Genomic DNA, 109,900 nt, shown 5'->3' on the forward strand with positions numbered 1-109,900 from the left:
AGGAGCGACCGAAGAAGGTCTTGGGCGGCCTGACCCCGACCGAATATGCCGAACAGTTGGCGGCCAAAGCCGCTACGATGAAACCCGGACTCTAAAGAGCTCCGCTACTGGAGGTGGGGGGGCGTCGGGCCCAGACTGAGAGGGACTTCCTGGCAGCGCTCATGATCCAACTAGGCAAAGAAACACGGGTGCCGGCTCGCATGCTGTTCTACTCCTTTCCGCTGACAACCCAACAATTGGCCATATTCGCATTCGCTGCGGCCTCAGATACGATTCGAGCGAACTCGGGGCCAGTAGTGCTAGCTAATCGAAATCGCCTGAACTGTCCGTCACTGCAAAGATACCCTAGTGCCAAGTCATGGTTATCCAGAAGGATCTTGAGTCGAGTTGCGGCTTCATCACCCCTTTCTGATTGGTAAAGAAACAGCGTCAGATTGTAGAGGGGCCAAATATTGTCTCCATCTGACAACTCCACTGCGTCACGGAGATGCTCCTCTGCTGCTTGCGCCAGCTGACTAGCGAGAAGTACGTCTTCTGCTTTTGTCCCCTTTCTTACCACGAGCCAATAACGATACTCGGAATAACCAAGATAATTTAGCGCCGAGGAATCTTCGGGCCTAAGTTCTAGAAATGCCTTGAACTCCTGGATAGCATTAGGATAATTTCTAACGAGCAGTGACCTGATGCCGGACTCTATGTGCGTCATTGTCTGTTTATTTTTATCAATCTCTGATGACAATTGTGCTAGCGTTGCGCGGTCCTGCTCTATTATTGACTTGTTCTCAGCAATAACTCTCTCTTGCTGAATGATGGTGTTCTTAAGTTTAATTGAATTGCTTGTTAGGTACCATATACCTATCACAATTGATATGACGAAAACCAGAGTGGTGAGTAAGGTGCGCCTACTCTTCGTGGCCAGTTCGGCGAGGCGATCCTCAAAACTAGCGCTCATCATTTGGAATTCCTGCCTCTGAGTTTATTACGGCGAGTATCGTTTGTATGCAATCCCTCCACATGCTAAGGATTCGTGATATGCAAATTCCGATAACGCCAGTTGCAGCAAAAAGCGGCACTAAGGATGCCGCTGACATGGCTCCTGTAAAGTAGGCATGCATACTCACGCTAATAAGCACAACAAATGCTGTTGTTGAAAGGGCGAGATATATTTTCCTTTCAAGTGCATTTGCTTTATGAATCCGAAGCAATGCGGACGTCGTTACGTCAATCTTGTTCCGTTCCCGCATTTCTTGGTTCCTCGCCGTCTTGAATCTTTAATTCAGTTCCGCGCGATTCATGTAAGTGATGAGCGGAGTTCGAGTTACCGAGCTCTGTGCTTGGCTGCTTTTATCTTCTCTGGACTTGTGATGTTTGCTCTATGGGATAACGGGCTTTCGCCGTGCTTCGACTAAGCGTAGCTATCGCCAACTTCGGCTCGTCGACGCAATTCAGCGAGCATTGACCGCTCCGACATATTTGTCGCCCACTCAGGTCGAAGTTGGAAGTGTGGTTGGTCTACCAATGTTTTCCAGTTTCCTCCCCATTCGAGCCCAAGCTCCATGCCAAGCGCTCCAACCGCCTTGTATAGAGGTGACTCGTTTAGGTAACGATTGCCGCTGAATATGCCAATGTCGAATGCGATCCCAAAGTTATGATTAGAGTAGCCGCCACGAGCGTTCGTTAATTTTTGTTTCGCGTTCTCACGCCCCTGTGCATAGAGGCGATTTTGCTCTTCATATGTGCGGGTCCCACTGATGACATTGATGTTGATGCCGTCGTTCTGCGCATTGAAGTAGAGCGCTCTTGCATATGGCCGGACATGCGGTAGCAAGGTTTCAATGACCTCCTCGCTGCGTTCGTTCGCTCGGTCGCCAGACCCCATGAATGCGATACGCGGCTTCAATTGAGGCTTTACGATCGCTTGGTGTATAGCTCCCCAGGTTTCTGGGCCGGCGCGACCATCAGCGTGAACCCCAAGCTTCTTCTGAACAGCACGAATCATCTCGTCGATCTTCATGCGAGGAGCCCTTCTTGGCCTCAGCACACGCCAGATGGCGTGGTCTAATTTGCACAACGCAAGGGCGGACGAAGGCCGGACAGCTCCTGAGATGGGCACGGCATGGCCTTGCTTCGAGATGCAAGATTCGGAGTTGACTGTCACCGCCATGCTCCAAGCGCAACGGCTTCCCAAGAGCGGCCGAAAATCCTGGGCGGGCCATTTTGACGACCTCTCTGAAGTGCTTGAGGGCGTCGACGCGGAGGTTTCACTGCTGCCAGCCTCCTGCGGAGCGATCTAGATGGAACGTCGAGGTCTCAGCCCAGCCGCTGGTCCAGCTCATGGTGGATCAGCACCACGCACTGCGACGCGAACAGCATCGTCCTGCCCAGCGAGATCCGCTTTGCGCCCAGCCGGTCCAGGCTGTGGAAGGTCTTCTTCGGCATCGGGATGTGGTCGGTCAGCAGGAAGCAGGCATTGCCGTCGAAGACCTGGTCACGGATCGGCGTGCCCTTGCGGTCCATCACGAACAGCGGGTGGTCCTCGGCCAGGCGCTGCACCAGCCGCTCGAAACTCAGGGTCTGCACGCTGATGCCGGGCTCGACCTCGCGCGACTGCTCCTTGTCCATGCCGCGCGATGCGTCGAGGGCGCGGGCCACCTTGGCCAGCAGCGCCTGTTCGTTGAAGCCACCGATGTCGCTCAGCGCGTTCGAATCGAAGCGAATGGTGCGGGAGAAGTCCGGGGTGGACTCCAGCACCAGGTAGACCACCACGTCGGCGCGGTGCGACTGCGCGACGAAAATGGCGTTCATCAGGGTGTGCGCGAGGATCTCGGCATGGGCGTCGCCTCCGACCTCGGCCAGCAGTTTGCGGCTGTCGGTGGGCGCGGCCCGCGCCTTCAGGACGAAGGTTCGCATCAGGTTTTCGAGTTGGTATCGGTGGTGTGGTGGGGGTCGTGGTCGGGTACGGCACCCGGGCCGTGGCGACGGTAATCCTCGCGGATGGCCAGGCAATAGGGCCCGCCCATTTCGAAGCGTCGGCAGACCGCCGGGCGGTGTTCGTAGATCGAGCATCGCATGTGCACGCCGTCGAGCGCGACGCACCAGCCGTCCTCGTCGCGCGCCATCACGTGCAGGCCGGCCTCGGTATGCGTGGTGAGGTGGCTGGCGATGCGGTCGCCTTCCTGCAGCACCACGGTCAGCCGGCAGCACACCGCATCGCAGCGGCTGCATAGCGGGCGATCGTCCGCGACGCCCGGCGTCGGGCCGTGCGGGTCGGTCGGATTGGGCGGGGCTGGGCGGCAATGGCCTGGCATGGGGGCTCCCGTATAGCGACGCCCACGAGGGGCGGTCACGCGTGGAGGGAGCGATCCGGCGACGACAGTCGGAGGGGACGCGCGAATGCGGCGATGGTGCGTGGGCAGCTTACACCCGTGCCGCGGAAAACCGGGGTCAGAGTCGACTTTTCCCCGGCGGGTCGAGTGGGGCGGGGCACTTGCGGGGACGGCCGATCTTCCTGGGGCCGGCGGGTCGGCCCAGTTGCGCTTCGATGGCGCGGCGGAATCGATCGGGGCCGTAGGCATGCTGGCGTTGCAGGTGCAGGCGGATGGCGTCGGTCTCATCCGGGTCCACGGCCTGCATGACGGCGGCGCGCCAGGCGCGACGGCATGCATCGGGCCCATCGCCCAGCGCCCGCCAGGCGGGGTGGGGATGGATCAGCGGGTCGGGGTGGCCGTCGGCGGTGTGGCGATGGCTGGACCAGCGGTAGTCGGCGGGGTCGGCGACCATGCGGGCCCTGACGGGGTTGAGTTCGATGTAGCGCTGGCACTGCAGCAGGGAGCGGTCGCCCGCCACGAGGCAGGACTTGTAGCGGCCCTCCCACAGCGTGCCGGTGCGATGGTAGTGGTCGTTGACGTAGCGGACATACCGGCGCCCGAGGTCCTGCATGAGGCGCGGGACCTGTCCCGTTTCCCGGGGTGTCGCGAGCAGGTGGACGTGGTTGCCCATCAGCACGTAGGCATGCACGGCGCAGCCATGGCGCAGTGTCAGTTCGCGCAGGTCCTGCAGGTAGCGGACGCGGTCGATGTCGGTGAAAAAGCACGGCTGGCGGTCGTTCCCGCGCTGGACGATGTGCTGGGCAATGCCGGGCAGGTCGATGCGGGCGTGTCGGGGCATGGGCGCGTCCGTGCGGAGGGAGAGCGCTCAGGCTAGTGCGGGGCCGTTACCGCCGGAACCGGTCAATGGCCCGCCGTCGTGTCAGAAAACTCCACTCTGACCCCGGTTTTGGTTCTCGTGCGTGACCGGCCTCAAATGTCAGGCTCGCGCAACGCTGTGCACACACAATCCCCACCACGACAAGACTGTTCCATGCCCCTCGCAACCGGCAGGATTCGCCCTGCCGATCGAAGAGGAGACGTGGCATGAAGAACTGGCTGTTCCTGGCCATCGCGATCATAGGGGAGGTCGTCGCGACGTCGGCGCTGAAGTCCAGCGAAGGCTTCACGAAGGCGCTGCCTTCCGTTGTCGTCGTCGTGGGCTACGGGGTCGCGTTCTATTTCCTGTCGCTGGCGCTGAAGGCCATCCCGGTAGGAATCGCCTATGCCATATGGGCGGGGCTGGGCATCGTGCTGGTGACCGCGATCGCCTGGGCCTTCCACGGGCAGAAGCTCGACGCGTGGGCGTTCCTGGGCATGGGGCTGATCGTCAGCGGAGTGGCGGTGCTCAACCTGCTGTCGAAAGCCGGCACGCATTGACATGCATCGCCCAGTCCCGGCCGGGAAACCTTCCGCTTTCCGGTGAGATTGGCAACAAGATGCGATCGTCTCTGGGATCGGCTTCGTCCTGATCGGGCGTGGACGCTGCTCAGCACGTGACGGTCAGTGCTTCATGGGCCGGCTACCGGACCCATGCGATAGTGGCGCGGAAACCGGGGAACACCATTGATCGACTTCTCGACGGGCCTTCGGATGCCCACCGTCAAGGGCGGGCGCGTGCCGGCCCGCCGCTTTCGCAACCTGCTGCTGGCCTGCCTGTTGGGGCTGGGCGTGGTGTCCGTTGCCCACGCGACCGACGGCACGCCGCCGCTTGCACCGGACCCCGCCGCGCCGGCACCGCCGGCCACCTGCGGCGAGCGCCTGCCCGGTGACGACCGGCCGCGCATCGGTCTGGCGCTGGGCGGTGGCGGTGCGCGCGGCATCGCCCATATCAGCGTGCTTGAGAAGCTCGAGGCGCTGCAGGTGCCGGTCGACTGCATCGCCGGCACCAGTGCGGGTGCGCTGGTCGGTGCGCTGTATGCGGCCGGGCGGACGCCGGCGGAGATCGCCGACATCGTCCGCGAGACCGACTGGGAGGCCACCTTCGCCGACGGCCTGCCGCGGCAGGAGCGCACCCTGCGACGCAAGGCCGAGGACTACACGCGGCTGACCACGCTGGGGCTGGGCCTGGACGGCGAGGGCGTGTCGATCTCCGCGGGGCTAAGCGAGGGCATCAAGCTGATGGCGCTGTTCGAGGACGCCACCGGCAGCACCCGCGTGGCCGGCAGCTTCGACGACCTGCCGATCCCGTTCCGCGCGGTCGCCACCGACGTCAACACCGGCGAGGCGGTGGTGCTGGACGGTGGCAGCCTGCCGCTGGCGATGCGCGCGAGCATGTCGCTGCCGGCGATCATGCGGCCGGTCGAAGTCGATGGCCGGATGCTGCTCGACGGCGGCCTCGCCAACCAGGTGCCGGTGGACGTGGTGCGCGCGATGGGCGCGGACCGGGTGATCGCGGTCGATGTCGGCACGCCGCTGGGCACGCACGGGCGGAACATCAGCCTGCTCGAGGTGATCGACCAGATGACCGGCTTCCTGACCACCCGCAACGCGGCCGAACAGCTGGCCACGCTGGGGCCCGATGACGTGCTGATCGCCCCCGACCTGGGCGACGACGTGGCCAGTGCCGACTTCGACAAGGCCGGGCTTGCGCTGCAGATCGGCCGCGAGGCCGCGGACGCCGCGGGCGGGTCGCTGGCGCGGCTGTCGGTGGATGCGTCGACCTATGCCGCATTCCAGGCGCGCCACCGGGCCGCCCGGCCGGACCCGCGCCCGGTCGCCTTCGTCGAGATGGACAACCGCACCGGCTACGACGACGCGGTGCTGCGGGCCTTCCTGCCGGTGGAGGAGGGCGAGGTGCTGGATGCCGACGCCATGCACCACGGTCTGGAGCAGGCCTACGGGTTGGGCACGCTGTCGAGCATCTCGTACCAGCGCATCGATCGCGACGGCGAGCAGGGCGTGCGGGTGACCGCGGTGGAGAAGCCGCACGGCCCGACCTACCTGGAGGCCGGCCTGTCGGTCAGCGATGACCTGCGCGGCAACCAGGAGAACAACCTGCGCGCCGCGCTGCTGTTCTCGCCGCTGTCGTCGATCGGCAGCGAAGGCCGGGTGGTGCTGCAGATCGGCAGCGAGCCGGGGCTCACCGGCAGCTACTACCACCCGTTCGACGTGCGCGGTCGCCATGCGCTTGACGTGATCGGCGGCTTCCAGAGCCAGAACATCAACATCTTCGACGACACCGGCAACAAGACCGACCGCTACCGGGTGAGGCGCTACGGGCTGACCTCGTCGCTGGTCCGCAATTTCGGCAACACGGTAGCGGTGTCGGTGGGGCTGTCGCGCTATCGCGGCAGTGCGTCGCAGGAGATCGGCAGCCCGCAGGCGCCCGACCTGTCCTTCGACGAAGGGGCGGCGACGTTCATGGTCGAGGTTGATGACATCGACAGCCTGTTCTTCCCGCGCGACGGCGTGTTCATGCGGGCGGCGTACACGACCTCGCGCGATTGGCTGGGCTCGGACACCGACTTCGACCAGGCGGACGTGGATGTCTTCGCCGCGCAGAGTTTCGGTGCGCACTCGCTCCAGCTGGGCGCCCGTTACCACGCTACCGTTGATGGCGTGGCGCCGGTGCAGAGCCTGTACCGGCTGGGCGGACGCTGGCGGCTGGCCGGTTTCCAGCACAACCAGCTGACCGGCCAGGCCTACGCGCTCGGCTTCGCCGGCTACACCTACGAGCTGGGCGAGTGGTTCGGCCGCTCCGCGCAGGTCGGCGGCACCGTCGAGTACGGCAATGCCTGGCAGGACCGCCACGACATGGCGCTGGACGACGGCCTGTTCAACGGCAGCCTGTTCATCGGCTTCGACTCCTGGGTCGGCCCGCTGATCTTCGGCATGGGCTTCAAGGAAGGCGGCGGCAACCTGTTCTTCCTCGAGCTGGGGGAGTCGCTGTAGGGGGAGACTGTAGAGGGACCGTTCCGCGACGTCGGGATGCAATTGCGGGCGCCCGGGTTTGCCTCTACTCTCCGGCGCAGGGACCGGCGGCGGAGCCGGAGCATCGGGGGCAAAGGTATGCGCAAGCTGGGTTGGGTCGTCCTGTGTTGGATCGGGATGACGGGAATGGCGATGGCGACCGATTTTTCCTTCGGTGTTGCCACCCGACTGACCCTGGCGCGCGAAACAGCCAGCAGCGTGGCGATCGGCGATGCCAACGGTGACGGGCGGGCCGACCTTGCCGTCATCAACGATATTTTCCCCGAGAAGCACCGGCTGGAGCTCTACCTTCAGCGCGCCGACGGTTCTCTGGCGCGACCGGTTGGACTGGACCTTCCGGAGGCGGTGGCCTGGGGATACCCCGTGGCGTTCGTGGACCTGGACGACGACGGGGCCCGGGAAATACTCGTGGGGACGACCGACCTCACGATCGTGAAGTATGCGTCGGACACCCTGACGGTAATGGAGAGCCGATGGGTCCGTTATGGCTGCGCCTACCTGGCGGACGGTGACGTCGATGCCGATGGCCACGTGGATGTGTTGTGCCATAGCGGCATCGGCACTCCCAGCAGCGCGACCGTGCTTTATGGGAATGGCCGCGGGGGATTCCGTTCGACCCTGCAGTTGCTCACGGGGGTCGGTACGTTCGGGAGCCAGCCGGATCTGGGTAGCGTAAGGTTGGCCGACGTCAACAACGACGGCCACCTGGACCTGCTTGTCACGGCGTCCCGTGTCGGCAATTTCTTCGTGTATCCCGGGGATGGCGCGGGGGGCTTCGGTCACGGGACGGGGTATCCGCACCCGCCGTCCTCCCGGGGCATCTGGGCGGCAGGGCTGGAAGTGCTGGATCTGGATGGCGACGGCATCAACGAGGTCGTCACGGCCAGTCCGGACAACCAGCCCGATGCGATGTTGAACATCTATCGCCTCCAGGCGAATGGTTATCTCGCACTCTCGGAACGGCGGCCGACTTACGACAGTACGACCGCACTGCTGACGGCGGACGTGGATGGCGATGGCGATACGGAACTGCTTGCGGGTCACTTCTACTTTCATGCCGTGACGGTATTGGGCGCGGGAGGTCCCGGCCTCACACAGCCGGTGCGCTACGAGTTGCCGGGGTTCGGGAACCAGGTGGAGTACGCCCGACTCCTGGGAACATCCAAGGCGCTCGCCCTGGGGGACCTGGACGGCGACGACTGCATCGATCTGGCTGCAGCAACGTATTCCGGTGTCCTGCTGTTGCAGGGTTGTCGTCCCCACATACGCCGGATTCCATCGAGCGACTTCGATGGAGATGGCGTCTCTGACCTGCTCTGGAGGTCCTTCACCTCTGAGGTGATGATGTGGCAGTGGGCGGATGTAGAGGCATGGCGACAATGTGCATTGCCATGCCCTGTCCACAAGGTCGGGGCATGGCAGGTGCAGGTGTTCGGCGACTTCAATGGTGACGGCACGTCAGACGTGTTCTGGCGCGACGCTGATACCGGTCAGAACGCGGTCCTGCTCTCGGGGTTCTACGAACGTCCGCTCAGGACGGTGACCAACCAGGACTGGCAGGTGGTCGGGTCCGGGGATTTCAATGGCGACGACGAATCGGACCTGCTGTGGCGGAATGGCCGCACGGGCGCCAATGTGATCTGGATGTCGGGCGACTACAGGCGCCAACAGGCCACCCGTGGCGTCACGGACCTGCGCTGGCACGTGGCTGGGGTGGGGGATTTCGACGGTGATGGGCGTTCGGACATCCTTTGGCGCCATGCCAGCTCCGGCAAGAACGTCGTCTGGCCCTCCGGACGCTTCGAGACGCGCCGCGCTGTCACGGCTGTCACCGATACGCGCTGGCAGATCCAGGGCGTCGGCGACTTCAATGGTGATGGCCAGGACGACATCGTCTGGCGCCAGACCGAAACGGGCGGCAACGTCATCTGGCTTTCCGGCAACTACAGGACCCGGAAGAACGTGGTCACCGTGACCAACCGGAGCTGGTCGATCGAGGCCGTGGGCGACTACAACGGTGACGGCGTGAGCGATCTTTTCTGGCGGAACAGCAGGACCGGCGCCAATGTCATCTGGAGGTCCGCTGATTACAAGACGCAACAGTCCGTGGCGCCCATGGAAGCGGGCGGCGCCTTGCGGTTGCTGCCATGAGTACGGGTTTGCCTGCGATGAGGATCCCCATTTTGATGCGACTCCTGTTTGCCGCTGGTTTGTGGCTCTCGGCGCAGCTCCCTCTGCATGCGGGTGGGTTCGAATTCGAGCCCCGGATGGACCTGAGGTGGGCCGGTGGTGCGTTCGCCGTTTCCACGGCGGATTTCAACGGTGACGGGCGGGACGACATGGCCGTCATCCAGCATGGATATTTCGAGGTCCTGCTGCAGGATGCGTCCGGCACGCTCGGATCCCCGGTGCGCTATGGCGAGGATGGTGTGTTCTATCTCACGGTCTCGCATGCGGACATCGACGCGGATGGGGTCCAGGAGATCCTGCTCGGGCACGCCGGTGGCCTGACGGTGTACCGCTGGAACGGCACCGGTCTCAGCATTGAGAACCATCCCTCGGCCAATGCGTGCTGGTTCATGGCCTCTGCGGACCTTGATGCGGATGGACGCTCGGACGTTCTGTGTCATGGGCGCGATGGCGATGCATCGATCTACTACAGCGCGCCCACCGGTCATCTGGGCGCGCCGGTTTACATGCAGACATCCGCGCACTGGCCACGTTTCGAAGAGCTGCGTTACGTGACCCAGGCTCGATTGAAGGACGTCACGGGTGACGACAAGCCGGACCTGTTGCTGGCCGCCAATACTTCCAGCACGTTCTTCGTCTATCCCCATGATGGGGTGCGCGGGTTCTTGCCGGGGACGTCGTATTCCTATCCGCCGGGCTACCACGTTCGTTCCGGCAGCATCGAAGCGGTAGACCTGGATGGCGATGGCGCGAACGAAGTGATCGTGACCATGCCCTGCAATACGCCGTGCGCGGCGATCCTGGTCTACGAGCAGGATGCGACTGGCCACCTGGCCCTCTCAAGGACGTTGACAACCCACGATATCCCGCGCGCTTTGCTGGCGTACGATTTCGATGGAAATGGATACCAGGATCTGCTGGTGGGGCACTCCGGTTGGATGTCAGTGGGCCTCTACAAGGGAAGCGCGAACGGCCTCTCGCAAGGCGAGCACCGTTTCCAGGTGCCCGTCGAGGCCTTTCCGGAAGGTTACTCGCTGGGAGACCTGAACCATGACGGCTACATGGATCTCGCGGTGGCGAACTCCTTTGGCATCAGCCTTATGTATGGGCGTCCGGGACATCCGATCGCCAACGATCTGGATGGCGATTACGTATCCGACGTGCTCTGGCGCCGGGTGACGGGCGCGAACGTGGCCTGGCTTTCCGCGGACAGTACGACCACCCAGACGATCGGCTTCGCCGATCCGGCATGGCAGGCCCAGGCCACGGGTGACTTCGACGGTGACGGGGTCGGTGAAGTATTCCTGCGGAACACGACGACGGGGGCCAACCAGCTTCGTGAGGCAGGTTCCGCGCCTACAACCATCACGGCCGTCAGCAACCGGGACTGGCAGGTCGTAGGGGCAGGGGACTTCGATGGCGACGGGCAGTCCGATCTCCTGTGGCGCAACGCCCGCAATGGTGCCAACGTCATCTGGAAGTCAGCCCACTACAAGCGCCAGCAATCCGTGCGGGGTGTGACGGACCTGCGCTGGCAGGTGGCTGGCGTGGGCGACTTCGATCGTGACGGGCGCGCGGACATTCTCTGGCGCCATGCCACCTCCGGTCGGAACGCGATCTGGCGTTCTGCGCACTTCAGGACACTGCAGCCCATACGGGCCGTGACCAATATCCAGTGGCAGGTCCAGGGCATCGGAGACTTCAATGACGATGGCGCCGATGACATCGTCTGGCGAAACGTGGGCACGGGCATGAATACCATCTGGCTATCGGCCGACTATGGGAACCAGCAAGGGGTCGTCGCGGTGACCAATACCAATTGGACCATCGCTGCGGTCGGCGATTACGATGGTGACGGCGTCAGTGACCTGTTCTGGCGCGACGAGCAGACCGGAAGCAACACCGTCTGGTTCACCGCGGATCGCGATTTCCAGAGGCCGGAGGCCACCGTCAACTCGATGTGGAACGTTGTCCGGTAGCGTCGCTATCGAGTTGCTCAAGCACTTCAGAAGGCGGTCCTTGGATGAAAGTACGCGTGCACGGATTGACCGCACTGGTCCTGGTTGGCCTTGTCGCAGGCTGCGATGTCGGCGGTGACGCGGCACCGGAGGCCCCGCATGACCCGGGCGTGCCCTCCGGTGATGCAGTGTCCCTGGCGTGCACCTCCGCCGATGCCGAGACCGGAGAGCGGATTCCGATGGGCGACCTGATCCAGCTGGACATGGAGCTGCGTTACGAGGCGAGCCACGAGATGGAGAGCGTGTTCCCCGACGTCCGGCACACGTTCTCCGGACGCTCGCGTGTCGAAGGCACGTCGAGCCAGCTCGCATGCATGAGCGAGCAGTACGGCTACACGCAGTTCGAGCTGCGCCCCTATGCGGAGGACGAGGTCGGCCCATTCCCGGTCGTCAGTCGCGGCGAGGCGATGGTCCAGGCCACGAGGACCATCGAGGTCGAGGGCACGACCATGCGCGAGGACGTCGACTTCAAGGGGCCGCTTGAACGCCTCGAGGTGGCGTCGGTCACCGTCCGGGACGACACGAACGCGAATGGCGCATGCGTCGGCATCCGCTTCATCGCGCCACTGTCAGGGACCTCACGCAGCAGCGGTCGCCTGAACGGGAAGCACCTCGAGCAGGACTCAGGTCCCGACATCGTGGGGGACGCGTACTCGGCCCTCGCCATCAAGACCTATGGCACGGATGACCATGAGTTCGGCACCCGGGGGCTCTCCATCTGCATGGGGGATCCGCACGCAGAACCGGGCGTGAGCGGCGCGCCGCCGCAGGGGATGAAGGTCAGCGCGGACAGCCGGGTCTGGAGCCGGGATGGCGAATGGACCGGTCATCTGTCGGGCCCCAACGAGACACGCCGCGTGTATTTCCGCATGCGGGTGGTGCCGCGGACATTGGACTTCACGCATCCCCAGCAGGACAGCCCACGTTGATCTCCGGCGGAGCGGGGGCAGAGACGCATGCCCCGGCCCCGCGCCTATCGAAGCACCCGATCCAATCCGACGCCTCGCTCAGTGCGCCGGCTTCCAGTCCGCCGACGGGATCGTGTTCACCATCCACGGCACGCCGAACTTGTCGACCAGTGCGCCGTAACCGGGCGACCAGAAGGTTTCCTCGAACGGCATGACCGTCTTGCCGCCCTCGGACAGGCGCTCGAACCAGCGCTTGGCCTGGTCGATGTCGTCGGTGTGCAGGGTGACGTCGAAGCCGTTCTTGGGCTTGTCGATGTCGGGCGCCCATTCGGTGTCCATGTCGGCGCCCATCAGCGACTGGTCGCCGGCGTCGAGCCAGCAGTGCATCAGCCAGTCCTTCTTGTCTTCGCTGATGGGCATGCCCGGGGGCGCCTCGCCATACGGGAAGGCGGCGGTGATCTTGCCGCCGAGCACGTCGGCGTAGAACTCGAACGCGTCGCGGCATTGGCCCTGGAAGCTCAGGCTGGTGACGATTTTCATGGGACTCTCCTTGGGAAGGGGCCGGACCCGCGCGGAAGGCCGCCGGGGTCGGCCGGGGGGCTCAGCCGCGGCGTGCGGCTTCGATGGCGGCGACGTCGATCTTGCGCATGGTCATCATGGCGTCGAAGGCACGCTTGGCTGCGGCGCGGTCGGGGTCGGTCCAGGCTTCGACCAGGACGCGCGGGGTGATCTGCCACGACAGGCCCCACTTGTCCTTGCACCAGCCGCATTCGCTCTCCTGCCCGCCGTTGCCGACGATGGCGTCCCACAAGCGGTCGGTCTCGGCCTGGTCCTCGGTGGCGACCTGGAACGAGAAGGCTTCGCTGTGCTTGAACGCCGGTCCGCCGTTCAGGCCCATGCAGGGAATGCCCATGACGGTGAAGTCCACGACCAGCACATCGCCCTGCTGGCCACTGGGGTAGTCGCCGGGCGCGTGATGGATGGCATCCACCGAGCTGTCGGGAAAGGTCGCGGCATAGAAGGTGGCGGCATCGAGCGCATCGCCGTCGAACCACAGGCACACGGTGTTCTTGGGGATCATCCGGGGTCTCCTGGCAGTGTCGGCGGGCCAGGGTGCCCGCCTGTCCATGACGACGAGCGGGGTGGGGGTGGATCGACATCCGGCCCGTGGATGTGTCGTCGGATCGTCCGGAGGTTACTCCGTATGAGCCGGGCGGGCCCATCGTGCGCCTCTACCGCGTGCCTCGGACGCGGTTTCGCGTGGCCTTGCCCGGCGTTTCGATAGGGTCGGGGCATCCCGCGTATGGAGGCCCTCATGTCCGACCTTGCCCGAACGGCGATCTGCTACCGCATGGTGATGCCCGACCACGTCTGCCCGTATGGGTTGAAGACGGTGCACCTGCTCAAGCGCAAGGGCTACCGGGTGGACGATCGCTGGCTTCGAACGCGTGAGGAGACCGATGCGTTCAAAGCGGAGCATGGCGTGGCGACCACGCCGCAGACCTTCATCGACGGGCAGCGGATCGGGGGCTATGACGCGCTGCGACGGTGGTTCGGGCTGTCCGTGCGGGACCCCGACGCCACGAGCTACCGGCCGGTGGTCGCCGTGTTCGCGGTCGCGGCCCTGCTCGCGATGGCGGTCGGGTGGTCCGGCGATGGCGTGGCGCCGGTCGCATGGGCGGAGGACTTCGTCGCATTCAGCATGTGCCTGCTTGCGATGCTGAAGCTGCAGGACGTCGAAACCTTCTCGACGATGTTCCTCAACTACGACCTGCTGGCGCGGCGCTGGGTGCCTTACGGCTACCTCTACCCGTTCCTGGAGCTGCTGGCCGGCGTGCTGATGGTGGCCGACGCGTGGGTCGGCGTCGCGGTGCCGGTCGCGCTGTTCATCGGCGGCATCGGTGCGGTGTCGGTGGTCAAGGCGGTGTACGTCGATAGGCGCGAGTTGAAATGCGCCTGCGTGGGCGGCGGAAGCCGCGTGCCGCTGGGGTTCGTGTCGCTGACGGAGAACCTGATGATGGTGGCGATGGCGGCGTGGATGCTGCTGCGGCCCTCGATGTGACGCTCGATACGAGGCCCGACACGACGCCCGCGCAGGCGGCTATATCCGGCGCACCCGGAACTTCCGCCCCTTGATCTTGCCCGCTTGCAGGCGCGAGAGCGCCAGCGCGGCCTTGCCCTGTGCGATGGCGACGTAGCTGCGGGTGGCGAAGATGTCGATCTTGCCCAGCGCATCGCCCGGCAGGCCGGCGTCGCCGGTCAGCGCGCCGACGATGTCGCCGGGGCGGAGCTTGTCGGTGCGGCCGGCATCGATGCGCAGGGTCGCCATTCGGGCGCGTGGAGCCATGCCGGGCCGCAGGGCGGCCATGGGCGCCTTGTGCCAACGCAGCGGCGTGCCTTGCCGCTCCTCGAGGTCGCGGGCACGGGCGAGTTCGCGCGGTGTGACCAGGCTGAGTGCGACGCCGGCCCGGCCGGCGCGACCGGTGCGCCCGATCCGGTGCACGTACACGTCGGGGTCGGTCGGCAGTTCGTAGTTGACGACGGCGCCGATGCCGTCGACGTCCAGACCGCGCGCAGCGACGTCGCTGGCCACCAGCACCTGGCAGCTGCGGTTGGCGAAGCGCACCAGCACTTCCTCGCGGTCGCGCTGTTCCATGTCGCCATGCAGGGCGGCGGCGGAGAAGCCCAGGTGGGCGAGCGAGGCGACGACTTCTTCGGTGTCGCGCCGCATGTTGCAGAAGACCACCGCCGACTCGGGGTTGTGCTCGATCAGCAGGCCGGCGAGGGCGGCCGGCTTGCGCGCAGGTTCGACTTCGAAGAAGCGCTGCTCGATGTGGGCGTGCGGCGCGTCGGCGTCGACGGTGACTGTCAGTGGGTCGCGCATCAGCCCGTGCGCGACCGCGTCGAGGCCCTCGGGCCAGGTGGCGGAGAACAGCAGGGTCTGGCGTTGTCGCGGCGTGCGCCCGACGATCTTGCGGATGGGTTCCTCGAAGCCCATGTCGAGCATCCGGTCGGCCTCGTCGAGCACCAGCACGCGCAGGTCGCGCAGGTCCAGTGCGGGCGCCCCTTCGATACGCGCGCCGAGCAGTTCCAGCACGCGGCCCGGCGTCCCGACGACGACATGCGGCGCATGCGCCAGCGAGGCGAGCTGCGGCGCCAGCGGAACACCGCCGGTGAGGGTGAGCAGCTTGAGGTTGGGGATGCCGGTGGCCAGCCGGCGGACGTGCTTGCTGACCTGGTCGGCGAGCTCGCGGGTCGGGCACAGCACCAGGGCCTGCACACCGATGCGGGACGGGTCGAGGTGGTGGAGCAGCGCCAGCCCGAAGGTGGCGGTCTTGCCGCTGCCGGTGGGCGCCTGCCCGATCAGGTCGCGGCCTTCGAGCAGCGCCGGAAGGCCCTGTGCCTGGATCGGCGTCATGTGCACGTGGCCGAACGCGTCCAGCCCCTGGAGCAGGGCCGGGGCGAGCGGGAGGTCGGAGAACTCGGCGGGGCGGTCAGTCATGCGGCGGCATGATACGGGGTCGCTGCGAGCGGTGCTGGCGGACGACGGCGTGGCGTGGCGTTCGCGTCGCCTTGCCACGCGGCACGCTAGCGTCGACCCTCCGTCCCATGGAACCGGTCATGTCCGATCCGGCACGCACGACGCCCGGCCGCAGGAAGGTGAAATACCGGTGCGTCCGACTCAGGGAATCCAGGCGGGGGCAGGCATGAGCGGGCAGACACCGGCGCCTGCACAGCGCGATCCAAGGGCTGCGAACGGGGGTGCTGGCCATCTCGGGGTGGTGCTGGCTGCCGGGGGCAGCCGGCGGCTGGGGATGCCCAAGCAACTGCTGCGTCGCGAAGGAGTGACCCTGCTTCGCCGCACCGTCGAAAAGGTCCTCGCCACGGGCGCTGATGCGGTGTTCGTGGTGCTCGGCGCGGGGCTGGAGCGGATGCGGGGGGAGCTGGACGGCCTGCAGGTCACCGTGGTGGTGAACCAAGGGTGGTCGAGCGGGCTGGCCTCCTCCCTGAAAGCGGGGGCCTGCGCGGTCGCCGCGCAGCGGGCCGGGCAGGTGCTGCTGGTCGGCGTGGACCAGCCGATGCTGGACGCGGCCCATCTGGCCCGGCTGCTCGCCGCCGCGCGCGAACGGCCTGAACATGAGGTCGTGAGCGGCTATGCCGGCACCATCGGCATCCCGGCCGTGGTAACCCGCGCGACCTTGCAGCAGGCCGGGTCGCTCACAGGTGATCGCGGTCTCAAGACCGTTCTCGCCGCGCGCCCGCGAACAGTCGTCGACAATCCGGCGCTCGCCGAGGACATCGACACCCCGGAAGCGCTGGCGCGCCTTCGGGCCTCCGGTGTGCTCGATTAGCCGGCGGTCACTCAGGCGTCGGCATGACGATACGCCTGCAACTGCGCGCCGATGCTCATCGCGATCGCCTCGGGGCCCTGTCCGCCCAGCGGCAGGCCGACCGGAGCGCGCAGGCGTGGCTGCAGGCGCGTGCGGTCACGGGGCGGGAGCAGGCGTAACAGATCGTCACGGCGGCGTGCGGGGCCCAGTAGACCGATGAAAGGCAGCGGGGTGCGCGATAGCGTTTCCAGCGCATCGCGATCCATTTCGAAGTTGTGGTGCATCACCAGGGCGGCATCCAGGGGGGGCGCCGCATCCAGGGCGTCCTGCAGGCGCTCGAAGGCCGCACCGCGATGGCCGACGTCGGCCAGGTGCGCGGCGCGCCAGCGGTCGCGCGGCTCGACCACCACGCAGCGCCAGCCCAGCTGGTCGAGCAGCGGCAGCAGGAGCGGAGCCTCGGGGCCGGACCCCGCGATGAGCACGGCCGGCGGACGTCCGATGCGCAGCTCCCACACGGGCAGGTCGCGCAGCGGCCAGGGCGGCGGCGAGGCCGGGACCCGCCAGGCACGGTCGCGGTTGCCAACGGCGAGGCGGACCTGCCCCGATGCGTCGACGCGCAGCGCGAGGGCGTCGCGCCCCTCGTCCCACGCGACCAGCAGATCGGCCAGTCCCGGCAGCCGTTGCAGGGGCAGCAGGGCGATGCGCAACCGCCCCCGGCAGCTGCTTTCGATTCCCCGCCGCTCCCGACACGCGATGGACCAGGTGCTTGACCGGCTCCTGGCCGACCTCAAGCCCGAGCTGGATGCGATCATCGACCAGCTCGATGTCGTCGTGGCACGGCGTGCACGCGAGGAACGCGACGACGCGATGCTCGCCCAATGGGTGGATACGCGCCAGGCGCTGGCACGGCATCGCGACGCCTTCCAGCCGGCCTTCGCCGACGCGCTGCGCCAGTCCTGCACCCTCGCGCATGACCATGCATCGCCCGCATCGAGCCCGGGGCTCCCGGACGGTGCGCTGCAGCCGCTGATGCTGCTGGACGAGGCCATCGTCGACGAGGACAACACACTCGGATCGATTGCGGCCCGCCATGCGGCGCGCGCGAGCCTGCCGCTGATGCTGCTGGGGCACCGCTTCGCGGTGCTGCTGGAGCGCCCCCCCGCTCGACGCGGCGTCGCTGCCGATCGGACCACAGGCCTGCTGCCGTGCCCTGCGTGATGCGGCCCACGCCATCGCATTGCCGGTGCATGCCCGGCTGGCGCTGTACAAGAGTTACGACGACCGGGTGGGACCGCATTACGAAGCCATGATGCAGGTGGCCAATGCCACCCTGGATGCCGCCGGGATCCTCCCGGGGCTGGAGTTCGTGCCGGTCCGTACCCGAGCGGGCGCCAGCCATCCGGACCGCGGACGCGACGACGCCGGCGCGGGGCACGAAGCGGACGGCATGCTGTCCGCGATCGAGGCGCTGCGTATCGTCAACGCCAGCCTGGACGACCTGGTACCACCGGGCACCTTGCCGGACAGCGGCCTTCGGGAGCGCGGCGAAGCGGTGGCGGCGATGGTGCGGCTGGTGTCGCGCTTCGGTCCGCAGTCCACCGAATGGCAGCGTTGCAGGATGGTGGTGGCCGAAGTCGTGGATGCCATGCGTACCGGCCAGGCGATCGATCCGGCCATCCACGCTTGGATCGTTGGCTCGCTGGGGCTGGTCGGACATGGTGAAGCGGAAAGCGAGCGGCTGGCGGGCGCGTTGCTGCACCTGGCGGGCGTGGCCGTGGCGGACGCCGCCGCGACGGACGCGCACCGGTGGCAGACCCGGTTGGAGGCCTTGCCCAAGGGCGCCCTCATCGGTTTCAGCCGCGCGGGTGGCATCGTGCGTGCACGCCTGTGCGATCACCACCAGGGCACGCATCGCGTGCTGCTGGCGGTGGAGGACAGCGGCCAGGAGGCATGGATCGACACGGACACCGTCTCGCACCTGCTGGCCGACGGGCAGGCGTGGCTGCTGACGGGGACCGGAGGGGCTCGATGAGCCCGGCCGTGGACGATCCGGGCGGTCGTCGCGCGCCGCGGGGGCGCGTGGACGCACTGGTGCCGGTGGTGAATGCGATGACCCAGCGCGCCCTCGGTTTCACCCGCGACATCTCGCGCGGTGGCCTCAAGCTGAAGGTCGCGGAGCCGCTGGTCGACCAGGCCGTGTACCAGGTCCGGATGGAACTGCAGGCGGGCGACCGGCGCTTTCCTCTTGAGGGCGGCGTGCAGGTCGTGCGTCAGCAGCGCGAAGCGGACGGCAGTTGCTCGGTGGGTTTGCGCTTCATCCACCTCGATGCCGCCAGCCGCACCGAGCTCGACGCCTGGCTGGCGGCGACCGATGTGGACGCGACACTGCAAGGCTAGCCGGGTGTCGGGGACACAGGGTGGTCGTCCTGCGTGGAGAGCGACAGGCGGCCGCGCTAGAACCGATGCCCGAAGTTCAGGTAGAAGCCGCGGTTGTCGCCATTGCCCTTGGCGAACTCCGCGCTGATGACCATGTGCGCTTCCGGCTTGACCACGTAGAACACACCGCCGCCGACCATCGGGTAGATCTCGTCGCCGCAGGACTGTCCATCGCCGTACAGGCAACTCACGCCCGCGAACGCCTTGGCGCCCCAGCGCGGCTTGAACATGTAGCGGTCCTCCGCTTCGAGCGTCAGCGCGTTCCGTCCGAGGTACTGCCCGCGGGTGTAGCCGCGCAGCTCGACGGTGCTCTGCTTGGAGGTGGGTGCATCCGCGGTCATGCGCAGCTTGCCGTGCAGGACCACGACGTTGACGTCGCTGGTGCTGGCGAACCATTTGATCTCGCCGGTGAGCGCGTCGTAGTCGTCGTCACTGCCGAAACCGTCGCGGAACGCGAAATTGTGCAGCTGGAAGAGCATGCCCTCGGTCGGACTGGAGGTGTTGTCGCGCGTGTCGTAGGAGGTGATCAGCCCAATGCCGGCTGAAACCGACCCGGTCAGGCCGGCGAGGTCGAGGATCTGCGACGAAGACGGATCACTGCCTTCGACGTCGTAGTTCGAGTACAGGGCCTGTCCGCCGAGGTACCAGTTCGGCCGGATCCGGTGCTGGTAGCGCAGGAAGTAGCCGCGCAGGTCCTCGTCGGACCGCACTTCCTCGCCGGTGCCGAGGAAGTCGAGGTAGTCGTTGGTGACCTTGCCGCCCACCGCGCCGAACTGCATCTGGTGGGCGTTGGCGCCCCAGAACAGCTTTCCGCCGAACCCCACGGTGCTGGACTCGGTATTGGAGCGCTGGCCCTGGATGGCCAGCATCGAGGGCTCGGACTCGGGATCGAGCAGGCGGACATACCCCACCATCGCGCCGAGCGAGGTGCCGAGCTTCGGGTTGCTGCTGACCAGCGGCACGAAGAGCCATGGCGAGTGCTTCTTCGCTTCGCCGGACGGGTCGTCCACGGGGTCGGCGACGGCCTCCGTGCCTTGCGTAGACGCGGCCTCCACCGCGGGTTGCGCGTCCTGGGCGCGTGCCTGGCCATGGGGCAATGCGAGGAGGAGTGGCAGCAGGGCCAACGGGCGGGACAGGCCGGTCACGGGCATGGGTGTGATCACAGAGGGGAGCGGGTTGCGTTCAGGGTACGTCGAGCATGCGTGAAGCCGAAGTCAGTGGGCCCCCCTCAACGCTTTGCGATCCAGCGATCCAGCTCGCGGGCGAACGCCTGGCGGTCGCGGGCATGGAACGCGGCGGGGCCACCGGTCTGGATGCCGGCGCCGCGCAGTTCTTCCATGAAGTTCCGCATCGAGAGGCGCTCGGCGATGGTGTCCGGGGTATAGCGCTCGCCGCGCGGATTCACTGCATCCGCCCCTTTCTCGAGCACTCGGGCGGCGAGGGGAATGTCCTGGGTCACGACCAGGTCGCCGGGTCCTGCGCGTTCGACGATCGCGCCGTCGGCGACGTCGAAGCCGCCCGCGACCTGGATCGACCGGATATGCGGCGACGCGGGCACGCGGATCCACTGGTTGGCGACCAGCGTCACCCGGACCTTCGCCCGTTCGGCGGCCCGGAACAGGATCTCCTTGATGGGCGCCGGGCAGGCGTCCGCATCCACCCATACCTGCGGTGCGTTCTCGATCGGTGCGGTGGTGGTGGCCATGGGCGGGTCCTGCGATGGGCGTACAGTCTAGGACAGTGCGCCGGTGCAGGACGGACGCCGGGCAGGACGGGATTCGCAGCGCTGAGAAGGTGAAGCGGAAGCGTTCTCATCCCGTCATCGATCGGCGCGATCGTGCAGACTGGCCCTGTTCCTGCCACGAGCCCCCACCATGAAAGGCCATCCCGAGATCGTCGATTACCTGAAGTTCCTGCTGCGCGGGGAACTCGCGGCGCGCGACCAGTACTTCATTCACTCGCGTCGCTACGAGGACCTGGGCCTGCAGGCGCTCTACACGCGCATGAACCACGAAATGGAAGAGGAAACCCAGCACGCGGACGCGCTGCTGCGGCGGATCCTGTTCCTGGAAGGCGACCCGGACATGCGCCCGGAAAGCTTCGAGCCGGGTACCACGGTCGAGGAGATGCTGCAGCGGGACCTCGAAACCGAATATGCGGTGCGCAAGCACCTGGCCGACGGCGTCGCGCTGTGCGAGCGTCACGGCGATTACGTCAGCCGTGCGGTGCTGGTGACCCAGCTCGCCGATACCGAAGAAGACCATACCTGGTGGCTTGAGCAGCAACTGCGCCTGATCCGCATGCTGGGGCTGCCGCTTTACCTGCAGCAGCAGATATCCGGAGACCCGAGCGGCGAGTAAGCACGCATGTTGCCCCTGTCCGTCCTCGACCTTGCCCCCGTCACCGCGGGCAGTACGCCAGCGGCGACGTTCGCCCACACCCTTGAGCTCGCGCGCGAGGCCGAGCGGTTGGGTTTCCGCCGTTTCTGGCTGGCCGAGCACCACAACATGCCGGGCATCGCGAGTGCGGCGACGGCGGTGCTGATCGGCCACGTGGCCCAGGGCACGCGCACGTTGCGGGTGGGCGCGGGCGGCGTCATGTTGCCCAACCACGCGCCCTTGCAGGTGGCCGAGCAGTTCGGCACGCTCGGCGCGCTGTATCCGGGGCGGATCGACCTGGGCCTGGGCCGGGCGCCCGGGACCGACCAGGCGGCGACCCGTGCGTTGCGGCGCTATTACCAGGGCGCGGACGAATTTCCGGCCGACGTGGTGGAGCTTCTGGCCTACTTCGAGCCGGTGAAGGCCGGCCAGCCGGTGCAGGCGGTGCCGGGCGCGGGGATCGAGGTCGAAGCGTGGATCCTCGGGTCCAGCCTGTTCGGCGCGCGGTTGGCGGCCACGCTCGGGTTGCCGTACGCATTTGCGTCGCACTTCGCTCCGACGATGCTGGAGGAGGCCTTGGCGGTGTACCGGCGCGAGTTCCGGCCCTCGCCCCGCCTGCAGGCGCCCCACGTCATGCTGGCCATGAACGTGGTGGCTGCGGACACCGATGCCGAGGCGGCCCGGCTGTTCACCACGCAGCAGCAGGCGTTCGTCAATCTGCGGCGCGGACGGCCCGGCCTGGTGCCGCCGCCGCTCGCGTCCGGCGACGCCATCCATGACTTCTGCGACCCGGCGGAGAAGGCCGGCATCGACGCGGCGCTGGCCTGTTCGGCGGTGGGCGCGCCGGACACCGTCCGCGCCGCGATGCAGGCCTTCAGCGACCGCCACCGGCCCGACGAACTGATCCTCACGGCCAACGTGTTCGACCCCGCCGCACGCCTGCGCTCGTTCGCGCTTGCGATGGATGCTTGGCAGGGCGGGTAACGGGCGTCTGCGCGGGAGGCCACGGTCTCCCGTAAGATCGGCTGCATGAACGACCTGACGCAGCCGGATACCGGCATGGCCGGCATCCAGGACGCCCTCGAGGATGCCGACGTCTACCGCACGCTGCTTGAATCGACGCGGGCCATCCCGTGGAAGATCGACTGGGCGACGATGCGCTTCGCCTACATCGGACCGCAGATCGAGGCGCTGCTGGGCTGGCCGCAAGGCAGCTGGACCACGGTGGAGGACTGGGCGACCCGCATGCATCCGGAGGATCGCGCACGGGTGGTGGACTTCTGCGTGGCGCAGTCGCAGGCCGGCGTCGATCACGAGGCCGACTATCGTGCGATGACCCGCGACGGCCACTACGTCTGGATTCGCGACGTGGTGCACGTGGTCCGCAACGCGGAGGGTGAAGTCCAGAGCCTGGTCGGCTTCATGTTCGACATCAGCGAGCGCAAGAAGGCCGAAGAGGAACTGTTGAGGCTGCATCGGGAGCTCGAACAGCTGTCGATGACCGATGGCCTGACCGGCATCGCGAACCGGCGCATGTTCGACACGCGGCTGGGAACGGAGTGGAAGGAGGCGCGTCGCAGCGGCCAGCCGCTCTCCCTGGTGATCCTGGATATCGATTGCTTCAAGCAGTACAACGATGCCCATGGACATGTCGCGGGGGACGAGTGCCTCAAGCGGATCGCGGGCATGCTGGGTGCGCTGGCGAGACGGCCCCGCGACGTGGTGGCACGCTTTGGCGGTGAGGAGTTCATCCTGTTGCTGCCGGATACCGACGAGAACGCCGTGCGCGGGATCGCGCAGGCCTGCGTCGACGGCGTTGCCCAACTGCGGATCCCGCATGGCGATTCCGAGGTCCATGATGTCGTCACCGCAAGCCTGGGCGTAGGCACCGCGAGGCCGGACGGCGACACCACCGCGCGCGAGTTCCTCGCCGGCGTCGACCGCCTGCTCTATGCCGCCAAGAGTGGCGGCCGGAACAGGATCGAAACCGGCAACTGGCATCGGCCCTCGGCCGCGCGGTAGCCGGAGGCTTGGAGAACGCGGGCCCGCACGATGGACGCAGGTTTGACAGGACGGTGTCGACAGTGGGGCGATGAACGGATCCGACCGTCATCGTGAGCGCGGCATGCGGGCGCTCCTGCTAGGGGTGTTGCTGGCGTGTCTAGCGGCGTGGTCGCTCCTGTCGGGCCGCTTGCAGGTGCCCGACGCGTGGAACCCGTGGGCACCCCTGCGGATCGATGATGCACCGAACTGGCTGACCGGCTTCAAGCTGGGGCGCGCCTCCGGCGACGAAGCGGCCTGCAAGACCGCATTGGCCGGGGCGCACATGGATTGGACGCCGCTGGAGGACCGCGTGACGGGCGAAGGTTGCGGCTTCGAGTCGGCGGTACGGATCGAACGCAGCAGCGTCGAGGTCGGGGAGGCGTTCGCGCTGAGTTGTCGTGCCGCCCTCTCGCTCGCCATGTGGGAGCGCCATGTGTTGCAGCCCGTAGCTCGCACGCAGACCGGCCAGACGGTGGTGGGGATCGAGCACTACGGGTCGTACGCCTGCCGTAACCTTTACGGCGAGCCGGGTCGACGCCGCAGCCGGCACGCCACCGCGGACGCACTGGACGTGGCCGCGTTCGTCCTGGCCGACGGTCGCCGGGTGCCCGTGACCGCGTACGCGCCCGGCGTGCCCGAGGCTTCCCTGGGGCCGGATGCGCGCCTGCTCAGGGATCTGCACGCCGGCGCCTGCCGCTACTTCGACGGGGTGCTGGGCCCTGGCTACAACCGTGCGCACGCGGACCACTTCCACTTCGACCGGGGCTCGTTCGGCATCTGTCGCTGAGCACCGCTGGCCGGTGCGCGGCCTGGACCGGACGCGTGGGCGTCACTCCAGGGCGATGCGTCCGTTCATCATCGGTGCGTGCCCCGGGAAACTGCAGAAGAACACGTACGGGCCGCCTTCCTTGAGTTTCGCGGAGGGGAAGGTGACCGAGGTGATGGCACCGCCGCCGACGAGGTCGCTGTGGGCGAGGATGCGATCGTCCCCCGGCTTGAGGTAGCCGGCGTCCAGCCCCGCGCCCACGCCGTCGGCCGCAACCGCCGGCATGTCGCTCTCGCGGGTGATCACGACGTTGTGTCCCATCGTGGCGACCGGCATCTGTCCTGTATGCCGCAGGGTGATGGTGAAGCGTTCACAGGTCGCCGGTACCGCGATCGCGTCGCGATTGAACTGCATGAGGTCGTTGCCCTCGATTTCGACGGCGCACGCGGTGTCCGTGGACGGCTCGGTGCCTTCGTTCGCTGCCGGTTCCACGGCGGCTACCGGTGCGGCGGGCGTGGAGGCGGACTCCGGGACCGGACCGCCTGCGGGAGGCGTCGGTGCCGGGTCGCCGCACCCGGCAAGTACAAGCAGGAATCCGGAAGCGAGCAGGGTGGGCCTGGCAGTCATGCAGAAGTCCTCGGCGCGCATGGAGGCGCACGATCGCCTGCAGCATGGTGCGGGAGGGTGAAGCCGTCGTGAAGTCAGGCCTGTGCATCGCTCGACCGCGCGCCGTGCATGCATGCCACGCTAGACTCGCGCACGACAGCGACGCTGCATTGAAAGAGGAGCCCCGCGTGCCCGATGCCAAAGGATCCATCCGTTTCACCGCGCGCCTGCATCGGCCCGCGGAACCGAAACGCGCGACCTGGACGTTCGTGATGGTACCGGAAGCGTCGAGCCGGAAGCTGCCGACGCGTGCCAGCACGGCCGTCGACGGGGCATTGGACGGCCACCCGTTCACGGCCATCCTCGAGCCTGACGGCGCAGGCGCACACTGGTTGAAGGTGCCGGCGGCGCTGCGCGAGGCCGCGGGTGTTTCGGAGGGCGACACGGTGAGCCTGGACATCCGACCCGCAGCGAAGCAGCCCGAACCCCGGGTTCCTGCGGATCTGCGCCAGGCGCTGCAGGCGGCGCCCGACGCCTTGGCGACATGGAAGGACATCACGCCCGCGGCGCGACGGGATTGGATCCTGTGGATCACCACCGCCAAACAAGCGACGACGCGGAGCCGGCGCATCGGGAATGCCTGCGACATGCTGGCCGGCGGCAAGCGCCGCGTCTGCTGCTTCGATCGCACGGGTATCTACGGCGGCAACATCCGCGCACCGGTGCCCGCCGGATAAGGCCAGCGCCCGGGACAGGCGTTCCCGCGAGGCGCATTTCGTTGGGATTCAGTCCCGCCGCCGCCGCCGCCCGCGTTTTTCACTTGCCGGCCACCCGGTGCTGCCTAGCGTGGACACTCCCCACGACGAGAGGTACCCCCATGGCAGGCAGGAAGGTAGCGCTTCTGGCGACCGACGGCTTCGAGCAATCCGAGTTGACCGGCCCGCGCGACGGGTTGCGGGAGGCGGGTTTCGATGTGGAAGTGGTTGCGCCGGAAGGCGGGCGCATCCGCGGCTGGAAAGGCAAGGACTGGGGCGAGGAGGTCGACGTAGACCGTCGCCTGGACGAGGTGGACGCCACCCGCTACGACGCGCTGGTCCTGCCCGGCGGGGTGATCAACCCCGATGCCCTGCGCATCAATGACGCGGCCGTCGGCTTCATTCGTGGCTTCAACGAGGCCGGCAAGCCGCTCGCGGCGATCTGCCATGGCCCGTGGCTGCTGGTGGAGAGCGGGGCGGCCAAGGGACGCCGGGTAACCTCGTGGCCTTCGGTACGCACCGACCTGGAGAACGCGGGTGCGCGCTGGGAGGATGCGGAAGTGGTGGTGGACGGCCACCTGATTACCAGTCGCAAGCCCGACGACATCCCCGCGTTCACGCGGGCGGTCATCGACGCCCTCGGCTGATCCGTGGGACCTGCCGGGATCGTGCCCCTCGTGTGGCTGCTCATCGCATGCGTTCTTTCGGGACTGGCGTCGGGAGGGCGGACCTTCCTGGCGCCGGCGTTGCTGGCCTGGGCGGTGGCGTTCGCCTGGCTGCCGCTCGACGGTACGACGCTGCACTGGGTGGACAGCGGTGTCTTCCGCTGGCTGCTGACGGTGCTGGCGGTACTGGAGCTGCTCGGTGACAAGTCACCCCGGGCGCCCAGTCGCAAGCAGCCCGCGGCGGTGGTCGCGCGCCTGCTGTCGGGGGGCGGGTGCGGGGCGCTTCTGGCGCTCGCGACGGGGCATGCGCCATGGGTGGGCATCGTGGTCGGCGCGGGGGCCGCCGTTGCCGGTACCTGGGGCGGATTTGCGCTGAGGCGGCGCCTCGCCGAGCGCTTGGGGCATGACCTGCCGGCGGCGCTGATCGAGGACGCGCTGGTGCTCATGCTCGCCGCCGCATCGGTCATCCTCGCGATGGGGGGCGGCGTTCCCGGTTGAACGAGGGGACGGGGCACCCTCCCTCGTTTTGCCCTCAATGGGTGCCAGTCGACCTGCACGTGGACGTCCGCCAGGCCTGATAATGGCGGTCCCACGTCGTGGTTTCCCTCCGCATCCCCATGCACGATCCGACCCTGTCCGCGCCCGCCCCGGTGGGCGTGCCGCGTCATCTCGATCCCCGCTTCATGGTGCCGCTGGCCCTGCTGACGCTGTATGTCGTCTGGGGTTCGACCTACCTGGGCATCCATTTCGCGCTGGAAAGCTGGCCGCCCTTCCTGCTGGCGGGGCTGCGTTTCCTCGCGGCAGGCGTGGCGCTCTATGCCTTCCTGCGCTGGCGGGGATGGGCGCCGCCCACCCGGCTGCAATGGCGAAACGCGGCGATCACCGGCTTCCTGCTGCTGGCCGTCGGGAACGGTCTGGTGTGCTTCGCGGAGCAGCGCGTGAGTTCCGGCATCGCGGCCGTGGCGGTGTCGAGCATGCCGCTGTTCGCTGCGCTGTTCGCCGGACTGTATGGACAGTGGCCGACGCGCCGGGAAACGGCCGGGCTGCTGGTGGGCTTCATCGGCGTGGTCGTGCTCAACTTCGGCAGCGGGCTCGCCGGAGAGCCCGTCGGTGCGATCGCGCTGATCGTCGCGGCGATGAGCTGGGCGTTCGGGTCGGTGTGGAGCCGGCGCCAGGACATGCCCAGCGGTCCCATGAATACCGCCGCCCAGATGCTCTGCGCCAGCGGCGCGCTGCTGCTGCTCGGGGTCGGGCTGGGCGAGCGCCTGCCCGCCGATCCGACCCTCAAGTCGACGCTGGCTCTGATCTACCTCGCGGTGTTCGGCTCGATCGTGGCGTTCAGTGCCTATCTGTACGTGCTGAAGAACGCGCGCCCCGCCGTCGCCACCAGCTATGCGTACGTGAATCCACCGGTGGCCGTGCTGTTCGGCATCGTGCTGGCCGGCGAGACGGTCGGTCCCTTCGACCTGGCGGGCATGGCGGTAATCGTCGCAGGCGTGGTGCTGATCACCCTGAAACGCCCGCGACGCGCGCCGCTCAGCCCCCCGACCCGGGAAGCTCCATGATCGGGACGAATCCGCCATAGATCAGGCGCTTGCCGTCGAACGGCATGGGGTTTTTCTCCATGTCCATGCGCGGGTCGTCGCTCTCCATCATCTTCTTCATCCCTGCGTCCCGGGTGGCCTTGTCCGGCCATTCGATCCACGAGAACACCACCGTTTCGTCCTCGCGGGCCTGCACGGCCCCGAAGAAATCGGTCTGCTTGCCGTGGGGCACGTCGTCCCCCCAGCACTCCACGACACGGAGCGCGCCGTACTCGATGAAGACCGAGTCGCCGGTGCGCGCGTGCTCGATGAATTTCTGCTTGTTGGCGGTGGGAACGGCGGCGATGAAGCCATCGACGTACGACATGGCGACCTCCTGCAATGAACGGGGGAAGGGGGCGCCCACTGTGCGCCCCCTGGACGACGACGAACGTGAAGGCCCGACATCGACGGGCGCCCCCCGGCATGCAGGCACCCGGAGGCGGGTGGTAGAGTGCCGGCCTTCCCGATACCCACCGGAGCCCTTGGATGACCCCGCAACCGCGTTTCCACCCGATCGGTACGCCCGGCCAGCCCTGGGGCGACGCCGAGCGCTCGGAATGGCGGTCGCGGCAGGTGCGTCACCGTCGTTACGACGAGGAGGTGTTGCCGGCCATCGAGCGCCTGCGCGCGGACTTCGACGTCGAAGAGTACGGCCGGCTGGAGTACGACGGCGAGGCCTACCCGCTGCTCGCGGTGCGTTCGCGGGCATGGGACCCGGACCTCCCCACGATGCTGGTGACCGGCGGTGTCCACGGCTACGAGACCAGCGGCGTGCACGGTGCACTGCGTTTCCTCGAACGCCATGCCCATGCCTATGCCGGGCGGGCGAACCTGCTGGTCGCGCCTTGCGTCAGCCCCTGGGCGTACGAGCGCATCCATCGCTGGAATCCGGATGCGATCGATCCCAACCGTTCGTTCGTGGAGGACAGTCCGGCAGGCGAATCGGCGGCGCTGATGCGCCTTGTCGCACCGATCCGCGACAGTGCCCGGCTGCATATCGACCTGCACGAAACCACCGACAGCGATGAAACCGAATTCCGCCCGGCACTCGCCGCGCGGGACGGCAAGCCCTTCGAACCGGGGGAGATTCCCGATGGCTTCTACCTGGTGGGCGACAGCGAGAATCCGCAGGCGGCGTTCCAGCAGGCCGTGGTCGACGCGGTCGCCGGGGTGACCCATATCGCGCCGGCCGATGGGCGCGGGGAGATCATCGGCGCGCCGGTGGTGGGTCACGGGGTCATCAATTATCCGTTGAAGGCGCTGGGCCTTTGCGCGGGCATCACCGAGGCGGCGTACACGACGACTACCGAGGTCTATCCGGACAGTCCCCGCGCGACGCCCGAGCAATGCAACATCGCCCAGGCGACGGCGGTCTGCGCCGCGATGGACTACGCGCTGGCGCATGACCCCGGGGGCGCCGCCGCCTGAGCCCGTCGTGGCGGCCGCGCCCGGCCGTCATTCGCGCGGGGCGGCCGGATCCAGCAGGTCGCGGCCTTCCGGCCCCGTCGCGTCCGTCTCCCGGTCCAGCTGGCTGTCGAGGTCGCGGGTGGCACGGGTGTCGATCCGCTCGTCCGTCGCGGCCGTGTCGCTGCGGGTTGCGGGGTGTGCGGGCAGGGCCCGCGCGTGGGGAGCTTCCTGCAGCTGCACGCGGTAGATCGGTTCGGGCATGTCCATCCCGGCCCGTTCGAGCGCCAGCTTGGTCTGGCGGATGGCCTCGCTTTTCACCTGCGCGTATTCATGGCTGCGCTGGTCCACCCAGCCCAGGAAGCGGAGCTGCACGTTGGAATCTCCGAGCGAGGTGATGAACGCGCGCGGCGGCGGGTCCTCCAGCACGCCCTCCAGCGTGGACATCGTCTGCAGGCCGATCTGCTGTGCCCGGATCAGGTCCTCGTTGACCCCGATGCCGACATCGAACTGGTAGCGCCGCGTCGGGTTGCGCGTGTAATTGAGGGTGACGCCCCGGAACACCATGGCATTCGGCAAGCGCAGGTGGTTGCCGTCCAGCGTCATCAGGATGGTGGCGCGCGAGGTCAGCGACAGCACGATGCCCTCGTTGCCGTCGATGACCACGTGGTCGCGCGGAGCGAACGGCTGGCGCAGGCTGAGCAGCACGCCCGCCAGGTAGTTCTCCAGGATGTCCTTGAACGCGAAACCCAACGCCACGCCGAGCACGCCGGCGGTGCCGAGCATGGCGCCGACCATCGCGGTGGCGTCCATGATCTCCAGCGCGACCAGCACGCCGCCCGCGAGCACCAGCCAGCGGACGGTGGTCCGCGTCAGGTCGCGCAGGAAGGGATTGTCGCGCGCCAGCCGGTCGACCACGGGGCGCCGGGACAGCCAGCCGCCCACCCACCACGCCGCCGCGACGACCAGCAGCGACAGGGCCAGCAGGGGGAGGGCGGCCAGCAGCGACTGGGCCTCCGACTCCAGGCGACCGGCGACCGGCGCCAGGTCGAAGCGGGTGCCCGGAACGCTCATCGAGGACAACGCCACGTGTCCGACGCCTCAGCGCAGGTCGACGTCGCCGACCTTGTCCTCGTAATCCTTCCGCGGATCCGCGCCCAGCAGCATCTTCACCCCGGCCAGCAGGTTGTTCTCGTTCAGCCAGACCTCGGCGTGTTCGACGTCGAAGCGCAGCAGCACCAGGCGCGGGTCGTCCTTGCCTTCGAACCAGGCCGCGATGAACGGATTCCAGAGGCGATCCACCATGTCGCGGCGCGTGTCCACCACCAGGTTGCCGTGGATGCTTGCGAACAGGTCGTGCCCCTTGGACGCGAATGCGGCGATGGCGCGACGGCCCGATTTCAGGTGGTCAACGAGCACGTTGGGCTGTCCGACGAAGAACCAGACCGGCCCGCCGGTATCGCCGTCGATCTGCGCGGTCATCGGTCGCGAATGGCCATCCTCCACGCCGTCGACGCCGAGCATCAGCGTGCGGTCGGACTTCAGGGCCTTCCAGAGTTTCTGTTCGAGTTCTCGGTTGTCGGTCATGGCGCGCCTCCGGGGATCGGGCCTCTTTTTTAGGCCCGGCCGCGTGGGGATGGCGTCCACGCAAGCTGAACCGGACAGGCGGCGTTCACCCCGGCACGCCGCGGCAATTGCCGGCCGCACGGGCTTCTGCGAGCATGGAACGATTCAGGGGAGAGTGCGTGGATGGATTTCGGCGACCTGTTCGACCGTTCGCCCAACCCGTACATGGTGTTGGACCGGAACCTGCGGTATGTCGCCATGAACCAGGCCTACGAGGCCGCGGTGGGGCATGGCCGTGACGCGCTGCTCGGGGTGGGCCTGTTCGAGGCATTCCCGGGAGACGGCAGCGAGTTGGGCAATGCCAACGTGGCCCTGCTCCGGCAGTCCCTGCAGCGGGTACTGCGGACCGGGCGTCGCGACGTCCTCAGCCTGATCCGCTATGCAATCCCCCGCCCCGGCCCCGATGGCATCGTGATGGAGGACCGGTACTGGTCCGCGACCCACACGCCGTTGTTCGATGCGCGCGGCGAGGTGGCCTGGGTGCTCCAGCACACCACCGACGTCACCGGGATGCGGCGGCTCAAGCAGGCGCTGGCCGAAGCGACCGGGGCCTCGTCCGAACAGATCGAGCAGGGCATGTTCGAGCGCGCCCGCGAGGTACAGGAACACAACCGGACGCTGGAACTGCGCCTGACCGACCTCGAGACCCTGTTCGCCCAGGCACCCGGGTTCATGGCCTATCTGTCGGGTCCCGAACACCGCTTCGCGCAGGTCAACCGGGCCTACGAGGAACTGGTCGGCAGCGGACGCCCCCTGATCGGCCTGCCGCTGGAAGAAGCCCTGCCCGAGGCGGTGGCGCAGGGCTTCCTCGACCTGCTCAACAAGGTGTACGTGGAGGGCAAGGCGCATGTCGGCCGGGGCGTGCGTATCTACCTGCAGCGCGAGGCCGGGCAGGAACCCGAGGAGGTCGTCGTCGACTTCGTGTACCAGCCGGTGCGTGACGCGCGCGGTCGGGTGAAGGGCATCTTCGTGCAGGGCAACGACACCACCACGCAGGCAGCGGCCCAGGAAGAACTCGCGCGCTTCCACGCCAACCTGTCCGAGCTGGTGGACGAACGCACCGAAGCCCTACGGGTCGCGGAGGAGGAGCGCCGCCAGGCCCAGGCGGCACTGCACCAGGCGCAGAAGCTGGAAGCCATCGGCAAGCTCACCGGCGGCGTCGCCCATGACTTCAACAACCTGCTGCAGGTGGTGGGCGCGAACCTGGAACTGATCGAGTCGCACGGCCTGCCCGATGCCGCCCGGGAACGCATGGCCTCGGCGCGCGCGGCCGTGCAGCGCGGTGCGAGGCTGGTGTCGCAGCTGATGGCGTTCGCGCGACAGGACGCGCCCAGCAGGACGTCCTTCAATCCGGCGCAGGTGGTGCGACGGCTCGCCGACATGATCGAGCGGGTGCTGGGCGAAGGTCACGAGGTTGTGCTCGAACTGGCGCTGGACGACTGCGAGGTCCACATCGAAGCCAACCTCCAGCAGTTCGAGACCACGCTCCTCAACATGGTCATCAACGCGCGCGACGCGATGCCCGAGGGCGGACGGGTGCGGGTGGAATGCCAGCAGGTCAAGCCCAGCGGCGACGCCTCGCAGGGCAGTGGCGAACTGCGACTGGTGGTGTCCGATACCGGTGTCGGCATGACGCCGGAGGTCAAGGCACGCATCTTCGATCCGTTCTTCACGACCAAGCCCCCGGGCCGTGGCACCGGCCTGGGCCTGGCCGCGGTGTACGGGTTCGTGCAGCAGAGCGGCGGGCGGATCGGGGTCGAGAGCGAAGCCGGAAAAGGCACGGTCTTCACCTTGCACCTGCCGGTAAGCAGCACCGGTACGAGCCCCATGCCGGCCGTCACCCCGGCCGCTCCCTTGCCGCGGGGCCGGCAGGAGACCGTGCTGCTGGTGGAGGACGAAGACGGCGTGCGCAAGGCCGGGGCGGAGATCCTGGAGGCGTTGGGCTACCGCGTGGTGCAGGCCACCCACGCCGCGATGGCACTGACCCTGCTGGAATCGGGCCTGCGTCCGGCACTGCTGTTCACCGACGTGGTCATGCCCGGTCCGCTGCACAGCTTCGAACTGGTGGAAGCGGTGCGTGCGCGCTGGCCCGGGATCGCAGTGCTGATGACCTCGGGCTATGCGGAGGGGCTGATGTCGCGCAACCGCGGGCCGCGTCCCGACGTGCTCCTGCTGGACAAGCCTTATGGAAGCGCCGAGCTGGCGCGCCTGGTGCGTGCGGCGATCGATGGCCATGGGGCGCCGGCGTCCTTGCACGTGCTGCTCGTGGACGACGATCCGGACGACCGCCTGCTGACCGGCGAACTGCTCACGTCCTGCGGCCTGACGGTCAGCACCGCGCGCAACGCCGAGGAAGCGATGGCCTGCCTCGCGTCCACGCCCTGCGACGTGCTCATGACGGACGTGGAGCTGCCGGGATGCGACGGGATCGAACTGGCCGCGCGTGCCCGCGCGCAGAGGCCGGACTTGCCGGTGGTGTTCGTCTCGGGCCACCAGGAGGACGTGATCCAGGCGCGCGGTGGGCAAGGAACGGTGCTGTCCAAGCCGTTCTCGCGCTCGCGCCTGCTGGCGGCCCTGGCGCTGGTCCAGCAACACGATGCTTCGGCGGGCGATGCAGGTGAATCGCAGCGGTTTCGGGAGTAGGGTGGAGGCCCGCTCCCATCCCGACGAGGTGCCCATGGCGACGCCCCCGCGCAAGACGGTTCGAGACTTCGACCCGGAGGTCCTGCGGCTTTTCGATCAGTACGTGCATGGCGTCATCGATCGGCGCGGGTTCCTGTCGGGAGCGGCCCGCCATGCCGTCGGCGCGACCACGGCGGCGGGCCTGCTGGCGGCGCTGGCCCCCCGGTTCGCCCACGCGCAGCAGGTCAAGCCGGACGATGCCCGCCTGGACGCACGCCACGTCGAGTTCCTGTCGCCGGACGGCTACGGCACGGCGCGCGGGTACCAGGTCACCCCCAAGGATGCCGGGGGGCCGCTGCCGATGGTGCTGGTCGTGCACGAGAACCGTGGACTGAACCCGCATATCGAAGACGTCACCCGGCGCCTCGCGCTGGAGGGATACCTGGCCTTCGCGCCGAATGCGCTGTTCCCGCTGGGGGGCTATCCCGGGGACGAGGATGCCGCCCGCGAGAAGTTCCGCGAGCTCGACCAGGCGAAGTGCCGGGAGGATTTCCTCGCGGCCGCGCACATGCTGCTGGCCTCGGATGAAGGCAATGGCCGCCTCGGGGTGGTGGGATTCTGCTACGGCGGTGCAATGGCGAACTTCCTCGCCACCCAGGTGCCGGAGCTGAAGGCCGCTGCACCGTTCTACGGCAGTGCGCCCGATCTCGAGGACGTGGCCGACATCCGCGCCGAGATGCTGGTGGTGCTGGCGGCGGACGACGAGCGGGTCAACAGCACCTGGCCCGGCTACCAGCAGGCCCTGGAGGCCGCGGGTGTCCGTCATGCGCTGGTCCAGCCGCCGGGCACGGTCCATGGCTTCAACAACGACACCACGCCCCGTTACGACGAGGCCGCGGCAACCGAAGCGTGGTCGCGGACGCTGGCCCTGTTCGAGCGCACCTTGAAGTCCGGGAACGCCTGAGCGGTATCAGCGCAGGTGTGGCGGCAGGGTGTCGGGCACCGTCCACAGGTACACCACCGAATCCCCGACGATGCGGTGGGCATCGGGCGCCCAGTCGCCCATGTGGTAGTTGTGGGTGACGATGCGGGTGCCGGGCGCGAGCCTGAGCAGTTTCGGACGCAGTCGCAGGTTGAGGTCCGGCAGCAGGTACAGCGTCACCACGGTGGCCTCGCTGATGTCCATCTCGAACATGTCCGCGACCAGGAAGCGCACCCGCTCGTGGACGCCTGCGTTGAAGGCGGCCAGGTTCGCCTCGCGCACCCGCATCGGGTGGATCTCGATGCCGATGCCGCGGGTGCCCCAGCGGCGTGCCGCGGTGATCGGGATGCGGCCGTCGCCGGAGCCGAGGTCGTACAGCACGTCGTCTTCGCCCACGCGCGCCATCTCGAGCATCACGTCGACCACGGCCTGCGGGGTCGCCACGTACACCACGTCCGGCGTGCGTTCGGGACGCGGCGTGTCCGTCGGGGCGATCGAGGTCAGCGTCGCGGCAGGGGGTGGCGCCCCGGTGGCGGACGGGCTCGCGCCCGGGGCGGGCGTGGAGACCTCGGGACCGGGTGCAGCAGGCGGAGGTGGCGCCTGTCCGGTGCCGCATGCGCCGTTGACGAGAAGCCCGCACGCCAGCACCAGGTGGGACGCAGCCCACGCTGGCGAGCGCTGGCGGGCGGTCATGGGCGTTCCGGACGGGGGGTGTCGGCGCCCGCGGCGGCGTTGCCGGCGACCCGCACCATCATCAGCTCCGGATGTTCGTCGCTGCCGGGCGTGACCGGCACGCGCGTATCGGTCACGAACAGCAGGCGGCCATCCGGGCCTCGCAGGGCGGCATGCAGGCCGTACATGCCGTTGTCGCGCAAGGCGTCGACGGGATAGGTGAGCTCGAAGGCGAAGGGCGGCGCCGCGATGCCGGTCACCGTGGTGTCCGCGATCACCGCCTTCGGGGTATCGGCCAGCAGGTTGTCGATCAGTTGCACCGTCAGCACCGAGCCTGGCGGCGGCAACATGCGCTCGCGATAGGTGGCGCGCCCTTGCAGGCGAGCCGTTTCGGAGGGGGTGTCCGAGTGGTCGCCGCCGGGCATGCCGGTGGCGGGTGCTGCGGATGCGGCGGGGGAGAGCGGCGTGCTTTCCGGCGGTTCGGTGGCCTGGCAGGCCGCGAGCAGTACGCAGGCCGACACGGCGGAGGCGATCAGGCGTGGCATGGCGGTCTCCATCCAGGGCAGGGCAGGGGAGTGTCCCGCATTCCGGGTCATGCCCGGGTCAAGGCGCGGGCACGGCATCGGTGCGAAGTACGGGGTACACGTTGTGGCGGTCGTCCCAGGCACTGTGGCGACGGTAGAAGAAATCGAGCCGGGCCTCGGGGCTGCCGGCGAAGTCGGCGTCCTCGCGCAGGCGACCTTCGAACGTGGCGCGGAGCGTAGGGTCGCTGGCGAGCATGTCGCGGGCCACCGCTTCGGCCACGTACGGCTCCATGTACTCCTTGCGCTCGAAATTGTTGTTGAATTCGCCCCAGGCCAGCAGGGCGTCCGGGGCACCGGGCTCCAGGAGCGACATCACCAGGCGCGCCGACGGCTGGCGGATCGGCACGAACAGGGCCCCGGCGATCAGGTCGCGCGTGTCCTCGCTCCACTGCCCTTCGACGTCAAGCCGCTGGTGGCCCTCCATCGGTTGTGCCGCGAACGTCGCGGTTCCGGCAGTGAACACCTCCACCCGGTGGCCCTGCACGCCGCTTCGCAGTCGCTCGAAGCGGATTCCATGTACGGCCAGGCGCGGTGCGACCCGGTCCGCGAACGCCGCCGGCACGATGTAACCGGCGCCCGGGGCCGGGACCGTCAGCGCAGGTGCGATGTCGTCGTACAACGGGACGCGCCAGGTGTCCGGGGTGGACTCGTCGTAGCGGGTCATCAGGGCGCCGGAGACCTCGGACGGGGTCCGGGTGTAGGCATAGCCGAGGAACTCGATCTCCCGCGCCTGCCCACTGGCCTCGTAGGTCAGGTCGACGGGGGTTCCGGCGAGCTCGACGGCCCGCTGGTCCGCTCCACGCGTCTCGCGTGCCCATGCCGGACCGTGCTCCGCCACCATCGACAGGACCGCCAGTATGGTGCGCCGGGTGGCGTCCACGCGCTCGGGATAGGGGCGCCAGGAGTGGGTCTCGACGAGCATGCCGAACCGGTTGCGCAGCCAGGCGTACCCGTGCGAGAAGCGCGGGGGCAGCACGCCATCCCGGAACCCCGACGCTGGATTGTCGTACTCGATGAAGGACGGGTAGAACGGCAGCGGGGCGGAACCCCCTTCGGCCAGGCGCGCGATCACGCCGTCGCGCAACGCCAGCCCGATCGACCGCAGTGCCGGGTCACCGGCGTGCAGCGGTTCCACCTGGATGGAAATGTCGTGCTCGAACTGGGCACCGTCCGTGGCGTGGAGGTCGATGTAGGCGAGCGGGTCCCAGGCGTTGTACAGGGCCAGCATCGCCTGCATTTCCGGCGCTTCGGCCTTGGCGTAGTCACGGTTGAGGTTGAGGTTCCGCGCGGTGGTGCGCCAGCCCATCTCTTCCGGCCCGCGCTGGTTGGGCCGGTTCCAGGCCTTGAAGCGCTCGTGTCCGTCGACGTTGAAGACCGGGACGAACAGCAGCACCTGCCGGCGCAGCGGGTCCTGGCCGGTGGGCGACTCGAGCAACTGGCGCAGGGCCAGGAAGCCGGCATCCTTTCCATCGATTTCGCCGGCGTGGATCCCGCCCTGGACCAGGGTGACCGGCAGGTTCCGACGACGTGCTTCGTCGGGGTCGAGGGCGCCCGACGTCGACACCACGAGGACTTTCATCGGGCGCCCCTCGGGCGTGGTACCGAATGTTTCGCAGCGCACCGCATCCGGGTGGCGTTCGGCGAAGGCGTCGCACAGCGCGATCACCTCGTCATAGCGACCGGTCTTCTGGAATCCGCTGCGCTCGGCCACGGTGCTGAGGGCCGGGTCGGCGGCCACGGCGGCGGCTGCCGGAAGGGCGAGGAGGAGGGCGAGGGCCAGCGAGGACGCGGCGGAAATGCGGACGGACATGGCGTGACGGGAGCATGGACTGCCACCGATGGTAGCCGAAGGGTCGGGCAGCGGCGGCCGATGCGGTAGGCTGTCGGGCCTCGTGGCGCCGCCGGGCAGGCCGCCTCCACCCGCGTTGCAATGGAGACCCGATGCTCACCCTGATACTGATCGCCGTGACGGTGCTGGTCTCCTGGCAGGCCTTCGAGCGGCCCCGCCTGATCGAGCGGCTGATCCTCTGGCCCCCGGCGATTGCCCGCAAACACCAGTACGACCGGCTGGTCACGCACGGGTTCGTGCACGCCGACTGGCAGCACCTGCTGTTCAACATGATCACGCTGTTCTTCTTCGGCCGCGCGATCGAACCGGTCTTCGCGCAGCGCCTCGGCAGCGCCGGCTTCCTGTTCTTCTACCTGTCGGCGATCGTCGTGGCGATACTGCCCACCTGGTTGCGCCACCGGCACGATCCGCACTACCGCAGCCTGGGGGCGTCGGGTGCGGTGTCGGCGGTGTTGTTCGCCTTCATCCTGCTCGCGCCGTGGTCGCTGATCTTCCTGTTCTTCCTGCCGGTCCCGGCGATCCTGTACGGCGTGGCGTACGTAGGCTACTCGTTCTGGATGGACCGGAAAGGCGGTGACAACATCAACCACAGTGCGCATCTATCGGGCGCGATCTATGGCGTGCTGTTCATGTTCCTGATGGAGCCCCGTGTCGGCGGGGTCTTCCTGGAGCGGCTGCTCAACCCGTCATTCTGAAGCGACTATGGCGCTCAGGCAGCCATCATCGACGCCGGGTCCATGTCCTCCAGGGACTGGCCGTAGGCGCGTGCGAAGCGTCCGTAGACTTCGTTGTCGATCACGGCGAACTCTTCCGCGTTGAATTCGCCGTCCTGGGCAAGGACGAACAGGCGCTCGACAAGCGCGGCGTCGCTGGCGGACTGGATCAGGGCGATCTGGTTGGCGGTCATGGCGGTACCTCCGTCTGTGATCTCGCCAGTGATGACGCACGATCCGTGCCAAGTCCTGGACCGCGCTGAATCCGGCGTTCAGGCGGCCAAAATGTGACGGATTACGTCAAAGCTGGCCGTGCAACGGGTTGACCTGCCTTCCCATGGCAGCGCGCTCACTCCCCCTGAATACGGGGCGTGCTACTCCTGTAACGTGCGAACGGCGCAAATCCGGCAGGCCTGGCGGCCCGGGCACGCCCCCGCCCGGCGCGTCGTCGTCCACGCCCCCAAGTGCCCACCAGGAGATCTGCATGAGTCCTTCGGTTTCCGGGCCGGACATCCGGCATGACAGCGACATGCACCGTTTCGCCACCACGGTCGATGACGTCCGTGCCTACCTGGACTACCGGGTGGAGGGGCACACCCTGGTCATCACCCACACCTGGGTGCCCGAGGCGATTGGCGGGCGCGGGATCGCCGGCCAGCTTGTCGAGTCGGCGTTCCTGCACGCCCGCGAGGCGGGGCTGAAGGTGGAGCCGGCCTGTTCCTATGCCGCGGCATGGGTCGCACGCCATCCCGACTACCAGCCTCTCCTTGCCTGAGCCCCCGCGGCGCTCGACGAAAGGTGCGGCAAGGCACGCCGGGCATGTGATGATCGTGGCATCACGCGTCGCTCGCTAGGCTGCGCGCACCTTCCCGTGGAGCATCCGATGAAGTCCTGCAGTCGCCTCCTGATCCTGCCCGCGTGCCTGCTGGTGGGCCTCGTCGCTTGTGGACGGGATCCCGCGCCGTCCCCGGACGCAACCCCGGCCAACCCCGCTGGGCCGGCGGCCGGAACGGACATGGGCGAGGATGCGACGGCACAGGCGCCGTCGGGACCGGTCGAGCTGGAGGATGTCTCGGAAATCAGCAGCGCGCACGTCATCGGCATCAGCTACCCGGATTCCGCTTCGCGCTATCCCGGTCTTGCGCGCCTGCTGCAACAGTACAGCGACGACGCGCGTGCGGACCTCGCCCAGGCCGAGGCGGCCCGCGGCGAAGGGAGCGACGACACGCTGTACGACCTCTCCATCAGCTACGTCGAGCTTGTCGACACGCCCCGGCTGTACGCCGTCGCCGCCGACGGCAGCAGCTATACCGGGGGTGCCCACAGTGCCCCGCTGCTGGCGCGCTGGGTCTGGCTGCCGGCCGAACAGTCGTTGCTTGAAATCACCGACCTGGTCCCCGAAGGGCCGGCCTGGCGCGACATCGCGCAGCGGGTCCGCGAGCAGTTGCACACCGCGCTGTCGCAGCGACTGGATGCCGACGAACTCGATGCCGGCGAGCGCGCGGTGATGGCGCGCGAAGCGGGCCGCATGATCGACGACGGCACCGGGCCCGAGCCCGACCACTATCGCCAGTTCGAACCGGTGGTGGACGCAGCGGGACGGATCACCGCCATCCGCTTCGTGTTCCCGCCCTACCAGGTCGGCCCCTATTCCGATGGCGTCCAGACCGTCGAGCTGCCCGCCGAGGTGCTGCTTCCGCACATCACGGACGAATACCGGGAGCTGTTCGCGCGTTGAGCCCATGGCATTGACACACGTGGCGGGTGCCGCGCTAAGGTCGTCCCGGTGGCACCGCCAGGGGCGACGCGATGGGCACTGCCAACGATTGGGCACGGGAGAAGGTCCTCGAGCTGCTTGAGCAGGCCGGGGTCCGCGTGGTCGAAGGTGACGCGCCGGCATCGGCGGACGGACGTGGTGACCTGCATGTCCATCACCCGCGCTTCTACCGCCGTGTGCTGGCGCAGGGCTCGTTGGGGCTGGGCGACGCCTACATGGACGGCTGGTGGGACGCGCCCTCGCTCGATGGCCTGCTGACGCGCGTCCTCGGCATGCATGTCGACGAACGCGCTGGTCGTTGGCCCGCACGCCTGGAGGAATGGCGCGCGCGCTGGCTGAACCGGCAGACGCGCCGGCGCAGCCGCGCGGTCGGCGAACGCCATTACGACCTGGGCAACGACCTCTACCGCGCGATGCTGGGTGCCCGCCTGGTGTACAGCTGCGGTTACTGGCGTGATGCGAAGGACCTCGACGCGGCGCAGGACGCCAAGCTGGACCTGGTGTGCCGAAAGCTGGGCTTGCGTCCCGGCATGCGCGTGCTCGACATCGGCTGCGGCTGGGGCGAGGCGCTGGCGTTCGCCCATGCGCATTACGGCGTCGAGGGCGTCGGGGTGACGATCTCGGCGGAGCAGGCCGCGTTCGCGCGCCGGCTGTGCGAGGGACGACCGATCGAGATCCGATTGCAGGACTACCGCGACGTCGACGAGCGCTTCGACCGGATCCTGTCGATCGGGATGTTCGAGCACGTGGGCCATGCCAATTACGCGGCTTTCATGGACGTCGCGCGTCGCTGCCTCCCCGACGATGGCCTGTGCCTGCTGCATACCATCGGCCGCAACCTGACGACGCACAGCACCGACCCCTGGATCGCGCGGCATATCTTCCCGAACTCGATGCTGCCGTCGCCGGTACAGATCGCGCAGGCGGTCGAAGGCCGGTTCGTGATCGAGGACTGGCACAACTTCGGGGCCGACTACGACCTGACGCTGCGTGCCTGGCGCGACAACATCGAGGCCGCCTGGGACAGCCTCCCGTCGCGCTACGACGAGCGCTTCCGGCGGATGTGGCGCTTCTACCTGGCGGGCTCGATGGCGGTGTTCCGGACCCGCCGCGCGCAACTGTGGCAGGTGGTCCTGTCACCGCGCGGCGTGCCGGGCGGCTACGTCGCGCCGCGCTAGGGTTCCAGGCGGCGCACGCATGCCTCCAGCGCCTGCGCCGCATCGGCGTGGAGCTTCAATGAGGCGAGGGCATCCGCGCGGGTCACGCCGGCGTTGAGGATCGCGATGGGGCGACCCGTCCCGTGCGCCAACCGTGCGAACCGGTACCCCGAGTACACCATCAGCGAGGAGCCGACGACCAGGAGGGCATCGGCCCGCTCAAGCGCCGCCTGGGCACGTGCGACGCGTTCGCGGGGGACGTTCTCGCCGAAGAACACCACGTCGGGCTTGAGGGTGCCGCCACAGACGGGGCAGGGCGGGACGGTGAAGCGCGTGAAATCCAGCCCCTCGAGGTCGGCGTCGCCATCCGGTGCGGCGCCGGCGTGGAGGCCGCGCCAGTCCGGGTTCAGGCCTTCGAGGACCGCCTGGAGCTGGCTACGCGGAAACGGCAGGAAGCAGTCCAGGCAGCGGGTCATGTCGATCCGGCCATGGAGGTCGATGACCACCCGGCTCCCGGCCTGCTCGTGCAGGCCGTCGACGTTCTGGGTCACCAGGTGCCCGACATGACCGAGCGCCTCGAGCCGGGCCAACGCGAAATGGGCGCCGTTCGGCCGGGCACGCTCGACCACGGGCCAGCCCACCAGGCTGCGCGCCCAGTAACGGGCTCGTGCCAGCGGGTCGCTGGAGAACGCCTGCCAGGTGATCGGAGCGCTGCGTTTCCACTGGCCGCGGTCGTCGCGGTAGCCGGGGATTCCGGAAGCGGTGCTGCATCCCGCGCCCGTCAATGCCAGTACGCGGGGAAAGTGCTGCAGCCAGTCGGCGAGGGCGGCGCCGGCGTCCGCAGGGTCGGTGGCAGGAGCGGGCATCCGGCGATGCTAGCAGTCCGCTGGCCCCGACCGGCGTGGCGGCCGGAAAGCGCGACGCCGCCCGGTTTCCCGGGCGGCGTCGCATCACCTGCGGTAGTGGCGGATGCTTACTCGGCGTCGGCCGGGCCGGGCTCCGCGCCCGGGACCGCGCTGTCGTCGGCTTCCGGCGCCAGTCCGCGCTTGACCAGCAGGGGCTCGATCTGCGGGTCGTGTCCGGCGAAGTCGCGGAACAGCTTCATCGCGTCCTGGCTGCCGCCCTGCGACAGCAGCGTGCTGCGGAAGTGGTCGCCGTTGGCGCGGGTCAGGCCACCGTTCTGCTCGAACCACTGCACGCTGTTCGCGTCCAGTACCTCGGACCAGATGTAGGCGTAGTAGCCGGCGGAGTAGCCGCCCATGATGTGGCTGAAGTAGGGCGTCCGGTACCGCGGCGGCACCGGCGCGTAGTTGATCCCGTCCGCCGACAGCGCGTCGGACTCGAACTTCATCACGCCCGAGGCCGCCGGCACCTGGCTGGCGCCGATCTGGTGCCAGCGCTGGTCCAGCATCGCCGCACCGAGGTATTCGGTGGTGGCGAAGCCCTGGTTGAACTTCGAGGTCGCCAGCACCTTGTCGAGCAGCGCCTGCGGCATGGCGGCACCGGTCTGGTAGTGCTTGGCGTAGTTGGCCAGGATCTCCGGCCAGTCGGCCCACATCTCGTTGACCTGCGAGGGGTACTCGACGAAGTCGCGCGGAACGCTGGTGCCGCTGAAGTACGGGTACTGGACGTCCGAGAACATGCCATGCAGCGCGTGGCCGAACTCGTGGAACATCGTGGTGACCTCGTCCCAGGTCAGCAGGGTCGGCTCGCCGGCCGGCGGCTTGGGAATGTTCTGGTGGTTGGCCACCACCGGCTTGTCGCCGGACAGACCGGACTGGGACACGTAGGAGTTCATCCATGCGCCACCGCGCTTGGAGTCACGCGCGTACGGATCGAAGATGAAGATCGCCAGCTGGCTGCCGTCCTCGTTGAAGACGTCGTAGGTCCAGGTGTCCGGGTGGTACTTCGGCAGGTCGGTCCGCTGCTTGAAGGACAGTCCGTACAGCTTGCCGGCCGCGAAGAAGACGCCATTCTCAAGCACGTTCTTCATTTCGAGATAGGGCTTGAGCTGCGACTCGTCGAAGTCGTACTTCGCCGCGCGCACCTTCTCGGTGTAGTAGGCCCAGTCCCATGGCTCGAGCTTGAAGCTCGGCATGCCCTTGGCGGTCTGTTCCTCGTCGATCATGGCCTGCAGGTCGGCGGCCTCGCGACGGGCGTTGGCGACCGCCGCCGGCGCCAGCTGGCCGAGCATCGCGTTCACCGCTTCCGGCGTCTTGGCGGTCTGGTCCTCGAGGCCGTAGGCAGCGTGGTTCGGATATCCGAGCAGGTTGGCGCGCTCGGCGCGCAGCGTCATCATCCGCGAGACGATGGCGGTGGTGTCGAACTCGCCCCCGTTGCTGCCGCGGTTGACCGAGGCTTCGTGGATGCGGTGGCGCAGTCCGCGGTTGCTCAGCTGCGACAGCGGCGGCTGCCCGGTGGTGTTGAGCAGGGTGATCGCGTACTTGCCATCGTGCCCGCGCTCCTTGGCGATGCGCGCGGCGGTGGCGATCTGCGATTCGGTCAGGCCATCGAGCTCGGCGACATCGTCGACGATCACCGCCGAAGCGTTCACTTCCTTCAGGACGTTGTCGCTGAACTGCGTGCCGAGCTGGGCCATCTCGGCGTTCATCGCCTTCAGCTTCGCCTTGTCGGCATCATCGAGCTTGGCGCCGGCACGCACGAAACCGGTGTGGTAACGCTCGATCAGTCGCACGCCCTCGGCGTCCAGGCCCAGCGAATCACGCTGCTTGTACAGGGTGTCCACGCGCTCGAACAGTTTGCCGTTCAGGCTGATCGCGTCCTGGTGCGCCGCGAACTTCGGTGCGTACTCCGCGCGCAGCGCGTTGCGGGTGTCGTTGGTATCGGTGCCGACCAGGTTGAAGAACACGGTTGTCGCGCGGTCGAGGACGTCGCCGCTCTTCTCCATCGCGAGGATGGTGTTGTCGAAGCTCGGGGCCTCCGGGTTGTTGGCGATCGCCTCGATCTCCTGCAGGTGCCGGGCCATGCCCTGGTCGAATGCCGGCGCGAAATCGGCGTCCTTGATCCGGTCGAACTGCGGGTAGTGCAGCGGGAGTGGGCTTTCGGAGAAGAACGGATTGGCGGTCTGGCTCACGGCGGTACCGGTATCGGCAGTCTGGGCGGGGGTGGGAGCGGCGACGGCAGCAAGCGCCACGGCCACGGCCAGTACGAGCGGGTGTTTCATCGGAACGCACCTTGTCATGGGTATCCAGCCAGCCTAACCGATGCGGCGCTCGGCGCACGCATGACGAAAGGCATGGCCCGACCGCCCCTGTCCATGTTGCGATGCGGCACGGCACTTGAGGCGCGCCCGTGCTTGCGGCATCGTCGCCGTACGGGACGCCGGGGACGCAGCGCGGGCGTCGTCATCACTGGAGCGTGCAGCCATGAACGACTTGCATCCCCGAAGGGCCCGCGGCGCTGGCCGCCTGTTCCACCTCGGCATCCTGCTGGCCGGCCTGGCCCTGCCCGCGGCCGCAGCCGGGCCGTTGCGCTACGTGGCGCTGGTCGACGACGGACGGCAGGCGGGCGAGCAGGTCGTCACGCCGCAGGCCGACGGCTCGGTGGAGGTCGAGTTCATCTTCAAGGACAACGGCCGCGGGCCCGAGTTGAAGGAGCGCTACACGCTCGCGCCCGACGGCACCTTCCGCAGCTACCGCGTGGATGGCACGTCGACCTTCGGGGCCCCGGTCGAGGAGTCCTTCGAGCTCGTCGACGGCATCGCCCGCTGGACGTCGACCTCCGACGACGGGCGGCAGCCGGTGCCGGACGGCGCGCAGTACGCCCCCCTGGGCGGCTCGCCGGCGGTCCTGTCCGTGGCCATCCAGGCGCTGTCGAAGCGTCTCGACGGAAAGCTGCCGCTGATCCCGGGCGGAACCCTGACCATGCGGCCGGTGGAGGTCGCCAGCGTGGGCCGGGACGGGACGCGCCGTGACGTGCAGCTCGTTGCGCTGACCGGCCTCGGCCTGACGCCGACCTTCGCATGGACCACCACCGGCGAGGCCCCGCGCCTGTTCGCCTTCATCGCACCGGGCTGGGTCCAGATCATCGAACAGGGCTGGGAGTCGGATGCCGATGCGCTCGAGGCACGGCAGAAGGCTGCCGAAGGCAAGGTCCTCGCCGAGATGCGTTCACGCCTGGCCCATCCGGTGCCGGGGACGCTCCTGATCCGCAATGCCCGGGTGTTCGACAGCGAACACGCCCGGCTGGGAGGCGTCCACGACATCCTGGTCGAGCAGGGCCGGATCGTATCGATCAGCGACGCAGGGAGCGAGCAGGCGCCCGCCGACCAGGTCGTCGAAGCAGGCGGGCGCGTGCTGTTGCCCGGGCTGTTCGACAGCCATGGACACGTCGGCCGGTGGGATGGCGGGCTGAACCTTGCGAGCGGCGTCACCACCGTCCGCGACATGGGCAACGACAACGAGACCCTGCTGCAGTTGCGCAAGGATGCCGAAGCGGGCCGCATGATCATGCCGCGCATCGTCACTGCCGGCTTCCTGGAAGGCGAGAGCGACTTTTCCGCGCGCAACGGCTTCGTCGTCAGCGACCTGGCAGGTGCGAAGGAGGCCATCGACTGGTACGCCGCGCATGGCTACCCGCAGATCAAGATCTACAACTCCTTTCCGAAGGACGTGCTGCCGGAGACCGTGGCCTACGCGCACCAGAAAGGGCTGCGGGTGAGCGGACACGTGCCGGCCTTCATGCGCGCGCAGGATGTGGTCGACGCCGGCTTCGACGAGATCCAGCACATCAACCAGCTGCTGCTGAATTTCTTCGTCACGGACACCACCGATACCCGCACGCTCGAGCGCTTCTACCTGGTGGCCGAGAAGACCGCCGGCCTCGACCTGGACAGCGCGCCGGTGCGGGACTTCATCGACAGCTTGGTCGAGCACGACGTGGTGATCGACCCGACCCTGGCGACCTTCGAGTTCCTGCACCAGCGCGATGGCGAGATGTCCGGTGTGGTCGCGGATGTCGCCGACCACCTCCCGCCCGACATCCAGCGCCAGCGTCGTGCGGCGGAGATGGACATCCCGGACGATGCGACGGCGGCGCGGTACGACCGCAGCTTCGCCAAGCTGGTGGAGTTCGTCGGACGTGCGCATGCCGCCGGGGTGCCGGTCGTGGCCGGTACCGACGAGATCGTTGGGTTCACGCTGCAGCGGGAACTGGCGCTGTACGTGCAGGCCGGGCTGACGCCGGCGGAAGCCCTGCAGACCGCCACCTGGAACGCCGCCCGGTATGCCCGCGTGCTGGATGACCGCGGCTCGATCGAGGTCGGCAAGCGGGCGGACCTGATCCTGGTGGAGGGCGACCCGACGGTGGACATCGGCGCCATCCGGCAGGTGGCCCTCGTCCTGCAGGGTGACCAGGCCTATTACCCCAGCGAGATCCACGAGGCGCTGGGGATCAGGCCCTTCGCGGCACCCTTGCGGCTGCAGGCGGCCGACCGCTGATCTGGGGGCAAAGGGGCAGGGGCGACCCGGTCCAGCGGTGGCGCATACGCCACGGTACGCAAACTTTAACGATGCGGTAACATCTGGCCCGACACGCGAAAACCGTGGGTGCCCTGCAGCGCCCGGGCCGTCAGGGGACGGTCCTGACCTCGACGCCACGCGTGCCCGGAGAGGCCTGCCGGCGCGTTTCCCACCTCCCAGACTGTCCTCCCGCTCCCGTCGACCCCGCCGAGGCCCCCATGACGTCCCATTGCGCCCTTGTCCGCCATTCCCTTTCGATCGCCATCGCCTCGACGCTGTTCATCGGCGGGCATGCCGGTGCCCAGGTCCAGGATCCCGCCGGCGCCACCGCGGAGACCGGTGAAGCGAAGACCCTCGACACCCTGGTGGTGACCGCCCAGCGCAAGGTCGAGAACGCGCAGGACGTGCCGATGTCGATCACCGCGGTGACGGCCGAGCAACTGGACGTCCTGGGTTCCAGCGGCGGCGACGTGCGCGTCCTGTCCGGGCGCGTGCCCAGCCTCAACGTCGAGTCCTCGTTCGGCCGCGCCTTCCCGCGCTTCTACATCCGGGGCTACGGCAACACCGATTTCCGCCTGAACACCTCGCAGCCGGTCTCGCTGGTCTATGACGACGTGGTCCAGGAGAACCCGATCCTCAAGGGCTTCCCGATGTTCGACCTGCAGCAGGTCGAGGTGCTGCGCGGCCCGCAGGGCTCGCTCTTCGGGCGCAACAGCCCCGCCGGCGTGGTCAAGTTCGACTCGGTGCGTCCGGACCAGGATGCCAGCGGCTACGGCAAGCTCGGCTACGGCAGCGATGGCATGGTGAACTTCGAGGGTGCGGTGGGCGGAGGACTCGGCGAGCGCTGGTCGGGCCGCGCGTCGGCCCTGTTCCAGCGCCGCGACGACTGGGTCGAGAACACCTTCGACGGCCCGAATGATGGCTTCGAGGGCTACGACGAGTCCGCCGCGCGCCTGCAGGCATTGTATGAAGGTGACGGGTTCGAGGCGCTGTTGAACGCGCATGCGCGCCATCTCAACGGCACTGCGCGGCTGTTCCGCGCCAACATCTTCAAGCCCGGCAGCAACGACCTCGTCGACGGTTTCGACCCGGAAGAGGTTTCGGTCGACGGATACAACCACTCCGAACTCGACAGCTTCGGCGGCAGTGCGCGCCTGCGCTGGGAACTGGACGGGTACACCCTCCACTCCATCACCGGCTTTGAGTCCGTCGAGACCTACAGCCGCGGCGACATCGATGGTGGTTATGGCGCGGTGTTCCTGCCGGTGTCCGGGCCGGGGGTGATCCCGTTCGCGTCGGAGACGGCCGACGGCATCCCGGACCACTCGCAGTGGACCCAGGAGCTGCGCATCGAGTCGAATACCGGCACGGCGTTCGACTGGCAGGCCGGCCTGTTCTATTTCGCCGAGGACTACGACGTCGAGAGCTTCAGCTACGACTCGCTGGCCGGTGGTATCCAGGATGGCTATGAACGTGTCCGCCAGACCAACGACTCCTGGGCGGTCTTCGCGGCTGCGACCTGGTCCGTCACGCCCGCATTCGAGCTGCGCGGTGGCCTGCGTTACACGTGGGACGAGAAGGACCTGACCGTCGAGGAGTACTGGAACAACACCTTCGCGGGGTGCGTGCTGGCGGGCCTGTGCACGATCGCCGACCTGGCGGCCGCCGAGCCCGACGGCGACCTGTCGGCCTCGCCCGAAGACAACAAACTGAGCTGGGACCTGTCGGGCACCTGGGCGGTCAACGAGGACCTGAACGTGTACGCCCGCGTCGCCACCGGCTACCGCGGCAGCAGCATCCAGGCCGCAGGTGCCTTCAACGCCAAGTCAGTCGCCGGGCCGGAGACCTCGACGGCCATCGAGGCGGGCCTGAAGGCCGATTTCTGGGATAACCGCGCACGCATCAATGCAGGTGTCTTCTACTACGAGGTCAAGGACCAGCAGTTGACCGCGGTCGGCGGCAGCGCCAATGCCAACATCCTGCTCAATGCCGAGAAGAGCACCGGCCGCGGGTTCGAGCTGGACATGCAGGCCTGGCTGACCGACAACCTGCTGGTCACCCTGGGCAGCAGCTACAACGACACCGAGATCGAGGACCGCGACCTGGCGGTCTCGGTCTGCGCCGCCTGCACGGTGACCGACCCGCTCGACGCGGCGGGCAAGGCCCTGATCGACGGCAACCCGTTGCCGCAGGCGCCGGAGTGGAGCCACAACCTGACCCTGCGCTGGGGACTGCCCACCGACAACGGCGAGTTCTACGCGTTGACCGACTGGTCCTACCGCAGCGAGGTCAACTTCTTCCTCTACGAATCCGAGGAGTTCACCGGCAAGTCGCTGGTCGAGGGCGGACTGCGCCTCGGGTACAACTGGAACTACGGCCAGTACGACGTCGCCGTGTTCGGTCGCAACATCCTCGACGAGGTGCAGGCGGTCGGTGGCATCGACTTCAACAACCTCACCGGCTTCATCAACGAGCCGCGCCTGTACGGCGTCGAGTTCAAGGCGAGCTTCTGACATCGCGGAAGGCGTTTCCGAGAGGGGAGACCGGAGGGCCGTGGCGGGGTATGCTGCGGCCTTGCCGCCCCGGATGTTCTGCCCATGACGAGCGCCTATGATTTCAACGCCACCGCGCTGGACGGCGATGCGCTGCCCCTGGATGCATGGCGGGGCCAGCCCCTGTTGATCGTCAACGTGGCATCGAAATGCGGTTTCACGCCGCAGTACGAGGGGCTGGAGCAGCTCTGGCACGACTACGGTCCGCGTGGCCTCGTGGTGCTGGGCTTTCCCTGTGACCAGTTCGGACACCAGGAGCCGGGCGACGCGGCAGCGATCCGTGAATTCTGTTCGCTCAATTACGGCGTTTCATTCCCGCTTTCGGCGAAGGTCGAGGTCAATGGCGACGACGCGCACCCCTTGTGGCGCTGGCTGAAGTCCCGGAAGGGTGGGGTACTGGGCATCGATGCGATCAAATGGAACTTCACGAAGTTCCTGGTCGGGCGCGACGGGCAGGTCATCGAGCGCTATGCCCCGACGACCAAGCCCGGACAGCTGCGTGGCGACATCGAACGGGCACTCGGAACGGACTGACGGAGACCGAGGCATGGAACGCCCCTACACGATCGAGTACGAACACCACGCAGGCACGCTGTCGGCGCGCGTGTCAGGCGTGAACGGCCTGCTGTCGACGACCCTGGCGTACTGGCAGGACATCGCGAGCGAAGTCCGGCGGTTGACGCCCAAGGCGCTGCTGGTGATCGACCAGATGGAGGGCGCGGTGCCCCCGCCAGACGAACTCATGCTCCTCGTGGACGCGCTGGTGGGACAGGGCTTCGAGGGGGTCCGCGTGGCCTACGTGGAATCCGATCCCGAACAGATCCCCGAGGTCGAGATGGCGGAGATACTTGCCCGCGAGCGGGGGTACCAGATCCGCGTGTTCGGCGATGCAGCGACCGCACGCGTCTGGTTGCAGTACGGGACCGGCTGACGCGAGCCTACTTCTCGACGAACGCGCGCTCGAAGACGTAGCTGCCCGGCGTCCCGATGCGCGGCGCGGCGGTGAATCCGCGGCCATCGAGCAGGGCCCTGAAGTCCGCCAGCATGGCGGGGCTGCCGCATACCATGGCGCGGTCGTGTTCCGCGTCCAATGGCTCGATGCCGAGGTGCTCCATCATCTGGCCGCTGGCCATCAGGTCGGTCATGCGCCCGCGGTGGTCGTGGCCCTGGAACGTGAAAGGCTCCCGGGTGACCGCCGGGTAGTACAGCAAGCGGTCCCGCAGGATGTCGCCAAGCAGTTCGTGGCGGGGCAGTTCGTTGACGATGTAGTCGCGATACGCGAGGTCCTTCGCTTCGCGAACGCCGTGGCAGAGCACGACCTTTTCGAACCGCTCGTAGGTCTCCGGATCCTTGATGACCGAGAGCCAGGGCGCGAAGCCGGTGCCGGTCCCCAGCAGGTAGAGGTTGCGGCCGGGATGCAGGTCGCTGATGAGCAGCGTGCCGGTGGGCTTGCGCCCGATGAGCAGGCTGTCGCCGGCCCGGATGTGCTGCAGGCGCGAGGTCAACGGCCCGTTGGCCACCTTGATGCTGAAGAACTCGAGCTGTTCTTCCCAGTTTGCGCTGGCGATGGAATAGGCGCGCAGGAGCGGCTTGCCCTCGACCTCCAACCCGATCATCACGAACTGCCCGTTCTCGAAACGGAAGCCATCGTCACGGGTGGTGGTGAAGCTGAAATAGTCGTCCGTCCAGTGGCGGACGTCCAGCACGGTCTCGGTGCCGAAGGCTGCGGACATGGGCGTGTGGGGTGGGGGTGGGCGAAAACCGCGATTCTACGCGAATGCCTCCGCGCGTGCCCTGTCGGAAAGGCCAGAGGGCGCAGGCGTGGGGCCGTCAGCGGTAGCCGGCCGCCTGCAGTTCGAACAGTTCGGCATAACGACCGCCCGCCGCCATCAGGGCTTCATGGGTGCCACTGTCCTCGAGCCGGCCCTCGGCGAGCACCAGGATCCGGTCGGCCATGCGCACGCTGCTGAATCGATGGGAAATCAGCACCGCGGTTCGCTGGTCGGAGAGTTCCTTGAACCGCTTGAAGACCTCGAACTCGGCACGGGCATCGAGGGCGGCAGTGGGCTCGTCGAGGATCATCACCTGCGCGTCGCGCATGTAGGCGCGCGCGATGGCGATCTTCTGCCACTGGCCGCCGGACAGGTCGACGCCCGTCTTGAAACGTCGTCCGATCACCTGGTCATAGCCCTGCGGCAGGGCCTCGATGACCTCGTCGGCCATCGCTCGGCGCGCCGCTTCCCGGATGCGGGGCGCATCGTCCATCGCGTCCAGTTGCCCGACGCCGATGTTCTCGCCGGCGGTCAGGTGGTAGCGGACGAAGTCCTGGAAGATCACCCCGATGTTCGCCCGGAGCTGGTCCAGGTCGTACTCCCGCAGGTCGTGGCCGTCCAGCAGGATGCGACCCTCGTCGGGATCGTAGAGGCGCGCCAGCAGCTTGACGAAAGTGGTCTTGCCCGCCCCGTTCTCACCGACCAGGGCCAGCACTTCGCCCGCGCGCAGTTCGCAGTCGAGGCCGCGCAGCGCCCAGCGTTCCGCCCCGGGGTAACGGAAGCCGACGTTCTCGAACACGAAGCCCTCGCGGATCGGCACGGGCACCGGGCGCGGATCGGGCGGGGAGGTGATCTCCGGCTCGATCGCGAAGAAGGAGAACAGGTCGTCCAGGTACAGCGCCTGTCCCGCGACCTGCGAGAAGCCGACCAGCAGGCCCTCGAGCAGTTGCCGCAGGCGCAGGAAGCTCCCGGCGAGGAAGGTCAGGTCGCCGATGCTGAAGTCGCCGCGCACCGTGCGCCACGCGATGTACGCGTACGCCACGTAGTAGCCCAGCGAACCGAGGGCGGCGAGCAGCGTGCCCCACGCGGCGCGGCGCCTCGCCAGCGAGCGGTTGGCAAGGTAGAACCGCTCCGCCAGTGCCCTGTAGCGGGCGACCAGGAAGCGGTGGAGGTTGAAGATCTTCACCTCCTTGGCGGTTTCCACGCTGGCGCCCATCTGCCGCACGTACTCGAGCTGGCGGCGCTCGGGGGTCCATGCGAAATTGATCGAATAGCCCAGCGCGTTGAAGTGCGACTCACCCACGAACGCCGGCACCAGCGCGATCGCCAGCAGTACGATCAGCCACGGCGCGTAGACCAGCAGTCCCGCGGCGAAGGTCGCGACGGTGATGGCATCCTGGGCCTGGCCGAACAGCTGGCTCATCAGGTTCATCCGGCCCATGGTCTGGCGTCGCGCGCGGTCGAGCCGGTCCTGCAGGTCGGGATCCTCGAAGTCCTCCAGGTCCAGGGTGGCCGCATGCTCCATCAGCCGCACGCTGGTGGCATTGGTGAACAGTTCCGACAACAGGCCGTCCCCGTAGGACACCAGCCGGCCGATCAGGTCGGATGCGATCGCCAGGCCGAACTCCGCGGCGAGCAGCCAGCCCAGTGGCCGCAACTGCCCGCTGCGCCAGGCATCGTCGAAGGCTGCTGCAACGGCCCCGGTCTCCACCAGCGCCACGACCTCGTCGATGATCAGCTTGCCCACGTACAGCATCACGACCGGCAGCACGGCGCGGATCAGGCGCAGGCCCAGCGTCATCAGGGTCAGCCCCGGGCTCGCCTGCCAGATCTGCCTGAGGAAGGGGGGCAGGTTGCGCAATGCATCGAAGCGCTCGCGCAGGCTGGGGCGCGGCGACTGTGGCGGGGATGCCGTGGCGTGCATGGAGCCCTCCTGGACCGGCGTGCGCGCAGTGTAGCGTCGTGTCGCCGGATGCGAGCCCGCCGCCCGCGACGGCGCGGTTCAGTCGGGGCGGTCCACCGGCGCCTTCAGGGCGCGGGGCAGGTGCCAGCCGTACCTGAGCGCCGCCAGGCGCAGGCAGAAGCACAGCAGTACGCCGGCCATCGCGGTCATCGTGTCGGGAAGGGCGAGGGCGTGGCCGAGCGCGACCACGCTGGCACCGGACAGGGCCGCGACGGCATAGAGTTCCGCGCGCAGCACCAGTGGCACCTCGGCCAGCAACACGTCGCGCAGGATGCCGCCGCCGATGCCGGACAGCATGCCCAGGAAAGGCGCCATCATGGGGGAGATCCCGGCATCCAGGGCCTTGTCCGCCCCCGCGACCGCGAACACGGCCAGTCCCAGGGCATCGAACACCCGGACCGGATGCTGCATCCGTTCGATCAGGGGGCTCCAGCGGAAAGCGAGCAGTCCGGCGCTCAGCCAGATCGCGGGGTAGCGCCAGTCGCTGAGCGCCGCCGGGGGCACCGCGCCGATCAGCAGGTCGCGGAGGATGCCGCCCGCGCTGGCCGTGGCGAACGCCAGGACCAGCACGCCGAACAGGTCGAGGCGGCGGCGCGCGCCGAGCATGGCGCCACTAAGCGCGAACACGAACGTGCCGACGAGGTCGAGGACGAGCAGCAGCAGGTGCATGCAGCCATTGTGCCCCAGCCGCGTACGCCGTTACGCGTGATCGTCGAAACCATCCCGTTCGGGCGTACGCCTTCGTTGATCCCCGTGCTCAAGGGCCAGGGGCCAGGCGCCGCGCTAGAATATGCCCCCCACACGCCAGCCAGCCGACGCCGTGACCGCTCGCCAGCCCGTCTCCAGTACGCCCGTGTCGATCCGCCAGGACGACCTCATCCAGTCCGTCGCCGACGCCCTGCAGTACATCAGTTATTACCACCCGGTCGACTACATCCGGAACCTCGCCGCCGCGTACGAGCTGGAGGAGTCCCCGGCGGCCAAGGATGCGATGGCGCAGATCCTGATCAACTCGCGCATGTGCGCGGAGGGGCACCGTCCGATCTGCCAGGACACCGGCATCGTCACTGTCTTCCTCGAGATCGGCATGGCCGTCCGCTGGGATGACGCGACGATGGGCGTCGAGGACATGGTCAACGAGGGCGTCCGCCGCGCCTATGCCCACCCCGACAACAAGCTGCGTGCGAGCGTGCTGGCCGACCCGGCGGGCAGGCGCCAGAACACGAAGGACAACACGCCGGCCGTCGTCAACGTCAAGGTTGTCCCGGGCAATACCGTGGACGTGATCGTCGCGGCCAAGGGCGGCGGTTCGGAGGCCAAGTCCAAGTTCGCCATGCTCAACCCCTCCGACTCGATCGTCGACTGGGTGCTGAAGACCGTCCCGACCATGGGCGCCGGCTGGTGCCCGCCGGGCATGCTCGGCATCGGCATCGGCGGCACCGCGGAGAAGGCGATGCTGCTGGCGAAGGAATCGCTGATGGAGCCGATCGACATCACCGACCTGAAGGCCCGCGGTGCATCCAACCGGGCCGAAGAGCTGCGCCTGGAGTTGTTTGAAAAGGTCAACGCGCTGGGGATCGGCGCGCAGGGGCTGGGTGGCCTGACGACGGTGCTCGACATCAAGGTCAAGGACTATCCGACCCACGCGGCCAACCTGCCCGTCGCGATGATCCCCAACTGCGCGGCGACCCGCCACGCGCATTTCACCCTCGATGGCAGCGGTCCGGTCGCCTTGGACCCGCCGTCGCTTGAGGACTGGCCGTCGCTGACCTACAACCCGCAGAACGCGCGCCGTGTCGACCTCGACACGATCACCCGCGAAGAGGTCGTGAGCTTCAAGCCAGGCGAAGTGCTGCTGCTCAACGGCAAGCTGCTGACCGGCCGCGATGCCGCCCACAAGCGCATGGTCGACATGCTCAACCGGGGCGAGTCCCTCCCGGTCGACCTGGCGGGCCGCTTCATCTACTACGTCGGGCCGGTTGATCCGGTCGGCGACGAAGTGGTCGGCCCGGCCGGTCCGACGACGGCCACGCGCATGGACAAGTTCACCCGGCAGATGCTGGAGCAGACCGGCCTGCTGGGGATGGTCGGCAAGGCCGAGCGTGGCCCGGCGGCGATCGACGCGATCCGCGACAACCAGGCGGTCTACCTGATGGCGGTCGGTGGCTCGGCCTACCTGGTGTCCAAGGCGATCAAGGCCAGCAAGGTGCTCGCGTTCGAGGACCTCGGCATGGAGGCGATCTACGAGTTCGAGGTCAAGGACATGCCGGTCACCGTGGCCGTGGATGCGACCGGGGAATCGGTGCATCGCACCGGCCCACGCGAGTGGCAGGCCCGCATCGGCAAGATCCCGGTGGTGGTGGAGCCCGCATGAGCACGGTCCTGTATGGATCGCGCAGCACCGCCTCGCTGGTCGTGCATTGGCTGCTGATCGAGCTCGGCATCGACCATGAGCTGGTCATGCTCGATTTCGACAAGGGCGAGCAGAAGTCGGCGGCGTACCTTGCCGTGAATCCGCAGGGACGCGTTCCGACCCTCGTGATCGACGGCCAGGCGCTGACCGAGTCCGCTGCCATCGCGATGCACCTCGCCGACCTGCACCCGGAAGCGTGGCTGGCGCCGGAAGCCGGCACCCCCGCGCGCGCCGCTTACTACCGCTGGATGATGTTCTGCGCCTATACCCTGATGCCGGCGTTCCGTGCGTGGTTCTATCCCGCCGAACCGGCCGGTGAGGCGTGCATCGATCAAGTCCGGGAGCGGGCGAGGGCGACGATCGAAGCCGCATGGGACCAGCTCGACGCCCACCTGGCGACCCACGGTCCATGCCTGCTGGGCGAGCAGCCGTCCGCGGCCGACTTCGTGCTCACCATGCTGATGCGCTGGTCGCGCAACATGCCACGCCCGGCGGACAGCTGGCCCGCGCTGGGCCGATTGGCGCGGCGGATGAAGGACCGCCCGGCGTTCCGGGAGGTCTACGTTCGCGAGGGTCTCGACGACTGGGCCTGAGCGTCAGAGCTTGCCCACCAGCTCGCGCAGCATGCGACGCGTGCTGGCCTGCAGCAGGTAGGTCCGGGCCATCGACTCCAGTCCCGCCACGTTGGTGTCGCTGACGTCGTCGAGGTCGTCCAGGCCCGGCGTGAGTTCGGCCTGCATCCGGTAGTAGCCATCGCCCACCAGATGTCGCGCGATGTAATCGACCGAATCGGTATTGCCGTCGAAGAGGACGTCGATGATCGGGGAGGCCCATTCGAGCGCGCCCCACTCCCGCGCGTCCTTGAGCGGGATCGGCCGGTTGCGTTCGCCGGTACCGATGGACAGCACCACCAGGTCGTGCGCGCGGTCCAGGGCCCGGTCCTTCCGCATGGCTTCGGCGATCGCGCAGGCGGTCGGATTGTTGGCCACGATGCCCCCGTCTATCAGGGAGCACTTGTAGCCTTCCACGGTCATGCCGTGCGCGGGGAAGTACGTAGGCGCCGCGGTGGATGCGCGGCAGACTTCCCACATCGGCAGCGCGGCGTGGGCGGGCTTGAAACTCTTGAAGACCACCGGCGTGCGGTTGAGCGTGTCGTAGCTCGTGATCAGCAGGGGGATGCGCGCCTGGCCGAGCGTCGTGTCGCCAAAAACCTTCTTCAGCACTTTCTCGAGCCCCTTGCCATCGTACCGGGGCGCTGACGGGCCGTCGCTCAGGAGGCGTGACGCACGGGACCAGAGGCGACCCGTCATGCCCGGGAATATCGTGTGCCGTTGCGCGCGGTACAGCGCCGCGAGCTGGTCCGGGGAACGGCCTACCGCCAGGCCGCAGGCCACCAGCGCGCCGGTCGAACTGCCGGCCATGAGGTCGAAGTGCTTGAGCAGTCCCGGCTTCCCCGCCTGCTTCATGGCGTCTTCCACCCCCGACAGCCACAGGCTGCTGACCAGCCCGCGAATGCCACCGCCATCGAGCGACAGGATGCGACGGATCTTCATGGCATGCCTCCCTGGCAGCGCCCTGCAGCGCCGCCCTTGCAACCCCTGCGCACCCAGTCTAGCGCGTCGCCGTCAGTACCATTCCAGCATCGACACGCCCAGGCCGATGTAGGTCGCCCGGTGGTTGTAGTCGATCAGGCTCTCGCCATACCCGTCGAACACCTGCAGGTGCCCGCGCAGGTTGTTGTGGATGGGAAAGCCCCAGTCGAACTGCAGCGAGCCATGGGAGCGGTCGCCGCCGCGCAGCGAGTGCCGTCCGGTCAGCGAGAACTGGTGCCCCCCGTGCACGTAGACGAGGGTGGCGTCGCCGCGTCCGACGTAATCCTCGATATCGGGGTTGTTGTCGTCGCCCGCATCTTCGTCGATGCGCCACCACGGCCTCACCACCAGCGACCAGTCCTCGCGGTCGAAACCGACCTGTCCAACCACGCGGTTCCAGCTGCGGGACAGCGGATCCGCGCGCCCGTTCGACTGGTGGTTGAAGCCGATTCCGGCCAGGCGGCCGTTCCAGCCGAGAACCTCGTAGTTGTTGCGGAAGACCAGCATGACTTCCGGCTCGTAGTTGGTCTCCCGGAACGGGCGCGAGATGTCACCGTTGTAGACCTGCCAGCGCGAACTCTGGGTGTACCCCAGCCACACGTCGCCGTTCTCGCCGATGAGGTTCTCCCACGCCTTCATCTTGAAGCTCAGCTGGAACTTCGCCTCGAGGTCCTGCAGGCCGATCGGCTCCGTCACCGTGTTGGCGGAGTTCGGGGACTCCGGCGTGTCGTTCACGGAGGTCGTCCAGAACACCGGCAGCAGGTACGTGGGCTTGTACGCACGGAAGTTGAAGATGCCCAGCTTGGAGTTGCTGGCGAGCTCCCACCGGCTGTCGAGCAGGGACCCCTGGCCCGCATTCGCGATGGCCTGCTGCAGCGCGTCGTCGTGGGGGTACAGCTCGCTGCCTGCGGAGGGGGCGCTGGCCGCGGGCGTCGCATCCGGGACGACGGCCTCGCCGACCGCAAGGTTGTCCTGGATCGCGCGTGCCTCGCGCGCGGCGATATCGGCCTGCTCCGCATTGCGTGAGCCGCGGCCCAGCGCGCGGTCGTAGCAGGCAAGGCGTTCGGCGTCCGTCTCGATGGACACGCAGGCAGACGCCCCCGGTGCGGGGACGCCTGCGACCTGGGCGACGGCCGGAAGCGGCAGCGCGATCGCGAGCAGGGGACTGTAGAAGCAGGTACGGGAGAGAGGTGTCATTCCGGTCCGGACAGCATCAGAAGAAAAGTGCGAGAACGAAGAGGCCTAGCATCGCGAATGCCAGGCCGATCTTGAATACGGTGCCCACCAGTATGCCCAGCCAGGTGCCGATACCGACCCGCGCCGAGTGGCCCACGCGTCGTCCGTGGATCAGTTCGCCCAGCACGGCGCCCACGAACGGACCGACGAATATCCCGACCAGGCCGAAGAACAGGCCCACGATCGTGCCGACCATGGCGCCGATGATCGCGAGCCGGCTCGCGCCGACGCGCTTGGCGCCCAGCGCGGTGGCCAGCACGTCCACGAGCAGGGACAACACGGTCATCAGGCCCAATGCCAGCAGAGGCATCCAGCCTACGTGGGCAAAATCGCCTGCCCATGCCGCCAGCAACATGCCGATGAAAACCAGTGGCACGCCGGGCAATGCCGGCAGCACGGTGCCGGCGATACCGATCACAATCAGGAGTGCCGCGAGCGTGTAATAGAGCGTTTGGATGTCCAACGTCAGCCGTCCGGAAGTGTCTGTGGCGCGCTTGTCGGGAGCGAATGCGAGCCGATTGCATTTTCACATGGTGCGGGGTAATTTGCGGATGCTGCGTTTGCCAGGGTCACCGTGAATCGTGGCCTGATGCGGTTGATCATTGATCCGCTACATCGTTGCACCTCGCTTCCTCCTTGCAACCAGCACCTCGCAAACCGCGATGTCCACCCTACGTTCCAAGGAGCAAGTCAAAAATGTCCGATCGCGAAACCGGTACCGTCAAGTGGTTCAATGATGCCAAGGGCTTCGGCTTCATCAGCCGCGAGAATGGCGAAGACGTGTTCGTCCACTTCCGCGCCATCCAGACCCAGGGCTTCAAGAGCCTGCAGGAAGGCCAGAAGGTCAGCTTCACCGTGGTCCAGGGCCAGAAGGGCCTGCAGGCCGACGCGGTCGAGCCGTTGTAAGACCGACCCGTCCCCGGCCTTGGCCGGGAGCGGACGGAAGACCCGGCCTTGAGCCGGGTCTTCTTCGTTAAGGGGGCCGATTCGCTGCGGGGGCCAGCGGCCCAGCAATGCGCGAGCCGGCGCGCCATCACCGTGCCAGGAGGCGGCCGTTGCTGACGCGCACCGGCGAGCCGACCTGCAGTCCGCCCATGCTGTCGACCGTCACCCGGGCGCTGCGACCGTCGTCCATGCGGACCTGCACGTCGTAGCGGGTTTCGTTCGCGCTCTGTATGGCATTGCCCGCCGCCGCACCCGCGGCTGCACCCGCCACGGTGGCGGTGTTGCGGCGCCCCTTGCTTTCGTCGTCGGCCAGCTCACGCCCGGCGACGGCGCCGACAATGCCGCCGAGGATCGCGCCGGTGGCGGAGGGAGCGCCCTGCGTCCGGATGGGTTGGATGCCGGTGATCACGCCACAGTCGTAACAGCGGGCCGGCGTGCCGTACGAAGACGGGCTGCCATAGCTGCTCCCGCCACTGCCGTAGCCTGAGGTGGCGCAGCCGCTAAGCGCCAGTGCACTGGCAGCCGCCAGGCCGAGCACGGAAAGGGTGGACGTCGATTGTTTCATGCAGGCCTCCGTCGGATGGGGGCGGCACATGCCGCGCCCCCATGCTCCGAACGGGCCGATGAACGTGCGGTCAATCGTCGCGGACGCGGTTCAGCGGCGTGACGGCTCAGCGAAAATCCTGGTGGCAGGCCTTGCACGCGCCGCCGATGTCGGCGACGAGCTTCTCCACGCCGGCGCAGTTCAGCGGGGGCGTCGCCAGCGCGGTATCCAGGGTCGCCCGCATGCTGCTGGAGGCCTTGGAGAAGCGCGCGTCGTCGCGCAGGTCGGGGAAGGCCGGGTCCAGGTCGTTGGCCATCTCGCGCAGGGCGCGGACGTGGGGCAGGGTGTCGGTGGCGCCGCAGCGGTTGGCGTCGACATTGCCGCGGAGCTTGCCGAGGTGCCACTGCTGGACATTCATCACGGCATCGGGGAACGGGTCCGACCGGGATTCGATCGCACGTACGACCATCACCGTCGCGATCGCACCCAGCACGAGGCCCAGGATCACCATGAAGAGGTACTTCGACGCATTGCTGGCGGGCTTGGCGCTTGCAGGGGTGTCGGGCTGGGTGTCGTTCATGGCCTGGCCTCCATTGTGATGCGAGCCAAGATAGCACGCGGGCGTGGCGCATCCGTGCGCTGCCCATAAAATGGCCGGCATGGACCAGAACCCAGGCGATCCGCCCAACTGCCCCCTCTCCCGCGACCCCGTGCCCGAAGGCTGGCGGGAGCGTTTCGGGGGCATCGACCGTCTCTACGGCAACGGTGCCCTGCAGTGTTTCTCCACGGCCCGGGTGGCGGTCGTGGGGATAGGCGGCGTGGGCTCCTGGGCGGTGGAGGCTTTGGTGCGCAGCGGTGTCGGCCACCTCACTCTGATCGACGCGGACGATCTGTGCGTCTCCAATACCAACCGGCAGTTGCCGGCGCTGGCGGGGCAGTACGGACGTTCCAAGGTCGATGCGATGGCCGAGCGTTGCAAGGCCATCAACCCGGGCGTCGCGGTGGATGCCGTGCCAGGCTTCCTCACCGCGGGCAATGTCGCGGAGCTGCTGGAGAACCGTTTCGACGTCGTGCTCGATGCCTGCGACAGCTTCCGGAGCAAGGTCGAGCTGATCGCCTGGTGCAGGCGCCGCCGATTGCCGCTGGTGGTGGTGGGCTCGGCCGGCGGACGGACCGACCCGTCCCAGGTGCGCGTGCGGGACCTGTCGCGCACCGAACACGATGCGATGCTGGCGCTGATCCGGAAGAAGCTGCGTGCAGAGTTCAATTTCCCCCGCGCCCCCGCGCGCTATTTCAGCGTCCCGGCCGTCTACTCGCTGGAAAACGTCCAGTACCCGCAGCCCGATGGCACTGTCAGCGGCGTGCGTCCGAAGGCGGGTGGCGAAGCGGGTTTCAAGCTCGATTGCGGCGGGGGGCTTGGTGCCGCGACGCACGTGACCGGCGCATTCGCCTTCGCTGCGGTGGCACGCCTGCTTGAGCTTCTCCTGATACGACGCGTTCCCGGCGAGCCTGTCACGGCGTCGGCGGAAGCCTGAACAACCGCTCGGCGTTGCGGGTCGTCGCGGCGGCGATCTCGTCGCGCGGCACGTCGCGCAGCTCGGCGATGCAGTCCAGCACCCGGGGCAGCCGGGCCGGCTCGTTGCGTTGCCCCTTGATGCCCGCGTCCGGCTGGTCGGGGGCGTCGGTTTCCAGCAGCAGGCCGTCGATCGGAATCGCGGCCGCCAGCCGGCGCAGGCGGCGCGCGCGTTCGTGGGTGACGGGCCCGCCCAGGCCGATCAGGAACCCGAGGTCGAACAGACGCCGCGCCTGTTCCTCGCTTCCGGAGAAGCTGTGGACGACCCCCTGCAAGGGTCCCAGGCGTCGGATGGCCGCCAGCACCTCGTCGACGGCCTTCCGCGCATGGACGATGACGGGCAGGCCGGTGTCGCGCGCCAGCCGGAGCTGGGCGTCGAAATAGAAAGCCTGGGCATCGCGGTCAGGATCGTCGATGAAGAAGTCGAGTCCGCATTCGCCTATGGCCACCGGCGACTCGCGCTCCACCCAGGCCTCCAGTTCGGCCAGGTGCAAGCGCTGGTGCTCCGCCATGAACATCGGGTGCAATCCATAGGCGGGAAACAGCCCCGATGCCTCCCCGCAGACGGCGCGCAGGCCCGGCCAGCGCGCCGCGGTAATGGCCGGGACCACCTGGCGCCTCACCCCGGCCTCGCGCGCCCGCTGGATTACGGCCTCGCGGTCCGCGTCGAATGCGGCGGCATCCAGGTGGCAGTGGGAGTCGACCAGCATGGAGGTGGCCGTCGGGGCCATGCGTGCCGAGCGTCAGGGACGGGACGATTCGCCGTCGATGACGCGATCGTCGACCCGCTTGCGGTCTTTCCAGTTGGCGAGCAGCAGCGTGCCCAGGCCGAGCACGATCTCATCGATGAAAGGAATCGGGTCGAAGGGCCACAGGACACTGATCGCGAACGCGACGGCCGTCAGCTTGAACAGCGTGGGATGGCGCAGTTTGCGTGCCCAGACCATGAAAGGGCCCAGCAGGGGATTGGCCATGACGGGGGTGCTCCAGCCGTGCGATGACGCCACGCTACCACGCGAACGCGAAGCCCATCACGCTTGCTGAACAAAGACCGGAGCGCTACGCCCTCGTTCAGGTTCGCAGTGCTCGAATCGAGCCAGACAACAACGCGGGAATCATTCCCGTTCCCATGGAGGCCCTGATGAACAAGAGCATGTTGGCAGTTGCACTGGCGTCCCTGCTGGTTGGCGGCATCGCCGTCGCGGCGTACAACAGCTTCAGCGGCGACAGCCGCCCGGACGAGGTCTCTTTCGACGGGGCGGATGGCGCCTCGGCGCTGGACGGCAACGACGATCGCGTCGACACCGCCATCGGCGGCATCGCCTATGCGGATGTCGTGTCGGTCGCGCCCGTCACCGAGAAGCAGCCGCTGTACGCGGCGGTGATCGGCACCGATACGGTCCGCGAGACGAGCACCACCTCTTCGCCGCGCCAGGTCTGCGAGGACGTCGTCGTCCAGGAGCGCCTGCCCGAGCGCGACGGCAACGTCGGCGGTACGGTGGCGGGCGCGATCATCGGCGGCGTGATCGGCAACCAGGTGGGTGGTGGCAACGGTCGCAAGGTCGCCACCGCGGCCGGCGCCGCGGCCGGTGGCTATATCGGCAACCGCGTCGACCGCAACCATGTGGGTGGCCAGGTGGTGGAGCGGACCGATCGCCAGTGCCGCACCGTCACCGACACCTCGAATACCACCCGCGTCGTCGGTTACGACGTCACCTATCGTGCGCCCGACGGCTCGACCGGTACCAAGCGCCTCGACAGCAAGCCGGGCGAACGCATCCTGCTGGGCGACGAAGACGTGGTGGTCGCGTACGACGTGACCTACCGCTACGACGGACGCGAGGCCACGGTGCAGATGGACGAGGAGCCGGGCGACCGCCTGCCGGTCATCGACGGCAAGGTCGTGACCCAGGTCGCGGATGCCGGCCCCGGCGGCACGCGCGGCTGATCCGCCCGCCCGCTTGATGTGCTTGACGGGGTCGGCAATGCCGGCCCCGTTCCATTTTGCGGCGCCGGTTGCGCGGCCTCGGGCCCGGTTCTGCGCATGACGTGGCCGGCTGGGCAATACGCAGGACGGTTTCGTCGCTTTGGCCGGTTGCGGCTGCGACATCGGCCATCTGCCGGCTGCCTGGCGCGATGCCTGACCGATAGAATGGGTTCACGCCCACCGCCCGAGTGCTCCGATGGCCCTTAACCCGCATGACCTGTTCGACGTCCGTTCCCTCCTGAGCGAAGAGGAGCGCGCCGTGCAGGACACGGTGGCGCGGTTCACCAACGAGCGGGTCCTGCCGATCATCGGCGACGCGTTCGACCAGGGGCGGTTTCCACGCGAGCTGGTGGAGGACATCGCCGGCCTCGGTCTGCTCGGTTCATCGCTGCCCGAACAGTACGGCTGCGCCGGCCTCAACGCGGTGAGCTATGGCCTGATCTGCCAGGAGCTGGAGCGTGGCGATTCGGGCATCCGCAGCTTCGTCAGCGTCCAGTCCTCGCTGTGCATGTATCCGATCTTCGCCTATGGCTCCGAGGAGCAGCGCATGCGCTGGCTGCCGGACATGGCGGCCGGCAAGGTGATCGGCTGCTTCGGCCTGACCGAGCCGCACGGGGGGTCCGACCCGGCCAACATGAAGACCCATGCGCGCCGCGACGGCGACGACTGGGTGCTCAATGGCTCCAAGATGTGGATCACCAACGGCAACCTGGCCGATATCGCGATCGTGTGGGCGCAGACCGACGACGGGATCCAGGGCTTTGTCGTCGAAAAGGGAACACCGGGCTTCGAAGCACAGGAAATCAAGCACAAGATGAGCCTGCGCGCCTCGGTGACGAGCGCACTCTACTTCGACAACGTGCGCGTGCCCGAGGCCAATCGCCTGCCGAATGTCAAGGGCCTGAAAGGGCCGTTGGGCTGCCTGACGCAGGCACGCTATGGCATCACCTGGGGCCCGATCGGCGCGGCGACCGCGTGCCTGGAGGAGGTGCTGGCCTATACCGGTGAGCGCATTCTGTTCGATCGCCCCGTGGCGGCCACCCAGAGCGCACAGATCAAGATGGCCGAGATGGCCCGGCGCATCACGCTCGCGCAACTTCTGGTGCTGCAGTTGGGCCGCCTGAAGGACGCGGGTGCCATGCAGCCGGCACAGGTGTCCCTCGCCAAGTGGAACAACTGCCGGATGGCGATCGACATCGCCCGCGAGTGCCGCGACCTGCTCGGCGGCGCGGGCATCACCACGGAACACGCGGCGATCCGCCATGCGCTGAACCTGGAGTCGGTCATCACGTACGAGGGCACCGAGACCGTGCACCAGTTGGTGATCGGCCGCGAGCTGACCGGCATCAACGCGTTCTGACGGCAGGCTCGTCGCAGCAGGGCATGGGAGGTCCAGGGTGGGTATCAGGATCATTGACAGTCCGGTCATCGAGACCGACCGCCTGGTGCTGCGCGTGCCGCGGGTCGAGGACTTCGAGCGGTTCGCCGGGATGTTCGCCGACGAAAGCACCCACCACATTGGCGGGCCACTTCCGCGCGGCGACGCCTGGCGACGGTTCCTGCAGATGCCGGGCGCATGGCTGCTCCAGGGCTTCGGCATGTTCTCGGTGATCGAGAAGTCAACCGGTTCGTGGGTCGGGCAGGCGGGCCCTTGGCGACCCGATGGCTGGCCAGGCAACGAGATCGGCTACGCTTTCCATCCGGATGCGCGTGGAAAGGGATACGCCACCGAGACCTGCGCGGCTGCGATCGACTGGGCATTCGCGAATCTTGGATGGTCAGAGGTGATCCACTGCATCGCGCCTGCCAACACGGCTTCGCAGGACGTCGCGCGGCGCCTGGGCTCCACGCGGCGCGGCCCGGCGACGTTGCCGCCGCCGCTCGATGTCCATGAGGTCGACGTCTGGGGCCAGTCGCGCGCGCAGTGGGACGCACGGCGCACCGCGCGATGAACCCCGCGCCAGCCGGCCTGCATCCCATGGCCCAGCCGCTCGCCTGAGCGTTTCCGCTCGCACGTGCCTCCCGAGGGGAGGTGGAGTCGCCCACGCATGTTCGCGAAGATCCCCGATCCCATCCCCGCCCGCATGAAGGGCCTCAACCGCGCGGAAATCTGCGACGCCAACTTCGTCGAGTTCGTGCGTACCTGGTCCGGGGTTGCGCGTCACGCGCCCGCCGACGATGCGCCCGTCCTGCCGGGCAGCACGCTTGACGCCCGTGGCTTCCGCGAACTGTTCGAATCCCAGCTCATCAGCCGCCATCTCGACCTGATGGCGCGGGTGCTGCGCGTGCAGGACAAGGTCTTCTACACGATCGGTTCCTCCGGCCACGAAGGCAACGCGATGGTCGCGCGACTGGCGCGGCATACCGATCCCGCGTTCCTGCATTACCGCTCCGGCGGCTTCATGGCGGAGCGTTTCCGCAAGCTGCCGGGCATGGATCCGGTCATGGACTCGGCCTTGTCCTTTGCCGCGAGCAAGGACGACCCGGCTTCAGGCGGCCGCCACAAGGTCTGGGGCAGCAAGCCGTTGTGGGTCCTGCCGCAGACCTCGACGATCGCGTCCCACCTTCCGAAGGCGCTGGGCACCGCGGTGGCGATCGAGGCGGGCCGTCGCCTCGGCCATGCCTTGCCTGTGCCGGACGACAGCATCGCGATCTGTTCCTTCGGCGACGCCTCGGCCAACCACGCGACCGCACAGACGGCCTTCAATGCCGCGGCGTGGACCGCCTACCAGAGGCTCCCCGCCCCGGTCCTGTTCGTCTGCGAGGACAACGGCATCGGCATCTCGGTGAAGACGCCGACGGGCTGGATCGCCAACCGGTTCCGCCACATGGACGGGCTGGATTACTTCTTTGCCGACGGGCTCGACCTGGCGGGCGGCTATGGCGACGTCCAGCGTGCGGTCGAGCACTGCCGTACGACCCGGCGTCCGACCTTCCTGCACCTGCGCACCAACCGGATCATGGGCCACGCCGGCACCGACTTCGAGATCGAGTGGCGTCCGGTCGACGAGCTGTGCCGCGTCGAGGCCGCCGACCCGCTTTTGCGGAGCGCGGCGATCGCGCTGGAATCGGGCCTGATGTCCACCGAGGACGTGCTTGCGCTGTACGAAGCGACCCGCGTGCGCTGCTTTGCCGCGGCGGAAGACGCGGATCGCCGGCCAAAACTCGGGACGCTGGACGAGGTGGTCGTGCCGCTGGCGCCGTATTCGCCCGACAAGGTCCGCACCGAGGCCGAGCGGGCCGATTACGCCGATCGTCGCCTCGAGGCCTTCGGGGGCGAGAAGAAGCTGCCCGAGCACCAGCCACCGCGGCACCTGGCCATCCAGATCAACCAGGCCCTGCACGACGTGTTCGCGAAGTACCCTGAGGCGCTGCTGTTCGGCGAGGACGTGGCCCAGAAGGGCGGTGTCTATACGGTCACCAAGGGCCTGCAGAGGGCCTTCGGCCCGCGTCGCGTGTTCAACACGCTGCTCGACGAGACCATGATCCTCGGGATGGCCCAGGGCTTCGCCAACATGGGCATGCTGCCGATCCCCGAGATCCAGTACCTGGCCTACTTCCACAACGCCTGCGACCAGATCCGCGGCGAGGCGGCGAGCCTGCAGTTCTTCAGCAACAACCAGTTCGCCAATCCGATGGTCGTGCGCATCGCCGGCCTCGGTTACCAGCGCGGCTTCGGCGGGCACTTCCACAACGATAATTCGATCACCGCCCTGCGCGACATCCCGGGCCTGGTGGTCGGGTGCCCGTCGCGCGGCGACGATGCCGCGACGATGCTGCGCACCCTCACCGCGCTGTCAAAGGTCGATGGGCGCGTCAGCGTGTTCCTCGAGCCGATCGCGCTGTACATGGCCAAGGACTTGTATGAAGCCGGCGACGGCGGCTGGCTGACGCGATATCCGCCGCCCGGCGAGGCGATGCCGCTGGGCGAGGGGCGTGTCTATGGCGAGGGCCATGACGACCTCGTCGTGTTCACCTACGGCAACGGCGTGCCGATGAGCCTGCGGGCGGTGCGCGAGATCGAACGCGTCCATGGCTGGAAGTGCCGGGTCGCCGACCTGCGCTGGCTGGTGCCGCTCAACGAAGCGTGGATCCGCGACCAGGCATCAACGGCGAAACGCATCCTCATCGTCGACGAAGGCCGCCACAGCGCCGGCGTGGGCGAGGGCGTCATCACCGCGATCGTCGAGGGCGGTTTTGGCGCGCGGCCATTCCGGCGCGTCGTCGGCGCGGACACTTACACCCCCTTGGCCGGCGCCGCGTTCGCGGTGATTCCGGCCGAGCGGGACATCGTGGAGGCCGCCGCGACGCTGGCCTGAGGTCAGCGTTCCAGGCCACCCAGCAGGGGACGCGCCTGCATCTCCACGCCATCGACATGGCAGGCGTCGTCGTCCCCGCCCTCCAGCGGCATCACCGCGAGGGCGACGTGCCCCCCGTTCCCGTCGCAGGCCACGCAGGCGACCTTGCCGGTATCCCGCGTGTCGCGGAGCACCGGGTCGCCTGCCCGGACCGCGCCCGGCACGTCGAAGCCCACCAGCCCCCGCTTCGCCTTGCCGAGGAAGTGGGTGCGGGCGACGATCTCCTGGCCCGGGTAGCACCCCTTTTTCACGCTGAAGGCCTTGAGCCGTTCGAGCGAGAGCTGTTGGGGGGTCCATGCCTCGGTCTGCGATGCGTCGAGGCGGGGCAGGCCGTGGCACAGGTCCGCGAGGCGCCATTCCCGGCTGCCCGGTGTGGTGGCTTCCGGCGCTCCGACGAGGAGCCGTCGGGGGCCACCATCGCCCGAGAAGTCGAGTTCGACCGCGCCATCGTCCAGTTTCGCCCAGCGCGCACCCCGTGCCCGGGCAGGGGACTCGAATGCGCCCGACACGGCAAGGGATTCGGGCACGTCCAGTACGAGCTTGCTGCGGAACCGGAATCGCCCGAGGGCCGTGGCAAGCGCGTGAGGGTCCGCATCGGGAAGCAGCAGCCAAAGGGTCTGTTCATCCAGGCGGACGACCGCGAACAGCGCCAGCACGCGTCCCTTCGGTGTCAGCCAGCCGTTCCAGTGCCACTCCCCAGGCGCCAGCCGGTCCACGTCATTCATGAACTGGGCCTGGGCGAACGCGACGGCATCCGGTCCGGAAAGCCGCAGCAGCCGGTGGTCGGGCAGGGCAAGAAGCGTGCCGGGGGAGGCGTGTGGGTTGTCAGACATGGGGGCTGGATTTAAGCTTCAACGCCGAGATGATAGGCGAAACGACCCCCGAGCCCGTCCCCGAGACGCCCGACGCGACGGCCGAGACGCCGCGCGCCGACGACGCCAAGGCGGTCGAGGTCGGGGGGCGCGACGGTCCCGAACCCACCCGTTTCGGGGATTGGGAGAAGAACGGGCGCTGCATCGACTTCTGACCAGCACCCGGTTCCGCTTCCTACATCCGCGGACAACCCCTCCTGCCACGCGGCCGCGCCGCCCAGCCGAGCATTGCCATCACGCCCATGGCGAATCCCCAACGTCCCCTGTCACCGCATCTGCAGGTCTACCGCTGGCAGATCCAGATGGTGACCTCGATCCTGCACCGGGCCACCGGTGTGATCCTTGCCGTCGGCAGCCTGCTGATCGCCTACGCCCTGGTCGCGCTCGCATCCGGCCCCGAGGCCTGGGACCGTGTCACGGCCTGCGCGACCTCGCCGCTGGGCTTCGTGGTCCTGTTCGGCTGGAGCTGGGCCTTCGCCTTCCACCTCTTCAACGGGCTCAGGCACCTGGTGCAGGATGCCGGCTACGCGTGGAGGATCGAACAGTTCATCCGCAGCAGCTGGACCAGCGTGTTCGGCAGCCTCGCGCTGACGGCGATCATCTGGGTCATCGCGATGATGCAGCGGGGTGGCGCATGAATCCCCGGGCACGCCTGCGCAATCCGCTGAAGACCGCCCGCGGCCTGGGTTCGGCGAAGGACGGCACCGGCCACTTCATCGTCCAGCGCATCACCGCCGTCGCGCTGGTGTTCCTGGCGCTGTACGTGCTGGGGCTGCTGGTCGGCCTGGCCGGCGCCGATTACGCCACGGTGCGTTCGGTCGTGGCCAGCCCGTTCAACGCCATGGTCCTCATCGCCTTCCTGCTGGCGATGTTCTGGCATGCCCAGCTGGGTCTTCAGGTCGTCATCGAGGACTACGTCCACGGTGGCTGGGGCATCGCGGCCCAATTGGCCGTCCGTTTCACCTGCGTACTCGCGGCCATCGCCAGCGTGCTCGCCGTCATCCGCATCGCGCTGGGGTAATCCGACATGCCTGCTGCCTACAAGATCCATGAACACACCTTCGACATGGTAGTGGTCGGCGCCGGCGGTGCCGGCCTGCGCGCGACCTTCGGCCTGGCCCAGAAGGGCCTGAAGACCGCCTGCATCACCAAGGTGTTCCCGACCCGTTCGCATACCGTCGCGGCCCAGGGTGGCGTCGCGGCGGCGCTCGCCAACATGGGCGAGGACAGCTGGCGCTACCACTTCTTCGATACCGTCAAGGGCTCGGACTGGCTGGGCGACCAGGACGCCATCGAGTACATGTGCAAGGAGGCCATCCCGGCCATCATCGAGCTCGAGCACTACGGCGTGCCGTTCTCGCGTACCGAGGATGGCAAGATCTACCAGCGTCCGTTCGGTGGCATGACGACGAAGTTCGGCGAGGGCCCGCCGGCGCAGCGCACCTGCGCCGCGGCTGACCGGACCGGTCACGCGATCCTGCACACGCTGTACCAGCAGTCGTTGGCGCATGACGCGCAGTTCTTCATCGAATATTTCGCGCTCGACCTGATCATGGATGCCGACGGCGCCTGTCGCGGCGTGTTGGCGCTCGACCTGTCGACCGGCGAGCTGCACCTGTTCCGTGCCCAAGGCACCGTGCTGGCGACCGGCGGTTACGGTCGCGCCTATTTCTCCGCGACCTCGGCCCATACCTGCACCGGCGACGGTGGCGGCATGGTGCTGCGTGCCGGCCTGGCGATGCAGGACATGGAGTTCGTTCAGTTCCACCCGACCGGCATCTACGGTGCCGGCTGCCTGATCACCGAGGGCGTGCGGGGCGAGGGCGGCATCCTGCGCAACAGCAACGGCGAGCGCTTCATGGAGCGCTATGCGCCGAGCGTGAAGGACCTGGCGCCGCGTGACATGGTCAGCCGCTCGATGACGATCGAGATCCGCGAAGGCCGCGGCGTCGGCGAGCACAAGGACCACATCCTGCTCGACCTGACCCACCTCGGCCCCGAGGTCATCCACGAGAAGCTGCCCGGCATCGCCGAATCGGCGCGCATTTTCGCGGGCGTCGACGTCGAGAAGGAGCCGATCCCGGTCATCCCGACCGTGCACTACAACATGGGCGGCATCCCGACCAATTACCACGGCGAAGTCGTGCAGCTGCGCAACGGCAATCCGGACGAAGTCGTCCCGGGCCTGTTCGCGATCGGCGAGGCGGCCTGCGTGTCGGTGCACGGTGCGAACCGCCTGGGCTCGAACTCGCTGCTCGACCTGGTCGTGTTCGGCCGCGCCGTCGCCAACCGCGCCGCCGAGATCGTCAAGCCGAATGGCGCGCAGCAGCCGCTCGCCGGCGACGCCTGCGACGAGGCGCTGGCGCGCCTGGACAAGCTGCGCAACTCCAATGGCGGCACGCCGACCGCGGTGATCCGCGACAAGATGCAGCGCACCATGCAGGCCGATGCCGCGGTGTTCCGCACCGGGGAGACGCTGTCGGACGGCGTACGCAAGATCCGCGAGATCCACGCGTCCTTCGCCGACGTGAAGGTGACCGACCGCTCGCTGGTCTGGAACTCCGACCTGATCGAGACCTACGAGTTGTCCAACCTGCTCGGCCAGGCGCTGGCGACCATCGTGTCGGCCGAGAACCGGACCGAGTCGCGTGGCGCCCACGCCCGCGAGGACTTCCCGGACCGCGACGACACGAACTGGCTGAAGCACACCCTGTGTTCGGTCTCCGAGGACGGCACCACGTCCATCGACTACCGCCCGGTGCATATGTACACGTTGACCAGCGACGTCGACGTGGTGCCGCCGAAGAAGCGCGTCTACTGATCCGGAGCGAGCACCGTGGCTGAATTCTCCCTACCCAAGAACTCGCAGATCCAGAAGGGCCGTCACTTCCCGGCCGCCCAGGGCGCGAAGAACGTCCGCACGTTCAAGGTCTACCGCTGGAGTCCGGACGACGGCATGAACCCGCGCGTCGATACGTACGACGTCGACATGGCGACCTGCGGCCCGATGGTCCTGGACGCGCTGATCAAGATCAAGAACGAGATCGATCCGACGCTGACCTTCCGTCGCTCCTGCCGCGAAGGTATCTGCGGTTCGTGCGCGATGAACATCGATGGCACCAACACCCTGGCCTGCACCAAGGCGATCAGCGACTGCGGCAAGGCCGAGGTGCCGATCTATCCGCTGCCGCACATGGAGGTGGTCAAGGACCTGGTCCCGGACCTCACCCACTTCTATGCGCAGTACGCCTCGATCAAGCCCTGGCTGCGGACCCAGAGCCCCTCGCCATCCGACCGCGAGCGCCTGCAGTCGCCCGAGGACCGCAAGAAGCTCGACGGGCTGTACGAGTGCATCCTCTGCGCCTGCTGCTCGACCAGTTGTCCGAGCTACTGGTGGAACGGCGACCGCTACCTCGGCCCGGCGATCCTGCTGCAGGCCTACCGCTGGATCATCGACTCCCGCGACGAGGACACCGGTGCGCGCCTGGACGACCTTGAGGACCCGTTCAAGCTCTACCGCTGCCACACGATCATGAACTGTGCGCGGACCTGCCCGAAAGGACTGAATCCCGCGCAGGCGATCGGCGAGATCAAGAAGCTGATGCTCGCGCGCCGGGTCTGACGCACGGCGCTGGCGCGACGGGGAAGGGCGTGCCACGGCGCGCCCTTTTCCTTTGGCGCGGCACGGTTTAGCGTGTATGCGCCCGGTTGCGGGCGCTTTCGAGGGGTTGGGATGGACGACAACGCGATCTGGCTGCCCGCACTGGCGATGGCCGCGCTGACCTTCGTGGTCTGGTGGCGCATGTACTTCATGCGCGTGGGTCAGATGAAACGCGAGCGCATCCATCCGCAGAAGGTCGCCACCTCCGCCGCGGCATCGGCGCTCCTGACCGACAGTCGCGCCGCCGACAACTTCCGCAACCTGTTCGAGTTGCCGGTGCTCTTCTACGTCGCGCTGGTGATCGCCGACCGCATCGCGCTGGTCGACGCCATCGTGCTGGGACTGGCATGGATGTTCGTGGCGCTGCGGATCCTGCACAGTGCGATCCACGTGACCTACAACAAGGTCATGCACCGTTTCATGGCCTACGTGGGCGGTGGCCTGGTGTTGTGGGTGCTCTGGGGCTACCTCGCGCTGGGCCTGCTCCGGGGGTGAGCGTGGACGTGGCCGACGACGACGCCGAGCTCCGCCGCCTGCGCTGGCGCTGCCGGCGAGGCATGCGGGAGCTGGACCAGCTGTTCGAGCGTTACCTTGACCGGGAATGGCGGAAAAGTCCTACGTCCGAACGCGCCCGTTTCCTGGAACTGCTCGCCACCGAGGACGATAAGCTCTGGCACTGGTTCATGGGACACGAGGTGCCTCCCGATGCCGGACTCCACGCCCTGGTCGAACGCATTCGCGCCTTGCCGCCTTGAATGGCGGCCATCGCCGGCCCTCACGTTCGCGCTTGGCCTGCTGGGCGTGCTGTCCGCCGCCGGCTGCGTCGGAAGCGACCTGCCACGCCCCTGGGCCTGGACCCTTGCCGCATTCGCGGCCGTCGGCGGCGGCCTTCTCGCGTGGCGCGAGCATCGAAGGGCTGGCATGTCCGTGCTGATCGCCCCGGATGGCGCCGTCCACCTCGACGGTATCGAGGTCCAGGGCTTCGACGTCGCATGGCGCGGTCCGTTGGCGATGATGCGCTGGCAAGGGTCGAGCCGCACCGAATTCCGGGCCTGGTGGCCTGATGCCCTGCCTGCCACTGGGCGACGTGAATTGAGGCTGGCGATGATGCGCGCGGCCTCTGCCCGGGGCCGGGATTCAATGGCACCATAGCCCCCATGTTCAAACCCATCCCCGTGGCCATCGGTCTGCGTTACCTGCGTGCCAAGCGCCGGAACGGCTTCATTTCCTTCATCTCATTTGCGTCGCTTGCCGGCATCGCGCTGGGCGTGACCACGCTGATCACCGCGCTGGCGGTGATGAGCGGCTTCCAGCGCGAGATCCGCGACCGCATGCTGCAGATGGTGGCGCATGCGACGGTCAGCGCCTATGGCGATCCATTGCCCGACTGGCCTCGCGCGGTCGACATGGCGCTTGAAGACGAGCGGGTGGCGGGCGCGGCCCCCTATGTCGAGAAGGAGGCGCTGCTCTCGGGTACCCGCAACCAGCCGGCGATGGTGCGCGGCGTCGTGCCCGCGAGGGAAGCCACGACGTCGGTGCTGGCCGAGAAGATGGTGGTGGGCAACCTGGATGAGCTCGTCCCGGGCGGCTTCAACATCGTGCTCGGCAAGGAGCTTGCGATGTGGATGGGCGTGGGTGTGGGCGACAGCGTCATCGTCACCACGTCGAACTTCCGCAGCACCCCGATGGGGGCGGTGGCCCAGCAGAAGCGTTTCACCGTCAGCGGCCTGTTCGAAGCGGGCTACCAGGAGTTCGACAAGGGTCTGGCGGTGGTCAACATGGAGGACCTGCAGCGGGTCCTGCGAATGGGCGATGGCGTGACCGGCGTGCGGGTACGCCTGCACGACATGGACCAGGCGTTCGACGTCGCCCGTTCGCTGGCGTTGCGCCTGGCCGAATTCGAGGGCGGGCCGTATCGCGTCAGCGACTGGGCCAGCGAGCACGCCAACATGTTCCACGCACTGAAGATGGAGAAGACCCTGATCGGCATCCTGCTGTCACTGATCATCGCGATGGGGGCCTTCAACCTGGTGTCTTCCCAGGTCATGCTGGTGACCGACAAACAGGCCGACATCGCCATCCTCCGCACCCTCGGTCTGTCCCCGCGAGGCGTCATGGGCGTCTTCATGGTGCAGGGGTCGGTGATCGGCATCATCGGTACGGTGCTGGGCGTCGTGGGTGGCGTCAGTCTCACCCTGAGCCTCGAAACCCTGCTGCGCCTCATCGAGAACGTCTTCGGTGTGAGCCTGCTGCCCTCGGCGGACGTGTACTACATCACCGGCCTGCCGACGGACCTGCAAGGCTCGGACGTGGCGATGATCGCAGCCGTGGCGCTTTCCATGGCGTTCCTGGCCACCCTGTATCCGGCGTGGCGCGCTTCCCGGACCCCGCCGGCGGAGGCGCTGCGCTATGAATGAGCCGAACGTGATGGATGGCGTGGTGCTGCAGTGCGACGGGCTGGCCAAGACGTATGCCGAGGGGCGGCTGGAAACCCCGGTGTTCAAGGACCTGGATCTTTCGGTCCGCGAAGGCGAGACGGTTGCCATCCTCGGCGCCTCCGGTGCCGGCAAGAGCACGTTGCTGCACCTGCTGGGCGGCCTTGATACTCCGACGTCCGGCGAAGTCCATGTGGCGGGACAGCGGATGAGCGGATTGTCCGACGCCGAACGCGGTCGGCTGCGCAATCGTGCGCTCGGGTTCGTCTACCAGTTCCATCACCTGCTGCCCGAGTTCACGGCGCTGGAGAACGTGATGATGCCGGTGCTGCTCGGTGGCATGGACGTTCCCGAGGCGGAAACGCGCGCGCGTCACCTGCTGGAGGGGGTAGGGCTGGGGCATCGCCTCGACCACAAGCCCGGCGAACTTTCCGGAGGCGAGCGGCAGCGTGCCGCGGTCGCTCGTGCACTCGTGAACAGGCCGGCCTGCGTGCTCGGCGATGAGCCGACCGGCAACCTGGACGAGAAGACCGCAGCCACGGTGTTCGAGCTGATGCTTTCGTTGAACCGCGAACAGCGGACCAGTCTCGTGCTGGTGACCCATGATCGCCGGTTGGCGCGCCGTCTTGACCGTGTCCTCGAGCTGCACGAAGGACGCCTCAGGGAACTGCTTCCGGACGAGGTCTAGGCCATGCAGCCAGCGGCAGGGACGCCGCCCGTCATCCACGCACCCGCAGGGGCATGCGCACGACGCCCGGCCGTTGCACTTTTCGGTCCAGGTTCGGCCGCCGCGCTGTTGACCGGTGTCGTGGCCGTGCTGCTGAGCCCGGCCTGGCCGCCGGCGGGTTGGGGCATTCCGGTCGTCGTCGCCGGACTGTCCTGCCTGGTCGGGGGATGGCGCCGCCGTCGACGGGCGTACTTGTGGATGGGATGGGTCCTCGCGGGTGTCGGTCTCGCGGTGGTGCATGCGGCCGGCATGCTGGCGGCACAGCTTCCGCCGCGGCTCGAGGGCGCCGAGATGCAGGTGACGGGACGGGTCGTCAGCCTGGTTGACCGTGCGGATGGCCGGCTGATGTTCGATTTCCGCGTCGATCCGGAGGCCACCCAGCCCGGCGCGCTTCGCGGCGCCTTGCTGCGCCTGGCCTGGCACGCCCGGGAAGGCACGTCGCCCGCCGCGGTGGCGCCGGGGGAGCGCTGGCAGTTGCGGGTGCGGGTGAGGGCTCCGCGTGGTGTCCGCAATCCGGGTGGCTTCGACGCGGAGCGTCATGCCCTCGCCGCCGGGCGGGTCGCCGACGGTCAGGTCCGCAGTCCGGCCGACGCCAGGCGCATCACGACCGGCTCCAGCATCGACGCGTGGCGCGAGCGCATGGCGGCCCGGATCGAAGCGGGCGTGCCGGCACCGTCTTCGCGCTTCATACGTGCGCTTGCGTTGGGCGACACGCGAGGCGTGTCGGACCAGGACTGGTACCTGCTGCGGGCGAACGGCCTGACCCACCTGATCGCGATTTCCGGTTTCCACGTGGGGTTGGTGGCCGGCTTCGCGGCACTGCTGTGCCAGGGGCTCTGGTGGTTGTGGCCCGGCCTCGGGCGATCCATCCCGCGCCCACTTGCCGCAGGACTGGCAGCCGTGGCGGGGGCCGCCGTCTACGCGGCGGTGGCCGGTTTCGCACTGCCCACCGTGCGGACGGTGCTGATGATCGCCGTGGTCGTGCTGTCGCGGCTGGCGCGGGAGCGGTCGGCGCAGGTCGACGCACTGTCGATCGCGGCGATTGTCGTGCTGCTGGTCGATCCACTGGCCGTGCTGGGTGCAGGCTTCTGGTTGAGCTTTGCCGGCGTGGCATGGCTGATGTGGTGCCTGCCGGTCGCGACCCGGCGTCCCGTTCGCGCGTTCCTGCTGGCGCAAGGGGTGGTCACCGTCGGGCTGCTGCCCCTGAGCGTGGCGCTGTTCGGGCAGGCGTCGCTGGCCGGGCCCATCGCCAACCTGGTCGCCGTTCCATGGTGGAGCCTGGTGGTGGTGCCGCTGGTCCTGGCCGGCACCGCGCTGGACGGCGTCTGGGCGGGTGCCGGTGTCTGGGCATGGCGCCTGGGGGCCTGGTGCTTCGACCTGACATGGCCCTTGTTCGAGCATCTCGGTGGCAGTCGCCTCGCGCTGGCGTGGTTGCCCGATTCAAGCTGGGTCGCGGTTCCCATGGCCGTGCTCGGGGCCTTCTGGATGCTGTTGCCTCGCGGCCTTCCGGGCAAGCCGCTGGCCGCTCTGCTGTGGCTCCCGCTGCTGTGGCCGGCGAAGGACCTGCCTGCCCATGGCGAGCTCGAGATGCAGGTGCTGGATGTCGGGCAGGGCCTCGCGATCGTGGTCCGGACGGCAGGCCACGTGTTGCTCTACGACGCAGGGCCGCTCGGACGCAGTGGACACGACGCGGGGGAACGGATCGTGGTGCCGGCACTCCATGGGCTCGGCATCCGGAGGCTCGACCGGATCATGCTCAGCCATGCCGATGCCGACCACGCCGGGGGGCTGGCGGCGACGCGGAGCGCTTTCGATACCGATACGCTCGTTGCTCCGCACCAGTCCGGCATCGAAGGCGCGACCGCCTGCGTCGCCGGCGATGCCTGGGCGTGGGACGGGGTCTGGTTCGAGGTGCTGCATCCCACGCCGTTCTTTCCGTATCTCGGCAACGAGTCGAGTTGCGTGCTTCGCATCAGTTCGCCCCATGGGCGGGTCCTGTTGACGGGCGACATCGGCACGATCATCGAGCAGCGCCTCCTGCGCATGTCCCCGCAGCGGCTGGGCGCCGAGGTGGTTGTGGTGCCGCATCACGGCAGCAATGGCAGTTCCAGCCCGTCCTTCATCGAGGCGGTAGGCGCGCGGCACGCCATCGTGTCGACGGCGCATGGCAACCATTTCCGCCATCCGCGGCCGGAGATCGTCGCACGTTGGTCGCAGGCAGGGGCGGCCTGGCACGACACCGCGGTCACGGGAGCCGTGCGGGTCGGGCTGTCCAGGGAGGGGGTAGACGTCGAATCGAGACGCCGCGCACAGCGACGGGGGTGGGATGCGGAGGCGCGCCGCCGGGCCGCCTCGGTCCCGCCCTGACTGGGCTATCCTATCGGCCGAACAGGAACGGCTCAGGCCGGAGGTTTGCGAGTGCTGGAACTGGTCAAGGCCGGCGGTTGGCCGATGATCCCGCTGCTGCTGCTGTCGCTGGTCGCGCTGGCGATCATCGTCGAGCGGGCGTGGACCCTGCGTCGGGCGGCGGTGATGCCCCCGGGGCTGGGCAAGGAGGTCCGTGCGTGGGCGTCGCGCGGGAAGCTGGATCCGAGCCACATCGAATCCCTGCGCCGCACCTCGCCGTTGGGCGAGCTGTTGGCCGCCGCGCTGGACGTGCGGAACGGAACGCGCGAGCAGATGCGCGAGCGGGTGGAAGACGTCGGGCGCCACCTGGTGCATCGGATGGAGCGCTTCCTCAATACCCTGGGGACCATCGCCGCTGCCGGTCCGCTGCTCGGCCTGTTCGGCACCGTGGTGGGCATGATCCAGATGTTCCTGGTGATCGGCGACCAGGGGATCGGCGACGTGAACCAGCTGGCCGGCGGCATCGGCAAGGCCCTGGTATGCACCGCGACCGGCATGATCGTGGCGATTCCTGCGCTGATGGCGCATCGGTGGTTCCGAGGTCGCGTCGGCGAGTACATCGTCTCGATGGAGCACGAGGCCATCCAGTTGCTCGACACGATCGACCCGCCCGCCCGTGCCGCCCGGCCGGCCCGGCCCGCGCCGGTCAAGGCCCGCGCCTGAGGCCCGGCGATGCGTATCCAGGACCACCGCGCCTTCGACGAGCCCGACATCAACCTCGTGCCCCTGATCGACGTCATCCTGGTGTTGATCATCTTCTTCGTGGTGACCACCACGTTCGACGCCCGGTCCGTGCTCAAGCTGCAACTGCCGACCGCGCAGGGCGAGACCAACGACGCCAACAAGGCCCTGAGCGTGCTGGTCAATGCCGACGGTCGTTATTTCGTGGACGACCGCGAGGTGCTGCGCGACGACCTTGAATCGCTGAAGGCGACGCTGGCCGACGTGGGGGGCGACGACCGGGACCGTCCGGTGCTGCTGCGTGCGGATGCGCGCACGCCGCACCAGGCCGTGGTCACCGCTTACGACGCGCTGGGCCAGCTCGGTTTCAAGCGGGTGATGATCGCCACCGCGCCCCAGGCGGACGGGGGAGGCGAGGGCGGCCCATGACCGAGCCCGGTGGGGCCTGGCATACCTACAGGCGGCTGCTTGGATTCTCGCGGCCCTACCGGGGGCTGCTTGGACTGGCGCTGTGCGGGATGCTGCTGGAGGCCGCCGCGGGAGGCGCGTTCACGCGGCTGATGGAGCCCGTGGTGGACGTGACTTTCATCGACCAGGGCAATCCGCTCAAGAAGTGGCTGCCGCTGCTGATCGTGGGCCTGTTCGTACTGCGCGGCGTGGCGGGGTATGTCAGCGACATGGGCATGGCGCGCGCGGGCCGCGGGATTTCACGCGACCTGCGTGTGCGCGTGCTCGGCAAGTACCTGCGCCTGCCGGGCCAGCGCTTCGACAGCGAGCCGGTGCCCTCCATGCTGGTCCGCCTGGGCTCGGACAGCGACCAGGTGGCACAGGCCGCGGTCGATGCGCTGAAGGTCCTCCTGCAGCAAAGCTTCCAGGTCATCGCCATGCTGGGCGTGATGTTGTGGACCAGTTGGCAGGTGACGATCGCCATCCTGATCATGGCGCCGCCGCTGGCCTGGATCATGGACCGCGTGGGCAAGCGCTACCGGCACATCAGCCACCGCATCCAGGAGAGCGGCAGCCAGCTGATGCAGTCGGCCGACCAGGCACTGTCCAACCAGCAGGAAGTCAAGGTTTACGGTGCGCAGGACGTCGAGCTCGACCGTTACGCGGCGCAGGCCGACCACCATCGCCGGTTGAGCATCAAGGTGGAATCCACCCGCAGCATTTCCTCGGCCATGGTGCAACTGATGGGCTCCGTGGGCCTGGCCCTGTTGCTGTTCTTCGCCGGCCGGGAGGCCGCGGCGGGCCGCCTGAGCGCGGGCGGCTTCGTGGCGCTGATGATCGCGATGATGGCGATCATCCCGGCCCTGAAGCAGTTGACCAACGTCCAGGGCATGCTGCAGCGGGGGGTCGCCTCCGCCGAGCGGCTGTTCACGGTCCTCGATGCGGCGGACGAGCCCGACACCGGCACCCGCCCGCTCGATCGGGCGCAGGGCGTCATCGAGTTCCGCGACGTCACCGCCCGGTATCCGGAGCAGGTCAAGCCGGCCCTGGCGGATGTCAGCTTCACCGCGACGCCCGGCACGGTGACGGCCATCGTGGGTCGTTCCGGTAGCGGCAAGACCAGCCTGATCAAGCTCATCCCCCGGTTCTACGAGCCCGAGTCCGGCGAGATCCTGCTCGATGGCCATCCGCTTGGGGACTACCGGCTGCGTGACCTGCGGCGCAACATCGCACTGGTGGGCCAGCAGGTGATGCTGTTCGACGGCTCGGTTGCCGCGAATGTCGCCTATGGCGAATTGCGCGACGTCGGTCCCGATCGGCTGCAGGCCGCCATCGAGGGCGCGAATGCGGCCGAGTTCGTGGAGCGCCTGCGCGAAGGCGCGGACACGGGGATCGGCAGCAAGGGCGGCAAGCTGTCCGGCGGCCAGCGCCAGCGCCTCGCGATCGCGCGGGCGATGCTCAAGGACGCCCCCATCCTGATCCTGGACGAGGCCACCGCCGCGCTGGATGCGGAGTCCGAACGGCTGGTGCAGGACGCCCTCGAGCACCTGATGCCGAACCGCACGACACTGGTGATCGCGCACCGCCTCGCCACCATCGAACATGCCGACCAGGTCCTGGTGATGGACGAAGGGCGCATCGTCGAACGCGGCACGCACGCCGCATTGCTGGAGGCCGGCGGGCTGTACGCGCACCTCCACCGCATGCAGTTCCGCGAGGCGACATGAGCGACCGCAGGCCGTCGGCGCGGGGATGGGCGCCGCGCCACTGGTACCAGGATGTGCCGATCCCCCTTTCCGCGAAGCTGCTCTCCGGCGTCTATGCGGCCGTGACCGGCCTGCGACGCTGGCTCTATCGCAAGGGGCTCAAGCGTGCGCGCCATCCCGGCGTGCCGGTCATCGTGGTCGGCAACCTGGTGGCGGGCGGGGCGGGCAAGACGCCGCTCACCATCGCGATCGTCGAACGGCTGAAGGCGGAAGGCTTCAATCCCGGCGTTGCCAGCCGGGGGCATGGGCGGGCCGATGCCCGCACCGCGCGTTGGGTCGATGCGGGGACGCCGGTCGAGGAGGCCGGTGACGAGCCGGCGTTGATCGTCGCCCACACCGGCGTCCGGCTTCGGGTGGACCGGGACCGCTACCGTGCGGCCAAGGCCCTGGCGGCCGATGGCTGCGACGTGGTGGTCTGCGACGACGGGCTGCAGCACTATCGTCTCGCACGCGACATCGAAGTCGAGGTGATCGATGGCCAACGGCGTTACGGCAACGGGCGCCTGATGCCGGCCGGCCCGCTTCGCGAGCCCGTGGCGCGTGGCCAGCGCTGCGATTTCCGCGTGGTCAACCTGCCCGATGGCGGGGGGGAGGGCGCGCGCTCGGGTTTCGGCGAGTGGCCCATGCACCTCCTGGCCGATCGCGCGATCCCGTTGCTGGGCGGACGGGCCTGCCCGCTCGAAGCGTTCTCCGGCCACCGCGTGCATGCCGTTGCGGGCATCGGGAATCCGGAGCGGTTCTTTGCGATGTTGCGGGGGCGAGGCCTGGCAGTGGTACCGCATGCGTTCCCGGACCATCATGCCTACCGGCCTTCCGACCTCGAGTTCGGCAGCCCCCTGCCGGTGCTGATGACGGAGAAGGATGCGGTGAAGTGCGCGGGCCTGCATGCCGACCAGCACTACAGCGTGCCGGTGAGGGCGCGGTTGCCCGAGGCGTTCTGGGTGGCGCTGCTGGAGCGGCTGGCGGCGCCGGACATGCGTCGGACGTAAGGCCCGGCCGTCGCAGGAAAGGAGGATCGAGATGAGTGGACCGTTGGCCGATTTCGTCGTTGCGATTCCCGCGCGCCACGATGCCTCGCGTCTGCCCGGAAAACCCTTGCGCCTGCTCTCGGGCGAACCGCTGGTCCTGCATGTCGCCCGGCGTGCGCTGGCGGCCGGGGCCCGTGAGGTCTGGGTGGCAGCGGATGACGACCGGATCGCGGCGGCGCTCGAAGGCGCGGGAGTGCGGGTGGCGATGACCTCCCGCGACCATGCGTCGGGTACGGACCGGCTGGCCGAGTGCGCGCGGATCGCCGGTTGGACCGACGACACGCTGGTGGTGAACCTCCAGGGCGACGAGCCCTTCGCGCCGGCGAGTGGTATCCGCGCTGTCGCGCATCTGCTGCGCGACAGCGGCGCGGCGATGGCTACGCTCGCGACGCCGGTCGACACCGCTGAACGCCTGTTCGACCCCAACACGGTCAAGGTGGTGCAGGCCGTCAATGGCGATGCGCTCTATTTCAGCCGCGCGCCGATGCCGTGGCCGCGCGATGCATTCCGGGCGGACCGGGCCCGCCTGCCGCCAGGCGGGCACTGGCTCAGGCACATCGGGATCTATGCCTACCACGCGGGCTTCCTGAAGCGGTTCGCGTCGATGCCCCCCGGGCGGCTCGAGGGGATCGAGGCGCTCGAGCAGTTGCGCGTCCTCGAAGCCGGCGAACGGATCGCGGTGGCGCTGGCGCCCGATGCTTTTCCGCCTGGCGTGGACACCCCGGAAGACCTCGCCCGCGCGCAGTCACGGATGGAGGCGCAAGGTGCGTGAGCGTTTCCGCATCCTGGTGGTTTGCCTCGGCAACATCTGCCGTTCGCCGATGGCCGAAGGCGTGCTGCGTGCGCGCATCGACGCGTCGCATCTGGCGGGCCAGGTGGACCTCGACTCCGCCGGGACGGGTGACTGGCATGTCGGCCAGCCTCCCGACAGGCGCGCCATTGCCAAGGCGCGCGATCATGGGCTCGATATCTCGGCCCTGCGCGCCCGCCAGTTCAGGGTGGACGACCACCATGACTTCGACTGGATCCTGTGCGCGGACCGCACCAATCTGCGCGACGTGAGGCGCTTGGCGCCCGACGGCGCGCGGGCACGGACGGGCCTGTTGATGGAGTGGGCCGGTGTCGAGGGAGATGGCGAGATTCCGGACCCGTACACGGGCGGAGAGGCCCAGTTCGAGCACGTCCACGGACTGCTGGACGCCGCGGCAACCGGCCTGCTGGCCCGTATCGAGCATGAACGGGCGGGCGGCGACGGTACGCAAACGAGCGACTGACGGGCGGATTCGCTTGCGCCAGGCCTCGTGCGACCCAATCCTTGCCGCATGCGTCCTGGTCTCCGTTCCCTTGCCCGCCGCTCCTGCCGTTCCAGGACGGTCGCGTGACTGACGCCGCAGCCCCCTTCGACGGCAAGGCCTTCGCGCGCGACCTCAGCACCGCGCCCGGGGTCTACCGGATGATCGCCGCGGACGACACGGTCCTGTATGTCGGCAAGGCCGGCGCGCTTCGCAAGCGCGTCGCCAGCTACTTCAACGGCTCGCCCAAGTCCGCGCGCATCATGTCGATGCTCGCCCAGGTCGCCCGGATGGAGGTGACAGTCACCCGGACCGAATCCGAAGCGCTGATCCTCGAGAACGAGCTGATCAAGTCGCTCAAGCCGCGCTACAACGTGCTGCTCCGCGACGACAAGAGCTATCCCTACGTGCTGATGACGCGTGAGCCGTGGCCCCGGATCGCGCTCCACCGCGGTGCTCGCACGCGCCCGGGACGCTACTTCGGCCCGTACCCCAGCATCGGCGCGGTACGCGAGACGCTCAACCTGATCCACAAGCTGTTCCAGCTCCGCAGTTGCGAGGACAGCGTGTTCCGCAACCGCTCCAGGCCCTGCCTCCAATACCAGATCGGCCGGTGCAGCGGGCCCTGCGTCGGCCTGGTCGAGGAGGCGGCGTACCGCGAGAGCCTGCGCCGCGCGACATTGCTGCTGGAAGGACGCAGCGACACGCTGACCGCCGAGCTGGGCCAGGCGATGGAGGCCGCCAGCGCGGCACTGGACTTCGAGGAGGCCGCACGCCTGCGGGACCTGATCGCGTCCATCCGGACGCTGCAGGCGCGCCAGTACGTGGACGGACGTGCGGCCGACCTGGACGTGCTCGCGGTCGCGATGGAAGACGCGACGGCCTGTGTCCTGCTGCTCGCCTTCCGCGATGGGCGCAACCTGGGGACGCGTGCCTTCTTCCCGAGGACCAATGGCACCGATAGCGCCGAGGAGGTGCTGGCGGCCTTCGTGTCGCAGTACTACGGCGAGCAGCCGCCGCCTTCGGAAATCGTACTCGACCGCGACATTCCCGACCGCGAACTGCTCGAGCAGGCCTTGTCGGCCGCCGGTGGCCGGGTGCAGATCAAGTACCGCGTGCGCGGCGAACGCGCCGGCTACCTCGACCTCGCGCGGCGCAATGCCGTCATGGCACTGGGCACGGAGCGTACCGGTCATGCCGCACAGCGCGCCCGCAGCGAGGCGCTGCAGGCCCTGCTCGGCCTTTCGGCACCGGCGTCGCGCATCGAGTGTTTCGACATCAGCCACACCATGGGCGAGGCGACGGTCGCATCCTGCGTCGTCTTCGACGCGGAGGGCCCGGTGCGCGGGCAATACCGCCGCTACAACATCACGGGCATCGAGCCGGGCGACGATTACGCGGCCATGCACCAGGCCATCGAAAGACGCTTCCGGCGGGCGGTCGAGAGCGACGGCGTCCTGCCCGAGGTGCTGCTGATCGACGGCGGGGCAGGGCAGGTCGCGCAGGCCCGGGAAGCGCTCGAACGGCTCGAGGTGCAGGGCGTGCTGCTGGTCGGCGTCGCCAAGGGGCCGGCGCGGCGCGCGGGCGACGAGGAGCTGCTGCTCCCGGACGGGCGCAGCGTGCGGCCCGGCGCGGCCTCGCCTGCGCTGCAACTCGTGCAGCAGGTGCGTGACGAGGCGCACAGGTTCGCCATTACCGGTCACCGGGGCAAGCGCCAGAAAGCGCGCAACAGCAGTCGCCTCGAAGACATTCCCGGCATCGGGCCACGTCGTCGCGCCAGCCTGCTCAGGCATTTCGGCGGGCTGGGGGGGCTGAAGGGCGCGGGTGTCGAAGAGATCGCCCGGGTGGACGGTGTCAATGTCTCGCTGGCCGAGCGCATCTATGCGACCCTGCACGGACTGGATCTTCCGGAATCCGACCCGGACGCCCCCATGAATACGCGCTCGCCGCGGAGTCCCGAATGACGTTGACGGTCCCCACCTTGCTGACCCTGCTGCGGATCCTGATGATCCCGGTGCTGGTGCTGGTGTTCTATTTGCCCTTCAAGTGGACCAACTTCGCCGCGGCCTTCGTGTTCACGCTGGCCTCGGTGACGGACTGGCTGGATGGCTGGATCGCTCGGGCCTACAACCAGCATTCCGCATTCGGCGCCTTCCTCGACCCGGTGGCCGACAAGCTGATGGTGGCGACCGCGCTGATGTTGACCGTGCAGGCGCACCCCACGGTCTGGATGACGCTATGGGCGGCGGTCATCATCGGTCGCGAGATCGCGGTATCCGCGTTGCGCGAATGGATGGCCGAGTTGGGCCAGCGGGCCAAGGTGAAAGTCGCCACGGTCGGCAAGGTGAAGACCATCGTGCAGATGGTCGCCCTGGTGTGCCTGCTTTATCAGGAACCGTTCATGGGCCTGCCGGTGTTCGTCATCGGTGAATGGCTGTTGGCCGCTGCGGCGCTGTTGACCCTCTGGTCGGGCCTGGCCTACCTGCGCGCGGCCTGGCCGAGCCTGAAGGCGGGCCGCGGTGCGTGAACAAAGCAGTTGACAGTTCCGTGTCCGTGCCTAAAATGGCGGCTCCCAAGCGGGAATAGCTCAGTTGGTAGAGCACGACCTTGCCAAGGTCGGGGTCGCGAGTTCGAGTCTCGTTTCCCGCTCCAGTTTTTCGAGGGGCCATCCCTCAGGCAAAACCCCGGGCTCGGGGTTTTGTTTTTTCCGGAAGGCGCACGGGGGGTTGGCTGTGCGGACGCCTGCAAAGGCGTTAAGCTTTCCGGGCGTCACCGGCCGGGTGGCAGAGTGGTTATGCAGCGGATTGCAAATCCGTGTACGCCGGTTCGATTCCGACCTCGGCCTCCAAACGTGCGCGGTGTCCCAGGGCCCGCCGAACGTCACCAAGCGGGAATAGCTCAGTTGGTAGAGCACGACCTTGCCAAGGTCGGGGTCGCGAGTTCGAGTCTCGTTTCCCGCTCCAGTTTCGCAGCGCACGGCGCTCCGCAAAGGCCCCCCGGGGCCTTTTTCGTTTCGGCTCCAAAGCGGTACCCGGGCAGGTCGCTGCTCGCGTAAGCTGTGCGCCGTCACCGCGCCGCCCGGATGGCGAAACTGGTAGACGCAGCGGACTTAAAATCCGCCGGGGGCAACCCCTTGCCGGTTCGATCCCGGCTCCGGGCACCAGTGATGGACGCATGATGCGGTTTGCACATCGCAGCGGCTATGCTGAAGCGATGCGAATTCCTGTTGCTGCTCTGCTTGCGCTGGGCGCCTTGACGGCCCCGGCCTCCGTATCCGCGTCGGACCTGTCCGCGTGCGTGCCGGGCCTGCGGGCCAAGGCGCTGTCCGAAGGCATCTCCGCCGCGACGTTCGATGCGAACGTGCCCCAGGTCGAAGCCGACCCGAAACTCCTGGAACTGCTCGACCGGCAGCCCGAGTTCAGCACGCCGATCTGGGATTATCTGGCGGGCCTCGTGGACGAGGAGCGGGTGTCCGACGGCAAGGCAATGCTGGCGGCGCATGCGGATACGCTGGCCCGCGTGGAGGCGGCCTACGGTGTCGATCCGGAAACCGTCGTCGCGGTTTGGGGCGTCGAAAGCGACTACGGCAAGGTCTTCGGCAAGCGTCCCCTGTTGCAGTCCCTGACCACGCTGTCCTGCATGGGGCGCCGGCAGTCGTTCTTCCGCGGCGAACTGATGGCCACGCTTCGCATCATCCAGGCGGGTGACGTCGCGCCGGAGAAGCTTGTCGGGTCCTGGGCGGGCGCCTTCGGGCACACGCAGTTCATGCCCTCGACCTATCGCCGGATCGCCGTGGATTTCGACGGGGACGGGCGCCGCGACCTCGTCGACAGCATTCCAGACGCGCTGGCCTCGACTGCGAACTACCTGAAACGTTCCGGATGGCGCGAGCGCCAGCCCTGGGGATACGAGGTGAAGCTGCCCGACGGCTATGCCGGCTCGGGCGGGCGCCGCAACCGGAAGCCCCTTTCCAGTTGGCAGGCAGAGGGCATCCGACGCGTGGATGGCGTCGCCATCGCGCTACCCGCGGACACACCCACCGCACTGTTGCTCCCGGCGGGACGCGAGGGACCGGCGTTCCTGGTGTTCAAGAACTTCGACGCGATCTATTCCTACAACGCGGCGGAAAGCTATGCGCTGGCGATCTCGCACCTGTCCGACCGCTTGCGGGGCCGCGGTCCGTTGGTGACGCCCTGGCCGACCGATGATCCAGGCCTCTCCCGCGCCGAACGGCGCGAGTTGCAGACGCTGCTGCTCGCTCGCGGCCATGACATCGGCGAAGTGGATGGGATCATCGGCACCTCGACACGGGCCGCGATCAAGCAGGAGCAGGCGCGTCTCGGCCAGGCGCCCGCCGACGGCCGCGGCGGTCGGCGCATCCTGGAGGCGCTCCGCGCAGAAGCACCGCCTGCCGACGTGACCCCTGCAGAGGGCGTGCCGGCACCGGCCGTCGGCATGCCATGAGCCGTTACCTGGCCTATGCCGCCAGCATCCTGATGACGGGGGTGTCGCTGTTGCTCGTGCGGCTCCACCCCGGTTGGGGTTGGGGCGTCGCCTTGTTCGGAGCCGCCGCCGTCCTGGGGACGTGGGACCTCCTGCAACGGACGAGCACGTTGCGACGCAATTATCCGATCCTCGCGCATTTCCGTTACGGACTGGAGTCGATCGGTCCGGAGATGCGGCAGTATTTCATCGAGGCCGACACCGCCGAAGTGCCTTTCTCGCGGCAGCAGCGAGCCCTGGTGTACCAGCGTGCCAAATCGGTCAGCGACGTGCGGCCGTTCGGCAGCCTGCAGGACATCTACGCACTGGACTATGAGTGGATCAACCACTCGATGATGCCCGCCCCGCACGTGTCGCATGACTTCCGCGTGCGCGTGGGCGAGCACAGCGCGCAGCCCTACGACGCCAGCGTGTTCAACGTCTCCGCGATGAGTTTCGGCTCGCTCTCGGCGAACGCCATCCGGGCACTGAACGAAGGCGCGAAGCTGGGCGATTTCTACCACGATACGGGTGAGGGCTCGATTTCCCGGTACCACCGTGAGCCCGGGGGCGACCTGGTCTGGGAAATCGGCTCTGGCTACTTCGGTTGCCGTGATGCGGAAGGGGGATTCAGCGAGGAGCGTTTCGTCGAGAACGCCCGCCATCCGCAAGTGAAGATGATCGAGATCAAGCTGTCCCAGGGCGCAAAGCCCGGACACGGGGGCATGCTGCCGGGCGCCAAGGTCACGGTCGAGATCGCTGCCGCGCGCGGCGTTGAGGTGGGCCAGGACTGCATATCGCCGGCCCGGCACCTGGCCTTCGATACGCCCAAGGGTCTATTGGCCTTCGTGGCTCGCCTGCGTGAGCTGTCGGGCGGCAAGCCGACCGGCTTCAAGCTGGCGGTGGGGCATCCGTGGGAATGGTTCGGCATCGCCAAGGCCATGCACGAAAGCGGCGTGCTGCCCGATTTCATCGTGGTCGACGGGGCCGAGGGTGGCACCGGCGCGGCGCCGGCGGAGTTCATCGACCACGTGGGCCTGCCCATGCACGAAGCATTGATGCTCGTGCACAACACCCTGGTCGGACTCGACCTGCGCGACCGCGTTCGCGTCGCCGCGGCGGGACGCATCACCAGCGCGTTCGACCTCGCGCGCACGCTCGCGATGGGAGCCGACTGGTGCAACGCCGCGCGGGGCTTCATGTTCGCGCTTGGCTGCATCCAGTCCCAGAGTTGCCACAACGACCGCTGTCCGACCGGGATCGCGACGCAGGATCCGTCGCGCTGGAAGCACCTGGACGTGGTCGACAAGGCGGTACGGGTGGCGGGTTTCCACCAGAACACCCTCAAGGCCCTGCGCGACCTGCTATGCGCGGCCGGTCTCTCCGACCCCGCGGACATCGGCCCCGAGCACATCCTCCGGCGCGTTTCCCCCACCGAGGTTCGCTCGCTCGCCGCCCTGCATCGGTTCCTGAAGCCGGGAGAGCTGCTTCACGGGGTGCCGGAGCACGCCGTCTTCAAGGACTTCTGGGCCGAGTCGAGCAGCGAGGCATTCGTCGCACCCTCCAAAGCCCGCGACATGCGACGCAGCAAGTCGCACTGACAGGTCGCGCCGGGGTGCGCAGTCCTCAGTCCAGGATCTCGAGCACCCGTTCGGGCGGGCGTCCGATCACCGCGCGGTTCCCATTGACCAGGATGGGCCGTTCGATCAGTCGGGGGTGCGCATGCATGGCCGCCACCAGCGCGGCGTCGTCCAGGGTCGGGTCATCGAGGCCGAGAGACCTGTACGCATCTTCTCCGGTTCGCAGCAACGCACGCGGTGCCATGTCGAGGCATTCGAGCAGGCGGTGCAGCTCGTCCTCTGAAGGCGGGGTCTCGAGGTAGGCGACCAGCTCAGGCTCGACGCCATGTGCCCGCAACAACTCCAGCGCCGCACGGGACTTGGAGCAGCGAGGGTTGTGGAAATAGCGGAGGGGCGTTGGGCTCATCACGGTGCTCCATGGTCGCAACGCCCGGGAGCCGGATACACGAAAGGCCGGCGGGCGCCGGCCTTTCGGTGTCTGGTGGGCGGTGCAGGGATCGAACCTGCGACCCTTGCCGTGTGAAGGCAATGCTCTACCGCTGAGCTAACCGCCCGTGTCCAGCGCCGCGTGGCATCTGGCGTGGGCCGCGCAGTTTACTGGGCCGTCGCAGAACAGGCAAGGGGGCGGAGCCGTTGCGTGTTCAGGCTCCGCGCAGTTGCTCGACGAGCGCCACGTACTCGCGCATGGCGTCTTCCTTCGTGCGGCCGGCGAGCGCGCGCCAGGCATCGTGCTTGGCGGTCCCGACGAAGTCGAAGAAGCCCGGCTTCGGGCCGTGCACATCGCCTTCGGTGGCCTGTTTGTAGAGGCCATACAGGTGGAGCAGGGTGGCGTTGTCGGGGCGGGCAGGCAACGCCTGCACGTCGCGCGCAGCCTGTTCGAAGGCGGTCTGGAGCGCCGTCATGCCATGGTCCGCAACCGGGCGAGAGGGGCGCATCACAGCACGCCGCCGGTGGGGGGTCAACCGTAACGGCGTGGCGTCCGTCAGTAGCTGTGGCACTGCATGAAGCGCACCGCCTCGCCGCTGGCCTCCGCTGGCTGCAGTTGCAGTCGCGATGCACGCAGATCGGGATACGCCCCGAGGATGTCGCAGATCGGCGCGGACGTCGCCGGTCCGTCCGATGTCCCTTCGGCGAGGTTGACCAGCAGCGTGGAGCGCGTGCTCCACACGACGCTGCGCACGCCGGGCAGGGCATCCACGCGCAGCCGGATCATTTCCCGCTGGGCAGCCTCGTCGGCAGGTGCCGGTCCTGCCGACGGCACGGCCGGCGCCGCGGCCGGCACGGCTTCGGCGGGGGCGGCCGGTGACGTATTCGACGCGGGCGCGGCAGCCGGCTGGTGCGGTACGGGAGCGTCGGGCGCCAGCAGCAGCGCGACAAGGGCACCGACCACCAGCGCGCCTACCCAGGCCGCGCCGAGCTCCAGCAGGGCGCGACGTCGCGCCCTTTGGACCAGCTCGTCATGCAGGCCGGCGGGCAACCGGTGTTCGACCAGCGCCCACAGCTCCGGACCATCGAGCAACTGCAGCCCCTGGCTTCCGCGACGCGCATCAGACCCGACCTGTCCCAACGTGGCGATGACGCCGCCTTCAGCGCCCTGGAACCGCACGGCCTCCGCCAGGTCGGCGACAGCGCGCGCATCTATCCGGTACTTGAGCCCCTGTTTGCAGGCCAGCAGCCAGACCTTTCCATCGCGGACCAGTCGCAGGTCCGCTGCCTGGCCTTTCTGGGGGGAAGTCTGCAGGCGATCCGCCTCGAAGCCCTGTTGCTGGAGCGCATCGACCACGAACCCGGAGAACTCCCGCCAGCGCATGCCCGCCAGTGCGGCCAGGCCTTCGCGGGCTTCATGGCCGCGACGTCGGAAGTGCCACACATACAGGGTCAGGGCGATGCCGAGCGTTGCGGCGACGCCCAGGGTGATCAATACCGATGAAGCCGTTAGCATCCTGTCCTCTGGGCCGGAATGGCGGATGGTTGCACGAGGGCGCGGCGACTATACGCGTTGGCGCGCCGGAAGTCAGTGCGCCTGCTCACGAGAGCCACGCGCGGCAAAACCGGCGTGGGGAAACGCCGGCGCCAAGGGGCGAGGGAATGGAGAATCAGGCGCGTGGCGGCTTGCGGACCGTCTTCGCCGGAGCGCGCTTGGCGGGTGCCTTGCGCCCCGGCGCCGCGGCACGGACCGGCGCCTTGCGCGCCGTTGCCTTGCGCGGCGAGGCCGCCGCGGGCGCCTTGCGGACTGCGTTGCGCGGCCCGCCCGCCGGCTTTGCCACGGTAGCGGCCAACGCATCGATACGGGCCGACAACGCGGCAAGATCGGCCCGGGTGACCACGCCGACCCGGGCGAGCGTCTCCTGGACACGGGTGTCGAATCCCTGTTCCAGCCGTGCCCACGCCGCATTGGCCCGGCCACGCGCATCGGCGACGCGGTCCTCCATGACGTTGCGCAACTGCTCGGCCTGTGCGCTGCCTGCCTTGCGTGCCTGTCGCTCCATGGCGCGGCCGTCCTTCACCAGGCTGTCGAACAACTTGCTGCCTTCGGCCTGTGCGCGGGCCACGGCCCCCATGCCGGCAAGCCAGACCTGCTGCGCGGAACTGCCCACGACCTCGGCCAGATGCTCGAGCTGGGCTTGCGGGTCGAGTTCGACCCCGGACTTGTTCTTGCCGGACTTCTTCTTGCTCATGGGGACTCCTGGCTCGGGTGCGTGCGGGCACGAGGACGGAATCCGAAGCACACCACGGCCGAGGTGTACGCCATGTATCGATGAGGCGTCGTCAACCGAAGCGTTCGTCGAGGATCCGGCGCACCTCCGACTCGATCTGTCCCTTGAAGGCCGACATCAGGAACCCGAGCTTCGCACGCACGTGCAACTCGTTCGGGGCCAGCGTGATCCGGCCGTCGACGCCGGAGGTGCTGAAACCCAGCGCGTCGCCCACCCACTCACTGGTCACGCCGAAACGGCGGGAAAGCGTGTCCGCCACTTCCTGGACGGCTTCGCGCGCCTGGTCCGGGGACAAGGTGTGGGGATGTCGGATGTCGATGTCGATGTCGGGCATGGCGATCTCCTGCTGGGCTCCCGTATTGTGGCGAGGTCCGCGGCGCACGGCCAGACGCCCACGCAAGCGCCTGCCGCCGTGCTAGATTGCGCTCGCGTGAACGGCATCCGACTGCAATTCCCCAACCGCGAGCATGATGACCTCATCCTGACGCCCGGCGTGTGCGCGGTGGGACGGGATGATGCGGGCGTGCCGGCCTTCGTGGACGCCCCGGAACGTACCCAGGTCCAGTTCTGCATCGATCGGCGGGGACTCTGGCTGCAGGTATCCGATGGCGTGCGGGGCGTGCACGTGAACGGACGCCCGGTCCGGCACGTGGCGATGCTGCGGCTGGGCGATGCGATCCACCTGGACGGCTATCGCCTGACGCTGTGCGGGACGCGTCCGGTCCCTCCCCCCGACGCCACCACGCCGCCACCGGTGTCGCCGATGCTGTTGCGGGGCATTGGCGGCCCGCACCATGGACGGGCCTTCCCCCTGGAGCGGCCGATCCTGGTGGGGCGGTCGAGGACCTGCGACGTCCAGGTGGACGAGCCGGGCTTCGCCGACCGCCATGCGCGCCTGGAACCGCACGCCGAGGGCGTCGCGCTTCGCGACCTGGGGTCGGAGGCGGGCAGTACCGTCGACGGATGGAGCGCGCGGCATGCCTGGCTGAGGCCGGGCGCCCAGGTCCTCTTCGGCACACGCCACCGCTTCGTCATCGAAGCGCCGACCACCCCTCCGCTGAAACTGCCCAGCGACCCGTCGCTTGGCCTGGAGCTGAGCCCGCATCGCTCCGAGGGAGAGCACGCGCCCCTCGAGCGTGGTGGCACCCTGCGGGTGCCATGGTTGCTGCTGGCGGCTTTGCTGATGGCGGGACTGCTCAGCCTGCTGCTGCTTTTCGGCGCGCGTTGAGCACGAGGCGGCGGCCGAGCCGCCACCCCAGCAGGGCGGCCAGCACCAGCGCGTAGAGCATCGGCTCGCGTATGTCGGATTTCACGACCCACCAGAAGTGCAGGATGGCCAGCACTGCGATGGCGTAGACGGCCTTGTGCAGGCGGCCCCAGTGACGGCCGAGCCGACGCATCGCTGAGCGGGTGGACGTGACCGCCAGGGGCACCAGCATCAACCAGGCCAGGAATCCGACGGTGATGTACGGGCGTTTGACGATCTCCTCGAACACCTGGGTCCAGTACCCGCGCAGATCCAGCACGAGGTATGCAAGCAGGTGTAGCGAGGCATAGACGAAGGCATACAGCCCCATCATTCGCCGGAACCGCAGAAGGACCGCCTGGCCCGTCGCCTGGCGCAACGGCGTGATCGCAAGCGTGACCAGCAGGAAGCGGAGTGCCCATAAGCCCAGGCGGTGTTCGATCTCGGCTACCGGGTCCGCGCCCAGGCCACCACTGCCGGTCAGCCACTCCTGGCGGATCTGCCAGGCCAGCAGGGCGAGGGGCCCCAATGCGAGCAGGTGGACGATCCCTTTTGCCGCGATGATGCCGCTGTCGCCGCGCCGCCGCGCCGTGTTGCGCGGCGCGTTCAGAACCAGCGCCTGAGGTTCAGGCCGGCGTACATGGCACCCACCTGGTCCGCATATCCATTGAACAGGCGGGTCGGGATGCGCTCGGCGAACAGCTTGCTGCCACTGCCTGCGATGCGGCGTTCGCTGCCCTGGCTCCAGCGGGGATGGTCGACGTCCGGATTGACGTTCGAGAAGAACCCGTACTCACTCGGTTGCAGCGCGTTCCAGCTGCAATGGGGCCGGTGCTTGACGAAGGTGATCGCCACGATCGACTTGATGCTCTTGAAGCCGTACTTCCACGGCACGACCAGTCGCAGGGGGGCGCCGTTCTGCTGCGGCAGGGGACGCCCGTAGATCCCGGTGGCCAGCAGCGTGAGCGGATGCATCGCCTCGTCGATCCGCAGGCCTTCGCGGTAGGGCCAGTCGATGGAGCGGTACCGCAGCCCGGGCATCTGCTCGCGGTCGGCGAGGGTGGTGAAGGCGACGTACCTGGCGTCCGAATTCGGCTCGAAACGCTTGAGCACGTCGGCCAGAGGCACTCCCAGCCAGGGGATGACCATGGACCAGCCTTCCACGCAACGCAGGCGGTAGATGCGCTCCTCGGGCTCCAGGCCCTTCAGCAGGTCGTCCAGCGACAGCGTGCCGGGCCGCGCGCACTCGCCGCCGACGGCCACGGACCATGGCGCCGTCCGCAAGGTCCGGGCCGCACTGGATGGATCGTCCTTGGCGGTGCCGAACTCATAGAAATTGTTGTACGTCGTCGCGTCTTCGTAGCGGGTCTGCACTTCGTCGGTCTTGAACCCGCTGGCGGCCTCGGCTTCGCTGACGACGGGAGCGGGCGGGGCCGGGGGCTCCGCCTCGGCACAGCCGGTCATGCCGAGCACCGGCAGGGCGGACAGGCCCGCGAGCAATCGACGGCGATGCAGGTAGACCTGTTCGTCGGTGATTTCGGACGCGGGGATTCTCAACACATCACGCAAATTCATGACTGGTCCTCTCCGACTGCTGCACCATGTCACATACGCCGCAGGCTGTCGAAAGGTTACGCTGGCAACGTTCCCGGCCCGCGGTGTTGCGCTGCGGCATACTACCGGGCCGACCGGCCATGGCGGCCCGTCCACGACCCACACGACCTTGAATCGGAGCTCCAGATGACGCGTGCGTACAACTTCAGTGCCGGCCCCGCCACCCTGCCCGAGGCGGTCCTCCGGCAAGCCCAGGCCGAGATGCTCGAGTGGCACGGTGCGGGTGCGTCGATCGTCGAGCTGAGCCATCGCGGTCCTGAGTTCCTCCAGGTCGCCCAGGAGGCGGAAGCCGACCTGCGCGCCCTGATGTCGATTCCCGATGACTACGCGGTGCTGTTCCTGCAGGGCGGGGCGACCAGCCAGCAGGCCCTGATTCCCCTGAACTTCGCCGCGCCTGGCCAGAAGGCCGATTACGTCCTGACGGGTCACTGGGGCAAGACCGCGATCAAGCAGGCCAAGCCCTATGTGGACGTGAACGTCGCAGCGAGCAGCGAGGCGGACGGCTACCGGGACGTCCCGGAGCGGGGCGCATGGCGCTTGTCGGACGATGCGGCCTACGTCCATATCACCGCGAACGAAACCATCCATGGTGTCGAGTTCCGTGACATCCCCGATGTGGGCGACGTGCCGCTGGTGGCTGATTTCAGCTCAAGCATCGTGTCCGAGCCGCTGGACGTGTCGAAGTTCGGCGTCATCTATGCCGGCGCCCAGAAGAACCTTGGGCCGGTCGGTGTCAGCGTCGCCATCATCCGTCGCGATCTGCTCGAGCGTGCCGGCCAGCCGCGCGCGGATATCTTCACGTACGCATCGCATGCCTCGAAGGAGTCGATGCTCAATACCCCGCCGACCTGGAACTGGTACCTGGCCGGACTGGTGTTCAAGTGGATGCGTGCACAGGGCGGGGTGGAAGCGTTCGCTGCGTCGAACCAGCGCAAGTCGGCCCTGCTGTACGACGTCATCGACGGGTCTGGCGGGTTCTACCGCAACGAAGTCGCCGCCGGCGCCCGTTCGCGCATGAACGTGCCGTTCTTCCTCAAGGACGAAGCGCTCGACAAACCCTTCCTGGCCGAGGCCAAGGCCGCCGGGTTGATTTCGCTCAAGGGCCACAGGGCGCTCGGCGGCATGCGTGCGTCGATCTACAACGCCATGCCTGAAGCGGGCGTCGAGGCGCTGGCGGGCTTCATGCGCGATTTCCAGCAACGCAACGGTTGAGCGGCGTTGGCCGCGCGTGCCCGGCCAGGATGCCGGGCTGATCGGGCCGACCGCCTGCACCCCTCCGGGTTGGGCGGCAACGGGCCTTCGGAGGCAGTGGGAATTCCATGAGCAGCAAGAAGAAGAGCGTGAGCGGCGCGACGGCGAAAGCGACCAAGAAGGCCCGTCCAGTCGCCGCCCGGAGCACCAAGCCGGACCTGGGCGAACTGCGCGTCCGTATCGACGGCATCGATCGCAGTATCCAGGCCCTGATTGCCGAACGGGCCCAGTTCGCCGGCCAGGTCGGGCAGGCCAAGGGCAAGCTGGCGGCGGCGGTCGATTACTACCGGCCCGAACGCGAAGCGCAGGTGTTGCGTCGCGTGGTGGACCGCAACGACGGCCCCCTCAACGACGACGTGCTGGTGCGCGTGTTCCGCGAGATCATGTCCGCATGCCTCGCGCAGCAGGAGCCGTTGAAGATAGGATTCCTGGGGCCCGAGGGCACCCATTCGCAGCAGGCGGTGTACAAGCACTTCGGCCACTCCATCCATGGCCTGCCCCTGGGGTCGATTGAAGAAGTCTTCCAGGAAATCGAATCCGGCGCCGCCGACTTCGGTGTCGTCCCGGTCGAGAACTCGACCCAGGGCACCATCCAGTCGACGCTGGACATGTTCCTCACCTCGGACGTCAAGATCTGCGGAGAGGTCGAACTGCGCGTGCACCAGCACTTGCTCTCGCGCGGCGGACACCTCGAGGACATCGAACGGGTCTACTCGCATCCACAGTCCTTCGCGCAGTGCAAGGCGTGGCTGCGACAGCACCTGCCGCACGCCGAGAAAATCCCGGTCGCCAGCAACGCCGAGGCCGCGCGCCGTGCGCGCAACGCCGATGATGCCGCGGCCATCGCCGGCATCAGCGCCGGCACGGTGTACGGGCTCAAGAGCGTCGCCGGTCCGATCGAGGACCGCCCCGACAACACCACGCGGTTCCTGGTCCTCGGTCGTGAGCTGTTCCCCGCGTCGGGCAATGACCGCACCTCGCTCCTGGCCTTCATCAAGGACCAGCCCGGCGCTCTGTTCAACATCCTGGCGCCATTCGCACGGCACGGCCTGAGCATGAACCGGATCGAGTCGCGTCCGGGCCACACCGGCCTGTGGCAGTACGCCTTCTTCATCGACGTCGCCGGCCATGTCGAGGACGAGGGCATGCGGCGCTCTCTGGAGGAAATGGCTGACTTCGTCGAGGAAGTGAAGGTCCTGGGGTCGTACCCGGTCGCCATCGCATGAGTGTGCCGGTGATCGAGGGGCCGGCCTTCGACGAGGCCTGGTTCGCTGCGCGGGCGAGCGCCGGCGTGCGGGGCTTGAAGGCCTACGATCCGGGGCACGACCTGGTGGCATTCCGGCGGCGCTTCGGCAACGACGTGCTGGTGGAGCTGGGGTCCAACGAGAATCCCTACGGACCATCCCCCCGGGCCGCGGCGGCCATCATGGCCCAGCTGGAGGTCTTGCATCGCTACCCGGACCCGCTGGGGGGCGACCTGAAGCGCGCCCTTGCAGCGAAGCATGGCGTGGGTGTCGACCGCTTGATGCTGGGCAACGGCTCCCACGAACTGTTGATGCTGCTGGGCCAGGTGTTCGCCGGTCCCGGCACCGACGTGGTCTTCTCCCGGCACGGCTTCGCCGTTTTCGCGCTCGCCACCCAGGCGGCGGGCGCGACCATGCGGATCGCGGCTCCGTTGCCGCGGGATGGCGCCATGCCCCTCGGCCACGACCTCGATGCGCTGCTGGAGGCGATCACGGCGGACACCCGCCTGCTGTTCGTCGCGAATCCCAACAACCCCACCGGCACCTGGTTCGGTGGCGAGGCGCTGGACGCGTTCATCGAGCGGGTACCGCCGGAGGTGATCGTCGTGGTCGACGAAGCCTATGCCGAAATGGCGGACGCGCCGGATTACGCGAGCGCGTTGGGCCGGATCGAACGGCATCCCAACGTCGTCGTGACCCGGACCTTCAGCAAGGCGTATGGCCTGGCCGGGCTGAGGGTCGGCTATCTGGTCGCCGCGCCGGGCCTGGTGGCGGTGATGGAGCGCTTGCGCGAGAGCTTCAACGTCAACGGTCCCGCGCTCGCGGCCTGCGAGGCGGTACTCGATGACGAGGCCCACCTGCGCATGGCCTGCCGGCGCAACGCCGAGCAGCGCGAGGCGCTCGTCGACGCGTTGAAGGCACGGGGGCTCGAGGTCTTTCCCTCGCAAACCAACTTCGTGCTGGTCGGATTCGGTCGCGAGGCGGCGCCGATCGAGCGCGCGCTCACCGATCGCGGCGTGATCCTCAGGCCGATGGGCGGATACGGACTGCCGGACTGCCTGCGTATCTCCGTCGGCAATCCGGATGAAAACGCGCGCCTGCTGGCGGCGCTGGACGAGGTACTGCACGAGGTGCGTGGATGAGCAACGGCATGACTGAATGGTGCGCAGCGCCCGGCCGGCCCCTTTCGGGCAGCCTGCGCGTGCCGGGCGACAAGTCGGTGTCGCACCGGGCGGTCATGCTGGGTGCGCTCGCGGAAGGCACCACGAGGGTCCGCGGCTTCCTGGAGGGCGAGGACACCCGTGCCACCGCCCGCGTCTTCCAGGCCATGGGCGTCCGCATCGAGACCCCGAATGCCAGCGAACGCATCATCCACGGGGTCGGGCTCCATGGGTTGCGGGCTCCGGTAGCGGAGCTGGACTGCGGCAACGCGGGCACCGGCATGCGATTGCTGGCCGGGGTCCTGGCGGGGCAGGCATTCGACAGCGTGCTGGTCGGGGACGCTTCGCTCTCGAAGCGGCCGATGCGACGCGTGATCGATCCCCTGTCGGCCATGGGCGCGCGCATCGACGCGGAAGCAGGCGGTACACCTCCGCTTAGAATTCATAGCAACAGTGCACTGCAAGGCATTGACTTCAAATCAAACATTGCCAGTGCTCAGGTGAAGTCCGCCGTGCTGCTGGCCGGGCTGTATGCCGCCGGTGAGACACGGGTCCGCGAGCCCCATCCCACGCGAGACTACACCGAGCGGATGCTGGCGGCCTTCGGCTGGCCGATCGAGTTCGCGCCCGGCGAGGCCCGGCTCCGCGGCGGTCACGCATTGAGGGCCACTGACGTGGACGTGCCCGCGGATTTCTCATCGGCCGCGTTTTTCCTGATCGCGGCCAGCGTGGTGCCGGGCTCCGAGTTGCGCCTGGAGGCCGTCGGCATGAACCCACGCCGTACCGGCCTGCTCTCGGCGCTGCGCCTGATGGGCGCCGACATCCGCGAGGAGGCCCCGCGCGAACAAGGGGGCGAGCCGGTGGCGGATCTGGTCGTGCGCCACGCGCCGTTGCACGGCATCGAGGTACCGGAGGTGCTGGTGCCGGACATGATCGACGAGTTCCCGGCGCTGTTCGTCGCGGCTGCGACGGCCCGGGGCCGCACCGTCGTCCGGGGTGCGGCCGAACTGCGCGTCAAGGAGTCCGACCGTATCGCCACGATGGCCGCGGGTCTTGCGGCACTGGGCGTCGAGATCACCGAGACCCCGGACGGCGCGATCATCGAGGGCGGCGCGATCCGGGGTGGCCGCGCAGACAGCCACGGCGACCACCGCATCGCGATGAGCCTGGCCGTCGCCGCCCAACGTGCGTCCGACCCGGTCGTCATCGACGACGTGGCGAATGTCGCGACCTCGTTCCCCGGTTTCGTCGAGCTCGCGAAGGGGATCGGCATGGGCATCTCCGACGCCTGAGCGCCGACGAGGCAGCCGTGCTCAGCGAAGGAACTCGATCGGAATATTGACCGTCGCCTCGACCGGCTGGCCGTCGCGCATGGCCGGCGCGAAGCGCCACTGGCGCACGCCCGACACGGCCGCGCGGTCCAGTCGCCGTGAGCCGCTGGTCCGGGCGACTTCAAGGTCGCGCGGACGGCCTTCGCTATCGATGGTGGCCCGTATCAGGACCACGCCGGTCTCGCCGCGCCTGAAGGCCGAGGAGGGATAGCTTGGCGCGGGTGTTTGCCCGGGGAGCGGGCGAGGCTCGCTGTCCGCGGCGGGCGTCGGCGGCGCGGGCGGTGCCCCGTCGCTCTCGGCCACCGGATCGGGCAGGTCTGCCTGCGGAGGCGGCGGCGGGGCGGTTTCAACAAGTTCGGGACGATCCGCCTCGTCCTCGAATGACGCGCGGGGTGCGCCCATGCCGCTGGCGGTGTCGCGGCCCGCCGCCACCGGCGCCGGGAGCGGCGGAGGCCGTTCCGCGCTCGCGACCGGCGGCGCGGTATCCCCGGGGGCCGTGGCCCGCTCGCGGTCCACCTGCCATGCCCACGCGAAGAGCAAGAGACCAACCGCCAGGCCGCCCAGCATCCACCAGGGCGCGTCGCGGGTGGGCTTCCATCGGCTCAGGTCGAAGCGGGTGCTGTCGGAGGCAGGCATGGTCCGGTACGCAGGGGTGACACTGCATTCTTGCATGCCACTCCCTGAAGCGGCGCTTGAGGGGTTTCGGAGCAGGCGAACGGGACATGCGTCCGCTTAGCGGCGATAATCACCGCCCACTTCGCGATTCACCTGCCCACCATGCTCGATCCCAGCCTCCTGCGCGCCCAGCCCGCCGAACTTGCCGCCCGACTGCGCGAGATGCGCGGCTATTCGCTGGATGCCGATGCACTGGCCTCGCTGGAAGCCGAGCGCAAGCAGATCCAGGTGCGCACGCAGGAGTTGCAGAACCTCCGCAACACGCGCTCCAAGGCGATCGGGCGGGCCAAGGCCAAGGGCGAGGACATCGCGCCCCTGCTGGCGGAAGTGGCCGGCTTCGGTGACGAGCTCAAGGCGTGCGAGGAGCAGCTGGACGGTATCAAGTCACGTCTGGACGCGATCACGCTGGGCATCCCCAACCTGCCGGACGAAAGCGTGCCGGCCGGTGCCGATGAGAGCGCCAACGTGGAGCAGCATCGCTGGGGCACACCGCGCGCGTTCGACTTCGAGGTCAAGGACCATGTCGAACTCGGAGCGCGCCATGGCTGGCTGGACGGCGACACCGCGGCCAAGCTGTCGGGCGCGCGATTCACCGTGTTGCGAGGCCAGCTGGCGCGGCTGCATCGCGCACTCGCGCAGTTCATGCTCGACCTGCACACCGGTACGCATGGCTACGAGGAGACCAACGTCCCGCTCATCGTCAACGCGGAGAGCCTGTACGGCACCGGCCAGTTGCCGAAGTTCGAGGAGGACATGTTCGCCACGGAGTTGGGCGAGCAGAAGCGCTATCTGATCTCGACGTCGGAGATTTCGCTCACGAACATCGTCCGCGACGAGATCGTCGAGGCCGACCGCTTGCCGCTGCGGATGACGGCACACTCGCCGTGCTTCCGGTCCGAGGCTGGCAGCCATGGCCGCGATACCCGCGGGATGATCCGCCAGCACCAGTTCGAGAAGGTCGAGCTGGTCAGCATCGCGCGACCCGACGAGAGCGCGGCCGAGCACGAGGCCATGACGCGCGCAGCCGAAGTGGTGCTGGAAACGCTCGGCCTGCCGTATCGCCGGATGCTGCTGTGCAGTGGCGACATGGGCTTCTCGGCGTCGAAGACCTACGACCTCGAGGTCTGGCTGCCTTCTCAGCAGACGTATCGCGAGATTTCCTCGGTCTCCAATTGCGATGCGTTCCAGGCGAGGCGCATGCAGGCGCGCTGGCGCAATCCGGAAACGGGCAAGCCCGAACTCGTCCACACCCTCAACGGCTCCGGCGTCGCCATCGGCCGTGCGCTGATCGCGGTGATGGAGAACTACCAGAACACCGACGGCTCGATCACGGTGCCGGAGGCGGTGCGTCCGTACATGGGCGGTGCCGAAACGATCGCCTGACGTCCGGTTTCCGGACGGTCACTGGAAGGCCCCGCCAGAAGCGGGGCCTTCTCGTTCCCGGGCTTGCCGAGTTCAAGCCGCTTTGGCCAGCGCCACGGGACGCGGGATGGCGCGGTGCGCATCGGCCAATGCTTCGCTGCGGTGCTGCGGCGAGAACGCCACCCCTTCCGCGCGGACGAACTCGACATCCTCGATGCCGAGGAAGGCGAACACCTGACGCAGGTAGGGCTCCTGGAAGTCGGTCGGCGCGCCGGTGTGGACGCCGCCCCGGCTACTGGCCACGACGACCTTCTTGCCGCCGGCCAGGCCCACCGCCCCGGACTCCGTGTACTTGAACGTCTTGCCCGCGACTGCAATGCGGTCGATCCACGCCTTCAGCGTCGAGGGGATGCTGAAGTTGTACATCGGCGCGCCTATCACGATGACGTCAGCGGCCAGGAACTGCGCCAGGACCGTGGCCGCGTCTGCGGCCTCCGCCGCATCGGCCTGGGCGAGCGAGCCGGCGGTCAGGTGCGGCAAGGGATTTGCGTCGAGGTCGCGGTACTCGACCTGGACCTGCGGAAAACTGTCGCGCCAGCGGGCGGTGATCGCCGCGGACAGTTCGCGGGTAACGGAATTCGCGCCCAGGGCGCTGGAGTCGATGTGCAGGAGCTTCATGGCGGGCCTCGTCGGGGCTTGGGCGGCATCGCCGCGGTGAGGCCAATCTAGGGTGTTGCGTTCGTGGGATAAATATAGCTAAATATCACGCATCGTTCCATAAACGGAATTGTCTGCCATGTACGACCTCAACGACCTCTACTACTTCGCCATGGTGGTCGAGCACTCCGGGTTCGCTGCCGCGGAGCGGGCATTGGGCATCCCGAAATCGCGGCTGAGCCGGCGCATCAGCCAGCTGGAGAGCGATCTCGGTGTCCGCCTGCTGCAGCGATCGACACGCCGCTTCTCGGTGACGGACGTGGGCCAGAGCGTGTATCGCCATGCGCAGGCCATGCTGGAGGAGGCGCAGGCGGCGCGTGAAGTCGTGGACAGGCTGAGTGCGGAACCGCGCGGGCTGGTGCGGGTCAGCGTGCCGGTGGGCGTCGCCCAGCAGCAGATGCCGAAGCTGTTGCCCGAGTTCCTCGCCCTGCATCCGCAGGTCAACGTGCAACTGCATGTCAGCAACCGTCGGGTCGACGTCATCAACGAAGGATTCGATGTCGCGCTGCGCGTCCGTTCCAAGCTCGACGACGACGGCAGCCTGGTGATGCGCAGCTTCGGACCGGTACAGGAACTGCTGGTGGCCAGTCCGGATTACCTGCGCAAGCGAGGACGCCCCGGGTCGCCCGACGACCTGGCCGAACACGTCACGCTGAGCATGAACGAGGACGAGTCGCGCCAACGCTGGGAATTGCATGGTCCGGCGGGCGAGGTGCGGCGGGTGGAGCTGAAGCCGCGGGTTGCGGGCTTCGATTTCCCGATGCTCATGGCACTGGCCAAGCAGGGGGTGGGCATCACCATGCTGCCGGAAACGATCTGCTCCGACGCGGTGCGGCGCGGGGAGCTGGAAGTGGTGCTCCCGGACTGGCGACTGCCGCAGGGCATCTTCCATGCGGTGTTCGCGTCACGGCGCGGCATGTTGCCCGCGGTGCGGCAGTTCATCGATTTCCTGGCAGAGAAAGCGCCTGCGCTGGTGGAGTCGGACCGGCTGCAATGCGCCGACATCAAGGGCCGCCCCTGCAGCGCGGAAGAGGCGGCCCGGATGACTGGACAGGCTTACTGAGCGGGGGCTGCCTCGGCCTCGGCGGCCTCGTTGGTGGGCGACGCGGTGGGCGCTTCCGCTACCGCTTCGTCCATGCAGTCGTCGATGTCGTGGCCATCCATGTCCGCATAGGGTGCGAATTCGGGCAGCTGTTCGACGAGCGCCTTCTGGGTCTCCAGCAGCGGCGGCAATTGGCTGCAGAGGCGTCCGACCGCGGCACGGATCTTCGGTTCGATCTCGGCCTCGATGCGCTTGCCGATGTCGTCGCCGTTCTCGCCGCTGAAGATCGCAGCGATCGCAGTGCCGACGGCGTCCGTCGCCACGCTGGCACTGTGCATCCCGATCTCCGCACCCGCGGCCGCCACCCCGGCGATGCGCTGGCGGTACTCGAGCAGCAGGGCCCGCTGTGCTTCGTCGATGGCAACCGCGGTATCGCCGATGTACAGATCGCCAGCCGGGGTGATCCGCGCCTTCGGGGCGTTGGGGTCGTCGCTGTCCAGGCCCATGTCTTCGGTGGCCATTTCCTCGCGGACCTTGTCGCGCACCTCTGCCATCTTCTCGCGCAGTTGCATCGAGGCCTGGCGGGTGCCTTCAGCCGCCGAATGGGCCGGGTTGGCGTCGCGGCTGCAGGCCGCCATCAGCGGCAGGCAGCAGAGCAGGGCAAGGACAATCCTGTGGGCGTGCTTCATGGACGATCTCCTGTCAGCGTGCGGCGAAGGCATCGTGCGCGCCGCGGTGGCACGCGTCGATGTCATCGGCGTCGAGGGTGGCGTAGGGCTGGAAGGCAGGCAGGCTCAGGGCGAGCGCCTGTTGCGATGCCATGACGGCGGGCAGCTTGTCACAGAGCGCGGCCACGGCAGGCTCGACGTCTTCGCGCACGGCCTTCTCTATCCGGCGTTCCAGGCGGCCACTCATCGCGTTGAAGAGCAATGCCGCCATCGAGGTATCGACGGCTTCCAGTGCCACGCGCGCACTGCGCTCGCCGATGTCGATACCCGCCATGCCGATCTCGATCACCTGGTCGCGGTAGGCCAGCAACGCATTGCGTTGTGAGGGGTCGATGGCGACTTCCTCGCCATCGATCCGGAAGTCGCCTTGCGGGGTGATCTCGGCAGGCGGCACGTCGGCGCTTCCTGCGTGACGATCGCCGAAGCGCAGGCTTTCGTCGACGCGGAGGTTGTCCGTCTTCAGTGCCTGGCGGGCCTGGTCGAGTTCAACGCGGACTTCCGCGCGGGCTTCGTCGAGCTCGCTGGCAAGCCGGGGGTCGGTTCCGGCCGCCTGCGCCGGCAGGACCGGCAGCAGGCAGAGCAGCAGGGGGAGGGCATGGGTCTGCATCTTCATGTCGATTCCTCGATCAACCTTCGTCGCGCCAGCGGCGCAGGCGGATGGCGACGAAGATCATCGCGGCGCCCGCGACCGCACCGATCCACAGTTCGGGCATCGACAAGCTATTCAGCATCGCTATCGGTGATGCTTCCCGCAGCACGGCCTCAACACCATCGTGATTTTGCAACATGTGGTCGGCATCGCCGCGGTAGGGCAGATGAGCTCCCGGGACAGTTCCCAGAAGCAGGCGGCCGACAACATTTGCCCAGAACCAGCCACTTTGCATGTCGAAGAGCTCCATCACGTCGAACCAAGCGACGAAGATGCCGGCGAACAGCGGGACCATGATTGCCCAGAGGAACGGCTTGCTGCGTGCCCAGGCCGAGCAGAGCATCAGCCAGCCGACGGTGGGCAGTGCCCACAAGGCATAAACCGGGATCCAGCTAAGGTGACCGAGCACCAGGGTGCCTAGATGCGCGGGCCCCCACAGAAGGGTGAACGGGTTGCCACCATAGATGGCGATAACGACACTCACCATGACGAGGAAGCCGATCATCGTGGCAATCGCAACCAGTCCGGCGATGATCGGAGCGATCAGAACTGCGCTGGCGAGTTTCGACAGTACGGTTTCGGTGTCCGACACCGGCAACGACTTCCAGAACAGAACGCTTCGATCCTTGCGTTCGTCGTAGAGCGAGCCAAGGCAATAGAAAAAGACAACGAACATCAAGACGACATAGGGCAAGACACTATTCGTCAGCAGCAGTATGTCAGCCCCCGTTCGGAGATCCTCTGGCTTGAGTTGTCCTGTCAGGAGTGCAATGTCAAGACCGTTAATTGTTACACCATCGACTTGAAGCTCTCCTGCCGCGGCTGCCTTATGGCCAAGAATCAAGAGGACCACGATGCCCATCAGCGTCAGCAGCAGCGAGATGCCGCCGGCGATGATCGGGGCCCAGAAGAAGCCGCCGCGGTGCTCCCAGAACTCCCGCTTGAGCAGCAGCTTGAACGTATGGGTCGGGTGCGGCGCCGCCATCGCGTTGCGGGGCGCCTGCGGGGTGTCTGCAATGGCGTTCATGCGTAGGTTCCCTTCATGGTGGCGACGAACAGGTCGGCCAGGCCCGGGGTACGGGTCTCGCCAATGGCGGCCAGGCGTTCGGCCGGCACGCCGTCGTAGAGCATCACGGTCTTGCCGAAGGGCAGGGCGCGCTCGTCGATGGGCTGCAGGCCGCGTGCTTCCTCGGCGCGCTGGGCATCGACGAACACCTCGATGAAGCGCTCGCCGAGCGTGTCCATCGGCGTGTCCAGCACGACCTTGCCGTCACGGATGAACATCACGTCGGTCAGGATGTGCTCGATCTCCTCGACCTGGTGCGTGGTCACGAGGATCGTCTTCTGCTCGTCGAAATAGTCTTCCAGCAGGCGCTGGTAGAATTGCTTGCGGTACAGGATGTCGAGGCCGAGCGTCGGCTCGTCGAGCACCAGCAGGCGGGCGTCGATGGCCATGACCAGGGCCAGGTGCAGCTGCACGATCATGCCCTTGGACATCTCGCGGACGCGCATGTTCGGCTTCAGCTGGGTGCCTTTCAGGAAGCGCTCGCAGCGGGCCTTGTCGAAACGCGGATGCACGCCGGAGACGAACTCGATCGCTTCCTTGACCTTCATCCAGCGCGGCAGCACGGCCACGTCGGCAATGAAGCAGACGTCGCGCATCAGTTCGTCGCGCTGGGTGCGCGGGTCGAGGCCCAGCACGTTCAACTGGCCATCGAACGGGATCAGGCCGAGCATGGCCTTGAGGGCGGTGGTCTTGCCCGCGCCATTCGGTCCGATCAGGCCGACGATGCGACCGGCAGGGATCTCGAACGCGGCATCGTCGAGGGCGACCTTGTTCTTGTAGGCCTTGCGCAGGCCCTTCGCGGATACCAGGGCGCTCACTGTGCACCTCCACGGCCATCGCCGGCCGGCAGCAGGTCCTGCGCGCTCAGCCCCAGTCGCGTGATGCGTTCGAGCACGGCGGGCCATTCCTCCTTGAGGAAGCGTTCGCGCTCGTTCACGAGCAGTTTCCGTGCGGCTTCTTCGGTGACGTACATTCCAAGTCCCCTGCGTTTTTCGATGAGGGATTCGTCCGCGAGCTCCTGGTAGGCGCGCGAGACGGTGATGGGATTGACCTGGTACTCGGCCGCCACCTGGCGCACCGAGGGCAGGGCATCGCCGGGCTTCAGGTCGCCGTCGAGCATCATTGCGATGACGCGCTCCTTCAGCTGTCGATAGATGGGAGCGCCGTCGCTCCATTGGATGGCGGTCATGTTCAACCCCGCGGAGAGAAAGAGAAGTAGGGCATCACCAGCGAATGGCGCTGGTGGGTACGCCCCGGCGAGGCCGCCGGTGGCTGGGTCTTCGCACCGGCTGCCGCCGCACCGACCGGGATCCCGGCGACATGCGTCGTCGCAGGGAAGGCAGTGGGGGATGGCGACGTGCCCACCATCAGGACCAGTCCCGCCAGGGCGGCGCTGATGGCAAAGGCATTGAGACTGTTCTGGAGCTTGCGGTTCATGGGTCCGTCCTGCTCGGTGGTCAATCGGTGTTGTATGCAACTATAACACCTAAACACAGCCATGCAAGTCCTGCCCGCCCCAACTGAAGTCATGGTCCGCGGGCACTTTTCACGTGCGTCGGGGTCCATCCTTACCGGAATCGTTTGCCGGAACGGCCCGCCAACGCGACAATGACCGCTTCGTGCGGCGATTCGGCAGGCACGGCCGCCAGGGTCCTCCGGCGGTTGGACATCTATCAGGAGCAGCTTTGCAATGAAGGCTTTGATCCAGGGCGCCGCGGCGCTGATCGTCGCGGCACTGGCCGGAACCGGCCTGCCGATCGCGTCCGCCCACGCGCAGGACGCCGGACCGCTTGCCGGCGAACGCCAGAAGGTCAGCTACATGATCGGGCAGGACGTGGGACGCTCGATCAAGCCGATCGGGGCGGACCTCGACATGGACGCGTTCGCGAAGGCGATCGAGAATGCCTTCGAGGGCGGCGAGCCTCTCGTCTCCCAGGAAGAGGCCCCCATGATCGGCCAGGCCCTCATGATGCGTTCGGCCGCCCGTGCCGGGCAGGCCCCTGACGGGGCGAGCGTGCCGGAACTCGACGCGCGCAAGGCCGGTTACCTGGTCGGCAACGACATCGGCAACCGCCTGAAGCCGATCAAGGACGAGGTCGACCTGCCGGTACTGATCCAGTCGGTCCAGACCCAGGTCAGCGGGGGCACCTCCTTGCTGAGCGAAACCGAGCTGGCTGCGGTGCGTGACGCGTTCTCGCAGCGGATGCAGGCGGATGCGCAGCGCCGGGCCGATGCGGCGAAGGGCGAGGGCGAGGCCTTCCTGGCGAAGAACAAGGACGAAGCGGGCGTGATCTCGACCGCGTCCGGCCTCCAGTACCGCGTGGTCCGGCAGGGATCCGGCCCCCGCCCCCGGCCGACCGACACGGTCCGCGTGAACTACCACGGCACCTTGCTCGATGGCACGGTGTTCGACAGTTCGTATGATCGCGGCCAGCCCGCCGAGTTCGCGCTGAACCAGGTCATTGCCGGCTGGACGGAGGGCGTGGCGCTGATGCCGGTCGGCAGCAAGTACACCTTCTGGATCCCGAGCGACCTGGCCTATGGAAGCAAGGGGGCGCCGCCGATGGTGCCGCCGAATTCAGTGCTGAAGTTCGACGTCGAGCTCCAGGCCATCCAGTAATCCCCCTTGGCCCGCGCCCGTCGCGGGCTCCGCAGGACGCCATCGCCCGTCCGCACTTCGCACTTCCGGAGTCTATCCCCCATGCAGAAGACGTTTCGCACCCCCCGTTCCCTGATGCTCGTGGGCGCCCTGTCCCTGGCGCTGGCCGCGTGCAATCCAGAAGCCACGCCCGACACGACGGCCGACGCGACCGCCGACGGGAGCCAGGCGACGCCGGCTGTCGCCGATGCCGATGAGGCCGCCGGCGCCGTGGAAATCGAAGGCCTGGAGGGCCAGAAGGCACAGGCGGGTTACATGATCGGCCTGCAGATGGCGAAGTCGCTGGAGCCGATCAGTTCCGAGATCGACCAGGAGGCGCTGTTCGATGCTCTCAGGACCGTCCTCGCCGGAGACACGCCGCTGATGACCGACGAGCAGGCGGAGCAGGTGGCGCAGGCATTCGGCCAGCACATGCAGGAAAAGATGGAAGCAGACCAGGCGGCCAAGGCGAAGGAAAACGAGGAGGCCGGCAAGGCATTCCTGGAGACCAACGCCGGGAAGCCCGGCATCGAGACCACGGCATCCGGCCTGCAGTACGAGGTGCTTGAGAAAGGTGACGGCCCGAAGCCGACCGCCGAAGACACCGTCCGCGTGCACTACACCGGCAAGCTCCTGGACGGCACCGTGTTCGACGATTCCACCGAGGCAGGCGAGCCGGTCGAATTCCCGCTGACCCGCGTGGTGCCGGGCTGGGCCGAGGGGCTTCAGCTGATGCCGGTGGGCAGCAAGTATCGCCTGTGGATCCCCGGCGAGCTGGGCTACGGTCCGATGGGAACCCCCGGTGGACCGATCGGTCCCAATGCCACGCTGGTATTCGATGTCGAGCTGATCGGCATCGCACCGCCCGAGGCCACCGCGGCCGGCGAAGGCTGAGCCTCGCTCGGCTTCCAGGGAGCTTGTGTAAATGCGTGTAACGATCTTCGGCACGGGTTATGTCGGCCTCGTCACCGGCGCCTGCCTCGCGGACGTCGGGCATGACGTCGTCTGCGTCGACGTGGACGAGGTCAAGGTCGAGGGGCTCAACCGCGGTGTCGTGCCGATCTTCGAGCCCGGCCTCGAACCGATGGTCAAGGCCAACCATGCCGCCGGGCGCCTGCGCTTCACTACCGATGCCGCTACGGCGATCGCCCACGGAGAAGTCATCTTCATCGCCGTGGGCACCCCTCCCGACGAAGACGGCAGTGCCGACCTTCGTTATGTCCTGGAAGTGGCGCGTACCATCGGCCAGCACATCGAACGGCCGGCGGTCGTGGTGGACAAATCCACGGTGCCGGTCGGAAC

At 67.9% G+C, this 109,900-nt stretch carries 115 protein-coding genes and 5 tRNA genes (1 of these 120 cut by a window edge); 72 read left to right on the top strand and 48 right to left on the bottom strand.

Translation table 11 applies throughout. The features are described 5' to 3' along the window. Positions 1–208: 208 nt before the first annotated feature. From H4F99_RS11490 to H4F99_RS11510, 5 genes are all read right to left on the bottom strand, one after another. Positions 209–952, bottom strand: a complete 744-nt coding sequence (locus H4F99_RS11490; protein WP_182669892.1) for a tetratricopeptide repeat protein — start codon at positions 950–952, stop codon at positions 209–211. Between the two features lie 453 nt (positions 953–1,405). Then, positions 1,406–2,014 (bottom strand): M15 family metallopeptidase, encoded by a 609-nt coding sequence (locus H4F99_RS11495; protein ID WP_182669893.1) that lies wholly within the window; start codon positions 2,012–2,014, stop codon positions 1,406–1,408. Positions 2,015–2,310: 296 nt separating this feature from the next. Beyond that, the gene (gene trmY / locus H4F99_RS11500; protein WP_182669894.1) at positions 2,311–2,910 is read right to left on the bottom strand and encodes a tRNA (pseudouridine(54)-N(1))-methyltransferase TrmY; all 600 of its coding nucleotides are present in this window, start codon (positions 2,908–2,910) and stop codon (positions 2,311–2,313) included. Beyond that, positions 2,910–3,308, bottom strand: coding sequence for a YkgJ family cysteine cluster protein (locus H4F99_RS11505; protein WP_182669895.1), 399 nt, complete (start codon positions 3,306–3,308; stop codon positions 2,910–2,912). The genes trmY and H4F99_RS11505 overlap by 1 nt, the downstream gene beginning before the upstream one ends. A gap of 136 nt (positions 3,309–3,444) precedes the next feature. Then, positions 3,445–4,167: a transposase gene (locus tag H4F99_RS11510; RefSeq protein WP_182669896.1), complete on the bottom strand. Its 723-nt coding sequence runs from the start codon at positions 4,165–4,167 to the stop codon at positions 3,445–3,447. A 245-nt stretch (positions 4,168–4,412) separates the two neighbouring features. On the opposite strand from H4F99_RS11510, the gene H4F99_RS11515 reads away from it, so the two are divergent. The 5 genes from H4F99_RS11515 (at position 4,413) to H4F99_RS11535 (ending at position 12,435) form a co-directional block, all read left to right on the top strand. Further along, positions 4,413–4,745 (top strand): Qac family quaternary ammonium compound efflux SMR transporter, encoded by a 333-nt coding sequence (locus H4F99_RS11515; RefSeq protein WP_182669897.1) that lies wholly within the window; start codon positions 4,413–4,415, stop codon positions 4,743–4,745. Positions 4,746–4,958: 213 nt separating this feature from the next. Next, entirely contained in the window at positions 4,959–7,259 is a 2,301-nt protein-coding gene (locus H4F99_RS11520) for a patatin-like phospholipase family protein (RefSeq protein WP_182669898.1), read from the top strand. A gap of 165 nt (positions 7,260–7,424) precedes the next feature. Beyond that, on the top strand, positions 7,425–9,449 hold the full coding sequence (locus H4F99_RS11525) for an FG-GAP repeat domain-containing protein (RefSeq protein WP_182669899.1): 2,025 nt from the start codon (positions 7,425–7,427) through the stop codon (positions 9,447–9,449). A 35-nt stretch (positions 9,450–9,484) separates the two neighbouring features. Beyond that, a complete protein-coding gene (locus tag H4F99_RS11530; protein WP_182669900.1) occupies positions 9,485–11,467 on the top strand; it encodes an FG-GAP repeat domain-containing protein in 1,983 nt (660 codons plus the stop codon). Positions 11,468–11,511: 44 nt separating this feature from the next. Next, positions 11,512–12,435 carry a hypothetical protein gene (locus H4F99_RS11535; protein WP_182669901.1) on the top strand — a complete coding sequence of 308 codons (924 nt, stop codon included), beginning with the start codon at positions 11,512–11,514 and terminating at the stop codon, positions 12,433–12,435. A 78-nt stretch (positions 12,436–12,513) separates the two neighbouring features. Here the strand turns inward: H4F99_RS11535 and H4F99_RS11540 are convergent, their stop codons facing one another. Next, positions 12,514–12,954 (bottom strand): VOC family protein, encoded by a 441-nt coding sequence (locus tag H4F99_RS11540; protein WP_182669902.1) that lies wholly within the window; start codon positions 12,952–12,954, stop codon positions 12,514–12,516. 61 nt (positions 12,955–13,015) lie between these two features. Beyond that, the gene (locus H4F99_RS11545) at positions 13,016–13,495 is read right to left on the bottom strand and encodes a VOC family protein (protein WP_182669903.1); all 480 of its coding nucleotides are present in this window, start codon (positions 13,493–13,495) and stop codon (positions 13,016–13,018) included. Positions 13,496–13,729: 234 nt separating this feature from the next. Between H4F99_RS11545 and H4F99_RS11550 the strand changes: the two genes are divergently transcribed. Next, the gene (locus tag H4F99_RS11550; RefSeq protein WP_182669904.1) at positions 13,730–14,476 is read left to right on the top strand and encodes a MauE/DoxX family redox-associated membrane protein; all 747 of its coding nucleotides are present in this window, start codon (positions 13,730–13,732) and stop codon (positions 14,474–14,476) included. A 39-nt stretch (positions 14,477–14,515) separates the two neighbouring features. Here H4F99_RS11550 and dbpA read toward each other — a convergent pair whose 3' ends face one another. After that, positions 14,516–15,916: an ATP-dependent RNA helicase DbpA gene (gene dbpA / locus H4F99_RS11555; RefSeq protein ID WP_182669905.1), complete on the bottom strand. Its 1,401-nt coding sequence runs from the start codon at positions 15,914–15,916 to the stop codon at positions 14,516–14,518. A gap of 205 nt (positions 15,917–16,121) precedes the next feature. On the opposite strand from dbpA, the gene H4F99_RS11560 reads away from it, so the two are divergent. Continuing rightward, complete coding sequence (locus H4F99_RS11560) at positions 16,122–16,766, top strand: nucleotidyltransferase family protein (protein WP_281369253.1); 645 nt, start codon at positions 16,122–16,124, stop codon at positions 16,764–16,766. A gap of 11 nt (positions 16,767–16,777) precedes the next feature. Here H4F99_RS11560 and H4F99_RS11565 read toward each other — a convergent pair whose 3' ends face one another. Next, positions 16,778–17,452 (bottom strand): XdhC family protein, encoded by a 675-nt coding sequence (locus H4F99_RS11565; protein WP_182669907.1) that lies wholly within the window; start codon positions 17,450–17,452, stop codon positions 16,778–16,780. Between H4F99_RS11565 and H4F99_RS14575 the strand changes: the two genes are divergently transcribed. Genes H4F99_RS14575 through H4F99_RS11580 form a run of 3 tightly spaced genes read left to right on the top strand, consistent with a single transcriptional unit; the run spans position 17,445 to position 19,142 of the window. Next, entirely contained in the window at positions 17,445–17,963 is a 519-nt protein-coding gene (locus H4F99_RS14575; protein WP_182669908.1) for a DUF1631 family protein, read from the top strand. The two genes, H4F99_RS11565 and H4F99_RS14575, sit on opposite strands and share 8 nt — an antisense overlap. After that, positions 17,956–18,777, top strand: coding sequence for a hypothetical protein (locus H4F99_RS14580; protein WP_281369256.1), 822 nt, complete (start codon positions 17,956–17,958; stop codon positions 18,775–18,777). The genes H4F99_RS14575 and H4F99_RS14580 overlap by 8 nt, the downstream gene beginning before the upstream one ends. Further along, positions 18,774–19,142 carry a PilZ domain-containing protein gene (locus tag H4F99_RS11580; RefSeq protein WP_182669909.1) on the top strand — a complete coding sequence of 123 codons (369 nt, stop codon included), beginning with the start codon at positions 18,774–18,776 and terminating at the stop codon, positions 19,140–19,142. Before H4F99_RS14580 ends, H4F99_RS11580 begins: the two co-directional genes overlap by 4 nt. 56 nt (positions 19,143–19,198) lie before the next feature. Here H4F99_RS11580 and H4F99_RS11585 read toward each other — a convergent pair whose 3' ends face one another. Together H4F99_RS11585 and H4F99_RS11590 are read right to left on the bottom strand one after the other, a co-directional pair. Then, positions 19,199–20,332 carry a BamA/TamA family outer membrane protein gene (locus tag H4F99_RS11585; protein ID WP_182669910.1) on the bottom strand — a complete coding sequence of 378 codons (1,134 nt, stop codon included), beginning with the start codon at positions 20,330–20,332 and terminating at the stop codon, positions 19,199–19,201. Between the two features lie 77 nt (positions 20,333–20,409). Then, positions 20,410–20,886 (bottom strand): YaiI/YqxD family protein, encoded by a 477-nt coding sequence (locus tag H4F99_RS11590; protein WP_182669911.1) that lies wholly within the window; start codon positions 20,884–20,886, stop codon positions 20,410–20,412. A gap of 169 nt (positions 20,887–21,055) precedes the next feature. Between H4F99_RS11590 and bfr the strand changes: the two genes are divergently transcribed. From bfr to H4F99_RS11610, 4 genes are all read left to right on the top strand, one after another. Next, positions 21,056–21,541, top strand: coding sequence for a bacterioferritin (gene bfr, locus H4F99_RS11595; protein WP_182669912.1), 486 nt, complete (start codon positions 21,056–21,058; stop codon positions 21,539–21,541). Between the two features lie 6 nt (positions 21,542–21,547). Further along, complete coding sequence (locus tag H4F99_RS11600; RefSeq protein ID WP_182669913.1) at positions 21,548–22,543, top strand: LLM class flavin-dependent oxidoreductase; 996 nt, start codon at positions 21,548–21,550, stop codon at positions 22,541–22,543. A gap of 45 nt (positions 22,544–22,588) precedes the next feature. After that, positions 22,589–23,581, top strand: coding sequence for a GGDEF domain-containing protein (locus tag H4F99_RS11605; RefSeq protein ID WP_246371935.1), 993 nt, complete (start codon positions 22,589–22,591; stop codon positions 23,579–23,581). 70 nt (positions 23,582–23,651) lie between these two features. Beyond that, positions 23,652–24,389 (top strand): extensin-like domain-containing protein, encoded by a 738-nt coding sequence (locus H4F99_RS11610; RefSeq protein WP_220481151.1) that lies wholly within the window; start codon positions 23,652–23,654, stop codon positions 24,387–24,389. A gap of 42 nt (positions 24,390–24,431) precedes the next feature. Here H4F99_RS11610 and azu read toward each other — a convergent pair whose 3' ends face one another. Then, entirely contained in the window at positions 24,432–24,995 is a 564-nt protein-coding gene (gene azu / locus H4F99_RS14500) for an azurin (protein ID WP_182669914.1), read from the bottom strand. Positions 24,996–25,162: 167 nt separating this feature from the next. Between azu and H4F99_RS11620 the strand changes: the two genes are divergently transcribed. From H4F99_RS11620 to yedA, 4 genes are all read left to right on the top strand, one after another. Continuing rightward, positions 25,163–25,711 (top strand): YdeI/OmpD-associated family protein, encoded by a 549-nt coding sequence (locus H4F99_RS11620; RefSeq protein WP_343064205.1) that lies wholly within the window; start codon positions 25,163–25,165, stop codon positions 25,709–25,711. Positions 25,712–25,851: 140 nt separating this feature from the next. Continuing rightward, a complete protein-coding gene (locus H4F99_RS11625) occupies positions 25,852–26,376 on the top strand; it encodes a type 1 glutamine amidotransferase domain-containing protein (protein WP_182669916.1) in 525 nt (174 codons plus the stop codon). 30 nt (positions 26,377–26,406) lie between these two features. After that, positions 26,407–26,892 (top strand): DUF4126 family protein, encoded by a 486-nt coding sequence (locus tag H4F99_RS11630; protein ID WP_182669917.1) that lies wholly within the window; start codon positions 26,407–26,409, stop codon positions 26,890–26,892. A 119-nt stretch (positions 26,893–27,011) separates the two neighbouring features. After that, a complete protein-coding gene (gene yedA, locus H4F99_RS11635; protein ID WP_182669918.1) occupies positions 27,012–27,959 on the top strand; it encodes a drug/metabolite exporter YedA in 948 nt (315 codons plus the stop codon). Here the strand turns inward: yedA and H4F99_RS11640 are convergent. Continuing rightward, entirely contained in the window at positions 27,931–28,305 is a 375-nt protein-coding gene (locus tag H4F99_RS11640) for a DUF1428 domain-containing protein (protein WP_182669919.1), read from the bottom strand. The genes yedA and H4F99_RS11640 overlap by 29 nt on opposite strands. A 161-nt stretch (positions 28,306–28,466) precedes the next feature. On the opposite strand from H4F99_RS11640, the gene H4F99_RS11645 reads away from it, so the two are divergent. After that, a complete protein-coding gene (locus H4F99_RS11645; RefSeq protein ID WP_182669920.1) occupies positions 28,467–29,408 on the top strand; it encodes a M14 family metallopeptidase in 942 nt (313 codons plus the stop codon). Positions 29,409–29,435: 27 nt separating this feature from the next. Here H4F99_RS11645 and H4F99_RS11650 read toward each other — a convergent pair whose 3' ends face one another. Continuing rightward, positions 29,436–30,458, bottom strand: a complete 1,023-nt coding sequence (locus H4F99_RS11650) for a mechanosensitive ion channel family protein (RefSeq protein WP_182669921.1) — start codon at positions 30,456–30,458, stop codon at positions 29,436–29,438. Between the two features lie 27 nt (positions 30,459–30,485). Next, the gene (locus H4F99_RS11655; RefSeq protein ID WP_182669922.1) at positions 30,486–30,971 is read right to left on the bottom strand and encodes a pyridoxamine 5'-phosphate oxidase family protein; all 486 of its coding nucleotides are present in this window, start codon (positions 30,969–30,971) and stop codon (positions 30,486–30,488) included. Between the two features lie 162 nt (positions 30,972–31,133). Here H4F99_RS11655 and H4F99_RS11660 point away from each other — a divergent pair, with 162 nt between their 5' ends. After that, the gene (locus tag H4F99_RS11660) at positions 31,134–33,653 is read left to right on the top strand and encodes a response regulator (RefSeq protein ID WP_182669923.1); all 2,520 of its coding nucleotides are present in this window, start codon (positions 31,134–31,136) and stop codon (positions 33,651–33,653) included. Positions 33,654–33,687: 34 nt separating this feature from the next. Continuing rightward, positions 33,688–34,596 carry a dienelactone hydrolase family protein gene (locus tag H4F99_RS11665; protein WP_182669924.1) on the top strand — a complete coding sequence of 303 codons (909 nt, stop codon included), beginning with the start codon at positions 33,688–33,690 and terminating at the stop codon, positions 34,594–34,596. A gap of 6 nt (positions 34,597–34,602) precedes the next feature. Here the strand turns inward: H4F99_RS11665 and H4F99_RS11670 are convergent, their stop codons facing one another. Genes H4F99_RS11670 through H4F99_RS11680 form a run of 3 tightly spaced genes read right to left on the bottom strand, consistent with a single transcriptional unit; the run spans position 34,603 to position 37,668 of the window. Continuing rightward, positions 34,603–35,307: an SAM-dependent methyltransferase gene (locus tag H4F99_RS11670; protein ID WP_182669925.1), complete on the bottom strand. Its 705-nt coding sequence runs from the start codon at positions 35,305–35,307 to the stop codon at positions 34,603–34,605. Beyond that, complete coding sequence (locus H4F99_RS11675) at positions 35,304–35,831, bottom strand: YbaY family lipoprotein (RefSeq protein ID WP_182669926.1); 528 nt, start codon at positions 35,829–35,831, stop codon at positions 35,304–35,306. Before H4F99_RS11675 ends, H4F99_RS11670 begins: the two co-directional genes overlap by 4 nt. 58 nt (positions 35,832–35,889) lie before the next feature. Then, entirely contained in the window at positions 35,890–37,668 is a 1,779-nt protein-coding gene (locus H4F99_RS11680) for a M14 family zinc carboxypeptidase (protein WP_182670081.1), read from the bottom strand. Between the two features lie 143 nt (positions 37,669–37,811). Between H4F99_RS11680 and H4F99_RS11685 the strand changes: the two genes are divergently transcribed. After that, the gene (locus tag H4F99_RS11685) at positions 37,812–38,414 is read left to right on the top strand and encodes a rhomboid family intramembrane serine protease (protein ID WP_182669927.1); all 603 of its coding nucleotides are present in this window, start codon (positions 37,812–37,814) and stop codon (positions 38,412–38,414) included. Between the two features lie 14 nt (positions 38,415–38,428). On the opposite strand, the gene H4F99_RS11690 is transcribed toward H4F99_RS11685, so the two are convergent. Beyond that, entirely contained in the window at positions 38,429–38,626 is a 198-nt protein-coding gene (locus tag H4F99_RS11690; RefSeq protein WP_182669928.1) for a hypothetical protein, read from the bottom strand. Positions 38,627–38,916: 290 nt separating this feature from the next. Between H4F99_RS11690 and H4F99_RS11695 the strand changes: the two genes are divergently transcribed. From H4F99_RS11695 to cfa, 3 genes are all read left to right on the top strand, one after another. Further along, complete coding sequence (locus H4F99_RS11695; RefSeq protein ID WP_182669929.1) at positions 38,917–39,207, top strand: GNAT family N-acetyltransferase; 291 nt, start codon at positions 38,917–38,919, stop codon at positions 39,205–39,207. A gap of 108 nt (positions 39,208–39,315) precedes the next feature. Next, positions 39,316–40,170 (top strand): RsiV family protein, encoded by an 855-nt coding sequence (locus tag H4F99_RS11700; protein ID WP_182669930.1) that lies wholly within the window; start codon positions 39,316–39,318, stop codon positions 40,168–40,170. A gap of 71 nt (positions 40,171–40,241) precedes the next feature. Continuing rightward, positions 40,242–41,387 carry a cyclopropane fatty acyl phospholipid synthase gene (gene cfa / locus H4F99_RS11705; protein ID WP_182669931.1) on the top strand — a complete coding sequence of 382 codons (1,146 nt, stop codon included), beginning with the start codon at positions 40,242–40,244 and terminating at the stop codon, positions 41,385–41,387. Here cfa and H4F99_RS11710 read toward each other — a convergent pair. Together H4F99_RS11710 and H4F99_RS11715 are read right to left on the bottom strand one after the other, a co-directional pair. Next, positions 41,384–42,232: an NAD-dependent protein deacetylase gene (locus H4F99_RS11710; protein ID WP_182669932.1), complete on the bottom strand. Its 849-nt coding sequence runs from the start codon at positions 42,230–42,232 to the stop codon at positions 41,384–41,386. The genes cfa and H4F99_RS11710 overlap by 4 nt on opposite strands. A 107-nt stretch (positions 42,233–42,339) precedes the next feature. Continuing rightward, on the bottom strand, positions 42,340–44,550 hold the full coding sequence (locus H4F99_RS11715) for a M3 family metallopeptidase (protein WP_182669933.1): 2,211 nt from the start codon (positions 44,548–44,550) through the stop codon (positions 42,340–42,342). Between the two features lie 202 nt (positions 44,551–44,752). Here H4F99_RS11715 and H4F99_RS11720 point away from each other — a divergent pair, with 202 nt between their 5' ends. From H4F99_RS11720 to H4F99_RS11735, 4 genes are all read left to right on the top strand, one after another. Continuing rightward, a complete protein-coding gene (locus H4F99_RS11720) occupies positions 44,753–46,825 on the top strand; it encodes an amidohydrolase family protein (RefSeq protein WP_182669934.1) in 2,073 nt (690 codons plus the stop codon). A gap of 239 nt (positions 46,826–47,064) precedes the next feature. Then, complete coding sequence (locus tag H4F99_RS11725; protein ID WP_182669935.1) at positions 47,065–49,359, top strand: TonB-dependent receptor; 2,295 nt, start codon at positions 47,065–47,067, stop codon at positions 49,357–49,359. 84 nt (positions 49,360–49,443) lie between these two features. Continuing rightward, positions 49,444–49,932, top strand: a complete 489-nt coding sequence (locus tag H4F99_RS11730) for a glutathione peroxidase (RefSeq protein ID WP_182669936.1) — start codon at positions 49,444–49,446, stop codon at positions 49,930–49,932. A gap of 13 nt (positions 49,933–49,945) precedes the next feature. Then, positions 49,946–50,329 (top strand): hypothetical protein, encoded by a 384-nt coding sequence (locus H4F99_RS11735; protein WP_182669937.1) that lies wholly within the window; start codon positions 49,946–49,948, stop codon positions 50,327–50,329. A 7-nt stretch (positions 50,330–50,336) separates the two neighbouring features. On the opposite strand, the gene H4F99_RS11740 is transcribed toward H4F99_RS11735, so the two are convergent. The 3 genes from H4F99_RS11740 to H4F99_RS11750 all read right to left on the bottom strand — a co-directional run bounded on the left by H4F99_RS11740 (position 50,337) and on the right by H4F99_RS11750 (position 53,802). After that, positions 50,337–51,131 carry a ferredoxin--NADP reductase gene (locus tag H4F99_RS11740; RefSeq protein ID WP_182669938.1) on the bottom strand — a complete coding sequence of 265 codons (795 nt, stop codon included), beginning with the start codon at positions 51,129–51,131 and terminating at the stop codon, positions 50,337–50,339. Positions 51,132–51,228: 97 nt separating this feature from the next. After that, complete coding sequence (locus H4F99_RS11745; protein WP_182669939.1) at positions 51,229–53,094, bottom strand: ABC transporter ATP-binding protein; 1,866 nt, start codon at positions 53,092–53,094, stop codon at positions 51,229–51,231. Between the two features lie 78 nt (positions 53,095–53,172). Further along, positions 53,173–53,802, bottom strand: a complete 630-nt coding sequence (locus H4F99_RS11750) for a trimeric intracellular cation channel family protein (protein ID WP_182669940.1) — start codon at positions 53,800–53,802, stop codon at positions 53,173–53,175. 184 nt (positions 53,803–53,986) lie between these two features. Here H4F99_RS11750 and H4F99_RS11755 point away from each other — a divergent pair, with 184 nt between their 5' ends. After that, positions 53,987–55,507: a FumA C-terminus/TtdB family hydratase beta subunit gene (locus tag H4F99_RS11755; RefSeq protein WP_182669941.1), complete on the top strand. Its 1,521-nt coding sequence runs from the start codon at positions 53,987–53,989 to the stop codon at positions 55,505–55,507. Further along, complete coding sequence (locus H4F99_RS11760; protein ID WP_182669942.1) at positions 55,504–56,139, top strand: glutathione S-transferase family protein; 636 nt, start codon at positions 55,504–55,506, stop codon at positions 56,137–56,139. The genes H4F99_RS11755 and H4F99_RS11760 overlap by 4 nt, the downstream gene beginning before the upstream one ends. Before the next feature lie 3 nt (positions 56,140–56,142). Here H4F99_RS11760 and H4F99_RS11765 read toward each other — a convergent pair whose 3' ends face one another. From H4F99_RS11765 to H4F99_RS11775, 3 genes are all read right to left on the bottom strand, one after another. Next, positions 56,143–57,099: a patatin-like phospholipase family protein gene (locus tag H4F99_RS11765; RefSeq protein WP_182669943.1), complete on the bottom strand. Its 957-nt coding sequence runs from the start codon at positions 57,097–57,099 to the stop codon at positions 56,143–56,145. 72 nt (positions 57,100–57,171) lie between these two features. Further along, a complete protein-coding gene (locus H4F99_RS11770; RefSeq protein WP_182669944.1) occupies positions 57,172–58,335 on the bottom strand; it encodes a phospholipase A in 1,164 nt (387 codons plus the stop codon). A 16-nt stretch (positions 58,336–58,351) separates the two neighbouring features. Beyond that, positions 58,352–58,837: a DUF456 domain-containing protein gene (locus H4F99_RS11775; protein WP_182669945.1), complete on the bottom strand. Its 486-nt coding sequence runs from the start codon at positions 58,835–58,837 to the stop codon at positions 58,352–58,354. A gap of 233 nt (positions 58,838–59,070) precedes the next feature. Here H4F99_RS11775 and H4F99_RS11780 point away from each other — a divergent pair, with 233 nt between their 5' ends. Further along, positions 59,071–59,280, top strand: a complete 210-nt coding sequence (locus H4F99_RS11780; protein WP_141518587.1) for a cold-shock protein — start codon at positions 59,071–59,073, stop codon at positions 59,278–59,280. Positions 59,281–59,407: 127 nt separating this feature from the next. On the opposite strand, the gene H4F99_RS11785 is transcribed toward H4F99_RS11780, so the two are convergent. Both H4F99_RS11785 and H4F99_RS11790 read right to left on the bottom strand, forming a co-directional pair. Continuing rightward, positions 59,408–59,884, bottom strand: a complete 477-nt coding sequence (locus H4F99_RS11785; protein ID WP_182669946.1) for a glycine zipper 2TM domain-containing protein — start codon at positions 59,882–59,884, stop codon at positions 59,408–59,410. Positions 59,885–59,990: 106 nt separating this feature from the next. Continuing rightward, on the bottom strand, positions 59,991–60,443 hold the full coding sequence (locus H4F99_RS11790) for a cytochrome c (protein WP_182669947.1): 453 nt from the start codon (positions 60,441–60,443) through the stop codon (positions 59,991–59,993). A gap of 130 nt (positions 60,444–60,573) precedes the next feature. On the opposite strand from H4F99_RS11790, the gene H4F99_RS11795 reads away from it, so the two are divergent. Further along, positions 60,574–61,398 carry a ThiF family adenylyltransferase gene (locus tag H4F99_RS11795; protein WP_182670082.1) on the top strand — a complete coding sequence of 275 codons (825 nt, stop codon included), beginning with the start codon at positions 60,574–60,576 and terminating at the stop codon, positions 61,396–61,398. Here H4F99_RS11795 and H4F99_RS11800 read toward each other — a convergent pair. Both H4F99_RS11800 and H4F99_RS11805 read right to left on the bottom strand, forming a co-directional pair. Further along, positions 61,376–62,167, bottom strand: coding sequence for a TatD family hydrolase (locus tag H4F99_RS11800; protein WP_182669948.1), 792 nt, complete (start codon positions 62,165–62,167; stop codon positions 61,376–61,378). The genes H4F99_RS11795 and H4F99_RS11800 overlap by 23 nt on opposite strands. A gap of 12 nt (positions 62,168–62,179) precedes the next feature. Further along, a complete protein-coding gene (locus H4F99_RS11805; RefSeq protein WP_182669949.1) occupies positions 62,180–62,410 on the bottom strand; it encodes a DUF6116 family protein in 231 nt (76 codons plus the stop codon). A gap of 167 nt (positions 62,411–62,577) precedes the next feature. Here H4F99_RS11805 and H4F99_RS11810 point away from each other — a divergent pair, with 167 nt between their 5' ends. The 4 genes from H4F99_RS11810 to H4F99_RS11825 all read left to right on the top strand — a co-directional run bounded on the left by H4F99_RS11810 (position 62,578) and on the right by H4F99_RS11825 (position 67,742). Beyond that, the gene (locus H4F99_RS11810) at positions 62,578–63,384 is read left to right on the top strand and encodes a glycine zipper 2TM domain-containing protein (protein ID WP_246371952.1); all 807 of its coding nucleotides are present in this window, start codon (positions 62,578–62,580) and stop codon (positions 63,382–63,384) included. A 235-nt stretch (positions 63,385–63,619) separates the two neighbouring features. After that, positions 63,620–64,783, top strand: coding sequence for an acyl-CoA dehydrogenase family protein (locus tag H4F99_RS11815; protein ID WP_182669950.1), 1,164 nt, complete (start codon positions 63,620–63,622; stop codon positions 64,781–64,783). A gap of 37 nt (positions 64,784–64,820) precedes the next feature. Continuing rightward, positions 64,821–65,375, top strand: a complete 555-nt coding sequence (locus H4F99_RS11820; protein WP_343064206.1) for a GNAT family N-acetyltransferase — start codon at positions 64,821–64,823, stop codon at positions 65,373–65,375. A 96-nt stretch (positions 65,376–65,471) separates the two neighbouring features. After that, complete coding sequence (locus tag H4F99_RS11825) at positions 65,472–67,742, top strand: thiamine pyrophosphate-dependent enzyme (protein WP_182669951.1); 2,271 nt, start codon at positions 65,472–65,474, stop codon at positions 67,740–67,742. 2 nt (positions 67,743–67,744) lie between these two features. Here H4F99_RS11825 and ygfZ read toward each other — a convergent pair whose 3' ends face one another. After that, positions 67,745–68,614, bottom strand: a complete 870-nt coding sequence (gene ygfZ / locus H4F99_RS11830; RefSeq protein ID WP_182669952.1) for a CAF17-like 4Fe-4S cluster assembly/insertion protein YgfZ — start codon at positions 68,612–68,614, stop codon at positions 67,745–67,747. A 29-nt stretch (positions 68,615–68,643) separates the two neighbouring features. Between ygfZ and H4F99_RS11835 the strand changes: the two genes are divergently transcribed. The 25 genes from H4F99_RS11835 (at position 68,644) to H4F99_RS11955 (ending at position 89,179) form a co-directional block, all read left to right on the top strand. Then, on the top strand, positions 68,644–68,808 hold the full coding sequence (locus H4F99_RS11835; protein WP_182669953.1) for a DUF1674 domain-containing protein: 165 nt from the start codon (positions 68,644–68,646) through the stop codon (positions 68,806–68,808). An 87-nt stretch (positions 68,809–68,895) separates the two neighbouring features. Continuing rightward, positions 68,896–69,291 (top strand): succinate dehydrogenase, cytochrome b556 subunit, encoded by a 396-nt coding sequence (sdhC, locus tag H4F99_RS11840; protein ID WP_182669954.1) that lies wholly within the window; start codon positions 68,896–68,898, stop codon positions 69,289–69,291. Beyond that, positions 69,288–69,674, top strand: a complete 387-nt coding sequence (gene sdhD / locus H4F99_RS11845; protein ID WP_182669955.1) for a succinate dehydrogenase, hydrophobic membrane anchor protein — start codon at positions 69,288–69,290, stop codon at positions 69,672–69,674. Before sdhC ends, sdhD begins: the two co-directional genes overlap by 4 nt. Positions 69,675–69,680: 6 nt before the next feature. Further along, positions 69,681–71,474, top strand: a complete 1,794-nt coding sequence (sdhA, locus tag H4F99_RS11850) for a succinate dehydrogenase flavoprotein subunit (RefSeq protein WP_182669956.1) — start codon at positions 69,681–69,683, stop codon at positions 71,472–71,474. Positions 71,475–71,489: 15 nt separating this feature from the next. Further along, positions 71,490–72,275: a succinate dehydrogenase iron-sulfur subunit gene (locus H4F99_RS11855; RefSeq protein WP_182669957.1), complete on the top strand. Its 786-nt coding sequence runs from the start codon at positions 71,490–71,492 to the stop codon at positions 72,273–72,275. Between the two features lie 111 nt (positions 72,276–72,386). After that, positions 72,387–72,809 carry an MAPEG family protein gene (locus tag H4F99_RS11860; protein ID WP_182669958.1) on the top strand — a complete coding sequence of 141 codons (423 nt, stop codon included), beginning with the start codon at positions 72,387–72,389 and terminating at the stop codon, positions 72,807–72,809. An 8-nt stretch (positions 72,810–72,817) separates the two neighbouring features. After that, complete coding sequence (locus tag H4F99_RS11865) at positions 72,818–73,069, top strand: FAD assembly factor SdhE (protein ID WP_425488024.1); 252 nt, start codon at positions 72,818–72,820, stop codon at positions 73,067–73,069. Positions 73,070–73,235: 166 nt separating this feature from the next. Then, positions 73,236–73,466 carry a hypothetical protein gene (locus H4F99_RS14505; protein ID WP_246371969.1) on the top strand — a complete coding sequence of 77 codons (231 nt, stop codon included), beginning with the start codon at positions 73,236–73,238 and terminating at the stop codon, positions 73,464–73,466. A 5-nt stretch (positions 73,467–73,471) separates the two neighbouring features. Then, a complete protein-coding gene (locus H4F99_RS11875) occupies positions 73,472–74,731 on the top strand; it encodes a lipoprotein-releasing ABC transporter permease subunit (protein WP_182669960.1) in 1,260 nt (419 codons plus the stop codon). Next, complete coding sequence (gene lolD / locus H4F99_RS11880) at positions 74,724–75,437, top strand: lipoprotein-releasing ABC transporter ATP-binding protein LolD (protein WP_182669961.1); 714 nt, start codon at positions 74,724–74,726, stop codon at positions 75,435–75,437. Before H4F99_RS11875 ends, lolD begins: the two co-directional genes overlap by 8 nt. A 120-nt stretch (positions 75,438–75,557) precedes the next feature. Further along, on the top strand, positions 75,558–77,843 hold the full coding sequence (locus H4F99_RS11885; protein WP_343064208.1) for a DNA internalization-related competence protein ComEC/Rec2: 2,286 nt from the start codon (positions 75,558–75,560) through the stop codon (positions 77,841–77,843). A gap of 51 nt (positions 77,844–77,894) precedes the next feature. Next, on the top strand, positions 77,895–78,545 hold the full coding sequence (locus H4F99_RS11890) for a MotA/TolQ/ExbB proton channel family protein (RefSeq protein WP_182669963.1): 651 nt from the start codon (positions 77,895–77,897) through the stop codon (positions 78,543–78,545). A 9-nt stretch (positions 78,546–78,554) separates the two neighbouring features. Beyond that, a complete protein-coding gene (locus H4F99_RS11895) occupies positions 78,555–78,992 on the top strand; it encodes an ExbD/TolR family protein (RefSeq protein WP_182669964.1) in 438 nt (145 codons plus the stop codon). Beyond that, the gene (msbA, locus tag H4F99_RS11900) at positions 78,989–80,737 is read left to right on the top strand and encodes a lipid A export permease/ATP-binding protein MsbA (RefSeq protein ID WP_182669965.1); all 1,749 of its coding nucleotides are present in this window, start codon (positions 78,989–78,991) and stop codon (positions 80,735–80,737) included. The genes H4F99_RS11895 and msbA overlap by 4 nt, the downstream gene beginning before the upstream one ends. Then, positions 80,734–81,765: a tetraacyldisaccharide 4'-kinase gene (gene lpxK / locus H4F99_RS11905; RefSeq protein WP_182669966.1), complete on the top strand. Its 1,032-nt coding sequence runs from the start codon at positions 80,734–80,736 to the stop codon at positions 81,763–81,765. Before msbA ends, lpxK begins: the two co-directional genes overlap by 4 nt. Before the next feature lie 43 nt (positions 81,766–81,808). Continuing rightward, positions 81,809–82,576 carry a 3-deoxy-manno-octulosonate cytidylyltransferase gene (gene kdsB / locus H4F99_RS11910; protein WP_246371972.1) on the top strand — a complete coding sequence of 256 codons (768 nt, stop codon included), beginning with the start codon at positions 81,809–81,811 and terminating at the stop codon, positions 82,574–82,576. Beyond that, a complete protein-coding gene (locus H4F99_RS11915) occupies positions 82,569–83,078 on the top strand; it encodes a low molecular weight protein-tyrosine-phosphatase (RefSeq protein WP_343064209.1) in 510 nt (169 codons plus the stop codon). Before kdsB ends, H4F99_RS11915 begins: the two co-directional genes overlap by 8 nt. A 104-nt stretch (positions 83,079–83,182) precedes the next feature. After that, positions 83,183–85,060, top strand: coding sequence for an excinuclease ABC subunit UvrC (uvrC, locus tag H4F99_RS11920; RefSeq protein ID WP_182669969.1), 1,878 nt, complete (start codon positions 83,183–83,185; stop codon positions 85,058–85,060). Continuing rightward, positions 85,057–85,623: a CDP-diacylglycerol--glycerol-3-phosphate 3-phosphatidyltransferase gene (gene pgsA, locus H4F99_RS11925; protein WP_182669970.1), complete on the top strand. Its 567-nt coding sequence runs from the start codon at positions 85,057–85,059 to the stop codon at positions 85,621–85,623. The genes uvrC and pgsA overlap by 4 nt, the downstream gene beginning before the upstream one ends. Positions 85,624–85,672: 49 nt before the next feature. Further along, positions 85,673–85,748, top strand: a tRNA-Gly gene (locus tag H4F99_RS11930). A gap of 122 nt (positions 85,749–85,870) precedes the next feature. Further along, positions 85,871–85,944 (top strand) — tRNA-Cys (locus tag H4F99_RS11935). A 39-nt stretch (positions 85,945–85,983) separates the two neighbouring features. Beyond that, positions 85,984–86,059 (top strand) — tRNA-Gly (locus tag H4F99_RS11940). Between the two features lie 113 nt (positions 86,060–86,172). Continuing rightward, positions 86,173–86,259, top strand: a tRNA-Leu gene (locus H4F99_RS11945). A gap of 50 nt (positions 86,260–86,309) precedes the next feature. Further along, entirely contained in the window at positions 86,310–87,560 is a 1,251-nt protein-coding gene (locus tag H4F99_RS11950; protein ID WP_182669971.1) for a lytic murein transglycosylase, read from the top strand. Continuing rightward, positions 87,557–89,179: an FMN-binding glutamate synthase family protein gene (locus H4F99_RS11955; RefSeq protein WP_182669972.1), complete on the top strand. Its 1,623-nt coding sequence runs from the start codon at positions 87,557–87,559 to the stop codon at positions 89,177–89,179. The genes H4F99_RS11950 and H4F99_RS11955 overlap by 4 nt, the downstream gene beginning before the upstream one ends. Before the next feature lie 25 nt (positions 89,180–89,204). Here the strand turns inward: H4F99_RS11955 and arsC are convergent, their stop codons facing one another. The 6 genes from arsC to H4F99_RS11985 form a co-directional block, all read right to left on the bottom strand. Next, positions 89,205–89,564, bottom strand: coding sequence for an arsenate reductase (glutaredoxin) (gene arsC / locus H4F99_RS11960; RefSeq protein WP_182669973.1), 360 nt, complete (start codon positions 89,562–89,564; stop codon positions 89,205–89,207). Positions 89,565–89,637: 73 nt separating this feature from the next. After that, positions 89,638–89,712 (bottom strand) — tRNA-Val (locus H4F99_RS11965). A gap of 87 nt (positions 89,713–89,799) precedes the next feature. After that, positions 89,800–90,060 (bottom strand): acyl-CoA-binding protein, encoded by a 261-nt coding sequence (locus tag H4F99_RS11970; protein ID WP_182669974.1) that lies wholly within the window; start codon positions 90,058–90,060, stop codon positions 89,800–89,802. An 80-nt stretch (positions 90,061–90,140) separates the two neighbouring features. Next, positions 90,141–91,100, bottom strand: coding sequence for a restriction endonuclease (locus tag H4F99_RS11975; RefSeq protein WP_182669975.1), 960 nt, complete (start codon positions 91,098–91,100; stop codon positions 90,141–90,143). Between the two features lie 154 nt (positions 91,101–91,254). Beyond that, positions 91,255–91,836: a phasin family protein gene (locus H4F99_RS11980; RefSeq protein WP_182669976.1), complete on the bottom strand. Its 582-nt coding sequence runs from the start codon at positions 91,834–91,836 to the stop codon at positions 91,255–91,257. 91 nt (positions 91,837–91,927) lie between these two features. Beyond that, positions 91,928–92,209, bottom strand: coding sequence for a polyhydroxyalkanoic acid system family protein (locus tag H4F99_RS11985; RefSeq protein WP_182669977.1), 282 nt, complete (start codon positions 92,207–92,209; stop codon positions 91,928–91,930). A 96-nt stretch (positions 92,210–92,305) separates the two neighbouring features. On the opposite strand from H4F99_RS11985, the gene H4F99_RS14630 reads away from it, so the two are divergent. After that, on the top strand, positions 92,306–93,103 hold the full coding sequence (locus tag H4F99_RS14630; RefSeq protein ID WP_182669978.1) for an FHA domain-containing protein: 798 nt from the start codon (positions 92,306–92,308) through the stop codon (positions 93,101–93,103). Here H4F99_RS14630 and H4F99_RS11995 read toward each other — a convergent pair. Both H4F99_RS11995 and msrP read right to left on the bottom strand, forming a co-directional pair. Then, positions 93,072–93,686, bottom strand: coding sequence for a ferric reductase-like transmembrane domain-containing protein (locus tag H4F99_RS11995; protein WP_182670086.1), 615 nt, complete (start codon positions 93,684–93,686; stop codon positions 93,072–93,074). The genes H4F99_RS14630 and H4F99_RS11995 overlap by 32 nt on opposite strands. A gap of 41 nt (positions 93,687–93,727) precedes the next feature. Further along, positions 93,728–94,696: a protein-methionine-sulfoxide reductase catalytic subunit MsrP gene (gene msrP / locus H4F99_RS12000; RefSeq protein ID WP_182669979.1), complete on the bottom strand. Its 969-nt coding sequence runs from the start codon at positions 94,694–94,696 to the stop codon at positions 93,728–93,730. Between the two features lie 165 nt (positions 94,697–94,861). Between msrP and serC the strand changes: the two genes are divergently transcribed. From serC to aroA, 4 genes are all read left to right on the top strand, one after another. Further along, positions 94,862–95,947, top strand: coding sequence for a 3-phosphoserine/phosphohydroxythreonine transaminase (gene serC / locus H4F99_RS12005; RefSeq protein WP_182669980.1), 1,086 nt, complete (start codon positions 94,862–94,864; stop codon positions 95,945–95,947). A gap of 107 nt (positions 95,948–96,054) precedes the next feature. Continuing rightward, positions 96,055–97,212 carry a prephenate dehydratase gene (pheA, locus tag H4F99_RS12010; RefSeq protein ID WP_182669981.1) on the top strand — a complete coding sequence of 386 codons (1,158 nt, stop codon included), beginning with the start codon at positions 96,055–96,057 and terminating at the stop codon, positions 97,210–97,212. Next, positions 97,209–98,372 carry a histidinol-phosphate transaminase gene (gene hisC / locus H4F99_RS12015; RefSeq protein WP_182669982.1) on the top strand — a complete coding sequence of 388 codons (1,164 nt, stop codon included), beginning with the start codon at positions 97,209–97,211 and terminating at the stop codon, positions 98,370–98,372. Before pheA ends, hisC begins: the two co-directional genes overlap by 4 nt. After that, on the top strand, positions 98,369–99,682 hold the full coding sequence (gene aroA / locus H4F99_RS12020) for a 3-phosphoshikimate 1-carboxyvinyltransferase (RefSeq protein ID WP_182669983.1): 1,314 nt from the start codon (positions 98,369–98,371) through the stop codon (positions 99,680–99,682). Before hisC ends, aroA begins: the two co-directional genes overlap by 4 nt. A gap of 21 nt (positions 99,683–99,703) precedes the next feature. Here the strand turns inward: aroA and H4F99_RS12025 are convergent, their stop codons facing one another. Beyond that, a complete protein-coding gene (locus tag H4F99_RS12025) occupies positions 99,704–100,357 on the bottom strand; it encodes an energy transducer TonB (protein WP_182669984.1) in 654 nt (217 codons plus the stop codon). 141 nt (positions 100,358–100,498) lie between these two features. Here H4F99_RS12025 and serS point away from each other — a divergent pair, with 141 nt between their 5' ends. Beyond that, complete coding sequence (serS, locus tag H4F99_RS12030) at positions 100,499–101,779, top strand: serine--tRNA ligase (protein ID WP_182669985.1); 1,281 nt, start codon at positions 100,499–100,501, stop codon at positions 101,777–101,779. A 72-nt stretch (positions 101,780–101,851) separates the two neighbouring features. On the opposite strand, the gene H4F99_RS12035 is transcribed toward serS, so the two are convergent. Next, a complete protein-coding gene (locus H4F99_RS12035; protein WP_182669986.1) occupies positions 101,852–102,436 on the bottom strand; it encodes an FMN-dependent NADH-azoreductase in 585 nt (194 codons plus the stop codon). A gap of 118 nt (positions 102,437–102,554) precedes the next feature. Here H4F99_RS12035 and H4F99_RS12040 point away from each other — a divergent pair, with 118 nt between their 5' ends. After that, the gene (locus H4F99_RS12040; RefSeq protein WP_182669987.1) at positions 102,555–103,538 is read left to right on the top strand and encodes a LysR family transcriptional regulator; all 984 of its coding nucleotides are present in this window, start codon (positions 102,555–102,557) and stop codon (positions 103,536–103,538) included. On the opposite strand, the gene H4F99_RS12045 is transcribed toward H4F99_RS12040, so the two are convergent. The 6 genes from H4F99_RS12045 to H4F99_RS12070 are packed head-to-tail and all read right to left on the bottom strand — an operon-like array spanning position 103,532 to position 107,397. After that, a complete protein-coding gene (locus H4F99_RS12045; protein ID WP_182669988.1) occupies positions 103,532–104,206 on the bottom strand; it encodes a YggN family protein in 675 nt (224 codons plus the stop codon). The genes H4F99_RS12040 and H4F99_RS12045 overlap by 7 nt on opposite strands. A gap of 13 nt (positions 104,207–104,219) precedes the next feature. Then, positions 104,220–104,858, bottom strand: a complete 639-nt coding sequence (locus H4F99_RS12050) for a hypothetical protein (RefSeq protein ID WP_182669989.1) — start codon at positions 104,856–104,858, stop codon at positions 104,220–104,222. A gap of 13 nt (positions 104,859–104,871) precedes the next feature. After that, positions 104,872–105,921: an ABC-2 transporter permease gene (locus H4F99_RS12055; protein WP_246371978.1), complete on the bottom strand. Its 1,050-nt coding sequence runs from the start codon at positions 105,919–105,921 to the stop codon at positions 104,872–104,874. Next, positions 105,918–106,778 carry an ABC transporter ATP-binding protein gene (locus H4F99_RS12060; protein ID WP_343064210.1) on the bottom strand — a complete coding sequence of 287 codons (861 nt, stop codon included), beginning with the start codon at positions 106,776–106,778 and terminating at the stop codon, positions 105,918–105,920. Before H4F99_RS12060 ends, H4F99_RS12055 begins: the two co-directional genes overlap by 4 nt. Then, on the bottom strand, positions 106,775–107,149 hold the full coding sequence (locus H4F99_RS12065; RefSeq protein WP_182669991.1) for a GntR family transcriptional regulator: 375 nt from the start codon (positions 107,147–107,149) through the stop codon (positions 106,775–106,777). Before H4F99_RS12065 ends, H4F99_RS12060 begins: the two co-directional genes overlap by 4 nt. Positions 107,150–107,151: 2 nt before the next feature. Beyond that, the gene (locus tag H4F99_RS12070; protein WP_182669992.1) at positions 107,152–107,397 is read right to left on the bottom strand and encodes a hypothetical protein; all 246 of its coding nucleotides are present in this window, start codon (positions 107,395–107,397) and stop codon (positions 107,152–107,154) included. Between the two features lie 253 nt (positions 107,398–107,650). On the opposite strand from H4F99_RS12070, the gene H4F99_RS12075 reads away from it, so the two are divergent. From H4F99_RS12075 to H4F99_RS12085, 3 genes are all read left to right on the top strand, one after another. Beyond that, entirely contained in the window at positions 107,651–108,580 is a 930-nt protein-coding gene (locus tag H4F99_RS12075; protein ID WP_182669993.1) for an FKBP-type peptidyl-prolyl cis-trans isomerase, read from the top strand. 81 nt (positions 108,581–108,661) lie between these two features. Beyond that, entirely contained in the window at positions 108,662–109,492 is an 831-nt protein-coding gene (locus tag H4F99_RS12080; protein ID WP_182669994.1) for an FKBP-type peptidyl-prolyl cis-trans isomerase, read from the top strand. A 31-nt stretch (positions 109,493–109,523) separates the two neighbouring features. Next, positions 109,524–109,900: the beginning of a UDP-glucose dehydrogenase family protein gene (locus tag H4F99_RS12085; RefSeq protein ID WP_182669995.1), read on the top strand. 970 nt of this gene lie beyond the right edge of the window; the window shows 377 of its 1,347 coding nt (coding positions 1–377); its start codon is at positions 109,524–109,526; the stop codon falls past the right edge of the window.

The sequence above is a fragment of the Marilutibacter penaei genome (genome assembly GCF_014145395.1).
GTDB lineage: Bacteria > Pseudomonadota > Gammaproteobacteria > Xanthomonadales > Xanthomonadaceae > Marilutibacter > Marilutibacter penaei.

What these genes read in the sequence shown, in the direction of transcription:
- H4F99_RS11490 (WP_182669892.1), bottom strand. Translation starts at nt 952, where the DNA reads ATGAGCGCTAGTTTTGAGGATCGCCTCGCCGAACTGGCCACGAAGAGT.
- H4F99_RS11495 (WP_182669893.1), bottom strand. Translation starts at nt 2,014, where the DNA reads ATGAAGATCGACGAGATGATTCGTGCTGTTCAGAAGAAGCTTGGGGTT.
- trmY (WP_182669894.1), bottom strand. Translation starts at nt 2,910, where the DNA reads ATGCGAACCTTCGTCCTGAAGGCGCGGGCCGCGCCCACCGACAGCCGC.
- H4F99_RS11505 (WP_182669895.1), bottom strand. Translation starts at nt 3,308, where the DNA reads ATGCCAGGCCATTGCCGCCCAGCCCCGCCCAATCCGACCGACCCGCAC.
- H4F99_RS11510 (WP_182669896.1), bottom strand. Translation starts at nt 4,167, where the DNA reads ATGCCCCGACACGCCCGCATCGACCTGCCCGGCATTGCCCAGCACATC.
- H4F99_RS11515 (WP_182669897.1), top strand. Translation starts at nt 4,413, where the DNA reads ATGAAGAACTGGCTGTTCCTGGCCATCGCGATCATAGGGGAGGTCGTC.
- H4F99_RS11520 (WP_182669898.1), top strand. Translation starts at nt 4,959, where the DNA reads ATGCCCACCGTCAAGGGCGGGCGCGTGCCGGCCCGCCGCTTTCGCAAC.
- H4F99_RS11525 (WP_182669899.1), top strand. Translation starts at nt 7,425, where the DNA reads ATGGCGATGGCGACCGATTTTTCCTTCGGTGTTGCCACCCGACTGACC.
- H4F99_RS11530 (WP_182669900.1), top strand. Translation starts at nt 9,485, where the DNA reads ATGCGACTCCTGTTTGCCGCTGGTTTGTGGCTCTCGGCGCAGCTCCCT.
- H4F99_RS11535 (WP_182669901.1), top strand. Translation starts at nt 11,512, where the DNA reads ATGAAAGTACGCGTGCACGGATTGACCGCACTGGTCCTGGTTGGCCTT.
- H4F99_RS11540 (WP_182669902.1), bottom strand. Translation starts at nt 12,954, where the DNA reads ATGAAAATCGTCACCAGCCTGAGCTTCCAGGGCCAATGCCGCGACGCG.
- H4F99_RS11545 (WP_182669903.1), bottom strand. Translation starts at nt 13,495, where the DNA reads ATGATCCCCAAGAACACCGTGTGCCTGTGGTTCGACGGCGATGCGCTC.
- H4F99_RS11550 (WP_182669904.1), top strand. Translation starts at nt 13,730, where the DNA reads ATGTCCGACCTTGCCCGAACGGCGATCTGCTACCGCATGGTGATGCCC.
- dbpA (WP_182669905.1), bottom strand. Translation starts at nt 15,916, where the DNA reads ATGACTGACCGCCCCGCCGAGTTCTCCGACCTCCCGCTCGCCCCGGCC.
- H4F99_RS11560 (WP_281369253.1), top strand. Translation starts at nt 16,122, where the DNA reads ATGAGCGGGCAGACACCGGCGCCTGCACAGCGCGATCCAAGGGCTGCG.
- H4F99_RS14575 (WP_182669908.1), top strand. Translation starts at nt 17,445, where the DNA reads ATGCGCAACCGCCCCCGGCAGCTGCTTTCGATTCCCCGCCGCTCCCGA.
- H4F99_RS11580 (WP_182669909.1), top strand. Translation starts at nt 18,774, where the DNA reads ATGAGCCCGGCCGTGGACGATCCGGGCGGTCGTCGCGCGCCGCGGGGG.
- H4F99_RS11585 (WP_182669910.1), bottom strand. Translation starts at nt 20,332, where the DNA reads ATGCCCGTGACCGGCCTGTCCCGCCCGTTGGCCCTGCTGCCACTCCTC.
- H4F99_RS11590 (WP_182669911.1), bottom strand. Translation starts at nt 20,886, where the DNA reads ATGGCCACCACCACCGCACCGATCGAGAACGCACCGCAGGTATGGGTG.
- bfr (WP_182669912.1), top strand. Translation starts at nt 21,056, where the DNA reads ATGAAAGGCCATCCCGAGATCGTCGATTACCTGAAGTTCCTGCTGCGC.
- H4F99_RS11600 (WP_182669913.1), top strand. Translation starts at nt 21,548, where the DNA reads ATGTTGCCCCTGTCCGTCCTCGACCTTGCCCCCGTCACCGCGGGCAGT.
- H4F99_RS11605 (WP_246371935.1), top strand. Translation starts at nt 22,589, where the DNA reads ATGAACGACCTGACGCAGCCGGATACCGGCATGGCCGGCATCCAGGAC.
- H4F99_RS11610 (WP_220481151.1), top strand. Translation starts at nt 23,652, where the DNA reads ATGAACGGATCCGACCGTCATCGTGAGCGCGGCATGCGGGCGCTCCTG.
- azu (WP_182669914.1), bottom strand. Translation starts at nt 24,995, where the DNA reads ATGACTGCCAGGCCCACCCTGCTCGCTTCCGGATTCCTGCTTGTACTT.
- H4F99_RS11625 (WP_182669916.1), top strand. Translation starts at nt 25,852, where the DNA reads ATGGCAGGCAGGAAGGTAGCGCTTCTGGCGACCGACGGCTTCGAGCAA.
- yedA (WP_182669918.1), top strand. Translation starts at nt 27,012, where the DNA reads ATGCACGATCCGACCCTGTCCGCGCCCGCCCCGGTGGGCGTGCCGCGT.
- H4F99_RS11640 (WP_182669919.1), bottom strand. Translation starts at nt 28,305, where the DNA reads ATGTCGTACGTCGATGGCTTCATCGCCGCCGTTCCCACCGCCAACAAG.
- H4F99_RS11645 (WP_182669920.1), top strand. Translation starts at nt 28,467, where the DNA reads ATGACCCCGCAACCGCGTTTCCACCCGATCGGTACGCCCGGCCAGCCC.
- H4F99_RS11650 (WP_182669921.1), bottom strand. Translation starts at nt 30,458, where the DNA reads ATGAGCGTTCCGGGCACCCGCTTCGACCTGGCGCCGGTCGCCGGTCGC.
- H4F99_RS11655 (WP_182669922.1), bottom strand. Translation starts at nt 30,971, where the DNA reads ATGACCGACAACCGAGAACTCGAACAGAAACTCTGGAAGGCCCTGAAG.
- H4F99_RS11660 (WP_182669923.1), top strand. Translation starts at nt 31,134, where the DNA reads ATGGATTTCGGCGACCTGTTCGACCGTTCGCCCAACCCGTACATGGTG.
- H4F99_RS11665 (WP_182669924.1), top strand. Translation starts at nt 33,688, where the DNA reads ATGGCGACGCCCCCGCGCAAGACGGTTCGAGACTTCGACCCGGAGGTC.
- H4F99_RS11670 (WP_182669925.1), bottom strand. Translation starts at nt 35,307, where the DNA reads ATGACCGCCCGCCAGCGCTCGCCAGCGTGGGCTGCGTCCCACCTGGTG.
- H4F99_RS11675 (WP_182669926.1), bottom strand. Translation starts at nt 35,831, where the DNA reads ATGCCACGCCTGATCGCCTCCGCCGTGTCGGCCTGCGTACTGCTCGCG.
- H4F99_RS11685 (WP_182669927.1), top strand. Translation starts at nt 37,812, where the DNA reads ATGCTCACCCTGATACTGATCGCCGTGACGGTGCTGGTCTCCTGGCAG.
- H4F99_RS11690 (WP_182669928.1), bottom strand. Translation starts at nt 38,626, where the DNA reads ATGACCGCCAACCAGATCGCCCTGATCCAGTCCGCCAGCGACGCCGCG.
- H4F99_RS11695 (WP_182669929.1), top strand. Translation starts at nt 38,917, where the DNA reads ATGAGTCCTTCGGTTTCCGGGCCGGACATCCGGCATGACAGCGACATG.
- H4F99_RS11700 (WP_182669930.1), top strand. Translation starts at nt 39,316, where the DNA reads ATGAAGTCCTGCAGTCGCCTCCTGATCCTGCCCGCGTGCCTGCTGGTG.
- cfa (WP_182669931.1), top strand. Translation starts at nt 40,242, where the DNA reads ATGGGCACTGCCAACGATTGGGCACGGGAGAAGGTCCTCGAGCTGCTT.
- H4F99_RS11710 (WP_182669932.1), bottom strand. Translation starts at nt 42,232, where the DNA reads ATGCCCGCTCCTGCCACCGACCCTGCGGACGCCGGCGCCGCCCTCGCC.
- H4F99_RS11715 (WP_182669933.1), bottom strand. Translation starts at nt 44,550, where the DNA reads ATGAAACACCCGCTCGTACTGGCCGTGGCCGTGGCGCTTGCTGCCGTC.
- H4F99_RS11720 (WP_182669934.1), top strand. Translation starts at nt 44,753, where the DNA reads ATGAACGACTTGCATCCCCGAAGGGCCCGCGGCGCTGGCCGCCTGTTC.
- H4F99_RS11725 (WP_182669935.1), top strand. Translation starts at nt 47,065, where the DNA reads ATGACGTCCCATTGCGCCCTTGTCCGCCATTCCCTTTCGATCGCCATC.
- H4F99_RS11730 (WP_182669936.1), top strand. Translation starts at nt 49,444, where the DNA reads ATGACGAGCGCCTATGATTTCAACGCCACCGCGCTGGACGGCGATGCG.
- H4F99_RS11735 (WP_182669937.1), top strand. Translation starts at nt 49,946, where the DNA reads ATGGAACGCCCCTACACGATCGAGTACGAACACCACGCAGGCACGCTG.
- H4F99_RS11740 (WP_182669938.1), bottom strand. Translation starts at nt 51,131, where the DNA reads ATGTCCGCAGCCTTCGGCACCGAGACCGTGCTGGACGTCCGCCACTGG.
- H4F99_RS11745 (WP_182669939.1), bottom strand. Translation starts at nt 53,094, where the DNA reads ATGCACGCCACGGCATCCCCGCCACAGTCGCCGCGCCCCAGCCTGCGC.
- H4F99_RS11750 (WP_182669940.1), bottom strand. Translation starts at nt 53,802, where the DNA reads ATGCACCTGCTGCTGCTCGTCCTCGACCTCGTCGGCACGTTCGTGTTC.
- H4F99_RS11760 (WP_182669942.1), top strand. Translation starts at nt 55,504, where the DNA reads ATGAGCACGGTCCTGTATGGATCGCGCAGCACCGCCTCGCTGGTCGTG.
- H4F99_RS11765 (WP_182669943.1), bottom strand. Translation starts at nt 57,099, where the DNA reads ATGAAGATCCGTCGCATCCTGTCGCTCGATGGCGGTGGCATTCGCGGG.
- H4F99_RS11770 (WP_182669944.1), bottom strand. Translation starts at nt 58,335, where the DNA reads ATGACACCTCTCTCCCGTACCTGCTTCTACAGTCCCCTGCTCGCGATC.
- H4F99_RS11780 (WP_141518587.1), top strand. Translation starts at nt 59,071, where the DNA reads ATGTCCGATCGCGAAACCGGTACCGTCAAGTGGTTCAATGATGCCAAG.
- H4F99_RS11785 (WP_182669946.1), bottom strand. Translation starts at nt 59,884, where the DNA reads ATGAAACAATCGACGTCCACCCTTTCCGTGCTCGGCCTGGCGGCTGCC.
- H4F99_RS11790 (WP_182669947.1), bottom strand. Translation starts at nt 60,443, where the DNA reads ATGAACGACACCCAGCCCGACACCCCTGCAAGCGCCAAGCCCGCCAGC.
- H4F99_RS11800 (WP_182669948.1), bottom strand. Translation starts at nt 62,167, where the DNA reads ATGGCCCCGACGGCCACCTCCATGCTGGTCGACTCCCACTGCCACCTG.
- H4F99_RS11805 (WP_182669949.1), bottom strand. Translation starts at nt 62,410, where the DNA reads ATGGCCAATCCCCTGCTGGGCCCTTTCATGGTCTGGGCACGCAAACTG.
- H4F99_RS11810 (WP_246371952.1), top strand. Translation starts at nt 62,578, where the DNA reads ATGAACAAGAGCATGTTGGCAGTTGCACTGGCGTCCCTGCTGGTTGGC.
- H4F99_RS11815 (WP_182669950.1), top strand. Translation starts at nt 63,620, where the DNA reads ATGGCCCTTAACCCGCATGACCTGTTCGACGTCCGTTCCCTCCTGAGC.
- H4F99_RS11825 (WP_182669951.1), top strand. Translation starts at nt 65,472, where the DNA reads ATGTTCGCGAAGATCCCCGATCCCATCCCCGCCCGCATGAAGGGCCTC.
- ygfZ (WP_182669952.1), bottom strand. Translation starts at nt 68,614, where the DNA reads ATGTCTGACAACCCACACGCCTCCCCCGGCACGCTTCTTGCCCTGCCC.
- H4F99_RS11835 (WP_182669953.1), top strand. Translation starts at nt 68,644, where the DNA reads ATGATAGGCGAAACGACCCCCGAGCCCGTCCCCGAGACGCCCGACGCG.
- sdhC (WP_182669954.1), top strand. Translation starts at nt 68,896, where the DNA reads ATGGCGAATCCCCAACGTCCCCTGTCACCGCATCTGCAGGTCTACCGC.
- sdhD (WP_182669955.1), top strand. Translation starts at nt 69,288, where the DNA reads ATGAATCCCCGGGCACGCCTGCGCAATCCGCTGAAGACCGCCCGCGGC.
- sdhA (WP_182669956.1), top strand. Translation starts at nt 69,681, where the DNA reads ATGCCTGCTGCCTACAAGATCCATGAACACACCTTCGACATGGTAGTG.
- H4F99_RS11860 (WP_182669958.1), top strand. Translation starts at nt 72,387, where the DNA reads ATGGACGACAACGCGATCTGGCTGCCCGCACTGGCGATGGCCGCGCTG.
- H4F99_RS14505 (WP_246371969.1), top strand. Translation starts at nt 73,236, where the DNA reads ATGTCCGTGCTGATCGCCCCGGATGGCGCCGTCCACCTCGACGGTATC.
- H4F99_RS11875 (WP_182669960.1), top strand. Translation starts at nt 73,472, where the DNA reads ATGTTCAAACCCATCCCCGTGGCCATCGGTCTGCGTTACCTGCGTGCC.
- lolD (WP_182669961.1), top strand. Translation starts at nt 74,724, where the DNA reads ATGAATGAGCCGAACGTGATGGATGGCGTGGTGCTGCAGTGCGACGGG.
- H4F99_RS11895 (WP_182669964.1), top strand. Translation starts at nt 78,555, where the DNA reads ATGCGTATCCAGGACCACCGCGCCTTCGACGAGCCCGACATCAACCTC.
- msbA (WP_182669965.1), top strand. Translation starts at nt 78,989, where the DNA reads ATGACCGAGCCCGGTGGGGCCTGGCATACCTACAGGCGGCTGCTTGGA.
- lpxK (WP_182669966.1), top strand. Translation starts at nt 80,734, where the DNA reads ATGAGCGACCGCAGGCCGTCGGCGCGGGGATGGGCGCCGCGCCACTGG.
- pgsA (WP_182669970.1), top strand. Translation starts at nt 85,057, where the DNA reads ATGACGTTGACGGTCCCCACCTTGCTGACCCTGCTGCGGATCCTGATG.
- H4F99_RS11950 (WP_182669971.1), top strand. Translation starts at nt 86,310, where the DNA reads ATGCGAATTCCTGTTGCTGCTCTGCTTGCGCTGGGCGCCTTGACGGCC.
- H4F99_RS11955 (WP_182669972.1), top strand. Translation starts at nt 87,557, where the DNA reads ATGAGCCGTTACCTGGCCTATGCCGCCAGCATCCTGATGACGGGGGTG.
- arsC (WP_182669973.1), bottom strand. Translation starts at nt 89,564, where the DNA reads ATGAGCCCAACGCCCCTCCGCTATTTCCACAACCCTCGCTGCTCCAAG.
- H4F99_RS11970 (WP_182669974.1), bottom strand. Translation starts at nt 90,060, where the DNA reads ATGACGGCGCTCCAGACCGCCTTCGAACAGGCTGCGCGCGACGTGCAG.
- H4F99_RS11975 (WP_182669975.1), bottom strand. Translation starts at nt 91,100, where the DNA reads ATGCTAACGGCTTCATCGGTATTGATCACCCTGGGCGTCGCCGCAACG.
- H4F99_RS11980 (WP_182669976.1), bottom strand. Translation starts at nt 91,836, where the DNA reads ATGAGCAAGAAGAAGTCCGGCAAGAACAAGTCCGGGGTCGAACTCGAC.
- H4F99_RS11985 (WP_182669977.1), bottom strand. Translation starts at nt 92,209, where the DNA reads ATGCCCGACATCGACATCGACATCCGACATCCCCACACCTTGTCCCCG.
- msrP (WP_182669979.1), bottom strand. Translation starts at nt 94,696, where the DNA reads ATGAATTTGCGTGATGTGTTGAGAATCCCCGCGTCCGAAATCACCGAC.
- serC (WP_182669980.1), top strand. Translation starts at nt 94,862, where the DNA reads ATGACGCGTGCGTACAACTTCAGTGCCGGCCCCGCCACCCTGCCCGAG.
- pheA (WP_182669981.1), top strand. Translation starts at nt 96,055, where the DNA reads ATGAGCAGCAAGAAGAAGAGCGTGAGCGGCGCGACGGCGAAAGCGACC.
- hisC (WP_182669982.1), top strand. Translation starts at nt 97,209, where the DNA reads ATGAGTGTGCCGGTGATCGAGGGGCCGGCCTTCGACGAGGCCTGGTTC.
- aroA (WP_182669983.1), top strand. Translation starts at nt 98,369, where the DNA reads ATGAGCAACGGCATGACTGAATGGTGCGCAGCGCCCGGCCGGCCCCTT.
- H4F99_RS12025 (WP_182669984.1), bottom strand. Translation starts at nt 100,357, where the DNA reads ATGCCTGCCTCCGACAGCACCCGCTTCGACCTGAGCCGATGGAAGCCC.
- serS (WP_182669985.1), top strand. Translation starts at nt 100,499, where the DNA reads ATGCTCGATCCCAGCCTCCTGCGCGCCCAGCCCGCCGAACTTGCCGCC.
- H4F99_RS12035 (WP_182669986.1), bottom strand. Translation starts at nt 102,436, where the DNA reads ATGAAGCTCCTGCACATCGACTCCAGCGCCCTGGGCGCGAATTCCGTT.
- H4F99_RS12040 (WP_182669987.1), top strand. Translation starts at nt 102,555, where the DNA reads ATGTACGACCTCAACGACCTCTACTACTTCGCCATGGTGGTCGAGCAC.
- H4F99_RS12045 (WP_182669988.1), bottom strand. Translation starts at nt 104,206, where the DNA reads ATGAAGCACGCCCACAGGATTGTCCTTGCCCTGCTCTGCTGCCTGCCG.
- H4F99_RS12050 (WP_182669989.1), bottom strand. Translation starts at nt 104,858, where the DNA reads ATGAAGATGCAGACCCATGCCCTCCCCCTGCTGCTCTGCCTGCTGCCG.
- H4F99_RS12055 (WP_246371978.1), bottom strand. Translation starts at nt 105,921, where the DNA reads ATGAACGCCATTGCAGACACCCCGCAGGCGCCCCGCAACGCGATGGCG.
- H4F99_RS12065 (WP_182669991.1), bottom strand. Translation starts at nt 107,149, where the DNA reads ATGACCGCCATCCAATGGAGCGACGGCGCTCCCATCTATCGACAGCTG.
- H4F99_RS12070 (WP_182669992.1), bottom strand. Translation starts at nt 107,397, where the DNA reads ATGAACCGCAAGCTCCAGAACAGTCTCAATGCCTTTGCCATCAGCGCC.
- H4F99_RS12075 (WP_182669993.1), top strand. Translation starts at nt 107,651, where the DNA reads ATGAAGGCTTTGATCCAGGGCGCCGCGGCGCTGATCGTCGCGGCACTG.
- H4F99_RS12080 (WP_182669994.1), top strand. Translation starts at nt 108,662, where the DNA reads ATGCAGAAGACGTTTCGCACCCCCCGTTCCCTGATGCTCGTGGGCGCC.